Genomic DNA, 106,210 nt, shown 5'->3' with positions numbered 1-106,210 from the left:
GCCTTTTGGCTACCTACAGGCACTGCTGCTTGGGCTTGATCGCTTTGTCGAGTCACCAAAAGGCTGGTTGCTCCCATAGAGATTGCCAAGCCAATCATGGCGGCTTTTGTCCGCACCCGGCGGTTAACTTTTGGATTTATCACATTTAGCAGTTCTACCGGGGCATCATCGCTGCTGGGGTTATTGTTCAACACAGCTTTCACTCTCTTTTTCAATGCTCGTTTCAAAGACGACCTCCTAATGATCACTAGCGCTTAACTGACCTTGATTTTTCAGTTGGATACTAGTAAATGATTTAGATCACAACGAATGATAGATCAAGATCACATTCACCAGAGATGCTTACGCAAGATTAACCTGCTTCTCTGATTTAAACAAGTTCACACGTATTAGCAAAACTTAAATTTTGCTATGTTTACTTGTCCGAACCACTCCTCACACCACTTCCTCACACCACTTAGGACGTTTTACTTTTTACCATTGTCCGCCATTGTCTTGCGTCAATCGCGGGGACTGGACAAACTATTTGCCAAGCCCATAGTCGCTGCCGAGAATTAAATTGCTGCGACTTCTGGAAAAGTGATGCCCCCCACTGTAGATATCTTCAAGATATTTCTACCCAATCAGTCTTCTTAACACGAGACTTTACGTTGATTATTCCCTAAAAAACAACCGTATGATCTATTGGCTACTTTGAGGCTACTTTCTAAGGTTGATCGAACTAAAATGGCTCAAATGTTTAATGTGACTGATTTTAACTCTTTTTACCCCCAATTTAGGATGCTTCAGATTCATCAAAATCTATCATTCAAATTTGGCAATATCCCAAGTTTTATATACAAATTTCTTATAATAACCTTCCTATCCTTGTAAGTATCTTCCACTACAATTTCGGAAAAGAACCAATTTTAGGTATCTTGTTTTACATATTATTGCAGTAATCAAGAAAACTTTGACTGCCACAAATCGTTCGTCTAATGGATACCTAGAAATTTTATAAGTATGTTTACTTATAACAATGAAGGTAAAGACCTATTGTAAATAGCCTAGCTGACGACGGGTTTCAAATAAGCTAATTGCTACACTCACTGAAAGATTCAAGCTGCGAACCCCCGGTTGGCTCATGGGAATATACAGAGTAGCATCACAATCTGACAAAATTGCTGGTGGTAAGCCGGTAGTTTCACTACCAAACAGCAACCAATCATCTGGTTGAAACTGAAAACTGACGTAATTACAATTTCCACCGACACTAAAACCCAAGCATCTGCCTCCACGCTGCTGATGTAAGGTTTTAAAGGCTTCTAGCGATTCATGATAGTGCAGTTTGACGTAAGGCCAGTAATCCAATCCTGCTCTTTTGAGGTAGCGATCGCTAATTTCAAATCCCAAAGGCCCCACCAAATGCAACTCTGTACCCGTAGCAGCACAAGTACGGGCAATATTACCTGTATTAGGAGGAATTTGTGGGTTAATTAAAACTACCTGGGGCATTGACCGTATAATCTACGTATTGTATAAAAAAATTTCTTGTCAATGTTAAATCTACCAAAGGGTAGAGGCGATTCATAGGTTTTGTTAATAATAATCAAGCATCCTTCATCAATTAGATTTTTAAAACGAAGTCCAAACGCTCCCAGAGCAATGTCTAAGAGGATGTTTAGTTAAAATCAGTAAATAATTAAGTTTTGTGTTGAAAGAGAAAGGGCTTGTGTGCTTTAGGGCTAGTAGCGCAAGGCGGAAGTCAAAAGTCACGCATAATAGTATTCCGAGCTTCTTGCGCCATTTGAAATAGTATGTTTTTTCCGCGCCTGCTTTACTAGTAGTCTGTCAAGCTAGTGGTCTATCGTATTATTTCTGAGGGGTTCGTAGTAAGCCTTAAAAATCTAGGACTTTAGTCCTTACTACAAACTTTTTTACCCATCAAAATTAATGACATAAATTACTAGCCCCTGCCAAACACACTGCCAAGGGCACGCGCCATATTTTGCGGTTGCATTGCATCCATTGCGGCAGTGGGTTCGTAGCCGCAGTGAACCATGCAATCGGCACATTTGGGATTACCACTCTTCTGGCCGTATTGACTCCAGTCTGTTTGTGCGAGTAATTCCTTGAAGGTAGAGTAATAACCTTCGTTTAGCAGATAGCAAGGTTTTTGCCAGCCAAGAACGCTATAACTAGGGCTACCCCAAGGTGTGCATTCGTAGTCCTTTTCACCAGTGAGAAAATCTAAGAACAGTGGATTGTGATTGAAGTTCCAGTTTTTTTCACCAGCTTTGTAGGGAGCCAGAATTTGCCGGAAGAGGGTGCGTGTTTGTTCTCGGTGGAGAAAATGATCCTGATCTGGTGCCCACTCGTAACTGTAACCGGGAGAAATCATCATCCCGTCAGTATTTAGCGTTTCCAGAAAGTCGAAGAACTCTTGCATATCTTTGGGTTCAGTACCCTCAAAGATAGTAGTGTTAGTGGTGACACGAAAGCCTTTAGCTTTAGCGGCACGAATGGCTTTGACAGCAATATCAAAAACACCTTTGCGATCGACACACTGATCGTGCAACTCCCGCATCCCATCTAAATGGACACTAAAAGTCAGGTAAGGAGAAGGTTGAAACTTATCCAAGCTCTTTTCTAACAACAAGCCATTGGTACACAAGTAAATATATTTCTTGCGCTCAATTAATCCCTGAACAATCTCATCAATCTGAGGATGTAGAAGCGGTTCTCCCCCCGGAATTGAAACAACCGGTGCGCCACACTCTTCTACTGCGGCAAAGCACTGTTCTGGGGTAAGATTTTGCTTTAAAATTTCCTTTGGATGTTGGATTTTACCACAACCAGTACAGGCTAGATTACACCGAAAAAGAGGTTCCAACATCAATACTAAGGGGAAGCGTTTACGTCCTTTCAAACGCTGGGTAACAAGATACTTCCCAATATCCATAGCTTGTTGTAGATTAACTGCCATTCTATTACTCCTCTGTTGATGAAAACACCACGTTCTTAACCCCAAGATTTATCTGTGGGGTCTTTAATTTTGAAATTTGAATTTTGAATTTTGAATTTCCCAGAGAGGTTGACATACCCCTGAGCAATAAACCAATCCACAGCATCCTTGAGTGCCACCTTTAACGGAGATTGAGGTAGACCCAACTCTCGTACAGCTTTGGCGGCATCGTAATACATAGGTTGTTTCGCCATCCGAACGCCATCCAATGGTACTGAGGGCGATTTTCCCAAGGGTGCGAGGATGTTTTCATCAACCCAGGCAACACTAAGAGGGAGCCAAGCGGGAACTGTTCGTTGAGGTGCGCTTAGACCTGTGATATCGGCGAGTTGTTCGAGCAGTTCCTTGAGGCTGAGGTTTTGATTACCTAAGATATAGCGATCGCCTGATTTACCCCGTTGCAAAGCCAGTAAATGTCCCCATGCCACATCCCGCACGTCGATAAAATTCAAACCAGTATCTAAGTAAAAGGGCATTTGCCGTCTTAAAAACCGTAGGATTATATCACCTGTCGGGGTAGGTTTGATATCCAATGGGCCAATTGGGCTGCTGGGATTGACTATAACTACTTCCTGGCCTTTAGCAACGGCTTGCATGGCTTCTTGTTCAGCGAGAAACTTAGACTTTTTGTAGTCACTCACCAACTTTTCTAAGGGACTCTGATGTGTTTCATCGACGACTTGGCCAGATGAGCCTACCCCAATTGCCGCTACTGAACTAGTATAAACGGTGCGTTCAATGTCAGCTTTGCGGGCTGCTGCTAATACATTGCGCGTACCCAGGACATTGTTATGGTGAAGTGACTCCCGATCTGTTTGCCACAGGGAATAATGGGCTGCCACATGAAATAGATATTGACAACCTCTCATCTGTTGCCAGAGATTTGGATCGTTCAAATCGCCTTTGACAATTTCCACCTCTAAACCGCGTAGATTCTCCAAATTGCTGCTTGAGCGTACTAGGGCTTTGACATCATATCCCTGTTGCAGCAACAACCGTACTAAGTGGGCACCAATAAAGCCCGTACCCCCGGTGACAAAAACTTGCATCAACTTCTCTCCCTCGTCTGAAATCGGGGAAACCAATCATCCAAAATTGCGTAGACTACCGGCACAACTATCAAACTGAGGATAGTTGAAGTCACCAGTCCACCAGCGATCGCTACAGCCATTGGCGATCGCAATTCCGAACCAGCGCCAAAACCTAATGCGATCGGTAGCATCCCTAAAATAGTGGAGGCAGTGGTCATCATAATTGGTCTGAGGCGCACTAGTCCGGTGTTCAGGATTGCCTCGGTGCGGTCTAAGCCAGCGTTGCGTAACTGATTGATGTAATCTACCAGTAAAATGGCATTTTTATTTGCCAGCCCCAGCAAAAAGACGAAGCCGATCAGTGAGATCATGCCAAAGTCGCTTTTGGTGATTAGTAATGCCAACATTGCGCCCACTAGTGCTAAAGGCAAAGAGACACCGATCACCAGAGGGTCTACCCAGCTTTTGAACAGTAAAATTAGTACGATGACAATACAAAGAGCAGATAAAGCTAGAGTACTGCCAAAACTGCTAAAAACCTTACCTTGGCTAGCAGAGTCTCCACCTAAATTTAAAGAAACATTAGGGGGTAACACTGCCTTAGCTTCAGCTACCACTTTGTCAGTAGCATCACCCAAGGATAAATCCTTGCCAAGATTAGCACTCACATAAGCTACTCGTTGATTATTCAGACGCTCGATTTGAAAAACTGTACCCTGTGGATTCGTTTCACCTGTGACTGTGACATCAGCGAATCCCGGTAGTCTCTGAATTCTCTCTTTAATTGCTTTGACTGCTTTGCTTAAGGCTTGGAGATCGTTACCGCTTAAAGCTATCTGGAGGGGTTTTTGACCGCCAGAATCGACAAATTGAATATCTTCGACACTAGTAGTTACCCCAGAAATAGTAGGTAACGAGGAGCGGAATTGGTCTTGTAGTTCGGCAGTTGTGATTTTGCGGTCTTTTTTAAGCTTTACATAGAGTGTGCCTTTGTTCGGCTCACCCTCACGAGAACCAACAGTGGTAAATACCGTTTCAACTGCTGGTGATTTTCTTACAACCTCTTCTAGTTTCTTTGCAACCTCAAGAGAATCATTTAAAGGATTGGGAATGGGGATTGGGGATTGGGGATTGGGGTTTATCCCCTGCTCCCCTGCTTCTCTGCCCCCCTGCCCCTCTGCTCCACTAGGGATACTCGGCAAAGGAGCCGTATAAGCAATATTAAATTCGCCGCGATCGAGTTTAGGAATAAAGCCTTTGGGAATTAGTGGAATCAGTGCTATACCTGCGATGAAGCTAAGTACAGCTAACCCGATAACTATCTTGCGGTGATTCAAAGACCAACTCAGCAAGTTTCTGTAAAATTGGGTAAAGGCTACCCAGATTTTTGCTTCTCGACGCGGGGAGAGCGAGGATTTAGGTTTCAGCCAGTAGATAGCGAGAACTGGAGATAAAGTCCGAGCAACTAGCATAGAAGCGAGCATTGCAGCTGAAACAGTGATGCCGAAAGGCTTGAAGAACTGACCGATTACCCCACCCATTAAACCTATGGGTAGAAAAACTGCTACTGCTGTCAAAGTGGCTGCGGTGACTGTCAACCCAATCTCATTTGTAGCTAAAAGCGCTGCTTGACGAGGAGTTTCCCCATCTTCTACGTGTCGCATGATGTTTTCCACATCAACGATCGCATCATCAACAATACTACCAATCACCAAAGCTAAAGCCAGCAGGGTAATTGTTTCCAGGTTAAAGCCGAAAATCGCCATGACGATAAACGTCGCCAACAAAGAGGTAGGAATCGCCAAGGCAGAAATTAGGGTGGCTCGCCAATTCCATAGAAAAGGGAAAATTACCACTATTGACAACAAGACTGCTTCCATCAGCGCATCAATTGTTGACTGTGTGGCTCGACGAATATATTCTGCTTGAGTGGCAGCTAAAGTGAGTTTGACATCCTTCAGACTAGACCGTAGCCTTTGGACTTCTTTTTCAACTCGACTCACCACTTCCAAGGTGTTAGCGCTACCACGTTTGATTACCTGAAATGCGAGCGCATCTTGCCCGTTGAACCGGACTAATGTTGCCCCTGCTTGGGGGATAGCTGCACTCGCATTCAATGGATTTTGAGGAAGGGTTGCAGTAGCACCACCCAACAGTGAGACTTTTAGCACTCCTGGCAGTTTAGCGATCGCACTTACAATCTCGTCTTTCGCCAACTTTGTCAAATCTGTAAGATTCCGTGTGGGACTCTCAATGGCATAACTAATGGCGGCTGACTCATTTAAATTCAGGGGAATAATTTTAGAAGTCGCTCCTTGAGGTAGAGTCAACTGCTTGAGGGCAGTTTCAACTTTTTTGGTCGATGTTTCTAAATTCGTCCCAACGGCGAAAGAAAGGGCAACGGCTGTTTGACTAGGATAAGTGGATGAGCGAATATTCTCCAGTCCTTCTAGGGAGCGGAGGCGTTCTTCCAGGGGTTTAGTGAGCTTTGCCTCTGTATCCAGGGCAGTTGTCAGGGGGGCTGTAGCATTCACAACCACCACTGGAAATGTAATATCTGGAAACAAGGCATACTTGAGGGAACTGAAAGCCAGAACACCAGCTACTGTTACGGCAATCCAAAAACTCACTGTCAGCCACGAAAATTGAATCGCCAATTTAGAAATATTGAAGACTTCTCGTGCGGATTTGGAGTTATGAAGCTTTACCATCTTGGAAAATTATCGTGTGGGTGACACAATTATTTAGTCATGCTACAGCAATCACCTTCGGTTTGCGAGTTTTGGTTACTACTAAACAGCAATATTACTTATTGTCACTCAGATATGACCTAATCTTTAATACAAAAGGAAACTTCAAAGATGAAACTTGGTTCTGTTGAGCATAGGGCTAATGCCTAATTTTTTGCCCATTAACACAATTTTGGTACCTCAGGGAGCAGAATATAAAGCTGTCTGTCGCGGATTAAGCGGCGTTGCTGGTTCTATCCCAACGGTAGTAGCTATACCTGTTGGGATGAAGCCTTTACTTAAATACCTAGAACAAGGAAAATTTTTAGCACCAAAATCCAGAGTGCTGATTATGGGTATCTGTGGCAGCTTGAGCGATCGCTATACAGTTGGTGATATTGTCCTGTATGAAGATTGTGTTTATCAAGGGAAGCGGCTAGAGTGCGATCGCACTTTTACAGCACAATTACACTCAGCACTCAGTACAGACGTGATTAATCGCGTCTCTTCCCCCTCTCCACCAAATTTAGTCAAGTCACTGACAAGCGATCGCCTAATTTGGTCTGCTGTCGAAAAACGCCGTTTAGGTGAGATGGCTGCTGATGTTGTTGATATGGAAGGATTTACCGCCCTAGAGTTTTTCAATGCGGCTGGAGTTACAGTGGCAATGCTGCGAGTAGTCAGCGACGATTGTCAGCACGATATCCCCGATCTCACACCAGCAATTAACTCTGATGGCTCCCTAAATCCTTTGCCTTTAGCGATGGGAATGCTTCGACAACCCTTTGCTGCGACTCGACTGATTCGAGGTTCATTAACTGCATTAAAGGTGTTAAAGCAAGTTACAAATCGCCTCTTTTCTGGCAATAAACTGGAATAAGTATTAGGCGACTAGAAGCCGCTACTACACAAACTTTCGTCCACCTCCGTGGACTAATACAAAATCAAAGCTTTGCTAATCTGCGGAGGCGATTTTGTCTCGTGTAGTCAAGCTAGTACGACTTCTAGCCGTCAAGGCTACTACTTTTGGGAATGGAAGGGACAACCCCCTGCGGTTAATTTTTGAAGAAAGACATTATTATCAAAATAATGTTCCAAGGATTCAATCTTCAAATCATCACTCACGCGAGCAATACTAATTCCTCCGATTTCTATTATTTCTCCTGTGGGTACATAGTCTTTATAGTAACCATTAAATGTTCCCCAATGCCGCCACTTAAAAGTAACATTAGGTGACCCCGAAAGGACTTCTGTTAATTCCCAAAGGAAGCCATTAGGAAAAGCATTATGAAAAACCTAAAATGAAGACTCAAAGGTTTCTGTTGCAGAGCTATATTGCTCACTTTCACCCAGGAAGAGATTATAAGTACCTTCGAGTGCGACATCCTGAACAGCGTATTTTTGTCCTTCATTGGTACTCATCTTAAACTTATCAATATTTATAATTAACTCAATTAATACTGACAGTGTAATAATCAATACACTTTAGTTTTCATTATGAAATTAATTATGAAATAAGTTTTACAGAAACTTTATGGTTATAGATATTAAGTATAAAACTAAATTGGGAAGCATAATATGTAACCCTATCAGAGTTGAGTTCCACAAGAGCTGATTCCACTAACATTGCAAACTAAAAATACTTGCCAGAATAGCTCGGAACTAATTCGCTTTCCAATCAAACATTATTTATGAAACTCAATCACAATCTCTATCTCTACTCGTTCCTGGCTCATTTTGGATGGCTCAAAAAAAGTTACACCGCTAAAATTATGTTAGTGGCATTTTTGGGCACTCACGTACCACTTTTGACCTTACTATTGAGTTTCGTCATCTCAAACTCCTATTCTTTTGAGATGGCGGCGCGAGTTATGACTATTGCTCTGTTGGCGACGTTAGCGGGTACGGCCGCCACCCTCTATGCGCTAAACCATCTCCTCAAACCGGTCATTTTGACATCTGCTACATTGCAAAATTATTTGAATACCAAAACCCTACCTGAATTGCCCACAGAATTTGCTGATGAAGCGGGTACGTTGATGGCAGATACTTCACAAACGCTTCACAAATTAGATGAGTTAATTCACTACATCACTAATTATGATGACCTGACTGGATTGCCTAATCGTGATTTATTCTGCAATCGCCTCCGTGAAATTCTATCCAAACCTGAAAATAATCAGCGTCTTGTAGCTGTCTTTTTGCTAAGTATTGATGATTTCACTGGGATAAGTCATGGGTTGGAGCATGAGGCAATAAATTTGTTATTAAGAGCAGTTGCCCAGAGGTTATCAGCCTGTATGGCACAAACAGATTTTCTTGCCCATTTGAGCGGAGATGAATTTGCTTTTGTCCGAATGGAGATTCATTCTTTTGAAAGTGTGATTAAGCTATCTCAGGTACTGTTAAGTACCCTGAGCAAACCTTTTTCTGTTGGGGATAACTTGATTCATATCACCTCCAGCATTGGGATCACAATTAATGACCTAAATGATCGCAATAGCGTAGATCAACTTTTGCAACAGTCTCATATAGCGCTTTATCAAGCAAAGCAGCAAGGGCGTAACCAATACCAATTCTATTCACCGGAAATTAATGCTCAGTTGCAGGAACGACTGACATTAGAAAATGAATTACATGGAGCGCTTGAGCGCAACGAAATGCTGGTTTATTATCAACCTCTGATTGATTTACATAGCGGACAAATTACAGCTGTGGAAGCGTTGATTCGCTGGCAGCATCCTACTTTAGGTATGATTTCTCCAGCAAAGTTTATTCCGATTGCAGAAGCCAATGGTGCGATCGTACCAATTGGTGAATGGGTCTTACGAACTGCTTGCGCTCAAAATCGTGCTTGGCAGCTTGCTGGATTTACCCCAATTAGGATGTCTGTGAATCTGTCAGCTCGACAGTTTGAACAACCGTATCTGGTTGAGGTGATCAACCAAATTATTGAGGAGACTGAACTCCAAGCATCTGATCTCGAACTGGAAGTAACAGAAAGCTTCTTGATGGGTAACATTGAGCGATCGATTAAAACCTTAAAACAATTAGGAGAACTGGGTATATTGTTGGCTCTAGACGACTTCGGCACCGGTTATTCCTCCCTGAGCTACTTGAAGCGCTTTCCTGTGAATATACTGAAGATTGATCAGTCATTTGTGCACGATGTGATGTCCAATCCTGATAGCGCCGCCGTCACCAATGCTATAATTGCCCTCGCAAAGAGCCTCCGGTTGAGTATCACCGCAGAGGGTGTGGAAACCCAAGAACAGCTTGAATACCTGAAAATGCAAGGATGTGACGAAGGTCAAGGTTACTACTTCAGTCGTCCTGTTCCTGCTGATGTAATTGCCCCAATGTTGCAGAAAATTTCTCAGCAGGTGGAGACAATTGCAGCACAAGTGGATGCCTAAGCCAGAAAATACCCCCCTGATAGCGTTTCACTTGAATTTTGATAGTGTACTATCGGTGGGGTTCTGGATATATCTGGTTTGTCTTAAAGTATTTATTGGGCTATCTGAATGTTCGGAATTACGATGGCTCCTGGAATGAGTGGAGTCGCCAGCCTGATGTAGCGATCAAGAAGTAGTGAGAGTTACTTGGGAGTATACTTGCTTTTCTCAATACCTTCGCCAACAAAAGAGTATGAAGAACCAGGACGCTTTTAAGTTGTCGTTGTTGTCTTCCACAACGACAACTTAAAAACTCGAAGTTGCAGAATTTTCTCCAGCACAGTCTGTTTCTCTGCCATTTGATGAGTCACAGACAGCTTCCCCAAATTTATTGAGAAGTTACGGTTTTATACGTTGCCCCGTGAAAGTGAACGTCTGCTGTACCGGGGCATAATCTTTGAGAGGATTTACATTTAGATTAAACGACCTCAGTGTTGCTGTTGCTTGTACTATTCCATCTTTTGGAGCAAATGTTGCACGAACTATAACCACACCTTTACGGACGGACACCACTACCGCCATCAAGATTAAAATCTCTTAACCTTTCGTTACACTAAAGACATTGAGAAGGAAGAAAGCAAACTTCTCGCAGATGAAATCAAAGGTGAACGACATGAATGGCACAATTCGCGTTGGTAATCTCTTCGGAATTCCCTTCTATATCCATCCGTCATGGTTTTTAGTTCTAGGTTTAGTAACTTGGAGCTATAGCAGTGGACTGGGGGCACAATTTCCGCAATTGTCTGCGGGATTAGCTTTGCTACTGGGATTGATGAGTGCGCTGATGTTATTTGCCTCTGTCCTCGCCCATGAATTAGGCCACAGTTTTGTTGCAATTCGTCAGGGAATTGATGTCAAATCTATCACGCTGTTTATATTTGGCGGTTTAGCTAGCTTAGAAAAAGAATCGAAAACCCCAGGTGAAGCTTTTTGGGTAGCGATCGCAGGGCCAATAGTTAGTTTCCTACTGTGCGGTATCCTTACAATAATTGGTGTTACTACTACTGCATCAGGGCCGTTAGCTGCAATTCTTGGTGTTTTAGCTTCTGTTAACTTGGCATTAGCGCTGTTTAACCTGATTCCTGGCTTACCCTTAGATGGCGGGAATATACTCAAAGCCATTGTTTGGAAAATCACAGGCAATGCTTATAAAGGTGTGACCTTTGCTAGTCGAGTTGGGCAAATCTTTGGTTGGGTAGCAATTCTTTCAGGTGTACTTCCCCTAATATTATTTGGCAGTGCCGGTAACTTCTGGAATTTGTTAGTTGGCTTTTTCTTGTTGCAAAATGCTGGTAATTCGGCTCAATTTGCCAGAGTGCAAGAAAAACTCACAGGTTTGACTGCTGAAGATGCTGTAACTCATGATAGCCCGATTGTATCTGCTAATCTTACCCTGAGAGAGTTTGCCGATGAGCGAGTCATAAGTGGGCAAAACTGGCATCGGTTCTTAGTGACTGATGATGATGGACAATTAGTAGGTGCGATTGCAGTTGATAATTTACGAACCATCCCAACAGCACTGTGGTCAGAAACTCAAGTAAAAGAAGTCATGCGACCAATTACCGAATCTACCACAGTCCAATCGGATCAACCTCTGCTGGAAGTCATGCAGCTACTCGAACAACAAAAGCTATCTGTGCTTCCCGTAATTCGTAAGAATGGTGTCCTAGTTGGAATCTTAGAAAAAGCTGCTATTATCCAGCTACTTCAAAGTCGAACCCAACCTAACCCTGTATAATAATTACTAATTCGTAATTCGTAATTCGTAATTCGTAATTCGTAATTAAATAGGGCTTATGCAAAAGTACAGGCTGTAGGGGCAATTCATGAATTTACCCTACTGTAAATCAAGGTTTTCACTGCCTTTTTGCGTAAGTCCTATAATTATACGGACATGATATTAGATGGGGTTAAGAGCAACAGATAAATTCCAATCTCCTGCCTTTTTCACCATCTCTGCGGTAAGAACACGTCGCCAAGTTAATTCTTTTGTAGTCTCATCCCAATGCCAGCGTAATAAATTAGCGGGTTGACTCTTAACAATTCCTGCAAAACCAATCGCTTTTCTAGGTGCATTAGTAGCTAGTAAAATTGCACTTTCTACGTCACAAATTCCCCACTTCACTAAATTCTGCACTCCCACCAACAAAGGTAAAGTCGTCCCTGATAAAGTGCCATCTGGCAGTCGTGCAGTACCGTTTTTAACTTCAATTTGCCGAGTATCCCAAGGATATACGCCATTGGGTAGCCCCAAAGGTGAAAGGGCATCGCTGACGAGGAATAGCCCTTTTTCTTGATAGCTAGCGCGAAGTAAAATTTGCAGCATCGTAGGCGAAACGTGTTCACCATCAGCAATAAAACCACACATTACATCAGGATGGATAATTGCTGCCCCTAATAATCCTGGTTCGCGGTGATGTAATGCTGGCATCGCGTTGAAAGCATGAGTTACCATCGTTGCACCTTCCTCAAAGGCACGTTGCGCTTGGGCCTCTGTTGCTTGAGAATGTCCTAAACTGACAGTAATTCCTAGAGAACGCAAATATGGAATTACTTCACCAGTTAAATCTAACTCTGGCGCTAAGGTGATAACTTTCACAATATGAGCATAATTACCCAAAACCCGCTTTACCCGATCAATTGTTAAGGGTAACAAGTACTCTGGTGGGTGTGCGCCGCGCTTTTGGAAATTCAAAAATGGGCCTTCTAGATGTACTCCCAGAATCTTGGCACCAGCTTTTTGAGTGGGGATAACCTCAGCCATAATAGCAAGCGATCGCTGAATATTTTCGACTGAAGTTGTTACAAGTGTTGGTAAAAATCCATCTACCCCAACATCCCACAAAAATTGTGAGATCTTTTGGAGTATATGAGCATTTTCAGGCGTCAATTCGGGAAATGCCAAACCCAACGCACCGTTAATTTGCAAATCAACTCCGCCTAGAGAAATCCAGTCACCTGCTACATCTAGTAGGGATGTACATCTGTGCATCCCTACCGTACCCATTGGCAAGATTTCCTCAATTATGCCTTCTTGGTTAACCAAGAGCATCTGCAAATCTTTGTAACCAGGCACTCTAGCATTAATAATATCTACAGGATTTTGTGTTGCTTGGGTCATCACACTGACGAGAAGATAGCTAAATCTGATTTTAGATGCAACCAATATCAATAAATCAATTCAAACAACGCCAATAAATGAGATGATGATCGGCATTACCTAGCTTCCATAAGCTAGCTCAAATAATTTTGAATTTTGAATTTTGAATTTTGAATTATTATGACTCCCTTAGTTGGTATTATCATGGGCAGCGATTCCGATTTGCCCACTATGAAAGACGCGATCGCAGTTTGTGAAGAATTTGGTGTTGAAAGCGAAGTGGCGATCGTTTCTGCTCATCGTACCCCAGAACGCATGGTGCAATATGCTCAACTTGCACACCAACGCGGTATTAAGGTAATTATTGCTGGTGCCGGTGGTGCTGCCCATCTGCCGGGAATGGTAGCATCTTTAACTCCACTTCCTGTTATTGGTGTTCCTATACCCACTCGTAACTTACAAGGTGTGGATTCTTTGTATTCTATTTTACAAATGCCTGCGGGTATTCCTGTGGCAACAGTAGCGATCGGTAATGCCAAAAATGCCGGACTTCTAGCAGTACAAATCCTCGCAACTCATCAACCAGAATTGCTAAAAAGAGTGCAGCAATATCGCCAAACCCTATGTGAATCAGTAATTGCAAAGCAAACAAAACTAGAAGAATTAGGCTATGAGCAATATTTACAGCAAATGTTTTAAGATAATTCGTAAGTCGTAATTCACGCCATGTGCGACTTATTCTTAAAACCCCGCTTCCATTCCTCTTCCGGTTGGTGTTAGCCTGCCGTTAGGTAAGCAAAAGAAGCTTTAAGTATTTTATTTTACCAATGACAAATAACAAATGACTAACCAAACTATTCGTGTTGTTGCCCGTATTATTGCTTTGCCTAATAAAGTAGAAGAACTAAAAGCTGTACTGTTGGAACTTATTGAGCCAACCCGTCAGGAAGCAGGTGCGATAAAGTATGAACTTTTGCAAAACCAATACGACTCAACAGACTTTACTGTTGTAGAAGAGTGGACTTCTCATGAAGCCCTAAATGCTCATCTAGATTCGCCCCATTTCCAAGCGGGAGCAGCCAAACTAGAAGCTTTAGTGGCTGCTGCACCAGATATCCGCCAATACCATCTTTTGGCATAGTGTCATATTGCTCACTTGAAGCAGATTCTTTATTTTTAGGGATCATTTGGAATATCTCAGCTTTCAATTCTAAGATTGAAGCGATCGCTCCAGAATCAAGACAACATTCTGAAGTATCTTGATCCTGAGGCCTTAGTCAAAAATTGAGAGCGACAACATCCATGTGTCAATTGCTCGGAATGAATTGCAATGTTCCAACGGATATTTGCTTTTCTTTTGAAGGGTTTTCTGCACGAGGAGGAAAAACGGATGATCATCGCGATGGTTGGGGCATTGCTTTCTTTGAAGGAAAGGGATGTCGAATGTTTTTAGATGCCCAACCTTCTGTTGCTTCTCCTGTCGCAGAGTTTGTGCGGAGTTATCCCATCCACTCAACCCATGTCATAGCCCATATCCGCAAAGCTACTCAGGGTGAAGTTGCCTTACACAACTGCCATCCTTTCCGTAGAGAATTGTGGGGTCAGTATTGGGTGTTTGCCCACAATGGTAATTTGCCAAATTTTGACCCAGAAAATTTAGGCTTTTATCAAGCTGTAGGTGATACAGATAGTGAAAAAGCATTCTGTATGATGCTAGAAACATTGCGATCGCACTTTCCTCAGGGTAAGCCTGAGATAAAGGAACTGTACCCTGTGCTACAAAAAATTACGGCTGTAATTGCAAAACTGGGTATATTTAATTACTTATTATCAGATGGAGTCCACTTTTTTGCTTATTGTTCAACCAAACTCAGCTACATTGTTCGCCAAGCGCCCTTTGCAGCTGCCCATTTAATTGACCAAGACATGACCGTAGATTTCCGAGAGGTGACTACAGAACGCGATCGCGTCGCTGTCATTGCTACCACACCCCTGACTGACAACGAAGTTTGGACACAAATCCAACCGGGAGAATTACTTGTTTTTCAGGATGGACTACCTCTGAAATATGCACTCAGTTAAAAATTTGATCGTGTTGGCTAATTCAAAAATTAACCAGAAAATTTTCCCATTTAGATACTTTCTAGATGGGTTTTGTTTTTCGTACTTTTCATATTCATCTACCACAGTCGCTTGCCAATAATGATTTTCCTAACGCTTTTAGGCTCAATCATCGGCGCATTCCTTGTTTTAGCAAAAATTCGCTATTCCTTAGCAAGTGGCTTGATAAGTAAGTCGTAAGTCGGTGCGAATAAATAGAACTATGTTAAGTAATGTAAAAGTATTGTAATTGATTTTGTAGTAAGGACTTTAGTCATAAAAGAAGAATTGAAGTCTTTACTACAAACCTTTAATTATTTACGCTGTTTTACTTACATCAGGTAGCAAAGTGTGATGACAACTTGATACTTTAAAGTAAAAACATTTCTAATTCCTCACAGAACTGGTAGAATCACCATGTTCTTGATAAAGAATGTGAGGTTTGTTGGTGTTTGCAACTAGATACATATAATTATCCAGTATGATAAGCACTATATAACTGTATTCCCATCAATTATTTGTAGATTTAGCGGAGGAAATAGAATGAGTTTGTGGCAACGCCCACTGAAAAGGTTACAAGCGATCGCTGAACATAGAACGTATCGGTTCAGACTAAATTCGCTTAAAGGCTTTGTATCACTCTTTTTAGTAGGGACTGTTTTGAGTGTGGCCCTTGCTGCCTGCTCTGGTGGAACAGCAAGTAATCCTTCCTCTGAAACCCCTGCTGCCAGTCCTGTTGCTGCAACCAAGGATAATGTTGAACTAACTCTTGTGTCCTTTGCAGTTACTAAAGCGGCTCACGAAGCAATTATTCCTAAATTTGTCGAACAGTGGAAGAAAGATCATAACCAAACTGTCGTCTTCAAACAAAGCTATGGCGGATCTGGTTCCCAAACTCGTGCCGTTATCGATGGTTTGGAAGCAGATGTTGTTCACTTGGCACTAGCTGGAGACACCTCAAAGATTGAGAAGGCTGGATTAATTCAACCAGGATGGGAAAAAGAAGTTCCTAATAATGGTATTGTCTCCAAATCGGTGGCAGCATTAGTTACCCGTCCAGGAAATCCTAAAGGCATCAAGACTTGGCAAGATTTGTCTAAAGACGGTATCAAACTAATTACTGCTGATCCTAAAACATCAGGAGTTGCTCGCTGGAATTTCTTAGCTCTTTGGAATTCAGTGATTAAAACTGGTGGAGATGATGCGAAAGCGACTGAGTTTGTTAGCAAAGTCTACAAAAATGTGCCCTTGCTAACTAAGGATGCCCGTGAAGCTACTGATGCCTTTTTCAAGCAGGGTCAAGGTGATGCCCTGATTAACTATGAAAATGAAATTATCTTGGCAGAACAAAAGGGTGAAAAGTTGACTGCGATTATTCCTGATGTCAATATATCTATCGATAATCCCATCGCAGTAGTAGATAAAAATGTTGATAAGCACGGTACGCGTGAAGTTGCCGAAGGTTTTGTCAAATATCTATATACTCCAGAGGCTCAACAGGAGTTTGCAAGATTGGGATTCCGACCAGTGGATGATACTTTGACCTTAAGTAAAGAAGTTGCAGACAAATTTCCTAAGGTGAAAACTTTAGGTACAGTTGCAGACTTCGGCGGTTGGGATGGAATCAATAAGAAGTTCTTCGCAGATGGAGCTATTTTTGACCAAATTCAAGCCAAGAAAAAGTAATTAGTCATTAGTCAATCGTGGGTGGTGAGTAGAAAAAACTACCTAATCACTAACAAAAAACTTCGGTGTTGCTAAATCGAGTTATGAAGGTGGATGTAAAGACGTTGCAATGCAACGTCTCTACAAAGATTTTAAAATGACGCAAAATTATTTTTCATATCCCAATCAGCAACGCCAAAACTTCTTGTGAATTTTAGATTTTGAATTTTTGACTATGACAACTGTATCTCCGTCTCTGGAAGTTGAACGCAAAACACCGTTCTGGAAGAAATTGGGGCGGGTTCCCTGGACTTGGCGAATCACTATAGGATACCTGACAGTGATGTTGTTTATCCCCATAATTGCCATGTTCCTGAAAGCGAGTACGGAACCTCCAGCGAGATTTTGGGCGATCGCAACCAGTGATGTAGCATTAGCAACATACAACGTTACTTTTTTTACAGCAATCTTTGCTGCCCTGCTTAATGGCGTATTTGGTACTTTAATTGCCTGGGTTTTGGTTCGCTACGACTTTCCCTTCAAACGCTTGATTGACGCCACAGTGGATTTACCCTTTGCACTACCAACTTCGGTAGCAGGGTTAACACTGGCAACTGTTTATAGTGATAATGGTTGGATAGGTTCGCTACTAGCACCACTGGGAATTAAGGTATCTTTTACCCGCACGGGAGTTGCGGTGGCAATGATATTTATCTCACTACCTTTTATTGTGAGAACTGTGCAACCCGTGCTTCAGGAAATGGAACATGAAATTGAAGAAGCCTCTTGGTGTCTGGGTGCTTCTCAATGGCAAACATTTTGGAAAGTGATTTTGCCACCCTTATTTCCGACAATTTTAACTGGTGTTGCCTTGGGTTTCTCCCGTGCAGTTGGGGAATATGGTTCGACTGTGATTATCTCTTCCAATACGCCCTATCAAGATTTGATCGCACCTGTGTTGATTTTCCAACGCCTAGAGCAGTATGACTATTCTGGTGCAACAGTAATTGGCATAGTTTTACTATCAATTTCGTTGGTATTGCTATTGGCAATTAATTTCTTACAAGCATGGGCAAGGCGATATGACAGTAGATAAGCCAAGTTTTCACTCATCTGCATCTGATACACATACGGCCAAACCTCAAGAGCAGAAGAGTTGGGTACCAATAGTTTTAATTGGGATAGCGATCGCCTATTTAGCCTTAGTTCAATATATTCCGGCAATTAACGTTTTTGTCCAAGCTTTCAGCAAAGGAACTGGGCCGTTTTTATCCAACCTGACGCGGCCAGCTTTTCTCCATGCAGCTTGGCTAACGCTATTGCTGGCTGTGATTTCTCTACCTTTAAATACGGTATTTGGTTTATGTGCAGCTTGGGCGATCGCTCGTCATAAATTTCCCGGACGCGCCGTAGTTTTGAGCATTATTGACCTGCCCTTTTCCATCTCACCCGTAGTCGCAGGATTGATGATTGTGCTACTTTACGGACGTAATGGGTGGTTTGGCCCTTGGCTCCAGGCTCATGATATCAAAATAATCTTTGCCTTTCCAGGTATGGTGCTGGCTACAGCCTTCGTGAGTATGCCCTTTGTGGCGCGGGAAGTGATTCCTATTTTAGAGGAATTTGGTAAGGATCAAGAAGAAGCTGCTAGAACTCTAGGTGCAAAAGATTGGCAGATATTTTGGCGTGTCACTTTACCCAGTATCCGTTGGGGCTTACTCTACGGTTTAATTTTGACCAATGCCAGAGCAATGGGTGAATTCGGGGCGGTTTCGGTGGTATCTGGCAACATTGCTGACCAAACCCAGAGCTTACCACTATTTGTAGAAGACGCTTACAAACAATATGAAACCGAAGCTGCCTTCTCTGCGGCTGTACTGTTAGCGTTGCTAGCAGTAGTAACCTTAGTACTGAAAGAGATTTTAGAACGAAAAACCAGCATTAAAGATGTTGAATAGAAAAATCCAGAGATTATAGTTATCCTTTGAATAGGATACAAGCAAATCATGGGACATGGTACGATCTACTTAGTACCTATCAGGAAATTACCGTTAGGGTTAACAGTAGTTATGTACCAATCCCTATAAGGGATTGAAATAATTCAGATATGGCTACTGACAATACACTTACCAACAAACGGATTCGACTAAGAATTCCCAAAGACTATCACCAGGAACCTGTAATTTCTCGCCTGGTATCTGATTGTGGACTGACTGTGAATATCACCGCAGCGATTTTGGGAGCAAATGCTGTCGGTGATGGTTGGTTTGACCTTGAATTACAAGGAACAGATGCACAAATTCAGAGTGGGTTAACCTATCTCCACGACTTGGAATTGGAAGTCTGGGATGACACTAAAGCAACTGATTGGTAAGAGGTTGTTTTAAAAGTCTAATTTCTTACTTGCCTCGGCGATTGGAAATCGCCCGCCAGGTGCTTTAAGTCGCTTCAGTAGTTAAGATCAGGACTAAAGTTCTTACTAGCAACTTATTTATCTAGCAAAATTACCTTAATTTAAACTATGCTAATTCACTACCTCTATCTAAATAAAAGAATTATTGGATAGAGGTGATTGTGAATTTAGCTAAATTTATTACTAACGTTGATAATGACCGCGAATCCATACCCTGCGGTGATGTATCCTCTCCCAATGCCCAGGAATCCATCTTTGATGATGATGCCCACCAAGATTGATTACTAATGCTGACGCCTGTTTTGGCATAGCAGTAATGAACAGTGGTAAAGCAACTAATATACCTGCAAGCATCCGTTTCATAACTAGTTTTCCTTTGTTCAACTATCTGGGATTAAGTCAGTTAAATTCTTTGTGAGTTGATAATTCAGTAATTTAACTGATTTATAAATTTAGACTGCTGCTTTTTCCAAAAGGTTTAATTTAATTGATGTCAATTTTATGTAGTTGATATGTCAAATTTATGTACTACCGCTTTAACCTCAAGTTGCTCTACATAAAGTGAGGATAATTTACGTGAATTTACCCATTGTTTTTTTGCGATCTTTGTGGGATTCTCCTTTACATAACAATTAAATGCATTAAATCGATAGAGTTAGCGTAGTTAAATAAAAGCCAAAAAGATGAAAGTCTCTATAAGGCTGACATCCAACCAGGCAGGGCATCAGCAAGATTCTCTGTCGAAGCCAAAGATTGCTTAGGCACAGCTGAAGTGTGGGCTGCGCTTGCGCTCAGTGACCACCATAGGTATCGCTATTGGGAATTAATCTGATGTCTCAGAATAAATCTGTAGAACCCGCTTCAGTCCACAGTCGAATTCTCGTGCCTCAGAGGTATCACAGGCAACCTGTAATTTCCCGGCTGGTGTCTCGTTATGGTTTAACCGTCAATATCAAAGCTGCATCCTTGACATCAGACAATGACAGCGATGGCTGGTTTGACTTGGAACTTTCGGGAAATCCCCTAAAACTGACAAATAGCCTATCTTACTTGCAAGGATTGGGAGTGAATTTGGTGGAATTAGCGATCGCTACCCAAATTCAACCCAACCAACACTCTTTAACTTTCCCACATCCAGCTAGCATAAGTCCCAAAGACTCTGCATGGCTAAAAAATCAATGGCAAGAACAATTCCAGCAATGGATTTCTCTCGGTCAAACCAGTCGATTGCGCTTGCAAGTGTGCGTTTTAAAATCTTATTACGAAGAACCAGTGATTTCCGAGTTAGTTTCTCGTTATGGACTAACAGTCAATATCACTAGTGCTAGACTCCAACCCGATACCGAAGATGACGGCTGGTTTGATTTGGATTTGTGGGGGAGAACAAAGCAACTCTACTCTAGCCTGAGTTATTTAGAAAAACTGGGGCTACCAATTTGGCTGGATTTATCTAGCGTTTATAGCGATGTCTACGACGGGCTACGCCTACGCTAATTCACAAAATAGTCACTATCCAATGGCAGCATTAAATAACCGTCAAACCAATTCTCAAAGCAGATTATCACTGGTTTCTTCAGTTTCCACAAAAAGGCAAGTCACCCAGATTCGTCTGCGGATATATATTCCTAAATGCTATCTGCAAGCGCCTGTGATTTCGCAGTTAATTTCTACTTACGGATTGGTAGTTAATATTACCAAAGCCCTACTACAACCAAATACAGATCAAGAAGGATATTTTGACATTGAATTGCGGGGAACAGTGCCACAAATCTCTAACGGTCTGGCTTACCTAGAATCCCTGAATTTGAGAATTGTGGGTAAGCCGAATGCTGACGGCGATGGCTGGTTTTGCTGAAATAATCTAAATTTCGTAGTACCAAATTTCTTCTTCTCGCAGTACAATTCGATGCAAGGAAAGACGAGCAATCAGGCCCTCTTGCTCAAACTGCCCAAGAATACGAGTGATAGTCACACGAGTTGAACCAAGCATTTCCGCCAAGTCTTCGTGAGTTAGACGCATATCTATTAAACGTCCTTTTTCAACTTCCGAACCAAACTTTTTGGATAACCATGCCAACAGCTTGATCAGCATGGTTTCGACTTTTTTATGGCTACGAATAACCATTAATTCTTGAGCCTGGTGGATATGGGTAAGTAGAGTTTCTGTTAGTTGAGTCCATTCCTCTAAAGGTAAGACCGTCGCCTCTACTTTAGTTAGGCATTCCATTTGGTAAGGATCTAATTTTGACAAAGCTTTACCAACGACATCTCCAGGGCCCCACAATCCCAGAGCAACGGTTGTACCATCTTCCAGATAGGTAAAAGTCCTGATAAAACCCGTTTCAATCTTCCAAAGCCCGTTTTGATGCTCTGGTAGAAATGACCTACGGGCAAAAATTTCTTTAGTATTATTACTTGAGCTAGATAAGCTTGTGTACAAAGCTACCATACTATATAAGACTATTCTCCGATAAGTTAACCGTAGTATTATATTTATATCAGGTTCTAAGAGGCTATGAATATTTTAAAGAGGGGAGTGGGGAATGAGGGAGATGAGGGAGATGAGGGAGCAGGGGGAGCAGAGGAGAGTAATTAATAACTAATGCCCTATGCCCCATGCCCCATGCCCCATGCCCAAAATTAAATTCCCGCACCATCAAGAAAATCTTCAATTATCCCATCAGAATTATTGTTCTTAGGGTTGGCGGTTGGTTCGTCGTCAAGCTCAGTTGGGGACAAACTTGATTGTTGCAACTCCTCGAACTGTTTCTCTAGAGCCTTGACGCGTTCAAATAAAGCACGGATGACTTCAGCTTCTACGTCGCGCACTTTATCATGATCCAGAACATTAGTAGACGAGTTGTTCTGACGAGTCACGCGCCCTGGAATCCCCACTACAGTAGTGTTACTGGGGACATCTCGTAGCACCACAGAACCTGCTCCAATACGGACGCGATCGCCAATTTGAATATTTCCCAATACCTTTGCACCCGCTCCCACAACTACATGAGAACCTAAAGTTGGATGGCGTTTGCCGCTTTCTTTGCCAGTCCCGCCAAGGGTGACACCTTGATAAATCAAGGCATGATCGCCCACGATCGCAGTCTCGCCAATCACTACTCCCATCCCGTGGTCTATAAACACTCCCTGGCCAATTAATGCCCCAGGATGAATTTCAATTCCGGTTAAAAACCTACTAATATGGGAGATGAACCTTGGTATAAAGGGAATTCCAATTTTATACAGCCAGTGTGCTAATCGATGAAATACTAAAGCTTGGAGTCCAGGGTAACAGAACAATACTTCTAGCAAGTTACGGGCTGCTGGGTCACGCTCAAAAATGGTTCGCAAATCAGTTATTAGCATACTCTGTTAGGATTTTTGTTGGTGGGTGAGGCTCTGAAAACAGAAACTCAGGATAATTCCCACAAAAAGATCAGGTTATTTATGGGAATTTTGTAGGATAATAATCTACGGTAAGTCGATAGGATAGAGTGTTTTTGCGGGTAGTTAAGTGGGATGCTATCACATTCCACACTTTGAGAAAAATTAATTTCGCATAAACTGCGATAAGTCCCCCAATTCACCGTAGTATGTTGAGTACAGTCTTGAATAGCCAAAACTACGCTCTCTTGGATCTGTCTTCCAAAGTGGAATACGCACTGCTGGCACTCTTAGAACTGGCAAGCCACCACGGGAAAAAGCTTCCTCTAACCATGAGCGAGATCACTGCCAAGCAACCTATACCTGAACGCTATCTGGAACAAATTTTGACCAACCTCCGGCGTACTGGTGTGGTGCAGAGTCAACGCGGCTCTAAAGGAGGTTTCGTTTTAGCTCGTGAACCTTGGCAGATTACAATACTTGAAATTGTCACTTTGGTAGAAGGCGAGCGAAAAGAGAAAGATACCTCTGACTCTTTGACTCTGGAAAAGACTCTGGTTTATGAAGTTTGGGAGCAAGCTAACGCTGCCTCAATTGAAGTTTTGGGTCGTTATACACTCCAAGACTTGTGCCAGGAAAGGGAAACTCGCGCCCAGCAAAGTCCAATGTATTATATTTAGTCACCAAGGAGTACTGACATGCGGATAGCCAAAGATATCACAGAGTTAATCGGACGAACTCCTTTAGTTCAATTAAATAAGATTCCCCAAGGTTCAGGAGCGGTTGCTCGGATTGTGGTGAAGCTAGAAAGCATGAATCCAGCATCTTCTGTCAAAGACAGGATTGGTGCGAGTATGGTGGAAGCGGCAGAAGAAGCAGGCTTAATTCACCCTGGAAAAACCGTTTTAGTAGAGCCGACTTCTGGAAATACAGGAATTGCGCTGGCGATGGTAGCAGCCGCCAAGGGTTACCATCTCATTCTAACGATGCCTGACACAATGAGCCACGAAAGACGATTAATGCTCAAAGCTTATGGCGCTCAACTAGAGTTAACGCCAGGGGTAGAAGGGATGCGAGGAGCGATCGCTCATGCAGAAGAGATTGTAGCTAAAACGCCCAATGCTTATATGTTGCAGCAGTTCCGCAACCCCGCCAACCCAAAAGTTCACGCCGAAACCACGGCAGAAGAAATTTGGAATGATACCGATGGAGAGGTAGATATTCTCGTGGCGGGAGTGGGTACTGGTGGGACGATTACTGGAGTTGCAGAAGTTATTAAAAAACGGAAGCCGAGTTTTCAAGCGATCGCAGTTGAACCAAGCAACAGCCCAGTATTAGCAGGCGGTAAATCAGGGCCTCACAAAATTCAAGGTATTGGCGCGGGATTTGTCCCAGCAATTTACCGTGCAGAACTGGTGGATGAGGTGATTCAGGTAGCGGATGAGGAGGCGATCGCTTACAGCCGTCGTCTCGCAAAAGAAGAAGGATTGCTATCGGGGATTTCTACTGGTGCTGCGTTGTATGCTGCTATTCAAGTAGCACAACGGCCAGAAAATGCAGGTCGCCTAATCGTGATGATACAGCCCAGTTTCGGTGAACGCTATCTCAGTACTTCACTGTTTAAAGACCCAGAGGAGAATGAGTGGTTGAGCAAAGTTTAATTTTTAGATTTTAGGGACTTCTAAAAAATAAATTATCTAGTAGGGTGTGTTAAAGCGACAGCGTAACGCACCTATTCTCTATTAGGCAATGATTTTTTATGAAGCAAATAGGACTGCTATATGCATCGCTCCAGTCTAAATTGATGTTTTGTTAATCTGAAAATCGCTAGAATTCAAATATCGTGTCAATATTGACTCTAATTGAACTACTCGAATTGGTTTGATAAGATAGTCGTTAGCACCAGCTTGCAGAATAGAAAGCTTCTCTTCAGGAGGTTCGCTAAAGCCCATCATCACTACCTGCAAATCTGAGAAATAAGGCTCTTGTTTGAGAACATTTAGCAAATCCCAGCCACTAGCATCACTTATTAGCTGGACATCCAACAAAATTAAATTTGGCTGGAGGTTTCGCACTTGTTGTAAAAAGTTATTTACGCTGTCTATCCACTTAACTTGATAGCCAATTGTCTGGAGATAATCTTGCAATAATATGGCAGTATTTTCTTCTTCTTCCACAAGTAAAATGATTTGATTTGGGGGAGTTGGAGAGGATATTGCTGTTGTCTCTTGCTGTCCTTTATCTTGTTCTGTTTGCATCTCCACTGGATTTGGTAGAAATAGAGTGAACTGACTACCTTCTCCTAAAATCGATTTAACAGTCACATCTCCACCATGCAAACGCGCTAATTTGCGTGTTAAAGCTAAACCTAAGCCAGTGCCTTCATACTGTCGATTTAACCGACTATCAAGTTGTTTAAACGGTTCAAATAGAAATGGAAATTGATTTGAGTCTATACCAATTCCAGTATCTGAAACTGTAAAAGTTATTCCTTGCGGTACTTTTTTTACTACCAGCGATACCTGACCGGCTGGGGTAAATTTAATGGCATTGGTGAGCAGGTTGAGTAGCATTTGCTTAATGCGCCGCTCATCACCAATACAAATATCCTCTTCTACGTCAATTTTACAGGTGAGTTGTAATCCCTTTTCTGAGGCGCGATCGCGCACTGTCCACATAGCATAATTACATAAATCTGACACTGGCAAAGGTGAGAATAACAGTTCCTCTTTGTCTGCTTCTACCTTAGATAAATCAAGGATATCGTTAATCAGTGCCAGGAGATGTTCACCACTACTATATATACAACTTACATATTCGTTCTGCTTTTCATTGAGAGAGCCAACTATTTCTTGTTGTAACAACTGCGACAAACCCATAATTGCATTCAGAGGTGTCCGCAACTCATGACTCATGGTTGCTAAAAATTCACTTTTTGCCCGATTAGCAGCTTCTGCTGCTTCCTGAGAGGCATGAAGTTTCAATTCTGTTTCCTTACGTTCAGTAATGTCCTCAATCATCGCTAAAAAAAACTCAGGTTCACCATTGCTGGCTGGTATAACAGAAACACAGATATGAGTCCAAACTAAGCTACCATTTTGATGCAGGCAACGTCTCTTCATCTCAATCCGATGTTTTTCGACAAACTGTTCCTGATATTTGGAGGGTTGGAAACCTACTCTCGAAGTTCTCTTTAAGTCTGTGTGAATTCCTGACATCAGTTGTTTGTAAAGTTTTAAATCCCCCCTTTTCGTGCAAATGTAATCTGTAAAGCGCTTGCCGTATAGCTCTTCTCGGCTATATCCTAAAATCTCGCACAGTGCCAGATTCATATCGACTATCTGCGCTTTCATATTTATAAGTCCAATACCGATAGAAGAACGCTCAAAAATCGCCCGAAATTGCGCTTCACTCTGTCGCAATGCTTTTTGTGCGAAGTTTCGCTCTTTCGCTTCTATAGCCAGCGTCACGAAATCTGCAATGGAGCCAGCAAAAGTCTCTTCCTCTAAAGTCCATTTGCGACTTTCGCCTATGTGTTCATGACACACTACGCCTATCAAACGACCCTCTAACCAAATTGGTGCATTCAGCAGGGATGTAATGCCCCAAACTGAAAGATAGGACTCGGATAATTCTTGGGTTCTTGTATCGTTTATGGCATCATCTGCGGCAATGGTACGTTCTTTTTCTAAAGCTTGGAAATAAGCTGGATAATTTTTTTCTGAAAGCGAGTTACCAAAGCTATGCTGCTTGGTGTTTACATTATATAAATCAATGCATTCAATTTTTGAAAGTTCTTGATTGTATAACCATACACCAACCCGCTTTACTAAAAGCGTCCGAGCAGCAGCCTCTGTGATTTCTTTTAAGGCTGCATTGAGATCACCTTGCTGAAATGTCTTGCTTCTTGCCAGCTGCACCAGCGTCTGGCTTTGTTTTCGTCGATGATTTTCTTTGATTTGCAAAGCCTTTTGGGACTGATTGCGTTCTGTAATATCTCTAGCTGACACCACCTGCATTAGTTGACCTCAAGAAGAAACAATTTTGCCTTGCAGCTTTATGGAAAAAGTAGAAATGTCTGTGTATAACTACAACTACGTGTTCTGGTTTTTCATAACCGGAATATATATTTTTTTTAATTAAAATTTATGATTTTGGATAACAAGTTTTAAACTAAATTTTGCTCATTGCTTCTATTACTTCATGCCAGTAATTTTTGCTAGGGGATAATTAGCATTTCAAAGAATTTCATTATCAAGTAATTCTACTATAGAAATCGTATTTGATGTTTTAAATTGTCTACGTGGGCAAGGAGTGGGGAGTAGGGAGTAGGGAATAAGGAATTAGGCTTTTCGATCTGTACCGAGCTTTTTCATAAATCATTAGTTTTATATCAAGTAGTATAGTATTTTGAATTTGGGTTTAGGGACTGAGGGCTAAGAAAGACTCTAGGACTTACGCACTGTACAAATGAATCATCTTGTGTATTAACCTAAATAGATTGTTTCAGGCTTTTACAAAGCATCCTTTGTTAATTGCGATCGCAAAAAGATAATTGAAAAATCTAGCTAAAAGCCTTGAAAGGTCTATCTGTCATTTAGGCTTTTCTGTCAATGCGTAAGTCCTAGACTCTTCCGAATACCGAACACTGAGTTTAATTTATTGCTGAGTGTTGACTACCAAAACAAGCTTAATTCTCCTAGAGAAAGATGCCTAATGGCTCAAATTTTGCGAAAATTTAAGTAATAGCAGGTTTTGTGGAGGTGGAGCGAATGACGGATAGTAATGTGAAAATTGTTTCCCTGATTCCCGGTGGGACAGAGATATTAGCGACACTAGGCTTGGTTGATGCTATTGTGGGGCGATCGCACGAATGCGATTACCCTCCAGAAATCCTCAATCGCCCTATTTGTACCGAAGCACGCTTAAACTCCAATGCCTCTAGCAGCCAAATTCACGATCAAGTGAGCAATTTATTGCAATCTGCTCTTAGTATTTACCAAATCAAAACAGATGTTTTAGAGAAATTACAGCCTACCCACATTCTCACTCAAGACCAGTGTGATGTTTGTGCTGTCAGCTTACACGATGTTGAAAAGGCGGTTGCTACACTCATTGACAGTAAACCGCAGATTATTTCTTTACAACCCAATCTTCTCCAGGATATTTGGGCTGACATTGAGCGAGTTGGTAACACCTTTGGCGTAGACTCTGTAAAAGTCATAGAAAACTTAGAAGCTCGCGTCAAAATTTGTCAGCATAAAATCCAGGGACTTTCGTTAAATGAACAGCCTACTGTCGCCTGTATTGAGTGGACTGATCCTTTGATGGTAGCCGCCAATTGGATTCCTGAATTAGTTAACTTAGCAGGAGGACATTCTCTATTTTGCGCTACAGGTCAGCCTTCTTCTATCTTGCCGTGGGAAACACTATTAACAACCGATCCTGATGTAATTGTTTTTATGCCTTGTGGCTTTGATTTAAATCGCACTCGCCAAGAAGCCAATTTATTAACTCAACATTCAGACTGGGAAAAACTGCACGCTACCAAAGCTGGTAGGGTATATATTACTGATGGCAATTCTTACTTCAATCGTCCAGGGCCACGACTGGTAGATTCTCTAGAAATTTTGGCAGAAATCTTGCATCCAGAAATTTTTCAATACGGCTACAAAGGAACCGGTTGGGAAACTTTGTAAAGAAGAATTCAGAACTCAGGAGTCAGAATTGAGGATGAATTCGAGTCTGATGCTTACTGAGCTTCTCGTAGCCCTTGCTTTGCGAACGTCGAAGCAAGCTACGCGCAGCGTCTCGTAGAGAATTACTGGTTAAAACCTTGGCGGGTTCCAATCCTCCACAAAGAGTAATTCTGATTCCTGGATTCTAAATTCTGAATTCTTCTTTAAGGTGTTTGTTCAGAATCCGTCGATGGTTCATTGTTAAATAACAGCAGGCGTGCAGCAAGGATGGCAAATCCTACAGCAGCGATCGCTTTTAAAACGCGTGTAGGTAATAATTCTGCTACTGCACCTCCTGCTAATGCTCCCAACAGACTTGTCAACAGCAATGCGCCTGCTGCGCCAAAAAATACTGCACGCGGAGAATTACAACGGCCTGAAAGGGCGATCGCCGCTAGCTGACTTTTGTCACCCAATTCTGATAAAAAAACTGTAATAAAACTCAGTCCTAAAAGATGCCAATCCATATTATTAAGGGGGAGTGGGGAAGCAGGGGAAGAATGACAAATGACTAATGACTAGTAAATACATCCCAAAAGAGCATTAGGGAAATCACCAACAACATCACGCCTGCTGATTTTTCTACAGTTTTTGGGCTGAGTCGGGTGGCTATCCAACTACCTAAAAGCACACCTAATAAGCTGGTGGTTATCAGTGCAGCCGCAGATCCGATAAATACCACCCACGGCAAATGAGATTGTGCGCTCATTAATAGGGTGGATAGCTGAGTTTTATCTCCAATTTCTGCTAGAAAAATGGTTACAAAAGTCGTACCAAAAATTACTACTGCTGATTGCTGCTTCTGAGGACTATCGGCAACTACAGGCTCAACTGGTTGGGCGATCGCAGGAGTTAAGTTAAAATCATTGCTGTCTTTCAGTTCTAGCTCGATCTCAGTCTGAGATATGCCAGAAATGTCCAAAGGAGCAGAATCAAGTTTCACAGGCAATAGTTTTGTTGCGAGGTTCTTTTCATATTTCTATCATATTCTCAGATTGTTGTAATAAATTGCAATTCTAGATACTAAAACGAGCAGTAGGGAGTTCACAGCCCAACAGCTTGATTAAAGCGTAGTATTTCCAGACTGCGATCGCCATATACTCCCTCTATTTGTTGGTAACAGCAGTCAATAGCAAAATCGTTGACTTCTTCTGGTTCAACCCCATACATATCTTGAAACACTTCTGATTCCACACGGCAGAAGCGCGGACGATTCTGGTAGATGCGACATTCTCGCGTAGTATGGTCGAAGTTAACGCACCATCCCCCTTCGCCTACCATGCTTAGGTAGAGTTCTAGTTCTGGTGGTGAGAGATACTCATCCAAATCTGGACGCTCTGCTGGATCGAGATTGCAGCAGGCTCCACATTGTTTTACACATTGCCAAGTTGCCATTTTGAATTAGGGACTGGGGATTGAGGATTAGGTATTGGGGACTGGGGATTGAGAAAAATTTTCCCAATCCCTAGTCCCCCTATTTTACGTTTTTATATCTTTTCTTATAATTTTGTTAAGTAAATTAAATCTAACAGGCCATGGCCAGATATGATCGATTGCGGGTTTTGTAATTAAGTTATTGAATTTTTTAAGACAATTGGGAGGAGAAAAGGAAAAATGTTTGACGCTGTATCTGACTTGTTTAACGCTTTTACCAGTATCAATTGGGAAGTTATTTTCCAATTGCTGTCCGTGGCGCTAATTGTGATTGCTGGGCCAGTGGTAATCTTTTTGCTGGCATTTCGCAACGGCAACTTATAAGAGTTCTGAGTGCTGACTAAGGGGTTAACAGTTAAAAGTTAAGAATGAGAAGTTAATTAAGAATTCATAACTCATAACTTGTAACTCATAACTCAGCACTCAATACCGATAACGCCTGAAGGGCAGCTTGGATAATACTGTCATACTGTGGCTGAGAGATATCAACCTCTTTGGCATTTTGACGATTAGTGCCCAGTAAACCGATTATATGTCCTGGCTGCATGGCCAAGACTTTGCCTTCAGAGTTTTTAATTCTTAATTCTGCTTCAATACCGTTTTTATAGAAACCACAAGTATAGTGTCGTTGGTTGTATTCAAAAGTGGTGCTTGACAGGGTAGGTGGCGAAGCAAAAAATTTTTGAAGCTGAACTGGCAGTCTGACACCGATTAACTCTAGCTCGATGCTGGTGTTACCGTTAAAGTAATTTTCTCGTAGTTTGTAAGCGACATCCACTCGCGGTGGTAAGCGGAAATAGTCGCCCCAACGCCAAGCGATCGCTTTAATTTTATACTCCTGATTATCAATAGTTTGGGCAATTGTCAGCTTAATGTGACCCTTACCGACGATTTTTTGCTCAACCACTTGAACATTAGGTGTCCAGAAAACTGGATCGGGGTTGTCCATACCGCAGGGGTGCAGAGCATTAAGCTGTTGATAAAGCTGTTGATTGAGATGATTTAGGTTGACTTCAGCATCAATTTTGAGCAGAGGCTTGAGATGCTGGGGTTCAAGACACTGGTTAGCAAACTCAATCAAACGCGATCGCACCATCTGTAAATTCTCTGCTGGTAGAGAGAATCCCCCGGCTGCTTTGTGTCCGCCAAATTTTCCTAGTAAATCTTGACAATATTCCAAAGCTTCAAACACATGAAACTCTGGAATTGAGCGTGCTGAACCGCGTATATGTCCCTCATCCTCATAAGTCCCGATGAACACGGGAACGCCGTAGCGTTCTACTAAGCGGGAGGCGACAATCCCAATAACGCCATGATGCCAATTGGGTTGAACAACAATTAATACACGGTCTTTTTGTAGAGATGCAACAAATTCCGTCTCCACATAAGCGATCGCTTCTTGTTCAATTTGCTGACACATCTCCTGGCGAGAAGCGTTGATTTGTTCGCACTGCATTGCTCTTTCCAGCGCCACTCCCATATCATCTGTAGTCAGCAATTCAATCACAGTTTGGGGATTACCAATCCGACCAATAGCATTAATTCGTGGCCCCAAGCGAAAACCGATATCTTCAGGCTTCAGCGATTTTGGATTTTGAATTTTGGATTTTGGATTAGAAATTTTCTCCTCTGCTCCCCTGCTCCCCTGCTCCCCTGCTCCCCCTGCTCCCCCTGCTCCCCCTGCTCCCCCTGCTCCCTCATCTCCCCTCGCCTGTACGCCGCCTACCTGAATTAACGCCTGTACACCAGCTAAGTTGGATTTGGGTAAATGCTGTAAACCGCGTTTTACCCAACGGCGATTTACGCCAGTTAAGGGGGCTAAATCTGCGATCGTTCCCAGTGTAAATAGTGCTAGCATCGGCTGGATCAAGCCCTTAGTTTCCCCTAGCTGTTGTGCAAGAGACACTGCCAAAATATAGGCAACACCAACACCAGCAACACCCCGATAAGGTGAAGATTCTGCTATTAGTTTGGGGTTGAGGATAGCGTTAGCTGGGGGTAATTTTTGGGGGATATCGTGGTGATCGGTGATAATAACTGCAACACCAAGTTCTCTAGCTCTAGCAACTGGTTCAAACGCAGAGATGCCATTATCTACAGTGAGAATTAATCCCACACCTTCGCTGTGAAATTCTTCAACTATGCGTTTATTGATACCGTAACCTTCGTGCATCCGGCTGGGAATAGCATAATCTACTTGTGCGCCTAAAGTGCGGAGGCTACGCAAAAGTAGAGCAGTGCTGGTCATCCCATCAGCATCGTAATCACCACAAATAGCAATTTTTGTTTGAGAAGCGATCGCATTTTGCAATAACTCCAAACTAATCGCCAAATCTGGGAAATCTTCTAACGGCGAAGGCAAAACTAAAGACTCTGGATTTAAAAATGCTTGTACCTGTTCTGGTGTTTCCATACCCCGATTAATCAACAACTGGCTGACAATGGGTGAAATGTTTGTCAAAGCTGCCAGATTTTGGGCAAATTCTGGTTTTTGTGGATAAATTTGCCAGCGCTGATCGGGTAAGCGTCGGTGAGGTTTTGAGAGTTCAGATACAGGTCGTTCTAGCACAATACAAGTTAGGAGTTAGAAGAAGAGACGCGATTAATCGCGTCTGTTTTTAATTAAAAGTTGTTTCTTAACTCATAACTAATAACATTATTTGCTGTCTAAAACACGTTGATTCTACCATCATCCATAATATATAACGAGCGATCGCCAGGAGAGCGCAAAGTCGGACGGAGTTCCAGGCGCAATGTGCCAAAGTTAGGTTTGGAGACAATTGCTTGTAATGACAAACTCTTTTCGCTCCAAAATATCAGAGATGTATTTGGTTCTGTACCCTCTATTTGTTCTAGATTTAATTTCTGCCCTGGACTCAAGGATATTGCATCAGTCCCAGAGGGTTTTTGAATTTTGATTAAGTTAGGTGTACTATTTATAACTTCAACCCGGATGTGTTGCCCAGGTGTAAACTGAATTGGGTGCGACCCACACTTAGAGGCACAAGTTCGAGCTAAAGTATTACTGGGATTATTGATTGATGCTACTAGAATGGTAGCTGTAACTAAAGCCAAGGACAAAAGCTTAAACATAATACACAGTATAAGTACTAAACTGAAATATTACTTCAATTTCGGACTATTAAGCCTCAGCATATTTTCCAGAATTAAGCTAATGCAAAGCAACATCAGATCATCATTCTTCGATAAGCGATTTAATCGTGATTTAGCCAGTCGTCGAGTTGTTGTTGAGTCACTACTGGGTGCGATCGCTTCGCTATGCTAGTTGGACTGGTGTAAGCCATAATCAAGACAGAATTAGGAATCAGGAACACAGAAGTGAATCATGCACATCCTATCCCTTCATTATCCCGATGACTTACTTATTACCTCCGGTAAATCACCCCAAGCGTTAGAAGCAGAACTCACATTTTTGCTCGCAGTGAAACTATTTGAGCTACGCAGATTATCGCTTGGTAAAGCCGCCGCCTTTTGCAGCATGAACAAACCGCAGTTCATGTACGAACTAGGACGTTTGCAAATCCCTGTTATCAACTTAGATGATGACCAAATCGCCGACGAATTGCGCGATGATTAACTCTGTCATCGTTGCCGATAGCAGCCCCCTCATTTCCTTGGCAATTATCGCGCAACTGGAACTTTTACCCCAACTTTATCAGCGAATATTACTTCCCACAGCCGTATGGGATGAAGTAACAATCCAAGGTGTAGGTTTACCTGGCGCACAAGAGTCTGTAGTGCGATCGCTATTTTAGTGAGTCTGGTATCACAAAACAAAACCCTGTACAAAGTTTTACCTTATTGTACAAGGTTGTCTATTATCCTAAATACTTAGGACAAGCTCTTTAGCCGAAGCGTCCACTGATATAATCCTCAGCTTCTTTAGTTTGAGGAGAACTGAACATCTGGGCTGTAGGATTAAACTCAACTAATTTTCCGCGACGTTTACCATGCTCGTCAATTTCTGTATTGAAGAAAGCCGTAAAATCTGCGACTCTAGAAGCTTGCTGCATATTGTGAGTCACCATAATAATGGTGTATTGCTCCTTGAGTTCTAAGCAGAGTTCTTCTACTTGGCGGCTAGAAATTGGGTCGAGAGCAGAACATGGTTCATCCATTAATAATACATCTGGCTTCATGGCGATCGCACGCGCAATGCAAAGTCGTTGCTGTTGTCCGCCAGATAATGCAGTACCCTTCTCTTTAAGTTTGTCCTTTACTTCATCCCAGATAGCAGCGCGTCTGAGAGAATCTTCCACCAATTCATCGATGTTACCTTTATAACCGTTAGCACGCGGCCCAAAGGAAATATTTTCGTATATTGACTTGGGGAAAGGATTCGGTCTTTGAAAAACCATTCCGATTTGGCGGCGTAATTTTACAGAATTTATCTTAGGATCGTAAATATTGCGATCGCGGTAATTTAGTCTACCCTCAACTTTAGCTCCAGGGATTAAATCATTCATCCGATTGAAGCAACGCAGTAAGGTACTTTTACCACATCCTGAAGGCCCAATAAAAGCAATAATTTGTTTATCAGGAATCTTTATATAGACATCTAAAAGTGCCAGAAATCCTGCATAGAAGACTTTCACACCTTCAACATTGAAAACACTATTATCTTGGTCAATTGTGGCACTATCTGATTGACTTCTATTATTGCTGCTATAGGTCATTTGGTTAAACTCCTAATATCTGTGAATATATCCAATTAGATATTTAATTACCTAATTTATTGAGAAGCGTTGCCGAATATAAATTGCTACACCATTTAAAACTAAAATCAAGGTTAACAACGCAATAATTGTGGCTGCTGCTGCACTAGCAAAACCCGGTTCAGGACGAGTTATATAACTGTAAATCTGAATGGGTAATGCCATAAACCTCTGAAACAAACCAGGGTTAAAGGTGAGAAAACCCACAGCACCTACAACAATCAGAGAGGCTGCATCACCAATAGCGCGGGATACAGAGATAATCACCCCCGTCAAAATACCGGGAACAGCATAGGGTATGACATGACTGCTGATAGTTCGCCATTTTGTGACACCTAATCCGTAAGAAGCATTTCTCAACGAATCTGGGACAGCGCGAATTGCTTCTCTAGAAGTGACAATAATTACTGGTAAAGACAACAAAGATAAAGTCAATGCACCAGAAATCAAAGCGGGGCCAAACCCAAGCAAATAATTGAAAACCCCTAAACCCAGCAATCCATAGACAATAGAAGGTACACCAGCCAGATTGCTGATATTAATCTCAATAATTGCTGTCCACCAAGCTTTAGGTGCATACTCTTCTAGATATAAAGCTGCTCCGACACCAATAGGAACAGTGACGAAAATCACAACCAGCCCTAAAAGAATGCTGCTGATAATTGCAGGTCGGATACCACCTTGGTCAGGAAAACGAGAAGGAGTTTCCGTGAGAAAGCCGGGTGACAAAAATCTGCCTAATCCATCTTTAAAAATATCAAAAAGTAGCAACGCTAGGATAAATAAACCAATCAGCAATCCTAACAAAAAAAGTACTTCAAATACTTTCCCTAATGTCTCCCTATTTTGAACATTATCGGTAAATTCTGCCGCAGAATCTAGAGAATCATCTTGTTGATAACTTGTAGCCATATCTATTTTAGTCGTATTTTTCTTTAAAGCGATTAGCAATCCAGTAACTAACAATATTCAAAGCAAGGGTAAGTATAAATAGAACAGCGCCTACAGCATATAATGTCTTGAAATTGAGACTACCACGCGGACTATCTCCACCAGAAATTTGTGCCATGTAGGCTGTCATTGTTTCTACAGATTCTGCAAAGTTAATAGTTAGTCTTGGTTGCTGTCCGGCGGCGATGAGAACAGTCATTGTTTCACCCACAGCTCGAGAAATACCCAAAATAATCGAGGCTATGATTCCAGAAAGTGCGGCTGGTAGAACTACTTTAAAAATGGTTTCCAGTTTAGTGATACCTAAAGCATAAGATCCTTCTCGCAAAGAACGTGGAACTGCTCGGATGGCATCTAAGCTGATAGAACCAACAGTAGGAGTAATCATTACCCCCATCATTAACCCCGCACTCAAAGCGTTGAATATTTCCAGAGGGATAATATTTCGCAGCAATGGTGTTAGGAATAACAGGGCAAAGTAACCATATACTACTGTAGGTACTCCCGCCAAAAGTTCCACTGCCGGACGTAAAATAGCTGCTACTTTGGGTTGAGCATACTCACTTAAATAAATCGCAGAAGATAAACCTAAAGGAATCGCAACTGCCATTGCAATAGCTGTAGTCAAGAAAGTACCATTAATCAGGGGCCAAACACCAAAATGTTTATTGGCAAATAAAGGTGTCCATTTAGTATCAAGAAAGAATTGGGCAAAGGAAACTTCTTGGAAAAAACTGAATGTCTCCTGAAAAATAATTACGACAATACCAAAAGTAGTCAAAACCGAGACTAAAGCACAAGCAAATAAAATCACCGCAATAATCTTTTCGGAAATATCTTCCGATGCATTTTTCTCCAGTGATTCTCTAGATTGTAGATAAGGAGCGTCTTGAGAATTAGTATTCTGCATAAACAATTAACTTCTGACTAAAACTAAACTACAATACCTAAGACTTAAATTAAATAAAGTTTGTGATCGGTTCACCTGGTTTTGCTTTTTTAAACTTTGTCCCAGTTTCACCAGTCGCAAATTTTTGTTTGACTTTGACGTAAGCTTCATCAGGTAATGCTACATAACCAACACTATCTACCCACTTCCAAGAATTTTCTAGATAAAAATCTACAAATTCTTTTACTGCTGGTTTAGTATCTAAAGATTTTTTGCTGACATAGATGAAGAGAGGACGAGACAAAGGTGTATAGATATTTTTAATTACATTATCCACCGGAACTGGTTTTTCACACTTTCCTGTAAGGCTTTCTACAGCAACTAAATTCAGTTTGTCTTGATTTTGAATGTAGTAAGATATCCCTACATAACCCAAGGCTGATACATCACCTGATACTCCTTGGACGAGAAGGTTTTGATTCTGGGTAGCAGTGTAGTCTGTACGGCCATTCTTGGCTTTGCCAGTCACCGCTTGAGTCATATAATCGAATGTTCCCGTATCAGAAGATGGAGCATACAGCTTCAGCTTTTCGTTAGGAAACTTGGGATTAACTTGATTCCATGCCAATATTTTGCCGTCTGATTTGCCGCCCCAAATCTTACCCAATTCTTTAATAGTTAGACATTTGGCAAAGTTATTTTTACGGTTGGCAATCACGGCGATGCCATCTAAAGCTACAGGCAACTCGACAAATTCAATATTCTTACTTTTACATTTTTTGATTTCTTCATCTCTAATGGTGCGAGAAGCACCAGCTATATCAATATCGCCATTACAAAATTTACTGAAACCACCACCAGTGCCACTTGAGGCAACGCTTACTTTAGCTTCAGGTTTTACTTTACCGTATTCTTCTGCAACTGCTAAAGAAATGGGAAAACCTACAGCTGCACCATCAATACTCACCTGACTTTTCTTTTCTTCATTACTGCTACAAGCAGTGATACTGCTAGCAACAATCATTAACAACATCAGGAAAAAGCTATCCTTAAATCTGTTACGAAAGCTCATAAATTATCAATTTAAATAAAATGACTGTGAATTGCTTATGCTTGGCTATCTGTAAGTAGATAATGCTGCATAAAAAAATAGATATTATGCTTTATTTGCAGCTTGCACTTTGTCAAAAATTGCTCCATCTCTAAAAAACTTTTTCTGGATAATATCCCAGCCACCTAAATCTTGAGATGTGAATAAAGTTTTAATTGGCGGATGTTGTAATGCTACTTCTTGCGTAACGGTGGGGTTAACAGGACGATATTGTAATTTGGCAAATTCCCGTTGAGCTTCTGTTGAGTAAAGAAAATCAACAAAGGCTTGTGCAACTTCTCTTGTACCGTGCTTATCAACGTTTTTATCTACTATTGCTACAGGATTATCAATGGAAATATTAACTTGGGGTACAACATAAGGCAACTTAGCCCCATTCTTACCCGCCAAAATTACCTCATTTTCGTAGTTAATTAAAACATCTCCCTGACCTTTTTGGAAAAAGAACTCGCTTGCTTCACGGGCATCTTTTGTCAGAATAGGGGTGTTTTTATAAACTTTAGTGACATAATTTAATGCTGTGGCTTCGTCGCCTCCCGTTAGACTCACCGAACCCCAAAAAGCTAAGAATTCCCAAATAGCAATACCAGAAGTTTTTGGGTTAGCCGCAATCACTTTCACGCCATCTTTTGCCAAGTCTGCCCAAGTATTGATACCTTTTGGATTGCCTTCGCGAGTGACGATCGCAGCAACCGATCTACTAACAATACCACTTCTGGGAGCTTTGATTTCCCAACCTGATTTAATCAAACCCGCTTGCTGAATTTTGTTGACATCCAGGGGAAGTGCCAAATGTACTATGTCTGCTTCTTGCGAACCGGCAATGACAGCAGCCGCTTGAGCGCCAGAACCACCATAACTTTGCTCAAAGGTGACATTCTGGTTATGTTCTTGCTTCCACTTTTGGACAAATTTGGGGATTATCTGGTCATGAGCTGCTTTGGTGACAGAGAAAGAAATAAGTTTTAGCTTAACATCATTTTTGCTAGCTGAATTGCTTCCAGAGCAGGAGGCAACTGCTATACTCAAAAAAGCACCTATGAGAAACAGACTCACAAAGCTTTGCACAGTGTGTCTATTTAACCAACTCCTAATTGTGTGTTGATATGAGAGTTGTAGAGTCTGCAAAGCTTTCATAGCATAAGCCTGTATACCCTCACTTAGAAATTTACTTAATTGTGTTAGTTGTTGCAACTTGGTCATCAGAATACACCCCTAAATCTACGGTATTTCTAGATGCATACCGTAATTACGAAAATTATAGGATATATAGAATAATATTTATCATCTGGTTTGAATTATTTTTACTAAGTGAGGAGTTTCTCATCAAAGTAGTAAAAGTACGATCTATTAGGATGTAAGCTCTGCCTATCTCCAAAAAGCTGATTTATTTACAGCCTATATACGTTATTTCTGTATAAAATACTTACAACAATTTATTGCTAAGAATTCGGAAAAAAACAGAAAATTTTTTCCCTTTTGTCCCTAAAAGACCTCACCCTGGTTTCAATACGCTTGGGTTAAGGGCTACTTGTACAAAATCGTGGGTTTTGAGACGCGATAAATCGCCGTCTCTACAAGTGTTTTAATCTTATCTGAACTGTATTGACCCTGGTTTGACTGCGTAAAACTTGATTATCTGCTTTTCACGCCTCTACTGATCAGCGATCGCTTGTTTTTTATGCATTTTTTGTCTTTATTGTCAATGCGTAGGTTATAAAATCATCCTGCCACATATCCACCCCAGATTTTGAGTCTCATCGAAAAATGCAACGCATCAGGTTATCCCGTGAAGTGCGATCGCTTATAGTACTTACACCACATTCTACATAAGTACTACATGGAATTTGGGTATTTCAGGCATATTTAGCACGCGTTGTGATTACTTCAGTTGGTGGTTAGACAATTTTGAAAAATCGATATAATTCGTAAGACAGCTATAAGTATCTTCACTAGTTATTGCGTCGTTTACTCTACCTGTATTGCTACAACCAGCTTAGGATAGACTAAAAGCATTTTTTGCAAACAATGGTAGAAAAAATCACAGCAGTCTTTAATGGCAAAGTGTTCTATCCGGCTGAACCGATCGCACTGCCAATCAATACCCGTGTGCGAATCAGTATTGAAATTTTACCGCCAAGCGAACATGAAACAATCTCATTTCTGCTAACGGCGCGATCGCTTAATTTAGATGGGCCACCGGATTGGTGTACCAATATAGATAAATATTTATCCGGTAAGTAAACTTTCCATGCATTCTGAAGTCTTTCTTGATACATCATTTGCTATTGCCTTATCTGCACCGAGCGATCGCTTGCATGACCGAGCCTTACATCTGGCTAAAATGTTACAAGCAGCAGAAACTCGTTTGGTGACAACACAGGCGGTAATGTTAGAAATTGGCAATGCCTTATCCCAACAACCTTATCGTCAAGCGGCAATCATATTATTAAATTCTCTAGTAGCAGACTCCAAAGTAGAAATTGTTCCCCTTTCCCAAGAACTCTACGAACGTGCTTTTGAGCTATATCGAGAACAAACAGAGAAAGAATGGGGATTTGGGGATTGCGTATCTTTTATTGTCATGCAATATAGCGGAATCACTGAAGCCCTGACTGCTGATGAGCATTTTCAACAAGCAGGCTTTCGAGCATTACTGCGAGAAAATTTGCCTTAAAAGTTGGGAATTGGTATTGGTTATTCACAAATGACTAATGACAATTAAATATTTCGTTACAATCGGCATGTGCATTAGGCATTCAAGAGTTATCAGCCATGAAATTGATTTCCGATCCACCGATTCCTGTAAAAATTCAAAAGATGAAGGAACGGGTGCGGTGGATGCATCCAAGTTTTGTACAACGGGGAATCGATCAAACCAGCATAGTTATTGACGATCAGAGAGAAGATAGTCCAGAATTTTCCTTTATGGTTATCGGTGATTCTGGCACCCAATCGCATTATCGGCAACACCCCCAACGAAAAGTTGCTGAACTAATGCTTACTCACCGCGATGATTGCAGTTTTGTGTTGCACACAGGCGATGTAATTTATGTGGTAGGTTCCCAAGAGTATTATTCAACAAACTTTATTGAGCCTTACCGGGAATTCCTTGTAGGTGGCGAGAACCCGAAAGACATTCCTTATGATCGCATGGTGTTTAATCTGCCATTCTTGCCAGTACCAGGTAATCATGATTACTACGATGTGCCGTTGATGTACCGTTTATTTACTGGAACAACATCTTCATTACGTCGCCTGTTCCGCTACAAAGATATTGAGATTGGCTGGCATGGATCGTATCAAGGTAATGCTTATGCACGGGCATTTATGGACTATACAGGGGCGATGTCTTCCCCAGAGTTAGAACGTCATTTAGATCGACACTATACTGCTAAAACCGATACAGGGCGCTGTTTACGTTACGAACCTGGACAGTTTACCCGCTTACCCAATCGCTATTACACCTTTCGTTATGGCGGGATTGATTTTTTTGCACTGGATTCTAATACCTTTAATACACCATCACCCTTACCTGCAACTCAAGAGGGAGAAATTTATCGCCGGGAATTAGAAAAGCGTCGCCAGGAAATCGATCGAGAAGAATTGCAGATTTTGGGAATATGCGATCGTCTCAATCCGGATAAACCCACTGAAGCGGAACAACTTGATGATCTTAGTGCCAAATTAGACCAAATTAATGAAATCAAAATCGATATTGAGAAACAATTGGCATCTCATAAAATGCCTGCGATAGATTTTGAACAACTCGAATGGTTGCGTAGCAGACTCATCGAATCTTGGAACACCTCCGAAGTGCGCGGACGTGTAATCTTTTTCCACCATCCTCCCTATGTCACAGAAGCTACCAAGTGGAATCAGGCACAAACCTTGGCGGTTCGTCACCGTTTGCGCTGGGTGTTTGAACAAGTAGCAGAAACTCTTGGTACTCTAATTAAAGAACGTCCCATAGTCGATTTGATTTTAAACGGTCATGCTCACTGTTTAGAGCATCTTTGCACAACTGATACCGGATTTGCTGACTCTCACATTAACTGCATTATCTCTGGTGGTAGTGGTCATCGTCCCCGTTATCAACGGCAAGAGGGGACTGAATTGATGGAGACTTTTACGGAAATTGCAGGTAAACCTACTCGAAAAGTTGCCGATTCAACGCTTTTTGTGGGCCGTCATGATTACAATTTCCAGAACCGTCTGCCTTATTCATGTGTGCGGATTGATGTTCTGGATGGTAGCCCGCCCAAGTTTATCATCAGACCGTTGATTACTGAACGGTTTGAAGATGAGTGGTATAACCGCGAACTTGAACCATTTGTGATTTAAACAAAAAACCTCACCCTGGTTTTGCGTAGCAAAACCTGTCCCTCTCCTTAGTAAGGCTACGGTGTACGCACACTTTTCTTAGAGTGAAACTGTCACATTCACCCACATCCCGCCCTGAACTTTAGTTCAGGGCTGATAGCTCAAGTCCACTTGAGTGGACTTAATTAGTCATTGAGTCCACTTGAGTGAAATTGGGCTATGAGACTCGGAATTCATTCTGAGGCGGGATAGAAACGCAGTGTGAGATTTATTAATAAACGAGATTTATTCATAAAGATATGGCCGGGGCAAGGCTTGTGTATACACCCTAACCTTACTAAGCAGGGGGATATCCGCCAAGACAGGGTGAGGTTAAACTGAAATTATCAGTAATCATGCGATCGCGCTTTAATCACTTAAAAATCAAATCCAAACGTTGCTGCTTTGACGATAACTTTGCCACTCCGATCTAGCCTTGCACAATTATCTAAAGTTGTGGTTATTGCAAGCGTTTATATCTTAGTCTTGAATAGAGTTTTGATAATTTCAGATTATGGCAGGACATAGTAAATGGGCAAATATTAAGCGCCAAAAAGCGGTAGTAGATGCAAAAAGAGGAAAAACCTTTACTCAGTTATCGCGGGCGATTATAGTTGCGGCTAGAAGTGGCGTACCAGATCCGGCGCTGAATTTTCAACTTCGCACGGCAATTGATAAGGCAAAGGCAGCGAGTATCCCTAATGATAATATTGAACGAGCGATCGCTAAAGGTGCAGGCACTTCTGGCGGTGATAATGCTACCTTTGAAGCTATCCGCTACGAAGGTTACGGCCCCGGTGGTGTAGCAATTTTAATCGAAGCGCTCACAGATAATCGCAATCGTACTGCTGCTGACTTGCGTGTAGCCTTTAGTAAAAATGGTGGCAATCTTGGTGAAGTAGGTTGCGTTAGCTGGATGTTTGACCAAAAAGGCGTTTGTGTAGTGCAGGGTGTGGTTGATGAAGAACAGCTTTTAGAAGCATCTCTCGAAGGCGGTGCTGAGTCTTATGAGATGACTGAAGATGAGATGGCTGAGGTATTGACTGACATTGGCAATTTAGAAACCCTTAGCCAGACACTCAAAAATCAAGGCTTTAAGGTAACTGATGCCGAATTGCGCTGGATTCCTAGTAATAGTGTAGAAGTTACCGAGCCAGATCAGGCGCGATCGCTTTTCAAGTTAATTGATACTCTCGAAGGCTTGGATGATGTGCAAAATGTCACAGCTAACTTTGACGTAGCAGAAGAATTGATGGCTCAGAGCATTTCTTAATCAAAATTCACACAGCCATCATTGCCAAATTACACTTCATTAGACTTGTCCGAAATATTACATTGTAATTGGAAATGCTAGCAAGTATTCCGCCTAAGTCTTATATTTTGCGGATATAAAAATAGACATGAAAGATTCATATCAATTACAAACTTATGACATACGCCTATTGGATAGTTGGATTGTTGATTAACTGATAAGGATTTTCAAGTGAATAAGTTCGCTAAAGCTTTACTTTTGGCTCTAGTCTTTGCTGCACCTGTAACCATTTTTGCATCTCAAGCTCAAGCAGTTGTCCATACTGCTCGCGTAAAAGGTGCTAAAGTTCATCACCATAAGCATCATAGACATCATGCAAAAAACGTAGCTCCTAAAACTAAATAAATAGTTACTATTAGTTCTAAAAGTTTCTAGTAGCTTTGTAATAAAGTTTAGTGTTGGTTTCTCCGAAAGTATAATTGTATTATTTAACCCTGCTGAAATCCCTATCAATCAGCAGGGTTTTTTCATTAACTTGCTCATGAGGGCGCGATCGCGTCAAAATAAGAGTTAAGATGCTGTAACTTAACTTAACAATGACCATAACGCAGCTTGAGCAAATTTCCCCTCAACCTACACCACCAGACTTGCGGGGATATGAATATGATTTGGTAATTGTCGGTGGTGGGATTATTGGGTTAACTCTAGCCTCTGCTTTAAAAAATTCTGGCTTGAGTGTCTTGCTGATTGAAGCGAAAGTGGCATCAGCAGCCGTAGCTAAAGGGCAAGCTTATGCAGTTCATCAGCTTTCGTCGCTAATTTACCAAGGAATTGGAGTTTGGGACAAAATGTTGCCTCAAATAGCCAAATATTGCCGAGTTCGTCTTTCTGATGCCGATTATCCCAATGTGGTGGAATTTACCACAAATGATATAGATACAGCATTGGGTTATGTGGCGGAACACCAAGCGCTATTGCAGCCTTTGCAAGAGTTTGTCCAAGATTGTGCAAACGTGACTTATCTATGTCCGGCTGAAGTGGTAAATACGCAATACCAGAAAGATATAGTAGTGATAGATATTAAAGTTGCCGATCAGTCATACTCAGTTCGCAGCAAATTACTAATAGCAGCAGATGGGGCGCGATCGCCAATTCGTCAAGCTGCTGGTATCAAAACCTCTGGCTGGAAATATTGGCAGTCTTGCATCGTGGCATTTGTCAAACCAGAAAAACCGCACAATAACACCGCTTATGAAAGATTTTGGTCTAGTGGGCCCTTTGCAATTTTACCTTTAACGGGGAACCGTTGCCGCATTGTGTGGACAGCCCCCCACGAAGAAGCAAAAGCTTTATGTGCCTTAGATGATCAGCAATTTTTGGCAGAACTTACCCGTCGCTATGGCGATCAGATGGGAAAATTGGAATTACTAGGCGATCGCTTTGTATTCCAGGTACAACTCATGCAAAGCGATCGCTATGTTCTCCCCCGACTGGCATTAATTGGTGATGCGGCGCACAATTGCCATCCTGTGGGCGGACAAGGTTTAAATTTGGGAATTCGGGATGCAGCAGCTTTAGCGCAAGTAATCCAAACAGCGCACCAAGCGGGTAAAGATATTGGTGACATTCAAATTCTCAAAGGTTATGAACGCTGGCGCAAGCTGGAAAACCTGACGATTTTAGGTTTCACCGATTTGTTAGATCGGATGTTTTCTAATAACTTCTTACCTGTGGTATTGGTGCGTCGTCTGGGTTTATGGTTTTTGCAGCGAGTCCCTGTATTAAAAGTGTTTATGCTGAAGTTGATGATTGGCTTGAAGGGACGGACTCCAGAATTAGCAAAACGATAAGGCTTAAAGACTACACCACAGCAGCTTGAAAAATCTGGTTTGGGGTGAGATTCAATTCAGGAAAAGTTTGGGAAATAATGCGTTCCCCGGAGGGGTTGCCGCAGGCATCGCTATCTCGAAACTTACTTATTTGATATGCACCATTTCAACAATTTCTCCTTTATGTAGTTCGTAGCGGACTCGTCGATTTTCGGGTAGCCAATCAACAAATTCTTCAAAGGTTATTAGCTTGGGTATGGCTTGAGTCATGGATGGTAAAGAATTACTGATGATAGAAATATTATCTCTAATCTAGGGGACTGCGGACAGCTTTTCCACCACGGTTAAGCATCAGGGTATAAATCCGAAAGTGGCGAAACCACAACCCACGTTTTTCTGAATACCAGCTTGACAAACTGGTTGTTTTAATGGTTTTTGTAAACTACTTTTATGACTGCTTTTTGTTCCAACTTTAAGGGAAAAGGGCATTCTATGTAAAGATAAGCAACGTTGATATCAAGCAGCGATTAAACAGATGATTCAACAAAAATCCCCTATATTCCCTCATGGGCTAAGGCAAATAGGAGGCACCGTTGTTTTAGCGATCGCCTATTATGGAATGGCTGAAATTTCACGCCACCTTGCATCCACACCCCAAAATGTGACTCCAGTTTGGCCCCCAGATGGAATTGCTGTTGGGGCTGTTCTGTTGTTTGGTAACTGGATCGGGTACGGTGTTTTTCTGGGTTCATTTCTTGCCAACTTCTGGGCGTTTCGAGATCCAACAAGTTTCTTATCCCTGGTTATTTCAACGCTGCCAATTCTCTTAATTGCGATCGGAACAACCCTGGGGACTCTGTTGGGTGCCTTCCTGCTGCGGAAAACTACCAACCTTCGCTATCCCTTAGAACGTGTCACCGATGTGTTCAAATTTTTGATCTTAACCGGCATGGTGGGGCCGATCATCAATGCAACTGTTGGAGTGGCTTGCTTGGCGTTAAGTGGTAAAGTTCCCTGGACAGTGTATGGGACAGTCTGGTTAACCTGGTGGATTTCTAATGTTTCGGGAATTTTTATCGTCAGCCCGATTCTGCTTAGTTGGGGGCAATTCATTCAAAAAAACCGACATCCAATCTGGCAATGGTTATCCCTCAGTTCAACATCAGAGGATTCTGAAAATCTCCCTCATCTTCGACACTCAAGAGTAAACTCACACCCTTTAAAATTCTGGTTAATCGTAGAGTCAGTTATCCTGATGGGATTGGTCATTCTCATCAGTAAAGTTGCTTTTGGTGAAGGATATCACCTGGAGTATATGTTGATTCCGATGTTGATCTGGTCTGCCTTTCGCCTGGGTCAACCGGGTGCAACGCTGTTAACTTTTATTGTAGCTGCGATCGCAGTGATCGCAACCGTCAATGGCAGAGGTGGTTTTGTGACTGCGGATCTCAACCAATCTTTGATGCAACTGCAATCGTTTATTGGCGTGATTACACTCACTATTCTTGTGCTAACAGCAACGATCGCAGAACGAACACAAGCAGAAACCAAGCTGCGTCTAGCTTTTGCCGAATTAGCCAGAACCAATGAAACTCTAGAAGTTCGAGTTCAGCAGAGAACTGAAGAATTGAATCAAAAGAATACGACTCTTCAGCAAACCCTACAAACATTGAAACGGACTCAATTGCAGATGCTTCACAGTGAAAAAATGTCTGCATTGGGACAGATGGTGGCAGGGGTTGCCCATGAAATCAATAACCCGGTTAGTTTCATTAATGGCAACTTGACTTATCTTTCTGAATATTTCCAAAGCTTGTTGAGAGCATTGCAAATTTACCAACAGCAATATCCAAATCCACCTCAAGCCCTGCACGCAGAGTTGGATAAACTTGAACTGGACTTTTTACGGGAAGATATGACCAAGATTCTTCAGTCCATGCAAATTGGTACCGAGCGCATCTCTACTATTGTGTTATCGCTGCGGAACTTCTCGCGCTTGAATGAAACAGGATTAAAAGCAGTAGACATTCATCAAGGGATTGATAGTACCTTGGTGATTTTGCAAAATCGATTGCAAGCGACAGCCGACCGCCCACAGATCCAAGTTATTAAAGAGTATGGTCAGTTACCACTGATTGAATGTGATGCTGGCTCCCTTAATCAAGTGTTTATGAATCTTTTGAGCAATGCTATTGATGCATTAGAAGAATCTAATCAGGGGCGTTCGTTCCAAGACATTTCAGCCAACCCCAATACCATCTGGATTCAGACTCGTCAAATCGATACAAACCAAGTGATGATTATGATTTCTGACAATGGAACGGGCATTTCAAAAGAGATTCGCTCTAAACTATTTGATCCTTTCTTCACTACCAAGCCCGTTGGCAAAGGCACTGGTTTGGGTTTGTTTATGAGCTATCAAATTGTGACCCAGAAGCATGGCGGTAATCTTTCGTGTAACTCCACACTGGGAAAAGGCACAAAGTTTGTGATTGAGATTCCTCTAAAAGCTAAGAGGATTGCTTGAGTAAGAACAATTTAGAGAATTTCGGCAATACCTACGGTGGTCACTGACCTGGCCGTTGGCGCAGCCTCTCGTAGAGAAGTGCTGGCTACGCTTACGCATTTGCTATATCGGCGATCGCTTCACTCCGATGTGGTAAGCAAATGACCACCGCTTTTAAAAATAGATATACCCAAGATAGATGTAATAATATTTAATATGTGCTGTTTACTCATTACTACCAACCGTAGGATTGAAAATTAGTATTTTTCTACATAAAATTAAAAATCTAAAATTAAAAATTGGTAACACTGATGGTTAAGAGTGTTAAAGTTTCAAGAAATTCATCGGAACTTTTCAGCGGGTATTCATGCTGAAGAAACTACAGAAAAAGCAAATTTCGATAATAGCGGGTGCGGCACTGTTTGCCTTTTTAGCTGGGGCAATGGTATCAGCACCTCAGATTGGCAAGTCTCTGGGGCAATGGCTCAAACTGAGTCAGAATAAAGCAGAGCAAACATCAGAAGGTAGCATTGCTCAATCAACCGTCTTTCCACTGGTATCACAATCTCTACCAGAACGGGCGGCAAAACTAGCAGAGATTGCCGGACAGTCGCGATCGCCAGACCGAAATCGCGCTCGTTATCTTTTGGCGAGTGATTACATTGAAAGAACCCAAGCGAAAAAAGCCCTGGTTTTACTAGACGGGCTAGATAGAGACTATCCTATTCTCGCGCCATATATTCTGCTGAAACAGGCGCAGGCACAGGCTATTCTGGGCGAGGACGGCAAAGCCTCGGATCTCAGACAAAATGTGCTGAAACTGTATCCCAAAGAAGCGGCCACAGTCAAAGCACTATATCTGATTGCCCAACCGAAGCAACAGGAAATAGCGATCGCTCAATTTCCTTCCAACCCTCTGACTTGGGAAATTATTCGTAAACGTTTGCAAGCAAATCCCAATCAGCCACAATTACAATTGATTTTGGCTAAATATGCTTATGACCAACCTGGCATAGTGGGTGTTTTGGATCAGTTAGTAAAACAGCCTACCCTCAAACCCGAAGACTGGGAACTCATTGGTACAAGCTATTGGGAAAATAGTCAATTTCTCAAAGCCGCAAATGCTTATGTCAATGCACCGAAAACATCGCGTAACCTCTACCGTACCGCACGGGGGTTACAGGTAGGGGGCAAAGATAAAGAAAAAGCGATCGCTACCTATAAACAACTAGTACAGCAATTTCCCAATAGCGAAGAAGCTGGAACTGCACTACTACGATTAGCAGAAACCGCAAAAACACCTAAAGACGGCTTACCTTATCTTGAGCAGGTAATTAGTAAATTTCCCAAACAAGCTAGTACTGCACTGGTACAAAAAGCCAAAACTCTCCAAGCCCTCAATAATCAAAAGTCAGCTAGCCAGGCGTGGCAATTACTCATAGCCAAATACGGCAATTCTGACGAAGCGGCAGAGTATCGTTGGAAAATCGCCCAAGGTAAAGCCAACGCTAAAGATTACGTCGGTGCTTGGCAATGGGCAGAACCAATTGTCAACAACAACCCCAACAGTATTTTGGCTCCAAGAGCAGGCTTTTGGGTAGGGAAATGGGCAGCTTCACTAGGCAAACAGCAGGAATCTCAAACTGCTTATAAGTATGTGATTAGCCAGTTTCCATACTCATACTATGCATGGAGAGCCGCAACGATGCTGGGGCTGAATGTTGGCAACTTTGATAACGTGCGCGTCATGAACCCAGAAGTAATAACACCCCAGCATCCAGTACCGCCTGCTGGTTCTGAGACTTTCAAAGAATTGTATCTGCTGGGTCAAGACCGCGATGCCTGGTTACAATGGCAGACAGAATTTCAGAATAAACTTCAGCCAACTGTAGCAGAGCAATTTACTGAAGGGTTGATCCGACTGGCAAAGGGAGATAATCTCATCGGAATTGATAAAATTTCTAAATTGGAAGACCGGGAAATACCAGCAGAAGTTACTCAATATCAGGCTCTGAGTAAACAAATCACCTACTGGCAAGCGCGTTATCCATTTCCCTATCTGCGGGAAATTGAAAAGTGGTCTATTGAGCGTAAACTTAATCCTCTGCTAGTAACTGCTCTGATGCGTCAAGAATCACGCTTTGAGCCAAAAATCAAATCCGTCGCTGATGCTACTGGCTTAATGCAGGTACTGCCGAGTACAGCTAAATGGATCGCTCCACAAATTAAGGTGGATATCAAAACCATAAACCTAGAAAATCCCAACGATAACATCATGCTGGGTACATGGTATTTGGGTCATACCCACGATCAATATAATAATAACTCACTGTTAGCGATCGCCAGTTACAATGCTGGCCCCGGTAATGTCTCGAAATGGCTGCAAACTCAAACTACACAAGATCCAGATGAGTTTGTTGAACAAATTCCCTTTGATGAAACCAAAAATTATGTGCGGCAAGTATTTGGCAACTATTGGAATTATTTAAGACTTTACAACCCAGAAATTTCTGGAGTCGTAGCAAAGTACTCGACTACACACCCAAAATTGCCGACGCAGTGATTTTGCCCAATGAGATGATCGAGTTGGATACGTGAATTTGATTACTCTCTCCCTGACTAAAAACTCCATCCCGCAAGTGGCGTGGAGTTTTTTATCTGTACTTAGGGAACTCCAAAAAATAAATTATCCTAATCTCTGGACTCAACACGACTGTTCCTCCCCCTGCTCCCTGCTCCCTGCTCCCTGCTCCGTGCCCTAAATGCGATAGGATATTTTTTTAGTTGGAAGTCCCTTAGCTACCTGTATCATTACCATTGATCATTGATGTGAACTGCGACTCGACCGCATTAACATAACCTTGATCGTTCAAAACTTGTGTTGGTAACTTGTTAGCCTTGATAGCAGCCTGAACCACATCTTTCGCTGTCAGCTTTCCTATTTGAAATTCATATATCAAAGTACCTGCACTGGGAATACCCTGCTCTTTGAAAGCACCTTGATAAGCTAGAAAGGCAATATTGAAAGGTTGAAGATAGCTGGTATTGAGCGAATTTCTGTTAATTTGTCCGATACTGTTGCTGTTATTAACTGTTTGAGCATCAACAATTGCAGGTACAAAAGCAATACAAGCAACAATAAGTGCAGAATTTATCAAATTGATAATTTTCATCAATTTCTCCTCAATTAAGCTAGGTTTATTAGTTTTACCTAGTAACAAAATCCTATTTTTTAGCAATTTTAGGCTCTTGATATTAAGTCACTATCTTCTAAATTATTTTTTAATCAAAATTACTCAAACCCATCATTTGATATGCAATAAAAGCAGTATCAAAGGATTGCAGATAATTTATCTTCTTGGAATAGCTAGATAAAATGTCAGAGTTGGCAGATGTGTTCATTGATGCACCACTTTCTTTATTTTTAACTGTATGAAGGCTAGTGATTTTAGGCATAAAATTAATCCTTTTATACATATTTTTACTTTCAGCTATAAACTGAAATTCAAATTTTTTGCTAATTAATTTTCCATACCAATATGCTAGGAAATCTTCATGAATGAAGCAAATACTTTTAATTTTTAATTTGATAAACAAAAGTGATGCCAATTAATACTGGCATTGCAAAATAATCTATAAAGCTTACTGACCATTTGCTTGAAGCTCGGATGACTGGTAAGCTAATGAGCATTTAAGTTGCATAACACCAGGGCTGAAGCCCTTACTACAAGCGAATCAGTCTGGAAAAATGAATGACGATTAGCTTATCAGTTAGCCGTTAAGGAAGATAAAATAAGCTGATCGTGTCAAAATGTTAAGTGTATAGTTTATTTGCAAATTCACTTATGCCAAAAGCAATTTGGAATGGCGCAGTTTTAGCCGAGAGCGATAATACCGTAGTTGTGGAAAACAACCATTATTTCCCTGCTGACACCATTAACAAGGAGTATTTCACAGACAGTAATACCCACACTACTTGTCCTTGGAAAGGTGTCGCTAGCTACTACAGTATTGAAATTGATGGGCAAATCAATAAAGATGCTGCTTGGTATTATCCCAGCGCCAAGGAGAAAGCTAAGAATATTGAGGGTTATGTAGCATTTTGGAAAGGTGTAAAAGTTGAGGCTTAATACAGGTTCCTGAAAGGATTTTAGTTTCAGGGACATTGTATTATGTCTGACTAATTGCCCATAAAATACAAAGCCCGCGCAGACATAAGCCTGAGCGGGCTTTGTATTTAAACTGTTTGCGGATTTATTTTAATATGTAATTATGTCTTTGCCTTGTGAAATGCTGCTTGCTTTCTCTTCACCAGCCAAGCCAGACTACCAGCAAGTATACTACCAGCGATCGCACTTGGTTCGGGTACTGGTTTGGATATAATAAAACCATTAGGGGCTGAGATAGTTATGTTACCTCCTAGTCTTGAATTATTGCTATCATCAGCGATCGCACTTGGTTTGCGTACTGGTTTCAATATAACAAGGTCAGGGGTTATAAGAGTTATGTTACCTCCTCTTCCTGAATGATTGCTACCAGAAGCGATCGCACTTGGTTCGGGTATTGGTTTCGATATAAAAGCACCGGGGTTCAATATAAGAGTAGTGGCTGTAATAGTTATTTCGCCTCCTGCTCCTGAATGATTGCTACCAGCAGCGATCGCGCTTGGTTCGGGTACTCTTGTCGGTAAAACATCACTTGTAATAGTTATATCACTAGCTGTAACTATTAGATTGCCTGCTGCTCCTGAATTATTGCTACCACCGTTAATATCCAGCGTACCAGTAGAGATATTTACAGGGCTGCTGTTGATGGTGTAATTGGGAGTCCCGATGTTACTATCGCCTTCAATACTCACTTGACTAGCATTAATCTCAGTACGATTGCTGCTAACTAGTTGACTATGATCGGTGAGCGTCACATCATTACCATTAATCTCAATATTGTTGCTGCTGATAGTGCTATTGATAAGTCTTAAGTTACTATCTATCTTAAAATTGTCGCCGCTAACAGTACTATTGATAAAGGCTAGGTTACTAGAATTGTAAGCATTGAAATTACCAGCGATCGCTAGCCCAGAAAATTTAACATCGGCGGCGTTAATGTCAAACACGGAGAAGTAATTATTGCTACTGATGGTAAGTAAGTTAGCACCTGGGCCATTAATAGTGAGGTTTTTTGCGATCGTAAGTGGCCCACTTGTTAGGCTAATTGTACTGGGATGACTTTCCAGTAAGAAATTTACTACGTCATTGTTATTTGCAATGTTGATGGTGTCTCGCAACGAGCCAACGCCACTGTCATTGAGATTGTTAACTACAAAGGTAGCAGCTTGTGCTGATTCCACTTGCATTGTTACCCAGTCTAGAGCAACGGCTGTGAAAATAGCTTGAGCGACAGCCTTTTTTATATTGTTTTTTGTCACCTAAAACTCCTCGTATTAATTTTCAAAAAATAAAAAAGTTAATTGTATAATTACATAGATATATCATAATGTTTAAATTTAATTTGCAAAGCGGGTTTTGATAACTCAGAAATTCAAAATCTAATTGAATAATTTTCAGAAGCCTGTGAAATCTTACCTTTATTGCTATAAATGGTTCAATATGCGGCAAAATTGCGCGTAGGCGTAGCCCATCGTAAAAATCGTTACCTGCTATTGTTTTAGAGCAAAATACATAAATCTATAAATTGACGATTTTACATTTAATGAAGCATGGCGATCGCACTTTTTTGGGCTTTATGCATGAGTAGTAATGAATATATCAGGATTTTAAAAGTATCTTTTCATCAATTACTCTCGCAACAATGCCCGAAAACCAGCTTGCACAAAATGCAAATCAGCAGTTACCGCATCAGTCAAACTTTTTTCCCACATCACTGTAAAAGAAATGCAGTCAGTCAAACCCCAAGTTTTATCAGGACGTTCGTTATAAAGTTGTAACGCACGGGCAAGCAATGATGTATCTACCGTTACTACCTGTAAATTTGCTGTCTTATAACACTGCTGGATAAATTGCACCGTACCTGGACGATTGACAGCACCTAAAGCATTACCAACCTCTACCAATATTGCTTCTGTAACCCAAACAGATGTTGCTGCTCGTACTCTTGGCAGAAATGCTTTAGCTTGAGGATGGTACTGGTCACGTTTATTCAACAAAGCCTGGATAAATACCGTATCCAAAAATAAGCGCTCATCACTCATGGATTGTCTGGAGTTGCCTTCTTCGGTGTACCATACAAATAATGATCGTGTTCGCTAGACCAATCCTCTGGTGCGTCAATAGTTCCCGCCATCGCTTCCAGGACATCCCAAGCATCCCCGGATGATAATGTTTCTTTCAACTCTTGAATTGTAATTACATAACGCGTGTTAGGTGCTAAATCTAAAGGGACATCTGGGCGCAAAACACCCCCGTCAAATACAACTGTTACTCTCTTGTTCATAAAAAACCTCTGAAACTTGTGCAGCAGTTGTGTGAGCCAATCTAAAGTACCCGAAGCTGACTGATCGCGCTTCCACAATCATGATAATATAGTGCCAAAAATTGGCAGAAGCAAAATTGCGCGTAGGCGTAGCCTATCGTAGAAATCGTTATTTGCGATCGTTTTAGAGGATGCTTTTAGGCTGTGGTAACGATAGCATAAGCATTTGCCACAAATAGATAAGCGTTCTTAACGAAACAACTTAATTGATAAGTTTTATTTAAGCGTTGTTAATGATCGTATAAGCGTTCTGAACGAAACAAGTTGTGTTCTTAACGAACGGACAAGCGTTCTGAACAAAACAAGTTGTGTTCTTAACGATCGCATAAGTTTTCGTTACCAACGGATAAGCATTCGTAACGAAACAATTTGTGTTGGTAACGAACGGACAAGCTGTGGTAGAGACAATAACTTTATTCATAAAGAAAGCTTCTGTGTTGGTAACGAATGGACAAGCTGTAGTTCCCACGGAAACTTTTTTTGTAACGTTACTGCAAAATTGCTCAAATTCTTGTAAAGAGGATTTTCGCCAAACTTCGCATCGGTGGCAAAGATGAAGCTCTAGTCATTTCTGTAGTCTCTGCTTTTCATTATGCCAACCTCAATCCATCATTAATGTCAAAATCATCACGTAAGCACCCCAAATCTTTATTTAACATGAGTTCGACGGAACTAAAAAACGGCACAAGGCAGTGCAGGCAAATCTTTTGGGTAAAATGTCAATCGAGGGTATCTAGCAAGCTTTTTGTCTTTTTTTAACCGTCGAATTCATGTTCAATTAGACGCGCCCTTTTCTGCTACAGTACAAATTATTTCCTCCAGCGTTTGCAATAACTCTTGCTCGTTATAAGGTTTAGAAAAGTAAGCCCTAGCACCCAATTGCATAGCTAATTGCCGATGTTTATTACTACTACGAGAAGTCAGCATTGCAACTGGAATATTTTTTGTATCAACATTTGAATTTATTTTACCTAAAAAGCCATAGCCATCAAGGCGAGGCATTTCAATATCACAAATAACCGCCTCTACTTTCAATCCACTATGAAGTTTTTCTAAGGCATCTTGACCGTCTTTAGCTTGCTCTACTTGATACCCTCCTTTTTCAAGAGTCAGTGCTAAAAAGCGGCGAACATTAATTGAGTCATCTACAATCAAAACTGTACCTTTCTGCTTAATAGAGGCTGCTGATACTTTGTTTTCATCAAATATTAAAAATGGTGTCTTTAACCTTGCTGATGGTAATTGAGTACCTTTGGGAGTCTGCCGATTTGTAGCAATCCAATACAGCAACTCATTGACATTAACTAGTGGCACTACTCGACCATCACCAAGAATTGTGCAGTTGCTAAAGCCTTCAGGTAAAGGTATATTTCCCTCCACTTGGCGAATAGCAACTTCTTGTTCACCCCAGCAACGGTCTATTTGGATTGCTACCGGCTGATTATTACCTTTGACTACTAAGACGCTGTTAGCATTAATTGCTGCCGGAGTTTCTAACTCTGAGCGATCGTAGCGCAGGCAATTAAACTCTAAATAACGAGTCAAGCGAATTAGTGGCAACATGTTTCCTTGCCAATTTAGGACTTCGCTACCTGCCATTTGAAAAACTCGCTCGTCTTGGAGTAAGGATATTTCTGAAATGACATCTGTGGGAAATGCCAATAGCATTTTGTTGATTTCTACCAGCAGAACTCGCGCCACGGAAAGGGTAAATGGTAGTGATAAGGTGAAGGTAGTACCAACTCCTGGTTCCGTATCAACTTTCACATCTCCTCGAATCAGTTTGAGGTTGTTACGAACTACATCCATACCGACACCGCGACCGGATAATGCTGTAACTTGCTCGGAGGTGGTAAAACCTGGTTCAAAAATTAGTGATAACAGTTCTTCATCACTAGCATTAGCGAGTAAAGAAGCATCCAATCCCATAGCTAGAGCGCGGGTGCGAATTTTCTCCAAAGAAATGCCCCAACCATCATCACGGATAGTAATCAGGGTACGATTGCTGCGGTGACTAGCTGTAATTTCAATCAATCCTTGTTCTGGTTTACCCAAAAGGCGGCGGGTGCTAGAGTCTTCGATACCATGATCGAAAGCGTTTCTTAAAAGATGCATTAAAGGTTCGTTTAATGCTTCTAAAATGCTGCGTTCAATTAAAGTGTTGCCACCTTCAATTTTTAACTGGACATTTTTCCCATATTCTACATTTAAATCGCGCAAGGCTCTAGGAAAACGTTCAATCAAATCAGACAGAGGCCGCATTCGGATGTGATTTAGCTTTGTTTGTAACTGTTTGGATGTTTTATTTATTTTCCGAGCAATTTGGTCTGTATCATCTACACTGAGTTGAACGTCAGTTGTTACTTCTTGTACCTGAACAATGATTTCCATAACTTCCTGCGATCGCAGGTTTAAATCGTTATAGCAATCCATTTCTAAAGTATCAAATTCTCTCTCTATATCTTGTGCTTGTTGGCTATCTTCAACTTGCACCTGCACCCCAGCTTGAGTGGAAATTTTGTCATAAGCAATACGTAATTCCTGGTTTTCGCGGTCGAGAACTTGGACTCGCTGGTTTAAGTTCCGAACGAGTTTGCGTAATCTTTCTAGTTGCGAGTTTAACCCATTTCGCTGAACAATCAGTTCGCCAAATAAATCATTAATTTGCTCTAGTTGTTTACTGGGAACTCGGACGCTATTTTCATGAGTTTCCCGCTCTTTAACAACGCCATTTGGCTCTGCCTTTCCTTCGCCATATCTGGCATCTGGAGGATTATTTTCTTTAGAAAATATTGTGTTATGCTCTGTAACATTGACAGCATTAGCATCATCGGCAAATTCTACATCTAAAAATGTAAAACTAGCAGCAATTGCTTCATGATTAGTCCAATTTTCTTTAATGTTTTCTGGTTGCCAAACAGATGTTGACACTACTTCTGTGTCTGTGGCAATATGTGGTTTTACTTCTGCTGGTAATAGTGGCTGAGATGGCGTATAACTACTATTGAAGTCAAGTTCTGTAGGTAAGTTATCTAATTGATTTGTCAGCACCAAAGCTTGCGATCGGCGCCATGCTTGCAATGCTAACCGGGCAATTTCGGGAATGCCCGAATTACTAACAGTTTCCAATTGCTGAGTTACTGACTCACAAAGCTTGGTAAAAGCTGCCAACTGGAGCATTTCACCTAAACCACCTAATTCAGCAGCCATGATCACAACTTCTTCATGCAATCCGGGCTGTTCGCTATCTGCCAATATAGACTCTAGGCGTTGCAAACACTCTTCTACTTCTGTGCCAAATAGCAAGGGGATAACGTCTTGGCCATCTTCTGGGGATAGCATGGTTGAGGCATCTTCAGGGGTGGGGTCACCCAAGCGATCGTGCAACTCGTCAAAAATTGGATAACAAAAGGTTGCTAACCACTGATCTTCCACAACATTTCCTTCTGCAAGCAATTCTACAATCTGACGCAGCCAGTCAACTCCAGATAGCAATAAACTTTGCAACTGAGTATCAATTTCGAGAGAATTTTTTTTAGTTTTTAAAACTTTAAAGGAATCTTCCAGACGATGCGCTAAATCACTTAGCGATTTAAATCCCATCATCCCCGCGCCACCTTTGATAGAATGAGCAGCCCGGAGTGCAGCATTGATTTTATCCAAATCGATGCGGTTACTGGTATCGATTTCTAGTAATACCCCTTCTAAGGTATTTAAGTAATCAATTGCTTCTTCCAGAAACTGCATCTGGATTTCTAGTTCTTTGTCTTGTAACATAGTTTTTGTCCTTAGTCATTGGCCATTGGTCATTAGTCATTAATCATTGGTCATTAGTCATTAGTCATTGATAAAAGGACAAAAGACAAATGACAACCGACAAATAACAAAAGTCATTCGTCATTGATCACTAGCAAATAGCAAAGGACAAATGACAAATGACAAATGACAAACTTAACTAACTTTGAAAGCCTCGACAGTCTCTTGTAACTGATGGGAAATCTCTACAGTTTGTTGCAGAGATTCGGAAACTTGGCGCGAAGAATCGCTGGTGCGTTGTGATACAGCAGCGATATCTTTCATCAATTGGCTAACACTTTGTGATGTTTCAACCTGAGATGCAGTTGCAGTAGAAATCGACTGCACTAAAGAGTCAATTTCACGCGATACATCCAAAATTTCACTCAGACTTTGTTTAGCTTCCTCCACAATTCGAGTTCCTTCTACAACTTGGGTAGTGCCTATTTCCATCGCCTGTACCACTTCACTGGTTTCTCGTTGAATGTTTTCAACAATTTGTTCAATTTCTTGGGTTGCTGCGGCACTCCTAACTGCTAGTTCGCCAACTTCTTCAGCCACTACGGCAAAACCTTGACCTTCTTCACCCGCGCGCGCTGCTTCAATACCGGCGTTAATGGCAAGTAAGTTAGTTTGAATAGCGATTTGGTTAATCAACGAAACCACGCGAGAAATTTGTTGCGAAGATTCTCCCAAACGTTTCACTTTCTTAGCTGTTTCACCCACCGTTTTCCGCAAAGACAGGATGTTTTGTACTGTTAAATCCATCGCGTGTCCACTCTTAGTAGCGGTGTGAGCCGCATGATTGGCAACGAAAGCAGCTTTTTCGGCACTTTCGGCTACACCTTTCATAGATAGGGTCATTTGGTCAACAGCATTGAGGGTACGGTTGATTTCAGCCGCTTGGGTGAGTGCTTCCTCTGCTAAATGCCGGATAGCTCCTTCGTTAGAGCCAATGGCAGTATTAACGTGGGTGGCAGCTTCTTGAACTTGGGTAACAATATCTCGGAGGCTTTCGACAATGGAGTTGAAAAAGTCGGCAACAGTGCCTATTTCTCCAGCCGTTACGTCTGCGCGTACTGTCAAATCGCCTCTGGCTGCACCTTCTACCTCATTGAGTAGTTGTAAAAGTTGCTGTTGCAGTGTTTCTTGTTGATGCAGTTCGTCGCCAGAACCGATTACTGTAACATTACTAGATTGTATCTCTTCTAATAACTTGGCTTGTTCTAAGGCATAGCCGATTTGAGTTGCTATCTGTTGAAACAAGTCAATTTCCGGCTGTTGCCAAACACGAGGAGTTTCGCACTGATGAGCAATTAATAAGGATAAAAGCTGTCCTTCGGCAAGAATTGGTACGATCAAATTACCTTTGACAGCAAATTTTTCCAAAAGTTGGACGTAACCGACGGCATTTTTCAAGCTTTGGTCTTGATGAATGTTTGCAATTGCTTGCACCTGTCCGTACTGATCGGTTTCTAGATAACGTTGCCGAAAATAAGGATCGTCAATTTTCACTCCGAGCATTTTTGGCCAATTATCAGTTACCGATTCAGCAACGATAACGCCATTCCCAGTATTTTGATTTAAACTATAAATGATTACCCGGTCTGTTTTTAGCGATCGCTGAACTTCTTTTACTGCTGCTTGATAAATATCTTCAGTTTTGAGAATTTTCCGAATTCGCAGGGTAATATCTGTTAGTAGTTTTGCCCCTTCAACGTCTAGTTCTTGTTCTTTAACTAAGACCTGCAATTGTTCGGCCATCTGGTTGATATTTGCACTCAATACCCCTAATTCGTCTTCTCTTTCGATTTCCAGACGGGTATTAAATTTACCTTGACCAAGCTTTGCTAATGCCGCAGTCGCATTTAAAATTGGCTGTGTAGTAAGTTTAGCTAACCGAGATGCGATCGCAGCTACAATCAATGCTGTAACTGCTGTGCCAATGGTTATAATCCACAACAATTGTCTTTGCGGCTCAAATACAATTGCTGTGTCTGTAGATAAAAGTACTTGCCAGTTTAAATCTGGTAAACCATCTAACTTAGTGGCTGGTATGTAGCTGACTAGTTCTTCTTTTTTGCCAGTTTTGGGAACTTCTATAAAACTATCTACCTTATTGGCTGCTACCAGTTTAGGTAAATTAGAATACTCTGCCTTTGCCTGTTTGCCTAATAATTCCTTTTGTGGACTCAAGAAAACTGTTCCCGAAGCATCGAGCAAATGGTATTGTTGTCCATTGGCTACGTAGTTTTTGATGACTTCTTCTAAAGATTTTACGGGCATCCGCGCTCTTACTACACCAATGGTTTGGCCTGTCCTTATCTCTTTCACAGGTGCAGCTATATAAATACTCACCACTCCAGTATTTTTTGCTGCTTCAGGTTTACTGATAATAGGAGTATCTTTTTGTAAAGCCTCTTGAAAGTAGGTACGGTCTTTTTGGTTGTCTAGGGGTTCGCCTGTGGATTGGACAATCAACTTACCTTGGCGATTAAAAACAGCAACGCTGTCATAAGCTTTGTAGGCTTTGATAACTCCATCTAAGATTGCTTGTTTATCTTGAGTGGTGATGCTTACACTAGCCTGGGGACTTGTCAAAAAAAGTAAACTTGATATTACCTGAATATCACCGTACCGTCCCGACATGAAACGGTTAACTTTATCACTTAAGCCAATAGCTTCAGCTTGTTGAGACTGGGTAATTTGCTTAGTAATTGATTTGTTGGCAAAGCTAAAAGCGATCGCACCGATGCCCAATACTGGTATTGTACCGATTGCGATCGCTAAAATAGTCGCTTTCTTAGCCAATCCGAATTTTGTAAAAGAGGCAATAGCCTGATTTAGTAAAGAATTATTAGCCGTTTCACTAGTAGCCTTAGCTGGTAGCTTTATGGCACTACCATTTATTTTTTGGGATGAAATCAGTGATGCTCGATTTTGAGCGCTACTACCTTGATTCGTATTGGTTTTATTAAACATAAAAGTAATTCTCCTAACTATGTGAATAAGAACACTAAAAATCCTTTTTAGTAATACACTCTAATCACTGCGGAGAATAGTAGATTGCACAATTGCCTGAGCATCTAATACCAGTAATATTTCTTCTTGTTGCACAATGCACCCACATAAATAAGGAACTAAACTGGATGCCACTTGTCCAATAGGAGAATGAATATCATCAGGGATGAACTTAGTCGTACCTTTTATTTCTTGCACCACTAAACCTAATACTAATGATTCCACTTGGATAACAATAGCACTGTATTGTCGCAGGCGATAATCTAGGGATTCTAAATTAAGCATTCTTGGCAAATCAACAACCCAAATTATCCGACTCCGCCAATTCATTAATCCTAATATACAGGTGGGCATATTAGGCATTGAGGTTACAGATTCAATCGGTACAATAATAGCTTCTTGCGTATGTTTCATTGATAAAACAGCAGTAGTCTGTTGATTTAGCTGAAACTTCAGATAAGCATCTGCTAAATTATTTTGGGTTTCTTTTGAAGGAAGTGTAATGTTTATACTAGTCATTGATTCAAATTACCACTGATTTAATAGTACGTAGCAGAAGTTCGCGGGTGTAAGGTTTAGTTATGTAAGCATCTGCACCCTGTCTCATTGCCCATAAACGGTCAATTTCTTGATTTTTGGAACTACAAATTACAATTGGCACTTTGGCAGTAATCGGATTTCTTCTGAGATAACGACACAATTCAAATCCGCTCATTTCTGGCATTACTACATCAGTAACAATCGCATCTGGTTTTTCTAACACAGCTTTTTCTAAACCTTCTTTTGCACCACTTGCTTTAATTACGGTGTAACCACTTTCTTTCAGATAATGGCTCATTAATTCTAATTCGCTGGGAGAATCTTCTACAATCAGAATTGTGCCAAGTAAAGTCAGACTCACTATTAAATCTCCTAAAAAATAAATTAAATATATTAGCATTTATTATTAGAATTCAGGAGTCAGAATGGGCTAAACGCTCCGCGAACCGCTATATTTGCTGGTATAGAAATTACTGCTCGTATAAATTGAGAGGTAAGCCCATATATTTCTGATTTAGGAAAGTTAGCAGTAAATGGGTACACTAATAAAATAAATTGATGTACTTTCTGGCAAACTATCAAATCTTGAAATCTCTTCGCTGGCTGTCTCATTTCTTCTAACTCCTGACTTCTGAATTCTGAATTCTGACTCCTAAATTAACCAAGATGTTTAAAAACCATTTTTAGCAATTCTGATTGTGTAAAAGGCTTAGTCAAATATCCTGATGATCTAACTAATTTCGCCTTTGCCCTGTCGATAAATCCTGTTCTACCAGTCACCATAATAATAGGCGTATGTTTAAAAGCTGAATGTTTACGTAATAATGAACATAGTTCGTAGCCATCTAAACTTGGCATCTCAACATCTAGCAATATCAGGTCGGGTTTACTCCGAAGAATTTGCATTAAAGCCTTCACAGGATCGTTGATCATCACAACTGTAAATGTGTTTTCATCCAAAAAGTGTTTAATGGAATTCAAAACTGTTTGGCTGTCGTCAATGCAGGCAATTGTATATAGTTTTTTACCAGTAGGTAGCTGAGTATTTTTATTATTTTCAGCAATATCAAAATTGATTGGTATCGGTAACTTTTGCCCAATTTTTATTTTCAGTTGTGCCTGAACTTGAGACGGTTGTATTTTAGACAAAACTTGGGAACCCCCACCAGCCGGAATAGATGACTGGATATTTTGCCGATTTCGTAATTGCTTTTGACAATGTTCAACAAGTAACCGCAAATCCAGGCGACAGAACTTTGGTAATTCATCCAAAGAGCTTTCTGGGCTGAATTCATAGCTACCTTCTTTTAAACATAGAAATGATTCCAGTACTTCCTTTGCTAATTCGTCTATCAGGCTCGCTGCTTGTACAGAGGTGATATAGTCCTGATTTACTAACCAACAAATAGCTTGGTAATCTGCATTTGGTATTGATTGATGTTCATTCTTTGTCTCAAACATCAGCCGCATCTGCACACGAGCGGCGCTGTTAAGAGCAGGAATTTGCTGGCTCAAGCGCCGCAAGTGACTGTCAAGCCGCTCAAACAGTTTATCTGAATAGGAGGCATAAGTAAGTTTACCGTCCTCTAGATAAATTGACCAAGAAACTATTCCAGTAAATATATTTAAGCACCCTGTAGCACGCCGACTGGTTAATTGTGCCAACAGAGATAGCGGATGTAGTTTCTGGAACAACCTGTAGCTACCTATAGGAGTTGTGCTCATTTTGCTTTTACTTCAGCTAAATTCGATACGTGTAAGCTAAATTCGTACAGAGTTATTCCACAATTTAAATCAAGTAAAAAGCATCAAAATTTTGTATTTTCAAGTACATTAGCTTATCTCTAGATTTTGTGGTGAAACTCAACGAAAACAGCGTTATTTTCAAATAATCAAATCTCAGTAAAATCGTAAATTATTATTAATTTACTTTCTGTTACTGAGATTTACAGACTTTTTGGGCAATAAGACATAAAAATGTCAAGACTAGATGAAGCCACTTTCCATTGAGTAACCCCAATCTGACCACAGGAATAATACTGATTTTGTCGATAGTGATATATTTGAACTTCTGTATTTACACTGAAGTTCTATTTAGTCTTGATTAGGTAAGCAGTATATGAAGCTACTTTGCGTCGAGTAACTTCAACTTGACCACAGTAATAATACTGGTTTATTGATAATAATAAATTGATCTTTTAATATTCACACTTACAAACGTAGATACAACAGAATACAAAACTTATCTTTTGTAGCGACAGCTTAACGCACCGCAAGCACTCGAAATGGTGCGTTAGGGACGTAACGTACTCTACTGGCGTGTCAACAATTGCAAAAATAATTGTAGGTTGGGTTGAGGAACGAAACCCAACACTCCGATCAATGTTGGGTTTCGCGTTGCTCAACCCAACCTACATCTACATCTAACGCACTATTTTAAGCTTTCCACGTCACTACCTACGAAAACAGTAGGTTATTAAATCCACGTTTTTTATATTTATTTGAACAGAAATCTGGAATGACAAGCTTTTTAAGGGCAGGATTTCTGATGTGTAAATCCTATTTAGGCAATATTTAAAGAGGCTGGTAATTACCCCTGAAGTTTTAACTCAAGTTTAAGTACCAGCCTACATAAGGCAATTCAATTTATTAATAGTGCGGATGAAAGGACTTGAACCTTCACTCCTTTCGGAACTAGAACCTAAATCTAGCGCGTCTGCCAATTCCGCCACATCCGCATCAGTTTACTATCATACCATAAGAAATTATTTTTGGGAATAGGGAGTAGGGAAAGCAGGGGTAGATAAAGAACTATTTATTGCTAGGGGCAAGGGGGAGAATAAAATAATTACCTCTTTCCCCTCTGCTCCCTGCTCCCTGCCCCTCTGCCTCTTCTCCTTCTCCATGCTCAATTACATAACCGCAACACGAGGCAGACGATGCTTAAACCCACAAAGAATTTCCCAAGAAATAGTGTTTAGTTGTTCTGCCCAATCGTCTGCTGAAATTTTTTCTTTTCCCTGTTTCCCTAGCAAAGTGACTACTTCCCCTTCTTGGATATTGGGTATAGCACTCACATCTAGCATCAACTGATCCATTGTAATTGCCCCGATTTGCAAAACTCGCTGACCGCGAATTAACACCTGCATTTTGTTGGAAAGATTACGAGGCACACCGTCAGCATAGCCAATTCCGACGACGGCGAGGCAAAGTTCACGCGGGGCAATAAATTTATGCCCGTAACTAACAGCTGTTCCTGCGGCAATTGTTTTAACTTGGGTGACTCTTGCCTTAAGTTGCAAAACCGGCTTGAGATCGATCGCATTTTGTAAATGGGTTGCTGGGTAGAGTCCGTAAACGGCTAAACCTACTCGCACAATGTCGTAGTGCAGTGCTGTATCTGTCAGTGCAGCCGCAGAGTTTGCCAAATGCAAGCAGGGTGGCTCAATTCCCATTGCTCTGATTTGAGCGATCGCTTCCTCAAATCGTCTATGCTGTTCTTCCATTGCCGTAGTATCAGGATCATCTGCTGTTGCCAAATGAGAATAAATACTGGCAATAGATAGATGTGGTAAGCGCTGCACTAATTGCACAAATTCACCAGCTTGCTGCCAATTAGTTCCTAACCTAGACATTCCCGTATCTAATTTGATGTGTACGGGCACTGGAGAACCATGATTCATGGATTCTAGAGTGTCGGAAAATACTAAAGCTTGTTTAGGGCTACAGAGTGTGGGCTGAAGTTTCCAATGTGCGATCGCATGAATCTGCTCTGGTGTATGAGTTGCCCCTAAAATCAAAATGGGCGCTTCAATCCCCCCTTCTCGCAATTGAATTGCTTCTGGAACTGTAGCGACTCCCAGCCAACTAGCTCCCGATTCGATTACAGTTTGGGCGACTGTTACCGCTCCATGTCCATAAGCATCAGCTTTTACTACTGCCATTAACTCAGTACGCGGTGATAAAAACTGTACCAATTGGTTTACATTGTACGACAACGCCTTTAAGTCAATTTCTATCCAGGCTCGTTGCGAAAACCACTCATAGGTGTCGCACTGCTGATTAGGAACTACACCAGAGATTTGTTTGCGACTTAACATTTGTACTGACTCCTATCCCACCACGGCTAAACTTCAAAATTATCTATACACGCTTACTAAAGCAAGATCAGATTAAATAGGAAGTGTAACCTTCATATTGGAATTGATACAAGATGTTGCGGTAGTAAAGTAAAAATTAAGAATTATCAGTGGCGAGCAAAGCCAGAGATGCTCCTCACTTCTCAACTTCTAACTCATAACCATAACTTAATTGCCGAATTATCCCGAAAGTATAATTTATTCTCATCTCCCTAGTAGGATGTATTTGTGTTAACATTTATGTAAAGCTAATACCCTGAGCGCAGATAAATGGGGAAGGTTTTAGTCTTAAACGCCTCTTACGAACCTCTCAATATAACGAGTTGGCGTCGTGCTGTGGTTCTTTTAATTAAGGGCAAAGCAGAACGCGTGGAACACAATGGGAAATTCCTATACTCGGATTTTCCATTGCCGACCGTGATTAGGTTGCGTCATTACGTGCGTGTTCCTTATAAAGAAATTCCTCTGACTCGCCGAAATATATTGCACCGTGACGGTCATGCGTGTCAATACTGTGGTTATACAGGGGATGAGTTGACCCTAGACCATGTAATACCGCGATCGCGCGGCGGGGGCGATAGCTGGGAGAACATTGTGACTGCTTGTGTGCGTTGCAATGTCAAGAAAGGCAGTCGAACTCCCAATGAAGCTCACATGCCTTTACGTCATCCTCCTCGCCAACCTTATAGCAGCCTCTATTTCGAGGTCAGCAAACATCTTAAGAGTGGACTGCATACAGAGTGGCAAAAGTATGTTATAGGTCTTTGAGCAAAAAAGTAGAGGAGCAAAGGAGAAAGAAAAAATATCGCCGTTGCTTTAGTTATCAATTGTTGAAAAATTGGTGGCTATATTAATTGCAACGAAAGCGATTGCGTCTTCAAACAGGAGGCGCAATGCCTCAACGCTCAAGCCTCTAGATTTATGTATGGGGCTTGCTCCCTAGGTTATGTCTTCTTGCACTAGTACAGGTTGGCGGAAATAAACGTACTATTTCATTACAGCCAGAAAGCCCAAAATTATAGTTTTTTGACGTTTTGACTTTTAACTTCCGCCTTGCGGTACTAGACTTCGCTCTAAATTATCTGAATTTTCAAAGGGGATAAAAAACACGCATTGTTCAATAAAAATAATTGTTAATTGCTCAATACTCACAAGAATGAGAGTATTGAGCATAGGACTATTTAAAATATCAAGGAGTAGACCTAAAGTTTAAGATAGAAATTATACCCTAAGTCAGATTAAAATCCCACTCATTAAATTTAGAAAGACAAAAAAAGCTCCTCAAACAGATTTATGCTGTCACATAAAGCCCTATATACTAAACTTTTTTGTTTCCAGCACCTATAGGTCTAAGGTGGAATTTACTTCATTATTGGCCATTGTTGAGCGCTGCTGTGACTGACAAAAATATACTCAGATGTATAGTGCAATGTTCTGAGATTTTTGCGAAGATCAAAATAATGTGGCTGAATTCAGTGAATTGCTGATTGTAGTATTTCTGAATTAAAGGAGCCTCACACTTTAAAAAAGTTCCCTATGTACTTGAATTCTCCCGTTACTCAGTTTGAGAGTTTGTCATCGACCACAGAGCCAAACCCAGAGGAACCTGAAATAGAGAAAACGCCAGTGGAAGTTTCATTTAAAACTCCGTCATTACCGCCATCGGTAGGCGATGGAGCTATATATCTTAATAACCGTGGTAATTCCCTGGCACAACAAAAGTCAGAAGAACTGCAAAGAACCCTTCTGGCACACCGACACGATCGCCAGCTCATAATTCTGCAAGATTTTCCCGATCCTGATGCCCTTTCCTGTGCCTGGGCTTATCAGTTAATTGCCCAGCAATATGATATTAAATGTGAAATCATTTATGCTGGTGCATTAAGTCATCAAGAAAATATTGCCTTGGTAAGGTTGACTAATTTACCTATCCAACGCTGGACACCGCAAACCTTGAAAACCAAGGATTTGTCATGTTATCAAGGTTTTGTATTAATTGATAACCAGGGAACCACTTCACAGCTACTGTCAGCAATGCAGCAAGCTAGAATTCCCCTAGTAGTCCTCATCGACCATCACAGTATCCAAGGCGATCTGCAATCAGAGTTTGAGGATATCCGTCCTTATGTCAGAGCGACGGCAACAATTTTTACCCAATACCTGCAAACGGGATTATTGGCATTAGATAGCAGCATAAATCAACACGTCAAATGCGCTACTGCCTTAATGCACGGTTTGCGATCGGATACAAATCGGCTGATGCAAGCGCAAGAAGAAGACTTTATGGCAGCTGCGTATTTAAGCCGATTTTATGACGCTCAACTGCTAAACGCCATTTTACAGGCGAATCGTTCCAAGCGGGTAATGGATGTGATCGAGCGATCGCTAAAAAATCGCATCGTCCAAAATAACTTTTCCATCGCTGGTGTTGGTTACCTACGCTACGAAGACCGTGACGCCATCCCCCAAGCGGCTGATTTTCTCGTCACCGAAGAAAACGTTCACACCGCCGTAGTTTACGGCATTGTTCACGATGAAGACGAAGAACTAGAAATAGTCATTGGCTCCCTGAGAACTAGCAAACTCACCCTTGATCCTGATGAATTCATCAAAGAAGCCTTTGGACAAGATAGTGCAGGGCGCTTTTTCGGCGGTGGAAGGACAAGCGCAGGCGGCTTTGAAATTCCAATGGGCTTTTTGTCTGGCAGCAACGAAAATTCCGCCTATGCGAAAATGAAATGGGAAGTATTCGACAATCAGATTAAGCAAAAACTGCTGAGATTAGTTAATCCCAGAGACAACCCGATTCAGTCGGAGTAGAGGGAACTCAAGGAGACGCTGAGAACTCCTGACTAATGCAGCAGTCAAAGTGTTTGTTCAGATAGCATCCCTTCCCGATTTTTGATAAAAGTCGGGAATTTGGATTTTATGACGAATGCTGAACTAAATCAAAGTTAACTTGCGCCTACCTATTTATTTGTGAAGAAGGAGCGCCATGAAGTCTATAAAATTCCAAATCTTACAAACTCTGTATGAGCAAGATTTTTATGCTTGGGTAGAGCAGACAGCAGAGCTTTTGCAATCGCATCAGTGGGACACCCTAGATTTAGAACATTTAGTTGAGGAAGTGGTGGACTTGGGTAAAAGCCAACAACGGGCATTGCAAAGTGCGTTGCGGTTGGTGTTGTCGCATTTGTTGAAGTGGAAGTATCAACCAGAACGTCGTAGTCACAGTTGGCAAGTCACCATTACCCGTGAGCGATTGAATTTGGATGAATTGCTGCAAGAAAGTCCTAGCTTGCGGCGTTTTTTAAATGATGCCGAGTGGATTAATACTACTTATCAAAGAGCGCGGCGAGAGGCAATGGTGGAAACAAGTTTATCAGAAGATAACTTTGCGATCGCTTGTCCCTTTGCTGTCGATGAGATTTTAGACTTAGACTTTTATCCTAACGCCGACAAATAACCATGTAGAATTTTTGTATAAGTATAGATATATCCAATATGTTCAGGAGTCAGTTGTGAAAACTGCTGTAAGTTTGTTAACTAATTATCAAAATATGCACTTGGAATGCGAATAATACCTTTTGAATTTCTCATTCCCAGACGACCTGTTTCGTTACAGACAAAGAAAAGAGAAAATCTTCAGGCATGGAAGAATTTTGTGCGCGTTGAAGCCCAAAAGGTTTGGAAAGATAACAGTCCCATTAAAGACGGCGATCTACAACTGACGCTAGTTTATCTTTGTGATGAGTTTCCGGCTGACATCGATAATATTATCAAACCAATTCAGGATGCACTTGTAGACTTAGTTTTTGAAGATGATAGTTTAGTATCAGATGTAGATAGTCATCGTCGGTTTATGTCTGATCCGATTGATATTATAAGTCTACCTTCCTTATTACAGCGTGCTGTCATCACAGGTAAAGAGTGTGTTTATGTAAAAGTGAGTGAATCTCAACCATTGGAAAAATACTTATGATTAACAATACTAAAAATTTACATGATGAAAAGATAAAATCTCTGGCAGATAAGTACGAAAGTCAAGGATTTCGTGTTTTACTTAAACCCAAAGCAGATGAATTACCATTCTATTTGGGTAACTACCAGCCAGAGATGATTGCTATTAAAGACGGCTCAGGTTTGGTAATTGAAGTAAAAAACAGCCTCAACCGTCTGTCGGTTGATCGTTTACAAGCTTTAGCAGAAGAAGTGAGTAAACATCAAGACTGGCGTTTTTTATTGGTCACGCTTGAAGACATAGAAGCTAAGTCATTACCTGGAACATCCGAACAACTTCCTTCATGGCAAGAGCTAACTGATCGTTTTTTCCAAGCGCATAGGCTTATTGAGAATGATGAAATTGAGCCTGCTTTTCTTTTTCTCTGGAGTATTTTTGAGGGGATTTTAAGAAAGCGAGCAATCGATGTGTTAATTCCTATTGAACGTTTCCCATTTATAGGATTACTAAAGCATCTGTACTCTTTAGGAGAGTTATCAATTTCTCAATTTGACCTTGCTCAAGCTTGTTTTGAAGTTCGTAATCGTCTTGCTCACGGATACATTGAAAAGCTAAATCCGCAAGTTTTGCATGATTTTGATAAGTTGGTTCGTGAATTGCTAAGGGAATGGATAAATGAAAGTGGGATAACCGAAAAATTAGCCGTGCTGAAGAAAAGATTGGCAAAATATGATCAAATTTTTAATGAGATATTTGCTTTAGAGGCAAAAGATTATCAAACTTTTAATGAGATCGTTGCTTCAGAATTAGTGAACATTGACACAGAAAAAAAGGAGGAAATACTCTTAAATATTAAAAGGTCTTTCCAAGAAAAAGGTTTAGAAAAATATTTTAATGATCTACAACATTTAACTGATGAGTCTTATGACTCTTCTATAACTGTTGAATCAAATAACCAGCAGTTAAATAAAAACCAAGTAGTTTTACTCGATAAAGCACAAATAGCACTTGATGCTTTACAAACTAAAGAGCAAGAAACAATTATTAATGCTATTAATTGTTTGGAAAATTTTCCTGATTGTTCAGTACTTCAAATTGCTAATTTGAGTTCAATTCCAAATTATTTCATTGCACGACAAGGGAAATATAGAATTATTTTTAAATTTAAACCTGAAGAAGTAACTATTGTTGATATAGTTAATTCCGACCGTATTAATATATTATATGGCTCATTAAAAGAGGCTAAAACATGAAAGGTCTAGATTCTTTTACTCTAGACCTTAAAGAGTGTCTATGTGAGCTTGAGGAATTTGAAAACTTGCTTAAGAATAATACGGAATTAAAAGAGAATAAGGATATACTTCCATTCTTTAAACAGAGGCTACATTTATCAGCATTTATTGGAATGTACGTTCCTCAGATTATTAGGTTCAACCAAATTAAACATGAATTCACCTTTTATGGTGATTTTCGTGCTGATTTAGTTGTTGGTGATTCTATAAATAACACATATTGTTTTATTGAATTTGAAGATGCTACTGAAGACAGTATATTTGTAGATAAGGGAAGAAGTACATTAGACTGGTCGCCCAGATTTGAACATGGATTCAGCCAAATAATTGATTGGTTTTGGAAAATTGATGATTTTAAGAATACTTCTTTAGCTCGTTCTATTTTTGGAAGTGAAAATATAGAATTTTACGGCATTCTTGTTATAGGCAGAGATGCTTTCATATCTCCTATTGATAAAGCTAGATTAAAATGGCGTTTAAATAAAGTTTTAGTAGACTCACGCAAAGTAATTTGCATAACATTTGATCAGTTAGCTCGAGATATTAGAGATAGACTTTCCCTGTATCCACTGATTTATGAAACGGAATCACAGTCCGAACAAGTTATTTCAACAGATGAAAGCGATCGCTCATCCTCCTAGCTTTATTTAGCTGAAGTGTAAACCAACACCAATCTCTAAGGTTTAAACCTGTTGCCATAACCGTAACACGTTAGAACACCTAACGCCGCGTTGCACCGGACAGATGGCAGAGCAACGAATACGTAATAATGATTAAGATTAGGATAGGTTAATTGACAGCAGACGTAAATCCTAACTAAGCACGGGCTACGCCCCGCTATAGTAACAGAACTCAAAGTATGGAACTATATTTAATTCGTCATGGCATCGCCGAAGACAAGGGATTAGACATCAAGGATGAGGAGCGCAGCCTTACCAAAGAAGGACGGCAAAAAACTGAGAAAGTTGCCCAGAAACTTGTTAAATTGGGATTAAGCTTTGATTTGATTCTTACCAGCCCCTTAGTGCGGGCCCGCCAAACGGCTGATATTCTTATAGCAGAAAAACTAAGCTCCAAATTAGAGCAATCTAGCCACCTCGCACCCGATGGTCAAATTTCTAGTTGGCTAAAAGACTGGTTAGAGCCAAGAAATTATTCCCAAAATACCCAACTGGCGCTGGTTGGACACGAGCCTGATTTGACCAATTGGGCAGAAATTCTCCTATGGGGGGAAGTCAAAGGAAGCTTAGTCTTGAAAAAAGCAGGTATGATTGGGATAAAACTACCAGAAACAGGTTCTCCTCTGGGTCGGAGTCAGATGTTTTGGTTGACACCACCCAAGTACCTGCTATAACAGTTTTTCAACATTTCCAATTGTTGTTAGAAGGGCTACTGTTATGGCGATAATAATTTCTGGTAAGTTAGCTTGATCAGATATTTCACAAAGCGAATGGTGGTGCCATGATGGTGTGCGAATACAAGCCTGGTTTAGAAGGCATTCCCGCCGCCCAATCAAGTATCAGCTATGTTGATGGGCAAAAGGGAATACTAGAATATCGTGGCATCCGGATTGAAGAACTAGCAGAAAAAAGTACATTCATAGAAACTGCTTATCTCTTAATCTGGGGCGAACTGCCAAGCAAGGAAGAATTGAAAGCATTTGAGCATGAAGTTCGTTACCACCGGCGGATAAAATACCGCATTCGGGACATGATGAAATGCTTTCCAGAAAGCGGTCACCCAATGGATGCGCTGCAAGCCTCTGCTGCTGCTTTAGGCTTGTTTTATTCGCTCCGGGATTTACATAATCCTGCCTACATTCGGGATTCAGTGGTGCGCCTGATAGCTACCATTCCCACGATGGTAGCTGCTTTCCAACTGATGCGAAAAGGCAATGACCCGATACGTCCCCGTGATGACTTAGACTACTCCGCCAACTTTCTATACATGCTCGATGAGAAAGAACCCGATCCTCTGATGGCGCGAGTTTTTGATATCTGCTTGATACTTCAGGTCGAGCATACAATGAATGCTTCTACTTTCAGTGCTAGGGTGACAGCTTCCACCTTGACTGATCCTTACGCTGTGGTTGCTAGTGCTGTGGGAACTTTGGGAGGGCCCCTGCATGGTGGAGCCAATGAAGAAGTAATTCAGATGTTGGAAAAAATTGGCTCAGTGGAAAATGTCCGTCCCTATATAGACCATTGTCTGGAAACTAAATCTAAGATTATGGGCTTTGGACATCGTGTGTATAAAGTGAAAGACCCAAGAGCCATAATTTTACAGGGACTAGCAGAGCAGCTGTTTGAAAAGTTTGGGCATGACAAGTTCTATGACATTGCCCTAGAAATGGAACGCGTGGTAGAGGAAAAACTCGGTAGCAAAGGGATTTATCCCAATATTGACTTTTACTCCGGTTTGGTGTATAGGAAAATGGGAATTCCTACAGACTTGTTTACGCCAATATTTGCGATCGCTCGCGTTGCCGGTTGGTTAGCCCACTGGAAAGAACAACTAGCAGAAAACCGGATTTTCCGTCCTACCCAGGTTTACAACGGTCGGCACGAAGTTACTTATACCCCCATTGACCAACGGTAAATGGGCAGGGGGCAGGGGGAAAACTCTTCTCCCTTATCTTCCCCTGCTTGCTCATCTCCCTCATCTCCCGCATCTCCTCAATAGCAATCTCAATGCCAACCATAAGTAGAAGTTCTCATCTCGCTTCAGAGGGCTAAAACCATCCAACGATATACTAGGCATGGGCATTAGCAACAAATCTTCAATCAAGCGTCATCTGGGCAAAAATTAAAAATGCGTGAATTTACAGGTATTAATTCAACTAATAGTTGTAATTCACTATGACTCGATGTCTTAAAGAGTGGAAACATGAACTCAGGAATTGACCTCCAAGGAACTTTTATTCAATCCCTCCGGGATTTAGGTTTACCAGCAGGAACAGCCAAAGCGATTTGGATGCCACTGCCAATGATACTGATGCTGATTGGGGCAACAGTGGGGGTATTAGTTGCTACTTGGCTAGAACGAAAAATTTCCGCCGCCGCACAGCAGCGAATTGGGCCAGAATATCAGGGGCCTTTTGGGTTGCTGGTACCTGTAGCGGATGGTTTGAAGTTGGTATTTAAAGAAGATATAGTACCAGCCAAATCTGACCCCTGGCTGTTTACCCTTGGGCCAATTATTGTTGTAATTCCAGTGTTTCTGTCATTCCTGATCGTCCCCTTTGGGCAGAACATCGTAATTAGCAATGTGGGCATGGGCGTATTCTTGTGGATTGCTTTGTCAAGCATTCAACCCATTGGTTTGTTAATGGCTGGCTACGCATCTAATAATAAATACTCTCTCTTAGGGGGGTTGCGGGCAGCAGCGCAATCTATTAGTTATGAAATTCCTTTGTCGCTGGCGGTGTTAGCGATCGCTATGATGTCTAACAGCCTCGACACTGTTGATATTGTCAATCAACAGTCTGGCTACGGTATTCTGGGCTGGAATATTTGGCGACAACCAATCGGTTTCTTGATCTTTTGGATAGCCGCCTTAGCTGAATGCGAACGATTACCCTTTGACTTACCTGAAGCGGAAGAAGAAATCGTCGCAGGCTATCAGACTGAATACTCAGGTATGAAATTCGGTCTTTTCTACCTGGGTTCTTACGTTAACTTGATTCTTTCTTCCTTACTAGTAGCAATTCTTTACCTGGGTGGTTGGGACTTTCCCATTCCCCTCAACCTCATCGCTGGTTGGCTGGGAGTCAGTGAACTAAACCCCGTGTTCCAGATAGTAACTGCTGCTTTGGGGATTACGATGACCGTGTTCAAAGCCTATTTACTAGTGTTTGTCGCCATCCTGTTGCGCTGGACAGTGCCACGGGTAAGGATTGACCAACTGTTAGATTTAGGATGGAAGTTTTTGTTGCCAGTTGGCTTGGTTAATCTCCTATTAACCGCCGCCCTGAAACTAGCCTTTCCCTTCGCCTTCGGTGGTTAGTCATTAGTCATTAGTCATTAGTACAAATGACTAATGACCAAGGACAAAGGACAAAGGAAAAATAACGCTGATAGCTTAAAAGGAGAGATTGATACACAATGCTAAAGTTCCTGAAACAAGTTGGTGATTACGCCAAAGAAACAGTACAAGCTGCGCGTTACATTGGTCAGGGGCTTTCTGTCACCTTCGATCACATGCGGCGGCGTCCGATTACCGTACAGTACCCTTACGAGAAACTGATTCCTGGCGAACGGTTTCGCGGTAGAATTCACTTTGAATTTGATAAGTGCATTGCCTGCGAAGTCTGTGTTCGCGTTTGTCCAATTAACCTGCCTGTAGTAGATTGGGAATTCGATAAAGCCAGCAAAAAGAAAAAACTCAACCACTACAGCATTGACTTTGGAGTTTGTATCTTTTGCGGTAATTGTGTGGAATTTTGCCCGACTAACTGTCTATCTATGACAGAAGAGTATGAGCTTGCCACTTACGATCGCCATGAATTGAACTATGACAACGTAGCACTAGGTCGTCTGCCCTACAAGGTAACAGATGATCCAATGGTTACACCACTGCGTGAACTAGTTTACCTACCCAAGGGCGTCCTCGAACCACATGGACTGCCCGCAGATGCACCGCGTCCTGGTGCGCGTCCAGAAGACCTCGTAGAACAAACAGAAAAATAAATGTCATTTGTCCATTGTTATTTGACCAATGACCAATGACCAATGACCATCCAAATTTGTGATTTGTGATTTTGGATTGAAACAAAAATCTAAAATCTAAAATCCAAAATCCAAAATTGATTGACTAAGGACAAAAAACAGTGAATCTAGCGGAAGGAGTACAGTTTGTATCGCTTGGCATACTAGGCGTGATGATGATTGGGGCGGCCATAGGTGTGGTGCTGTTCTCCAACATCGTCTATTCTGCCTTTTTGCTGGGGGGTGTGTTCATCAGCATAGCGGGAATCTACCTGTTGCTAAATGCTGATTTTGTTGCAGCTGCACAAATACTGATTTACGTTGGGGCGGTTAACGTGTTGATTTTGTTTGCCATTATGTTGGTGAACAAGCGGGAGGATTTTGTAGCATTTCCCAACTCTTGGGTGCGAAAAGTACTAACAGGTCTAGTCAGTGTGGGATTGTTCGGTCTTTTAAGTACGATGGTGCTGGCTACTCCTTGGGCTTACTCAGCTGCTCCTGTGGCGGGTGGCGAAAGTTCTATAGTTTTAATTGGAGAACATTTCTTCACTGACTTTTTACTGCCTTTTGAACTAGCTTCCATTTTGCTGCTGATAGCAATGGTAGGAGCAATTATTTTGGCACGTCGCGAGTATTTGCCAGACCTGTTGACACCATCCAAACTGGGGCAAACTGTTTTGACTTTGCAAGAACGCCCCAGAGAACTAGTATCAACAACCAGCGAAACAAAAGAGTAATATTTACGACCTGAGTCGTAGATAAATAGCCAGATTTTTCAGGAGGGATATTCAGATTCATGCAACTCCAGTACTTTCTATTACTAGCAGCAGCTTTATTCTGTATCGGCATCTACGGTTTAATTACCAGCCGCAACGCTGTGCGGGTGCTGATGTCAATTGAGTTACTGCTCAACGCTGTTAATCTGAATTTAATGGCATTTTCCAACTTCCTCGACTCAACATTAATTAAGGGTCAGGTTTTCACAGTATTTGTGATTACCGTGGCCGCAGCCGAGGCGGCGGTGGGTTTAGCGATCGTGCTTGCCATTTATCGCAACCGCGATACCGTCGATATGGAGCAGTTTAATCTCCTGAAGTGGTAATTGTGCGTGCAACTCAAGCAGGTAATCATTGCTTATAAAGCGCGGGATGCCCGGAGTAAACAATGGGCAGAAATCTGTGCTAAACAACTAGAAAGCCGCGAGTGCCAGGTGTTGATGGGGCCTAGCGGGCCGAAAGACAACCCCTATCCTGTCTTTTTGGCTTCGGCGGCTCAACCAATCGATCTCGCCTTGGTACTCGGTGGCGATGGTACTGTTTTAACTGGTGCCAGACATTTAGCCCCGGCGGGCATCCCGATTCTGGGAGTGAATGTGGGAGGTCATCTGGGGTTTTTAACTGAGTCGGTGGAAGAGTTTCAGGATACTGAGAAAGTTTGGGATCGCCTGTTTGAGGATCGCTATGCTATCCAACGACGGATGATGTTACAAGCTGCTGTGTATGAGGGTCACGGGTCTAATTTAGAACCAGTTAGTGAGCATTATCTGGCTCTGAATGAGTTTTGTGTTAAACCCGCCTCCGCAGATCGGATGATTACTTCAATTCTGGAAATGGAAATTGACGGTGAGGTAGTCGATCAGTATGTCGGGGACGGGTTGATTATTTCCACCCCCACAGGTTCTACAGGTTACACTGTTTCTGCTAATGGGCCAATTATGCATGATGGTATGGAGGCGATTACCATCACTCCCATTTGTGCAATGAGCCTTTCTAGTCGTCCCCTCGTTTTACCTCCTGGTTCTGTGGTGAGTATTTGGCCTTTGGGGGATTACGATTTGAGTACCAAGCTGTGGACAGATGGAGTTTTGGGGACTTCAATTTGGCCAGGACACCGCGTTGATGTGCGGATGGCAGATTGTCGGGCTAAATTTATTATTTTGCGCGAGAACAATTCCTACTATCAAACCCTGCGGGAGAAGTTACTTTGGGCTGGTACAAGGGTTCACTACAGCAATAATCACCGTAATTAATTAAGTATTTTAGAGTGCATTTACCGGAGCGATCGCAACCAGAATTATCCAAGCCCCTGGATTTATCCGGGGGCTTTTGCCTTGATTTTGACTTATGCTTACTGTTTCACTTTAATTTAACGTGAGTTCAATAAATTACTGAACCGGATTGATTTATAGCCTATATCAAAAGAAAATTTTGTATCTTATTGCCAGATTTTTTAGGAATTAATCTCCATAATAAAAGCACTCTACCCCTAATTCAAGAGAGTAAAAAAGCTCTCTAGAGGTTCTTTTATCAAAAACCGTCTCAATCAGACTTCGACACATTAATGCATAATGTGAGCTATTTGTATATAGCCTAAATCCTAGTAAAATATTTTCGCAAATCTAAGTAGGAAGATAGATGGAAGTTTCTGGACGCAACATCAATTACCCACTGAATCCTCCTCTCACTCTTGAAGATTTTCCCGTCCTTCAAACTGAAAAATATACCCTACGGCTAGCGTCAACTGAAGAAGAATTAGAATCAATTTTTCGGTTACGCTTTGAAGTTTTTAATCTTGAACTAGGCTTGGGATATTCTGCTTCTAACTTTACCCAGATGGATATAGATAAGTTTGATACGGTTTGCCATCATTTAATCATGATCTCCAAACAAACGGGTAAAACCATTGGAACTTATCGGATGCAAACCTATGCAATGGCTTCTCAAAAATTAGGCTTTGATGCTGCCGATATATTTAATCTTAATGCAATTCCCAATTCTGTGCTTCAGGCATCAGTTGAAGTTGGACGTGCATGTATAGCTAAAGAATACCGCAATATTCAGGCACTTTTACTACTCTGGGAAGGATTGGCAAATTATCTCATCTGGAGTAGAAATCAATATTTCTTTGGTTGTGCATCATTACTAACACAATGCCCTTCAGAAGCTACTTGCACTTATGACTATTTTCAGCAAAATGGCTTGATGCATCCAAGTATTTTGGTTTCTCCAAATTCACAATTTTGTCTAAAACTACCTCATAAATGTCCAGATTCTTTCAATGTTGAAATACCTAAAATTTTGCAAGCCTACTTAAATATTGGAGCTAAAATATGCAGTATCCCAGCTATTGATCGGCAGTTTAAGACTATTGATTTTTTAACTATATCTAATGTTGCAGAGTTTGCCAGATGGCGTTATCCAAATCCTTTCAAAAAACCCTTACCACTGAGGGTTTGTCACGATTAATGTCACTGCTGCCGTGTTATCCAACGGACGTGAGAAAAAATATCCATCTGTGCGATTTTTGCCTCCGATAGCTTAAAAGCAAGGTTTATCTTCTTGCCAAGGGAGTATTATCAATCTGCTGATACAGCTACTTTAAAGTGCTACCTCATATTCTGATCAGTTAATAATACCAACTGGCATAGGCATCGCCCCTTCTACATACTGTCCTAGATTGGAGGCAAGGAACAACAATCCTTCGTTCAACCTTAAGCAATGCCCTTTTGACAACGTAGGAGAATTGAGAACTATAACCTGCAAAGCGATCGCTCAATGCACGTAGGTGTGGAGTTGGGTTACCACAGATGCGACTACACTTAGCGTATTTTACACTTCATTGACATCTCGGTTTTAAAACTAAGTCCAGTTTTGCGAGATTTGATACAACCTTGTCCAATTCTTTTCGTAATTAATAAAGAAGAGGTGTTGATTGCCAATGTTCCCAATCAAATAAAAGTACGGTTGGCGATGTTTAACAAATAGGCTTTGCTTGAAATCTTGGCAATGTCTAGGACGGAGGTAGCTGCGACACCTTATCTAGTACGCTTAATTAGATGATTTGAGAAAACTTTTTAGGAAACCCACTTATGCACCATCTCAAAGTTGCTCCGAGTTGGTTGCGATTTTTAATTATTTTCTTATTGACGATGGGTATATTGTTTCGCTATTTTAACCTTGATAGCAAAATTTACTCGTATGATGAAACTTATACTTCATTGCGGATTTCTGGTTACAGAACAACTGAAGTAAAACAACAAATTTTTAATAATCGTGTCATTACTAGAGAAAGCTTTGCCCAGTTTCAAGGTGCAAATCAACAAAAAAGCTTAAATGACACAATCATGAATTTGGCAAAAGAAGATCCTTACCATCCACCGCTTTATTACATAATAGCCAGATTGTGGATGAAGCTATTTGGTAATTCGGTGATGGCGATTAGAAGTTTATCTGCCTGCATCAGTTTGCTGGTTTTTCCTTGTGTTTATTGGCTATGCCGAGAATTATTTAATGTGCCATTATCGGTTCCTGGTGTAGCGATCGCACTCATAGCAATTTCTCCAATTCAACTAGTTTATGCCCAAGAAGCACAAGAATATATTCTCTGGTTAGTCACTATATTACTATCTAGTGCGTCTCTGTTACGAGCAATACGGCTAGAATCACAAGATAAAGATGAGCCATTAAAAGAACAAAAACGGCCAGATTTATTCGCTATTTGGAGCATTTATGCAGTAACTTTAGCTATCAGCCTTTATACATGTCTTTGGAGTGCATTTGTAGCACTTGCTCATGGAATTTATGTAATGATCGCTGCCAAATTTAAGTTGACTGAAACTGTTAGAACTTATCTATTAGTATCTCTGGTAGGTTTTTTAGCTTTTATGCCTTGGATAACAATTGTGATGGGTGACTTTTTTCAGTTTTTGATTTCAGCAGATAAAACTAAAAATCAGGCATTTACGATGCCTATATTTAAATTTTTGTTGATGCAGTTAAGCCGGATTTTTTTTGATATAGACCTTAGGCAAGATAATCCTTTTAACTCTTTAATTACAACAATATTTTTAATTATAGTAGGATATTCAATTTGTTTTCTTTGTCTAACGACTAACTATAAAGTCTGGTTTTTTCTGATCGCATTGATTGTAGTGCCAGCACTACCTTTAATACTATCAAGTTCTGGTGGCATACAATTATCTACCGAACCATATTTCATGCCATCTTATTTAGGAATCCAAGTAACTGTTGCTTATCTACTAGCTACGCAAATATATAATGAAAGCGTGTCACGCCGGAGCATTTGGCAGATAATTATAGCATTGGTGATTATTTGTGGACTGATTTCTTCTAAGGTGAGTTCCCAGGCAGAAACTTGGTGGAATAAGGGTATAAGTTATAGCAATCCAGAAGTTGCCCAAATCATCAATCAGACGAGTAGTCCACTTTTGGTTAGTGATGCTTTGGGCAATAATTATGGGAATGTTTTTTCTCTAAGCTATCTTTTGGAACTAAAAGTGCGGTTTTTGTTGGTAAACAACCAACAAATCCCTAAAATACCTGATGGGTTTGCTGATGTATTTTTACTCAATCCTTCAGATAGTTGGCGCGAAACAATAGAAAAAAATTATAACTTAAAGACAGATATTGTTTATAGCGATCAATATTATTCGGTCTGGAAATTGGCTAAATCTCCTAAATTGCGCCGACGTAATATCCCACCTAAGAATAAGTTATCTGCCAGTTAATAGCGTGGGAAGCTACACATTAGATGCTTCACGCAGATGTGCAGATAAAAAGTATAAAATTATGACTTGGGGTGAAAGTGGATAAACCTCATACAGTTATTGATGGGGTATAAGCCAGAGGAAAACGAAATAGTTACAGTACAGAAGGTTTCAAATTAAACAATAATCTTTCTTCTTAACATTGCTTTACATATATGGTATTTTCTCCGCCCACTTACTTAGTCGGAGGTAGATAACTGAGGGTGGATTTTTCTTTATTCAATTACAAATATTCACACAAAAATTTTTACGTAATTTTACTGTTGCTGTTCATATTTTAAATTAATTAAAAGTAAGTATTACTAAAAAAATATTTATATTTTTAGAAGGCAATCAGTGGTTAATCAGCATAAATATCGCTTATCTCAGCAGTGAACAAGTTTAATCTTGTGGATTAATTTTGAATTTTGAATTATTATCCCCCATGTCCACCAACCCTTATGCCTTGCTAGAACAATCCTTAGCAACAATTCATCGGGCAGACTAATATCGTTCACTACAAACAATTGCTCATGGAATTTTTAAATAGTCTTTTCTCTACTAACAACTTTATTCCCCACGGACATTGCTACCTCTGGAAACCAGGATTGGTATGGTTACATCTGCTTTCAGATGTGTTGACTGGACTTGCTTATTATTCAATTCCACTCATGTTGGTTTATTTTGTCCGCAAACGGAAAGATATGCCTTTTGGCTGGATATTCCTGATGTTTGGCACATTCATCGTTGCTTGCGGCACAACCCATTTTGTAGATGTGTGGACGCTTTGGTATCCTGTTTATTGGCTGTCAGGATTACTCAAGGCTATCACTGCTTTTATCTCTATAGTGACGGCTATACAACTTGTGCCATTAATACCCCAGGTATTAGCTTTACCCAGTCCTGCCCAACTAGAAGCGGCAAACTGCCAACTAGAAGCGGCAAACTACCAACTAGCAAAGGACATTACCGAACGCAAACGCACGGAAGCTCTGCTACGTGAAAGTGAAGAACGTTTCCAGTTATTCATGAATTACAGCCCGACACCTGCCTGGATTACTGATACTCAGGGAATGTTTGTCTACGTAAGTGAAGCATACCTGCGGATGTTTCAATTACCTACACGAGAACCGATTGGCAAAACTGTATTTGACATTTATGCGCCGCAATTTGCCCAGCAATCTCTAGAAAACATTCAAAGAGTTGCTGAAACTAATCAAGTTCTAGAAGCAGTTGAATCTGCACCATGTGTTGACGGTACAATTCGAGATGTTTTGGTTTTTAAATTTCCGATTTCTAGTCAACTTCAAGGCTGTTTAGTAGGAGGAATTGCCATTGATATTACTGAGCGCCAACAAGCAATGCAAAAGCAATTGCAACGCATAATGTTGCTCGAAGAAATCACTCAGGAAATCCGTCAAAGCCTCGACACCAAAAAAATCTTTGCCACGGCTGCTATTCAAATTGGAAAAGCATTTAAAGTAGATCGCTGTCTAATCCACTCTTATGTGAGCGACCCCATACCACAAATCCCCATAGTAGCAGAGTACGTTGTTCCCAGTTGCAATTCGATGCTGGAATTGGAGATTCCGATGGTTGGCAATCCTTTTGCTGAAAAAATCATATTACAGGATGAAGCGATCGCTTCTCCAAATGTCTACCTTGATGCTTTACTCCAAGCCACTGAAGCAATCTCGCGGCAGATTGACCTCAAGTCCCAGCTAGTAATCCGCACCTCCTATCAAGGAAAACCCAATGGAATCATTGGAATACACCAGTGCAGCCATTTTCGCGAGTGGACTCCAGAAGAAATTGAGTTATTGTCAGCAGTTGCAGCGCAACTGGGTATTGCCGTAGCACACGCAGACTTGCTAGAGCAAGAAAGTCAACGACTCGAAGAACTCACTTGGAACAACTGGGCCCTGAAACAGGCAAAACGTGAAGCAGAAGCTGCAAATCGTGCTAAAAGTGAGTTTTTGGCGATGATGAGCCACGAAATTCGTACTCCCATGAATGCCGTTATCGGCATGACTGGACTGCTACTAGATATGGAACTCACGCCTCAACAACACAACTTTTTGGAAATTATCCGCAGTAGCAGTGATGCCTTGCTGACTATCATCAATGATATTTTAGACTTCTCCAAAATTGAGTCCGGTAAATTAGATTTAGAAGAACACCCTTTCAATCTGCGTCATTGCATAGAAGAAGCTCTCGACCTCCTTGCTGCTCAAGCCGGAGCCAAAAACTTAGATTTAGCCTACCTAATTGACCCCCAAACCCCAAGCACAATTGTGGGAGATGTGACACGAGTCCAACAAATTTTAGTGAATTTAATTGGAAATGCAGTTAAATTCACCAAGGTTGGGGAAGTTGTAATTTCTGTGATGGTGAAACAAGAAATTAGTCCTGACTACTACGAAATTGAATTTGCCATCAAGGATACAGGCATTGGTATTCCTGAAGAACGACTGGAGCGGCTATTTAAGCCTTTTAGCCAGGTTGATGCATCTATGAATCGCCAATATGGCGGTACTGGATTGGGTTTAGTCATCAGCAAACGCTTATCTGAAATGATGGGTGGCACCATCTGGGTTGAGAGTTTTATAGGAGTTGGCTCTACATTTTATTTCACCCTTGTGGCTGAGTCGGCTTCTAGTTCAGAAACCCTTGACCTTGAGGTTGTTCAAACAAATTTAACCGGAAAACGCCTGCTAGTGGTCGATGACAATGCTACTAATCGACAATTTATCAGCCTCCAAACCTCAAATTGGGGCATGATTGTTCACTCTGCTGAGTCCGGTTTGCAAGCTTTGGAATTGATAAATTCAGGAGAGGAATTTGATATTGCCGTTTTAGATATGCAGATGCCAAATATGGACGGTTTAATTCTGGCAAGAACTATTCACTCCTTGCCCAACTGTCAAGAACTGCCCTTGGTTATGCTCAGAAATGTTGAAAAATCAACAAACAAAGAACTGGAAGAAAAATCAGATTTTGCTGCTACTCTTAATAAACCAATTAAGCGATCGCATCTTTACAATGTTTTCATCCAAATCTTATACGGCCAAGGAATTTCTCTACTACCTACACAATCACTTCCATTAATATTTGATTCAAAGTTCAGCCAACAACTGCCATTACGCATTCTCTTGGTGGAAGATATTTCTTTAAACCAAAAGGTAGCTCTCCAAATCTTAGAACGGCTGGGCTATCGCGCCGATGTTGCTAGTAATGGACTAGAGGCACTGTCAGCTTTGCGCCAGCAATCCTATGATTTAGTTTTCATGGATGTGCAAATGCCAGAAATGGATGGACTGGAAGCAACTCGTCACATCTGTCAGGAATGGCCGCATTCCACCCGACCTTGGATTATTGCCATGACCGCCCACGCCATGCAAGGCGATAAAGAAGAGTGCCTCAATGCTGGAATGAATGACTACATTAGCAAACCTATCCGAGTCGAGGCTCTCATTCAAGCTTTCAACAACTATAGAATTTTACAGCCATTGGATCCACAAGTGATGGCTGTTGTCGATAAAAACGAGGAAATTTCTCAACCAAAAATCAATTCAGATGTAATTCTAGCACCAGCGATCGACAGCGAAATATTTCAAGCTTTAATAGAGATAACAGGCGATGATGCTGTTGAGATTTTAGCAGAGTTCATAGATGGTTATTTAGAAGATGCGCCCCAAAGGCTGCTAGCAATTGGTAATGCAATTGCCAGAAGAGATGCTCCTGCACTACGAAGTGCTGCTCATGCTTTGAGGTCGTTGAGTGTGACTGTTGGTGCTATGCCTCTGGCTCAACTGTGCGAAGAACTAGAAACAATGGCTCGTGCTGATAATACAGTCAGTGCTTCTACTCTGGTTTTACAAGTTGAAACCGAGTATCAACGAGTAGAAGCTACTTTGCAATTGCAACATCCTAAAAATAAAAATGATTAATACCGACTTTGAGAACAACTCACCTGCAATTCTGGTTGTGGATGATGAAAGAGTTTTGCGACTGGTGCTGCGTCGAGCTATGGAAAAGGAAGGATATCGCGTTACCGAAGCCTCCAATGGACGAGATTGTTTAGATATTTGTCAACAGCAGCAACCAGATATAGTTTTACTAGATGCGATGATGCCAGACTTGGATGGCTTTAGTTGTTGTACTCAAATGCAAAAGCTTCTAGGTGATAATTGTCCCCCGATTTTAATGATTACTGTTCTCGACGACCAAGAGTCTGTTGACCGAGCTTTTGAAGCAGGCGCAACAGACTACATCACAAAACCAATCGATTGGAAGATACTAACTCAACGAGTCAATCGCTTACTGACATCTCGACAAGCAATAGAAGAACTTCAACAAAAAATCCAACGAGAATGCCACTTGACAGTACAGATGGAAGCAGCAACTAGAGGGTTGCAACGCCTTGCTACTGTAGATATTTTAACTAAAATTGCCAACCGTTCCTACTTTGATGAATACCTACAACGCGAATGGAACCGATTGCAAAAATATGAATTATCTCTATCTTTAATTTTGTGTAACATTTCTGTTTTTAACAGCGATATCCAAGATGAATACTTACGGCAAATTGCTGACACTATAGGCAAGTGCAAAAGGCGGGGAGCGGATTTGATAGCCCGCTACGCTAGTGAAGAGTTCGCCATGATTTTGCCAAATACTCAAGGCGAAGCAGCTTTTGATGTAGCAGAGGCGATTTTGTCTGCGGCCAAAGCTCTTGTCACTGTTGATGCTACTTATAATAGTGACGAATTCACTCTTAGCTTAGGGTTAACAAGTATTATTCCCAATCCAGAATCATCCACAGAGCAGTTAATTCAAACAGCAGAAAAAGCTCTCGAACAAGCGAAACTAGAAGGGGGCAATCGCATTTACCAAATATAGGACTAATTTTTGAAATATACGTTGTTGGTAAACAACCAAAAAATTTCCCAAATTCCTGATAGGTTTGCTGATGTTTTTTTATTCAATCCTTTAGATACTTGGCACGAAACAGCTGCAAATTATACAGCCATGATTCCGATCGCCTCTAGTCTGTTGTGGTTAGAGTTTGAAAACACGCCCTAGATCGAGCGATCGCAATTACTAAAAAACCCATGCCAAAATCCTGTGGTGCGACTAAAAACCACTACAGGAAAAATTAAAATAATCGAAGAATAAAAAAAACTTGTCAGATTTACAAATTGGTTGTTTGTTTATGCAATATTATCTACAAGCCGATCGCGAATTGTTTTAAGTTGATCTTGAGTCTTTATTGGCTCTCGCGGTGCTGGTAATTCGGTATTAGGCCAGCTAGGTAAATCATTGCAAGGGCATAACAACGCTGGCATTCCGACGTTTCGCGCGGCTACTGGCATACTGCAACGGCTGCAAGGTAGCATTTCCCAAGCTGGTGTCAACAGTTCAGCAATGGTTTCGTGTGTACCTTCTAGGTAACAATCACCCGATTCCGGTGAGAGAATTTTTTGCCAGCACTCTTCAAATTCTTCACTATAGCGATCGCCATTTAGCACCGATAGCGGAGCGATAGCGAGTCCGCGTTCGCGCAGCGTCTCGTAGAGAGCGTCTTGGGGCAAAAAGCTTGCCTTACCGTTGCTCGTAATCACTTTCTTACCCAACTGAAACCAGTAGGCAAGGTATCCTCTAACTTCTTGTTTGGTTGCCATATTACAATTTTAGATTTTAGATTTTAGATTTTGGATTAATTTGAATCAATAGTTAAGAATCTTGACTTCTGACTTCTCCTTCTCCTCTATTTGGCAATGGGTAACCAAGCCTGCTCAGATTGAGAACATGGCCACCTGTAACTAAATAAACAGTATTGCTAAGTACACCTAGCTGGCGCACTAAAGAACCCAGGCGATCGCGGAACGTCCTTCCAAGGGGATAAGCTGGTATCACACCCCAACCTACCTCTTCTGCTACAAACAGCATATCAGCAGCAACCAGATCCACTGTCTCTAACAACTCTGCAACGATGTTTTCCCAGCTAGATTCGTCCTCTTCTAAAAGATTAGCAACCCAAGTTCCTAAAGAATCAACTAAAACACAGGTATAAGGTTTGGCATCGGCAAGGGTAGCAGACAGTTCCACAGGTACAGATAAAGTTAGCCAGTCTTGGGGACGACGTTGTTGATGTTCTAAAATGCGTTGATGCCATTCTTCGTCATCTGGGTTATCGGTGGCTGTTGCTACGTAAACAACAGCTTTTCCTGACTGCATAGCCAGAGTTTCCGCCCATTCACTTTTACCAGATCGTGCTGGCCCTGTTACTAAAATGATTTTACCCAAAGTTCTTTCCTAAGTATTTTAACAATATGCCTAATGTTGCAATTTCTTACCGCAGTTTTTTACTTCATCGGCAAAATTTTTAGTTTCAAATAACTTTTAAGAGATAAAATTAGCACCAGCATCATTGATGTCACAACTGGCAAAAGCCGAAAATCCCAACAACCCCATTTTTAATTATCCAACACCATCGGGGACAGCAAACCTTAGGATGTCTTTATGAACGCAGGCTTAAAACGCATAGAAGCAACTCTACATGATTTAGGTAATCGCGGCACTGCCTCTGCCGCCGAAACTGGTGATTCGACGACAAAACGGCCTTTCTCCTTTAGAATCAGTATCAGAGCCAACGAACCCACAGAAAGTACACAAACTCCATCCTCTCAGGAAGAACAAACAGTTGAGGCTGAGAGAGATTATCCTGCTGAACAAGATTTCTTTCCTCACCATGAGTCTGTGCAGACCTTTCAAGCACAAGAGGATGGTAGCAAAACACCCAGCCTACCCAAGTTGAAAACTCCGAGCTTTAGTAGCCATCGCCACGGAGCGAATCCAGGATTGGCGATGAATTTATTGCAAGAAATTCAGGAAACTGTCGCCGGGTGGCAAATAGAACTACAAAATATTTTGAAGCAAATTCAGGATATTTACTTAGAAGGACCAATTGTCAATGGCTGGTTAGAATCCAATCCTAAGGAACCAGAAGCAGGAGGAACTGCAACACTGCGCCATGCAGAAGTTGATCGCCTGATGAACTACGTAGAAGAAATTTGCGCTACTGGTGGGAAAGTATCTTATCAATCATCTATTACTGGCTACCGCCTCTGTGGTATAGACGATACTGGTAAAGTCTGGTCGCGCCCATGTCCAGCAGATCAGATTCCCAATGTTAGCATGGCGATCGCGCGTTACCAAAAGTTACGTCAACTGTTAGGACGCAAGCAATCTTTGGAAACCCGCCTGAGTCAACTGGCCCAAACACTTGTAGTTTTACACGGTCATATTCAACAAACGTAAAATTTTAAAGATTATTTCCGAAGAAACTCGGTTGGTGGGTCGGTAATTTTTAGTTTAGATTAACTCTCAGCAGGTGTGCCTTGGATTTAAGATTTTTATCTAAAATCCCAAATCTCAAATCCAAAATAAAAACTATGCCAGACACCCAAATCTCTGCCATTATCTGTACCCACAATCGAGATACCTATTTAGGGCCTGCAATTGATAGTCTTTTAGCGCAGGATTTTGCTGCTGACTTTGAAATTGTAGTAGTTGATAATGGATCTAGCGATCGCACTCGTGAGGTTGTAGAACAAAGGGCCCACAATCCGCGCCTGAAGTATGTATTTGAACCTACCATTGGTTTATCTGTCGCCCGCAACACGGGTGCAAAAGTAGCTAGTGGTGATATTCTTGCTTATCTCGATGACGATGCCGTTGCTAGCAAGGGCTGGCTACAAGTTTTATATTTTGCCTATTACAATAATTCTAAACTAGCGATCGCAGGTGGCAAAGTCACTCTTATCTGGCCTCCAGGAATTCAACAACCACGGTGGCTATCTCCAGGATTAGCGGCAAATCTGGGTGCATACGATTTGGGTGACAGTATCATCTATATTGAGCAACCTGGCTCAACACCCAGAGGCTTAAATTACTCCATCCGCCGCAGTTTCCTAGAAGAAATTGGCGGTTTTGATCCCCATCTCGGTCGAGTGGGAAAAAATTTATTATCAAATGAAGAACTGCAAATGACCGAATTTGCCCTACAGCGTAATTGGCAAGTCGCTTATCTTCCCGAAGCGCTGGTTGCTCACAATGTTGCTCCAGAACGCCTCCAACGCTCCTGGTTTTTAAACCGGGGCTGGTGGCAGGGTATCAGTGAATGCTATCGAGAACAACTCGTTGGTAAAGCTGGAATTGCTCAATTACAGCGAGGTAGCGAACGGTTTGTGCGCGGCTTGTATAAGGCATTGCAATATTTTTCTGATCCAGCAGAACGGTTTGACAAACTTGTATATGCTTACGGTCAGATTGGTTACTTAAATGCTGCTATTCAAGGTCTTTTATCCAGATCAAATAAGAAATAACAAAGAATTCAGACTTCAGAATGCTTTTCTCTTAAGAATACAATCCGCAATCATAATCAAGTCCACTCTAACTCCTAACTCCTGTACAGACGCCATTAATCGTGTCTCTACTTCTAACTCCTAACTCATAAATATATGTCATCTAAAATACTAGTTTCTGTATTAATTCCGGCAAAAAACGAACAAGCAAACTTGCCTGCTTGCCTTGCTAGCCTCAGCAGAGCAGATGAGATATTTGTAGTAGATTCTCAAAGTACTGATAACAGCATTGAAATTGCTAACAGTCACGGTGTAAATGTCGTACAATTCAACTTCAATGGACGCTGGCCCAAAAAGAAAAATTGGTCTTTAGACAATCTACCTTTTCGTAACGAATGGGTGCTAATTGTAGATTGCGATGAGCGCATTACCCCCGAACTTTGGGAAGAAATTGAGCAAGCAATTCAAAACAAGGAATATACAGGTTATTATCTCAACCGCCGCGTATTTTTCTTAGGAAAATGGATTCGTTATGGCGGTAAATATCCTGATTGGAATCTACGTTTATTTCAACATAAAAAAGGTCGTTACGAAAACCTACATACAGAAGATATTCCCAATACTGGTGATAACGAAGTTCACGAACATGTGATTTTGCAGGGCAAAGTTGGGTATCTCAAAAATGATATGCTTCACGAGGACTTCCGCGACCTGTATCACTGGTTAGAACGACATAACCGCTATTCTAACTGGGAAGCAAGCGTTTATCTTAATATTCTCACAGGTAAAGATGATAGCGGCACTATTGACGCAAATCTATTTGGTGATGCAGTGCAACGCAAGCGCTTTTTGAAAAAAGTCTGGGTACACCTGCCATTTAAACCCATTTTACGATTTATTTTATTTTATATTATTCAACGCGGTTTTTTGGATGGCAAAGCCGGATATATCTATGCACGCTTACTGAGTCAATATGAATATCAAATTGGCGTCAAACTCTACGAATTACGCAACTGTGGTGGTCACTTAAATACTGCAACTACCTCCAAAGAAGGAGCAGGTGAGCAAGGGAGCAGGGGAGCAGAGGGAGAGCTATTGACCATTGACTCCTAACTGCTAACTTGTAATTCCTAACTCATAATTCCTGACTCCTAACTAAATGAGTAATGACCAACCTTTCGTAGATTTACGCAAATATGACCAATCCTGGTTTGATCGGGGGCGTCCAGGTTGGTATATTTTATTATGGTGGCTTGTGCAAGCGATCGCCTTTCCCCTGACTCCTCAACCGTTAAATATTCTGCGTTGTGCTTTGCTAAGACTATTTGGCGCTTGTATCGGTAAAGGCGTATTAATTCGACCCACCGCCCGCTTCACCTACCCTTGGAAAGTTACCATTGGCAACCACAGTTGGATTGGAGATAACGTAGTTTTATATAGCCTCGATCAGATCCGCATCGGTGAACACTGCGTAATTTCGCAAAAAAGTTACCTCTGTACTGGTAGTCATGATATCCAAGACCCTGCCTTTGGATTGAAAACAGCGAGTATCACCATTGAGAATGGTGCATGGGTAGCAGCAGATTGTTTCATTGGGCCGGGAGTGCAAATCGGCGCTAATACTGTGATTGGCGCTCGTAGTAGTGTTTTTACTAATATGCCTGCTGGGCAGGTTTGTTGGGGAAGCCCCTGTTGTTCCAAGACACTTCGCATAAAACTTGATCCCCCCACAACCCCATGATTTGATGGTTAAAGAAGGCAGAAGGTTCGCCTCAGTTGGGGATTCAGACCCCTCCTGAATAGGAGCCACCAAATTAAAAATGGTAATATGTTTTTACGGCTGCTCTAATCCTTGCTATTGATGAACAAACTATTGGATGAAACGCTGTCAATCAAAATTGCTGAAAGTATAAACAGCAGAGCTAGCACTCCGTTTGATAATGCTTATAAAGCAGCATTATCCACTGAGGGAGCAAGATATATTCAGGGATTTTTAGCTTTTGCGGGGAAACCATACAGACCGATTGAACACGGTTGGATTGAGATAGGCGACGCTTCCGATGTCCGTATTGTCGATCCTACATTACCCCACCTAAACAAAAATCCTCAAGAACTTTGGTATTTTGCAGCACAAAGGCTGACCGTTAAAAAACTGAAAGCCATCATTGAAGAATCCAAAGAAGATTATCCAGAAGATGATCCATTGCCAATCTATGGCGATCCACCTTATGAATATTACGGTGATGTCATGTTAGGTGGTCAAGAGTACTTGGCAGCATATCAAGCCGCAGAGGCTAAATGCCGAGAAATCAGCGAACTCAACCCTGAGACTAACTAAGAAGAGTGTATTAATTAAATAATTCGTAATTACGAATTATTTAATATGATTTACCATCACTGCCAAAGTATTCCCTATAGCTGCAAATTTTGTCTCCACGCACATCAAAAGAAACTGCTACCCGATTTTTGTAAGGCTGTCCGAACAAAAGCCCCTCATCTCGAAACTCAAAGACAGCTGTTGTTTCATTGCTCGTAACACAGTCTAGACTAGTCAGGTTCAAACCAGGACTGAATGATTCAGAAACGTACTGGAAAAATTCTCTAGCTCGCTCTTTTCCCACATTCAAACCGTGGAACTTTGCCATTGGAAACCAAAGGGTAAAATCTTCTGTAAGCATATCTAACAACGGTTCCCAGTTTCCTGTTGCCATACCATGCGTCAGATTCTCAAATGCCTGTTGAGCAACTTTTAAAGTATTTTCTGAATCTTGCGTCATTTTCACCCCCGACTGGATATAAACTAATACCGTGTTACTTAAAACCTCACCACTACTTTGCCACAATTCTGGCCACTGAGAAGATATTCTACAGCTTCGGGTATTGATTCTATGCCTTGAAACTGTGTTGGGTCAACGGCAACTTTAAGTTTATCTGTGTAGAACAGGTTTAAAAGGCGATCGCGTACCTCTGCCATATATTCTTTATAATGAGGCATAAGAAAGGCTCTCACAGAAGCAGCTTTCCAAAATAGCTGGTGATAAATACGTGGTTGTGTAATTTGTTCTATATTATTTGCGTATTCGGAGATAAAACCAACCACTACTAAACGTCCTCGCACTGCCAAGTTTTCAACGCAAGTATCAAATATTGCTTTACCTACACACTCAAAAATTAGATTAATGCCATTAGGGTATTCTTGCTTGAGGACTTGATTGAGGTTTTCTGTGCGATAGTTGATAATGCGATCGCACCCTAATTCCCTTAATAAATCTGCCTTAGCTTCAGAACTACAAGTACCAATGACATGATTCCCGGCTAATTTTGCCAATTGCACCGCAATATGACCGGTTCCTCCTGCTGCTGCTGTCACTAGAACCACTTCATTACTTTTCATTTCTCCCACTTGTTCCAATGCAACCAAAGCTGATACACCTGTAGGTATTAGCGTTAGCACCTCTGGCGTTGCTTCCCGCACCTTTACTGCTAAGTTTGCATCGACAAGCTGATATTCTCGATAACCGCCACCACGCGCCGTAGTTATCACAGCATCATCTATTTGAAAATCTTTAACATTTTCACCTACAGCAACAACTTTTCCCACTGCTTCCACACCCAAATCAAAGGGAGGAATCAAGTTAACATAAGGAACATCACCACGACAAACTAAGGTGTCAAAGCCACCGTTAACGCCAGCAAATTTGTTTTGAATTAAAAGTTCATTATACGCAGGTTTAGAAATAGGAACTTCGACAATTTCAATGGCAGATTTAAAATCGTGATTAAGTTGCTTTGCTATTAACTTTTTGTAAGTTTTTGCGTTCATTTACCTATATTAATTTAAAAAATATCAATGTAGGGTGCATTATGTTTTCAGCTAACGCACCATCAACCATCTATACATTCTAAGCTTATAAAGCTTTATCCCACTCTAATTGATGAGCTAAACCATACTTGATAAAATCCTCTTCTTTAGCTTTATCGCTTTTACCAAAAACACCTAAGCTGTAAGGATTATCTTGCATCCGTTGTGTAACTTGCTCTTTTTCAAATCGGATAACTTCATCTCTAGGTTTATCCGGTTTAAAAAAGTCTACAACCAAGACAGTTCTATCATAATTAGTGTAATTATGTGGACAATGTGGATAACTATGATCTAAAACTAGGAATTTTCCTTCATGCCAATAAAGTTGCTCATGGCATATTTTCATAGCCACATCTCCCTCTGGTACGATTAATCCAAGATAGCCACGATTCATGTGAGGATTATAGTTTACATGTAGCTTGATATCCAAGCCGGGATGGAATGTTCCAAAATACACATTTCTGATGATTCCATCATCGTTAAAGTTGACTTTTTCTATTACTTTAGCCAAATTTGGTAAATATTTCTCTCTTAATATAAGTGCTTTTTGCGATGCATCATCTGGGCCATAATCAGGATATTGTATTTGATGCGCCTGAATATATTTTTCAATAAACATACCTTGAAATAAAATCCCAAAAGCACTGTATTTTGCATCACCCTTGGTTTTAATCGTTTGACTTTTAGGCCCCAAAATATCATAAGTTAACTTTAAGTCGTCATCAGATGCATTCTTGATAAAATGTGTAAACTCATCTCTAATCACTTGCCAGTTATCTTCAAAACTTTTGAGAAAAATAAATTCTTTTGGGTCTATATGATACTCATTAAAACTTTCCATTGTCTTTGCTCCTGAAGATGATTTCATAAAAAACCGTTATATAATAATGAGATTTGGTCTTCGTCCCGATTCGATGTTGGAATTCCTGACTAAACTCATTTTAGTGTGAGGTCTACTGTGTCTGAAACTCCCGTATTAGATAAAATTATCAAAAATGTGCGGGTAGTTCGTCCCCATCAGGATGCAATCGAACTACTTGATTTAGGCATTAAGGATGGAAAATTTGCTCAGATTGCCCCTAATATTAGCCCAGACACAGCTAAAGAGGTATTTGATGGCAAAAACTTACTAGGCTTTCCTGGGGTCGTGGATGCCCACATGCACATCGGTATCTATCAACCTCTAGACAAAGATGCTGTAACTGAAACCAAAGCAGCCGCAATGGGAGGCGTAACTACCAGCCTAAATTACATCCGTACAGGGCAGTATTATCTCAACAAAGGCGGCTCTTACCGCGATTTTTTTCCAGAGGTATTGGCGTTATCCGCAGGTAATTTTTTTGTAGATTACAGCTATCACATCGCACCTATAGCTAGCCAGCATATCGACGAAATACCTTTATTGTTTGAAGAATACGGTGTTTCTTCGTTTAAAATCTTCATGTTTTATGGCGGTTATGGGTTGCATGGTTTGTCAGACCAGCAAAACCTCTTTTTGATGATTAATAAAGAGGAACGCTACGATTTCGCCCATTTTGAATTTATTATGCGTGGTCTAACTCGCTTGATGGAAAAGCATCCAGAAGCGCGAGATAGTATTAGCTTGAGTTTGCATTGCGAAGTTGCAGAAATTCTCAACGCCTACACTAAAATAGTTGAAAACGATTCTAGTCTTAGTGGATTACACGCTTACAGTGCAGCACGTCCACCTCATTCCGAAGGTTTAGCAATTTGCATTGCTTCTTATTTGGCGCATGAGACTAACTGTGCAAATATCAATTTGTTGCACCTGAGTTCGCGTAAGGCAATGGAAGCAGCTTTGACTATGCAAACTGCTTTTCCTCATATCAATTTTCGGCGAGAAGTTACCATCGGACATTTGTTATTAGATGTCGATACTCCCAATACAATTTGGGCAAAAGTCAACCCTCCTATTCGTCCCCGTGCCGATGTGGAATACTTATGGCAAGCAGTACTCAACAATCAAGTAGATTGGATAGTTAGCGACCACGCTTGCTGTTCTGCTGAACAAAAAAGAAGTGCTAAAGACTCGAATAATATTTGGTTAGCAAAGTCTGGTTTTGGTGGTACAGAATATTTACTTTCTGGTGTATTTAGTGAAGGGAGTAAGCGGGGGATGTCTTACAATCACATGGCTAAGTTGTTGTGTTGGAACCCATCCCGGCGTTTTGGTTTGTTAGAAAAAGGCAATATTGTTATTGGCTATGATGCTGACTTGGTTTTAATAGACCCCAATCAAACCTTTGTGGTTAGTGCTGCTGAGTCGGAGTCACAACAAGGTTATACACCTTTTGAAGGAGTAGAGTTAACTGGAAAGGTAAAAAGTACTTTTTTGCGTGGAAATTTGATTTACAACAATGGAGAGGTTATAGGTTCACCTATTGGGCGCTATTTAAAAAGGCATTCTAGAGTGTCCACATAGAAACCTTGCTGGTTACAAACTATGTGTTAATTAGTGTGGATATGACAGGACTGTTCCAACTTGTGATAAATCCCTATCAACTCTGACAAAGAACAAACCGCCATCATCTGTTCTATGCCAAGGAGAGGTGATAAAACTAGGGCCATAAGCAAAATAATCTTTTACAAATCGGTGGTCTCCAATATCACAGTATCCAGCTAGGCAATACCCTTCCTCGTTATAACATTGAATCATTGGGGACTTGCCATCATAATGTGGCAAGATAGCAAGCAGCCAGACTCCACCCCCGTTACTATCCTTCCTTAGCCACTTTTTATTTGCTTGCACAAACTGAACTGTATCTGCTTTGCCCCAAGGTAACAACTTACTGTCCAATGCTGGGATGAAGTCACGCACTCTAGCATCTGGATGATCGTTTAGTGCATATTTATACTTGAGAGAGCCGTTTTCCATCCAGAGGATTTCAGCTTCCTCATCACCTAGCACTTTCCAAGGGCCTACTCTCACTCCTGCGGGGATAAAAGAGTAGCCATGCTTGCCTAACTGCCACTCTCCCAGTTGGATTGCACCTCTAAGCACGAAAATCTCCAAATCAGAAGTAAAGAAGCCAGACGGTGCTTCAAACTGCCGTGGTATTACAACTCTTGAGGTTGATGCACCACTGTCATGCCAAGTAAGTAATCGACGGCTTCCAATTACTACATTCTCTGGCAGTCCACTAACTCGCCACCCTTGTTTTTCTAGTACAGTATTAGTATCAAAGAATTGGTACTGGCGAGGTACATACTCTTTCGATATTGCTGTGCGCCTTCCTGATAAATTCATGCGCCCTCTGCCATCTCCACCCCAATCCTCTTTTACAGATGCTACATGCAAAAAGTCATCAGTTTGGTTTTCTTCTGCGGAATTAAAATTTATATTTTCTTCGCCCACGACTTCGCATTCTCCTAGTTATATGCTTCTCTTTAGGTATTCAATTTTATATTGCGTTGACTGGATTTTCCTTCAAAAATTAAATTGTTAATTTAGCAAATTACCTTTTTTGTGCTATGTTTTGTAGCCATTCAATTAGGGGTCTTAAGGTTCCTGGCAATGCTGCTTCACTGACAGTCACTGCATGCTGCTTGCCGTTATCTTCTACTGTTAATTTATATTGAAAGCGATCGCTCTCTTGATTTGGCGAAGTAATGTGTTCCGGTAGCCTAAATAAATCAGCAACTTCCACTAGTCGCACAAGTGTGCTGGCTTCATTTGCCGCGAGAGTGTCCGTATCAACGGTTGTTTTCTTGGTAATCCCAGCAAAGCCGCCTGTGCGTTCAAATGATACTCGCATTTTTGGCTCTCCGTTGTGTTATTTAGTTGGGATAAATACAAAGAGTGGGAGATGATATTTATCACATCCCAGTTTAACTCCTAACGCCTGTACAAACGCGATTAATCGCGTTTCTACTTCTAACTCCCAACTCTAAATAACTCCTACCTTTTGCCAACCATTCTGCACAGCTTTTTGCTCATCACTGTCATTACCGTAGACTTCGCCTGCAACTTGAATGGTGACGTTGGCAGCTTTTTTAAAATCTGCTTTGGCATCCAAGCGATCGCGTAAAGCAATATACCAGATTTTGCCAACTGTTTCCCAAGCATAACCACCAATCTCAACAGCCGCTAGATAAAAGGCATAGTTAGGAATTCCTGAATTAATATGCACCCCGCCGTTATCATCAGTACCAGTATATTTATCTTTTATATGGGCTGGTTGCGGATCTTTACCTAATAGTGGGTCATTGTATGCTGTTCCTGGTGCTTTTAGCGATCGCAGGGCAACACCTTTAACAGTGGGTATCAAAAGACCTTCGCCAATGAGCCAATCTGCCTCTTGTGCAGTCTGATTTTTGCTCTTTTGTTTCACTAAAGAACCGAAGACATCAGAAAATGATTCATTCAGTGCCCCAGGTTCGCCATAATACTGTAAACCCGCTTCATGCTGGGTTATACCATGAACTAGTTCATGCCCAATAACATCTATTGACTTGGTGAAGCATTGAAACATTTCTCCGTCGCCATCACCATAAACCATTTGGTCGCCGTTCCAAAAGGCGTTGTCATATTTTTCCCCATAATGCACGGTGGAGTCTAAGCGTAGTCCTTTGTCGTCGATGGAATTGCGATCAAATATCTCATAAAACAATTCATAAGTAGCACCAGCAGCATCGTAGGCTTCATTAACTGCTTCATCACTGCTGGGAGGATCTCCCTCACCACGCACTAGTGTACCAGGAAGTTGCTGTCCATATTTTGCATCGTAGATAGTGCGCCGCTTTTCACCCGGAGAAGGTGCAAATGAGACATTACCTATAACATCTCTCCGTCCACGAAGCTGTGCCGAAATATTTAATGTATGAAAAGCCCAACTACGCTGCTGGGGGTTGCCATTTACAACGACATTTTCCAGGATATGGGGTGGGACAATACAACAAATAGGGCATCTAGAGTTAAGTGAATGCTCAGACTTGAACCCGGCTGATTTCTTTTTATTTCGAGCCATCCAAGATAGTCTCCTTTTAAAATTAAATATTGACAAACAAAGGAGCAGAAAAACGAATCCAAATCGTGTGTCCTTGGTTTGTTTTGTGAAAAATTTTCTACTCTGTATTTTTGGATAGGTCTGTGGAGGATGGATAGTACCTTCACGGGTACTTCTGATGTGGAAATATTGCATCAAAACACAAGACAAGCTTAATTAGCGCAATTTTCAGCCAAAATCCTTGCGTGAGTTAGCAAAACCTCCTTTACAGACCTAATGCGTTTATATATTAATTCTGATCAAAGGAAATAATGTTATTTATTACTGTTTTGTTACTATCAAGCTGTTAATGCTATAAATATCGATTAGAGATAGGCAAATCCTTAATCTAAGCATCCAAAATCTAAAATTTTTACAGCCAGCCACCAAACACCGCTAGACATAATTTTTAGCGCCACCATATTTTATGTTTTTTAGCAAGTCATCTATTACTTCTAGGCTGAAATCCCATGATTTGGAACGAAAAAGTCAACTTAACTCTTTTTTAAGATTTGTAAATATATAATTGTCAATAAGTTATACGGTAAGTAAATCAAATCATATTTTAGACACTATGACATTGATTTAACTGTAGTTCCCATTGTGATTACCGAGCCTACTAAAACCCTTGCAACCTTTGAAAAAATTGTTGACGCTTTTTCTGACTTTGGCTTAATCGGCAAAGAACCGATGTTAGTAGTGGGTGGTGGTTTAATTAGTGATGTAGCTGGGTTTGCGTGTGCTTCTTACCTCTATCTTGTCTCAGGTGCAAACTTGACATTAAACGTAGTAATCTACTTATATTGGAACAGCCTTCGCTGTGTTTGGTTGGGCAAAAAATGGATTTTAGTCAGACTCTAATTGCAAAAAGTGATGCCATTCTCGATCAATGGGTAGAAGCGGTTTACCAAGATGAACAAATTGAAGCTACTAATGAACTTACTTTCAAAGCTGTACGGGATAGCTTACCCCGCGTTTTGAAAGCATTAGCAACAGTACTTTCTGAATCTGAAACGAGCGATTTGCAAACAGTAGTAGATGCAAGTTTAGAACACGGTACACTCCGCGCCCAACAGGGATTTGAACCAGAGGAAATTGCGCGAGAATATCGTTTACTCCGGTTTGTGATTTTTTCCTTTTTAGAAGAAGATTTATTACAGGGATCTGCACAAGAGGTGCTAAGGGCTGTTCGCTTGATTGATACAGTAATTGATGAAGCGATCGCGCGTTGCTTTAACAGTTATACTCAAGGACGATTACAAGAGCTTAAACAACTCCAAAGTCAATTGCGGTTGACTAACCAAGAACTAACTCGTTTGGTTCGCGCAAATAAAGATAGTCTTTCGCATTTGGCTCATGAACTGAAAACGCCTCTCACTTCAATCATCGGTTACGCAGACTTATTTCTGCGCCAGCAGCGTCAACAATCAGAACTCAAAGATACTTATGCAAATCTTGAAAGTATTGAGCGAGTTCTTAAGAGTGGTAGAATTCTTGTGCGGTTAATTAACGATACTCTGGAAATTTCGCGCTATGATGCCGGACAGATGAAATTGCAGCCTACTTTAACCGATGTGCGTAGTTTAATCAACTTTATTTTAGAGATGATTGAGCCATTAGCGCGTGCTAAAGAATTATCTTTAGTTGTTGAATGCGATCGCGCCCCAAGTCAAGTTATCACAGATCCGCTTCGGCTTCAGCAAATTCTGACAAATCTGCTGAGTAACGCAATTCGCTACACGGAATCTGGTTCAATTCATTTGGAGTGCTGGACGGTATCTCAACAGCAGTGGGCTATCTCTGTTACTGATAGTGGTATTGGTATTTCTTTAGATGCTCAAGCACAAATCTTCAATCCTTATTTTCGGGAAGTAACTGCTCCCCAAGTGCAAAGTACTGATGGCACAGGATTAGGTTTAGCAATAGTCTCTCGATTGGTTCAGTTAATGGATGGTGAAATTAAAGTAGATTCACAGCTAGAAAAAGGATCTACATTTACAGTAATTTTGCCATTAGAAACCATCGCCTACGATCGGGGCTGATTATTTCAAGGAAATTTTAAAATGAAATCCCAACTTAAAACTGGTGCGTTAACGCAGTGTAACGCACCCTACCAATCACCTACTCGTCAATTTGACCAACGCGGCGGATATTCAAAATGTCGCTCATTTTCTTAATTTGGACAAACACTTGCTCTAATTGTGAGCGATCGCGTATATCTATTCCTAAGTCCATCAATGCAGGTTGACCAGCACAGGTTTTAACCTGAGCATGGCGGACATTAATTCCTTGGTCACTCAACCGTGACAAAATATCCTTTAGCACCCCTACGCGGTCAAGGGCTTCAATTTGAACATCTACAGGATACGTGTGCGGACGACCACTATTTTCGGCGGCTGGGTTCCATCTAACTGGTACTAAGCGCTCATACTCCACAGTTTCCAGATTATTGCAGCCTTGGCGATGAATCGAAATCCCCCTACCTCGCGTCACCACACCAATAATTGGTTCGCCAGGAATCGGGGTACAACACCCAGCTAAATAATACACCAACCCCTCTACCCCAATAATTGGCGAATCACTGGCACGGGAAATAGGTACAGGTGCATCCCGCAAAGCTTTTGATGTCGTTGGTTCTTTGGGGATAAATGGCGACACGGTGGAAATTGGTTGTTGTGCCTTCGCCACTTCTCGCCAACGATTTAGCACCAAATTCAATGTCACTTCTCCATAACCCAAACCAGCGAGTAAATCTTCCACACTGTGGTAGTTACACTTTTGGGCGACAGTCTCCATTGCATCCGACTTCAGCAAGCTATCAAAACCAGTTTTACCGAGTTCCTTTTCTAACAATTCGCGTCCACGGGCAACATTTTCTTCCCGGCGCGATCGCTTGTACCATTGTTTTATCCGATATTTCGCCGCCGAACTTCTGACAAAGTTCAACCAATCTAAACTCGGATGGCAGTTCTTTTGGGTGAGAACTTCTACAATATCGCCATTATGTAGCCGCGTTGACAGAGATACCATTCGCCCATTCACCCGCGCCCCTGAACAATGGTTTCCTACTTCCGTATGAATCCGATAAGCAAAATCTACAGTAGTAGAACCGGGGCTTAAAGGAACAACATCTCCCTTAGGGGTGAAGACATAGACATCATCTTCAAATAGATTATCTTTGATGCTATCAAGATATTCTTGTGCATCCTTGAGATCAGTTTGCCATTCGAGCAGTTGGCGCAGCCAAGTAAACTTGTCATCCGTCCCTGTCAAATGGCTAATACTAGAACCTCCAGTTTCTTTGTACTTCCAATGGGCGGCAATCCCATACTCGGCGATATGATGCATTTCGACTGTCCGAATTTGCACCTCTAAAGGACGGCCAGTTAGTCCAATCACCCCAGTATGCAACGACTGGTAACGGTTAGGCTTTGGCAATCCAATGTAGTCCTTAAATCTCCCAGGAATTGGGCGAAAAGCATCATGAACCACCGCCAACGCCCGATAGCATTCCTCATTGCTTTCAACAATAATCCGCAGCGCTGCCAAATCATAAATTTCATGAAATTCTTTTTGCTGGCGGTGCATTTTTTGGTAAATGCTATAAAGGTGCTTGGGACGACCGCTAATATCCTGAAAGCGGATTCCGGCTTGCTGCAAACGTTCTTGCAACATTTTCGTAGCTTTAGCCAATTTCTCTTCTCGCGCCGTCCGTTTTTCAGAAACATGCTCTTGCATTTGGCGAAAAGCTTCCGGTTCCAAATACTTAAAAGCCAAATCTTCCAATTCCCATTTAATTCGCCAAATCCCCAAACGATTGGCTAAAGGTGCGAAAATATCTCGCGTTTCCTGGGCACTGCGGCGGCGGCTGGCCTCTGACATGTATTGTAAGGTTCGCATATTATGCAAACGATCTGCCAATTTCACCACAATTACCCGAATATCTTGGGCCATTGCCAAAAACATTCGCCGGAAATTTTCGGCTTGACTTTCGGTTTTGCTGGTGAAATTGATTTTAGAAAGCTTGGTGACACCTTCAACCAATTGCCGCACTTCTGCGCCAAAGCGTTCTTCTATTTCTTGACTTGTTACTTCTGTATCTTCAACGACATCATGAAGAAATCCAGCTGCTATCATAGCAGCACTGCCTCCCAAATCATGCAGCAAGTCGGCTACAGCGATGGGATGAGCGATGTATGGTTCTCCCGATTTGCGCTGTTGACCTTGATGCAGTTGGAAAGCAAATTCAAATGCGCGACCAATTAAGACTGCATCACTATGCCTTCGGTCATCTTCGGGTGTGCCGATACTTGTGGATGGCTCCTTCAAACATTTTTTTAACCATTCTGGAATAGCAAGATCAACTGATGAATTTATAGCTAGGCTGCTCATACAATTGGGTTTGGATAGGATCGGTAGATTAAGTGAATGATAAATAAAACTGGCAGCATCAACCTAAGAAGATGCTGTCGCCCAGAGACGGGTAAAAAACCAGTGTAAGGATGATTTTCCAATTGCCGAGAGTAGTCATCCAATTTGAGTTTCAAGGATCATAAAGAAAATCCATTGATGGCAAACAAAGCCCCAAATCCTGATTTGAGGCTTTTAGTGCTGATAAGTGTTTAAGAAAGTTTATTGTAGAAGAAAAATTACTTGACATTAATACTATCTTAACTAGCACCGGATGTCTTTAAACCGTGAGAAATATTTGGCACTCGTAACCTTGCTAGAGCAATTAGGTTCCGATGCCGCAACTACCCAAATTGTTGTACCAGAACTGCGGCAGCGTGTAGCCTCGTTGCAGCAATTCTTTGGAGAGCAGATTGTACCTTTGGCTGATGAAAACTGGCGAGTGCAATCTTATCAAACCGAAATGAGCAAGCAACTGCGCTTGTTGGCAATAGATGTGATGTTTTTGCAAGGAGCGCGGCAAGCATCTACTGCACAAACGAGACTTCAAACGATTAGCGATCGCTTGACAACCCTCATTCAATACTGTAATGCCATCCTGCAACCAGAAGCGGAAGGAGAAAAATAACAATTGTTTACCTTTTTCTCTAATTTCTCCATCATCTCATTTATGACCTATGATGGAAAGTTATTTTAGCAACAAGTTGGGAGTGGGGAGTGGAGAATGGGGAATGGGGAATGGGAAGTTAAGAGTTAGGAATAATAATTTTCCCCCACTCCCTACTCCCTACTCCCCATTCCCTTCATAAGAAGATTCATCGTGCGGCGCATATACGCTTCTACTGGCTCGGTTGTGGGCTTGAGTATCAGTGCATAATATAGTGACCCGCTCACAAGGTCAATAATTAAGTCTACGTCTGCATCCTTGTGAATTTCGCCTCTAGACTTGGCACGCTCAAGTACTTTAGAAAAGGCTTCACGTCGGAGTTTAGTATATTTTGTCCAGTAAACCTCTGCAAACTGAGGATTGCTAGACGCTGTACTAATTATCAAAGCGAGTGTCTGACGACCAAGGGGACTATCTATTTTTTTAGCAGCATTATTTATCAAAATATCCATGTCTCCCCAAAACTTGCCAGTATCGGGGATCGCTAAATCATCTCTCAAACTTTCTATTGCGTCTGCAACTAGTTCTTCTTTGGAAGTGTAACGCCGATAGATAGTCGTTTTACCAACTCCAGCACGAGAAGCGATCGCTTCTATACTCATGCTTTCATATCCTACCTCTGCAAGTACATCCAAAGTCGCTTGCACAATAGCCTGATCAGCGTGGATGCTGCGTGGTCGTCCAGAGGGGCTGTTAATTTGCTTACTCATAAAATATCATCCCCTAGCAATATCTTCTTGGCCATTTGCTTCTAGCTTTGGGCATAGAACATAGCCTATAGGAAACAAATAAGCCCTATAGCTCAATTCTCATGCATGAAAACAGCAGCAGTGACCATCCATCCTTAGCATAAATATTTCTGCCACTTTTCATTGAATTCTCCCTTGACCGTTTTAATATGATACGCTACCGTAGCGTATGTATACAAAATTTAATTTTAGCTTTAGCGTCAGTGTTGCAACCAAGGCATTGCTTGACATTTTCCAAATCTTATTTATGTAATAATGGCTACCAATATTAAAAGTTCTAGTTTTGACGAATTTGGTTATGTCCACGGGCCATTGAAGTGGGCGATCGCTTTCACGGCTTCCCTTGGTGCGATCTTAGAAGTAATTGATACTAGTATTGTTAACGTAGCTCTCACCGATATCCAAGCGACTTTGGGTGCAACTGTCAGTGAAGTGGGTTGGGTAGTTAGCGGATATGGGATCGCTAACGTCGTCTTAATTCCCTTATCGGCATGGTTGGGAGATTATTTTGGACGTAAAACCTACTTTATCTTCTCACTGATTGGTTTTACGATTTCCTCCGTTTTATGTGGGCTGTCCTTCAATCTACCGATGTTGATTGTTGCCCGAATTCTCCAAGGTTTATGCGGTGGCGGGTTGCTAGCGAAAGCCCAAGCGATTTTATTCGAGACTTTTCCCCCAGCTGAACAAGGTTTGGCCCAAGCAGTTTTTGGTGTAGGTGTAATTGCTGGCCCGGCAATTGGCCCAACCTTGGGAGGATTCTTAGTAGATGGTTTAGGCTGGCGCTGGATTTTCTTTGTTAACATTCCCTTTGGGATCATCGCAGTAGCGATGTCTTTAGCCTTTTTGCCAAAGAATAAAGACAGGAAGGACACCCAAAATCAAGCTGTTGATTGGTGGGGAATTGGATTTTTAATCGTGGCTGTGGGTAGCTTACAAACTGTTTTAGAACAAGGGGAGCAAGATGACTGGTTTTCCTCTAGTTTTATTGTTACTCTGGCGATCGCCGGTATTATCGGCTTGGGGTTATTTATTTGGCGAGAACTGAAAACAGATCACCCGGCTGTGGATTTGAGAGTTTTGCGTCACCGTTCTTTAGCTGCGGGAAGCGTTCTTTCAGCAGTGGTGGGTATGGGACTTTATGGCGCACTTTTTGCTGTGCCAATATTTGCTCAGAGTGTGCTGCAATTTACGGCAACACAAACAGGATTATTATTAGCACCTGGGGCTTTAGCCTCTGCGATCGTCATGGTTTTATTAGGCAAACTGTCTAGTATAATTGATGCTCGATTTTTAATTGCAGTGGGCGCTGTCGGATCATCTGGAGTCATGTTTCAATTGGCGACAATTACCCCACAAACAGGTACAGACGATCTATTTTGGCCATTGGTATGGCGTGGGGCTTTTACTGTGTTGATGTTTCTGCCTTTGAGTTTGGCAGTTTTAGGGCCGCTACCCAAACAAGATGTTTCTGCCGGTTCTGGTTTCTACAACCTGACTCGACAACTAGGTGGCAGTATTGGCATTGCCTTACTTACTACGCTGCTTGACCGAAGAGAGACTTTTCATCGAGCAATCCTGTTAGGAAAACTTAGCCCTTATGACCCAGAAACCAATCAGCGTCTCGACTTGCTCAATGGGGCACTCCAAAGCCAAGGCATGGATGCGGCAACAGCCCAACAACAAGCACTAGCCTTATTAAGTCAAACAGTAGATATTCAAGCTGCTGTTTTATCTTACGCAGATTGCTTTCGAGCCGTAGGGATAGGGTTCCTTTGCTCATTACCTCTGTTATTATTCCTGGGCAAAGGCGGTGCAGGAGCGAAAGCCCCAATGGGTCACTAGTAGACATCTCCAGAAATTAAATATGCGTTATCTAGCAGGTTGTCGGAGAACTGGCAGAAGCATTTCCTAGCAAAACCTGCAAACGTCTTAAATTGAATGCTAAACATACCAAGCACCATTCTCCA

95 protein-coding genes, 1 tRNA gene and 6 pseudogenes are annotated in these 106,210 nt (G+C 41.4%); 57 read left to right on the top strand and 45 right to left on the bottom strand.

Going from position 1 to position 106,210, the window contains the following annotated elements:
- The 5 genes and pseudogenes from V7K25_RS04735 to V7K25_RS04715 all read right to left on the bottom strand — a co-directional run.
- Positions 1–227: pseudogene (locus V7K25_RS04735) on the bottom strand (peptigoglycan-binding protein LysM); the annotation flags it as partial.
- An 805-nt stretch (positions 228–1,032) separates the two neighbouring features.
- Positions 1,033–1,494, bottom strand: a complete 462-nt coding sequence (locus V7K25_RS04730) for a tRNA (cytidine(34)-2'-O)-methyltransferase (protein WP_335155530.1) — start codon at positions 1,492–1,494, stop codon at positions 1,033–1,035.
- A gap of 451 nt (positions 1,495–1,945) precedes the next feature.
- Positions 1,946–2,965, bottom strand: a complete 1,020-nt coding sequence (hpnH, locus tag V7K25_RS04725; RefSeq protein ID WP_196523838.1) for an adenosyl-hopene transferase HpnH — start codon at positions 2,963–2,965, stop codon at positions 1,946–1,948.
- A gap of 35 nt (positions 2,966–3,000) precedes the next feature.
- Entirely contained in the window at positions 3,001–4,053 is a 1,053-nt protein-coding gene (hpnA, locus tag V7K25_RS04720; RefSeq protein WP_335155528.1) for a hopanoid-associated sugar epimerase, read from the bottom strand.
- On the bottom strand, positions 4,053–6,746 hold the full coding sequence (locus V7K25_RS04715; protein WP_335155526.1) for an efflux RND transporter permease subunit: 2,694 nt from the start codon (positions 6,744–6,746) through the stop codon (positions 4,053–4,055). The genes hpnA and V7K25_RS04715 overlap by 1 nt, the downstream gene beginning before the upstream one ends.
- Here V7K25_RS04715 and V7K25_RS04710 point away from each other — a divergent pair.
- Positions 6,716–6,916 (top strand): hypothetical protein, encoded by a 201-nt coding sequence (locus V7K25_RS04710; RefSeq protein ID WP_335155535.1) that lies wholly within the window; start codon positions 6,716–6,718, stop codon positions 6,914–6,916. The two genes, V7K25_RS04715 and V7K25_RS04710, sit on opposite strands and share 31 nt — an antisense overlap.
- 11 nt (positions 6,917–6,927) lie before the next feature.
- Entirely contained in the window at positions 6,928–7,644 is a 717-nt protein-coding gene (locus V7K25_RS04705; protein ID WP_335155524.1) for a 5'-methylthioadenosine/S-adenosylhomocysteine nucleosidase family protein, read from the top strand.
- A gap of 140 nt (positions 7,645–7,784) precedes the next feature.
- Here the strand turns inward: V7K25_RS04705 and V7K25_RS04700 are convergent.
- A pseudogene (locus V7K25_RS04700) lies at positions 7,785–8,210 on the bottom strand (SnoaL-like polyketide cyclase); the annotation flags it as partial.
- Positions 8,211–8,455: 245 nt separating this feature from the next.
- Between V7K25_RS04700 and V7K25_RS04695 the strand changes: the two are divergent.
- The 3 genes and pseudogenes from V7K25_RS04695 (at position 8,456) to V7K25_RS04685 (ending at position 11,957) form a co-directional block, all read left to right on the top strand.
- Positions 8,456–10,180: a putative bifunctional diguanylate cyclase/phosphodiesterase gene (locus V7K25_RS04695; protein WP_335155522.1), complete on the top strand. Its 1,725-nt coding sequence runs from the start codon at positions 8,456–8,458 to the stop codon at positions 10,178–10,180.
- Positions 10,181–10,225: 45 nt separating this feature from the next.
- Positions 10,226–10,356: pseudogene (locus V7K25_RS04690) on the top strand (sulfurtransferase); the annotation flags it as partial.
- Between the two features lie 476 nt (positions 10,357–10,832).
- Positions 10,833–11,957 carry a site-2 protease family protein gene (locus V7K25_RS04685; RefSeq protein WP_335155533.1) on the top strand — a complete coding sequence of 375 codons (1,125 nt, stop codon included), beginning with the start codon at positions 10,833–10,835 and terminating at the stop codon, positions 11,955–11,957.
- Positions 11,958–12,119: 162 nt separating this feature from the next.
- Here V7K25_RS04685 and nagA read toward each other — a convergent pair whose 3' ends face one another.
- The gene (gene nagA, locus V7K25_RS04680; protein ID WP_335155520.1) at positions 12,120–13,340 is read right to left on the bottom strand and encodes an N-acetylglucosamine-6-phosphate deacetylase; all 1,221 of its coding nucleotides are present in this window, start codon (positions 13,338–13,340) and stop codon (positions 12,120–12,122) included.
- A gap of 159 nt (positions 13,341–13,499) precedes the next feature.
- Here nagA and purE point away from each other — a divergent pair, with 159 nt between their 5' ends.
- The 7 genes from purE (at position 13,500) to V7K25_RS04645 (ending at position 19,458) form a co-directional block, all read left to right on the top strand.
- Positions 13,500–14,018, top strand: a complete 519-nt coding sequence (purE, locus tag V7K25_RS04675) for a 5-(carboxyamino)imidazole ribonucleotide mutase (protein WP_335155518.1) — start codon at positions 13,500–13,502, stop codon at positions 14,016–14,018.
- Positions 14,019–14,160: 142 nt separating this feature from the next.
- A complete protein-coding gene (locus V7K25_RS04670) occupies positions 14,161–14,460 on the top strand; it encodes a putative quinol monooxygenase (protein WP_335155516.1) in 300 nt (99 codons plus the stop codon).
- 161 nt (positions 14,461–14,621) lie between these two features.
- Positions 14,622–15,401, top strand: a complete 780-nt coding sequence (locus V7K25_RS04665) for a class II glutamine amidotransferase (RefSeq protein WP_335155514.1) — start codon at positions 14,622–14,624, stop codon at positions 15,399–15,401.
- A 561-nt stretch (positions 15,402–15,962) separates the two neighbouring features.
- The gene (locus V7K25_RS04660) at positions 15,963–17,105 is read left to right on the top strand and encodes a sulfate ABC transporter substrate-binding protein (RefSeq protein ID WP_335155512.1); all 1,143 of its coding nucleotides are present in this window, start codon (positions 15,963–15,965) and stop codon (positions 17,103–17,105) included.
- Between the two features lie 214 nt (positions 17,106–17,319).
- Entirely contained in the window at positions 17,320–18,180 is an 861-nt protein-coding gene (cysT, locus tag V7K25_RS04655; RefSeq protein WP_335155510.1) for a sulfate ABC transporter permease subunit CysT, read from the top strand.
- Positions 18,167–19,042 (top strand): sulfate ABC transporter permease subunit CysW, encoded by an 876-nt coding sequence (gene cysW / locus V7K25_RS04650; RefSeq protein ID WP_335155508.1) that lies wholly within the window; start codon positions 18,167–18,169, stop codon positions 19,040–19,042. The genes cysT and cysW overlap by 14 nt, the downstream gene beginning before the upstream one ends.
- A 149-nt stretch (positions 19,043–19,191) precedes the next feature.
- Positions 19,192–19,458, top strand: a complete 267-nt coding sequence (locus tag V7K25_RS04645) for an NIL domain-containing protein (RefSeq protein WP_229461634.1) — start codon at positions 19,192–19,194, stop codon at positions 19,456–19,458.
- A 222-nt stretch (positions 19,459–19,680) separates the two neighbouring features.
- Here V7K25_RS04645 and V7K25_RS04640 read toward each other — a convergent pair whose 3' ends face one another.
- Positions 19,681–19,860 carry a hypothetical protein gene (locus tag V7K25_RS04640; protein ID WP_335155506.1) on the bottom strand — a complete coding sequence of 60 codons (180 nt, stop codon included), beginning with the start codon at positions 19,858–19,860 and terminating at the stop codon, positions 19,681–19,683.
- A 468-nt stretch (positions 19,861–20,328) separates the two neighbouring features.
- Here V7K25_RS04640 and V7K25_RS04635 point away from each other — a divergent pair, with 468 nt between their 5' ends.
- Together V7K25_RS04635 and V7K25_RS04630 are read left to right on the top strand one after the other, a co-directional pair.
- Positions 20,329–20,991 carry an NIL domain-containing protein gene (locus V7K25_RS04635; protein WP_335155504.1) on the top strand — a complete coding sequence of 221 codons (663 nt, stop codon included), beginning with the start codon at positions 20,329–20,331 and terminating at the stop codon, positions 20,989–20,991.
- Complete coding sequence (locus V7K25_RS04630) at positions 20,963–21,352, top strand: NIL domain-containing protein (protein ID WP_335155502.1); 390 nt, start codon at positions 20,963–20,965, stop codon at positions 21,350–21,352. Before V7K25_RS04635 ends, V7K25_RS04630 begins: the two co-directional genes overlap by 29 nt.
- 6 nt (positions 21,353–21,358) lie before the next feature.
- Here V7K25_RS04630 and V7K25_RS04625 read toward each other — a convergent pair whose 3' ends face one another.
- On the bottom strand, positions 21,359–21,946 hold the full coding sequence (locus V7K25_RS04625) for a Crp/Fnr family transcriptional regulator (protein WP_335155500.1): 588 nt from the start codon (positions 21,944–21,946) through the stop codon (positions 21,359–21,361).
- A gap of 191 nt (positions 21,947–22,137) precedes the next feature.
- Positions 22,138–22,863, bottom strand: coding sequence for a serine O-acetyltransferase (gene cysE, locus V7K25_RS04620; protein ID WP_335155498.1), 726 nt, complete (start codon positions 22,861–22,863; stop codon positions 22,138–22,140).
- Positions 22,864–23,090: 227 nt separating this feature from the next.
- Here cysE and V7K25_RS04615 point away from each other — a divergent pair, with 227 nt between their 5' ends.
- Complete coding sequence (locus V7K25_RS04615) at positions 23,091–23,561, top strand: RrF2 family transcriptional regulator (protein ID WP_335155496.1); 471 nt, start codon at positions 23,091–23,093, stop codon at positions 23,559–23,561.
- An 18-nt stretch (positions 23,562–23,579) separates the two neighbouring features.
- Positions 23,580–24,542: a cysteine synthase A gene (gene cysK / locus V7K25_RS04610; RefSeq protein WP_335155494.1), complete on the top strand. Its 963-nt coding sequence runs from the start codon at positions 23,580–23,582 to the stop codon at positions 24,540–24,542.
- Positions 24,543–24,677: 135 nt separating this feature from the next.
- On the opposite strand, the gene V7K25_RS04605 is transcribed toward cysK, so the two are convergent.
- A complete protein-coding gene (locus V7K25_RS04605) occupies positions 24,678–26,900 on the bottom strand; it encodes a hybrid sensor histidine kinase/response regulator (RefSeq protein ID WP_335155492.1) in 2,223 nt (740 codons plus the stop codon).
- A 753-nt stretch (positions 26,901–27,653) separates the two neighbouring features.
- Between V7K25_RS04605 and V7K25_RS04600 the strand changes: the two genes are divergently transcribed.
- Positions 27,654–28,580, top strand: a complete 927-nt coding sequence (locus tag V7K25_RS04600; RefSeq protein WP_335155490.1) for a cobalamin-binding protein — start codon at positions 27,654–27,656, stop codon at positions 28,578–28,580.
- Between the two features lie 203 nt (positions 28,581–28,783).
- On the opposite strand, the gene V7K25_RS04595 is transcribed toward V7K25_RS04600, so the two are convergent.
- The 3 genes from V7K25_RS04595 to V7K25_RS04585 all read right to left on the bottom strand — a co-directional run bounded on the left by V7K25_RS04595 (position 28,784) and on the right by V7K25_RS04585 (position 30,014).
- On the bottom strand, positions 28,784–29,086 hold the full coding sequence (locus V7K25_RS04595; RefSeq protein WP_335155489.1) for a TMEM165/GDT1 family protein: 303 nt from the start codon (positions 29,084–29,086) through the stop codon (positions 28,784–28,786).
- Positions 29,087–29,130: 44 nt separating this feature from the next.
- A complete protein-coding gene (locus V7K25_RS04590; RefSeq protein WP_335155487.1) occupies positions 29,131–29,562 on the bottom strand; it encodes a TMEM165/GDT1 family protein in 432 nt (143 codons plus the stop codon).
- Between the two features lie 101 nt (positions 29,563–29,663).
- Positions 29,664–30,014, bottom strand: a complete 351-nt coding sequence (locus V7K25_RS04585; protein WP_335155485.1) for a YkgJ family cysteine cluster protein — start codon at positions 30,012–30,014, stop codon at positions 29,664–29,666.
- 219 nt (positions 30,015–30,233) lie between these two features.
- Here V7K25_RS04585 and psb30 point away from each other — a divergent pair, with 219 nt between their 5' ends.
- Positions 30,234–30,377, top strand: coding sequence for a photosystem II reaction center protein Ycf12/Psb30 (gene psb30, locus V7K25_RS04580; protein ID WP_114086065.1), 144 nt, complete (start codon positions 30,234–30,236; stop codon positions 30,375–30,377).
- Positions 30,378–30,462: 85 nt separating this feature from the next.
- Here the strand turns inward: psb30 and V7K25_RS04575 are convergent, their stop codons facing one another.
- Together V7K25_RS04575 and V7K25_RS04570 are read right to left on the bottom strand one after the other, a co-directional pair.
- Positions 30,463–32,622 carry a single-stranded-DNA-specific exonuclease RecJ gene (locus tag V7K25_RS04575; RefSeq protein ID WP_335155483.1) on the bottom strand — a complete coding sequence of 720 codons (2,160 nt, stop codon included), beginning with the start codon at positions 32,620–32,622 and terminating at the stop codon, positions 30,463–30,465.
- 98 nt (positions 32,623–32,720) lie between these two features.
- Positions 32,721–33,146, bottom strand: a complete 426-nt coding sequence (locus V7K25_RS04570; protein ID WP_335155481.1) for a hypothetical protein — start codon at positions 33,144–33,146, stop codon at positions 32,721–32,723.
- A 253-nt stretch (positions 33,147–33,399) separates the two neighbouring features.
- On the opposite strand from V7K25_RS04570, the gene V7K25_RS04565 reads away from it, so the two are divergent.
- Together V7K25_RS04565 and V7K25_RS04560 are read left to right on the top strand one after the other, a co-directional pair.
- A complete protein-coding gene (locus V7K25_RS04565; RefSeq protein WP_073645131.1) occupies positions 33,400–33,651 on the top strand; it encodes a UPF0175 family protein in 252 nt (83 codons plus the stop codon).
- Positions 33,644–33,829 carry a hypothetical protein gene (locus tag V7K25_RS04560; RefSeq protein WP_335155479.1) on the top strand — a complete coding sequence of 62 codons (186 nt, stop codon included), beginning with the start codon at positions 33,644–33,646 and terminating at the stop codon, positions 33,827–33,829. Before V7K25_RS04565 ends, V7K25_RS04560 begins: the two co-directional genes overlap by 8 nt.
- 90 nt (positions 33,830–33,919) lie before the next feature.
- Here the strand turns inward: V7K25_RS04560 and pstB are convergent, their stop codons facing one another.
- From pstB to V7K25_RS04535, 5 genes are all read right to left on the bottom strand, one after another.
- Positions 33,920–34,750 (bottom strand): phosphate ABC transporter ATP-binding protein PstB, encoded by an 831-nt coding sequence (gene pstB / locus V7K25_RS04555; RefSeq protein WP_335155477.1) that lies wholly within the window; start codon positions 34,748–34,750, stop codon positions 33,920–33,922.
- Between the two features lie 51 nt (positions 34,751–34,801).
- Positions 34,802–35,701: a phosphate ABC transporter permease PstA gene (gene pstA / locus V7K25_RS04550; protein ID WP_335155475.1), complete on the bottom strand. Its 900-nt coding sequence runs from the start codon at positions 35,699–35,701 to the stop codon at positions 34,802–34,804.
- A 7-nt stretch (positions 35,702–35,708) separates the two neighbouring features.
- Positions 35,709–36,650 (bottom strand): phosphate ABC transporter permease subunit PstC, encoded by a 942-nt coding sequence (pstC, locus tag V7K25_RS04545; protein ID WP_335155473.1) that lies wholly within the window; start codon positions 36,648–36,650, stop codon positions 35,709–35,711.
- Positions 36,651–36,699: 49 nt separating this feature from the next.
- Positions 36,700–37,701: a PstS family phosphate ABC transporter substrate-binding protein gene (locus V7K25_RS04540; protein WP_335155471.1), complete on the bottom strand. Its 1,002-nt coding sequence runs from the start codon at positions 37,699–37,701 to the stop codon at positions 36,700–36,702.
- Between the two features lie 84 nt (positions 37,702–37,785).
- Positions 37,786–38,943 carry a sulfate ABC transporter substrate-binding protein gene (locus V7K25_RS04535; protein WP_335155469.1) on the bottom strand — a complete coding sequence of 386 codons (1,158 nt, stop codon included), beginning with the start codon at positions 38,941–38,943 and terminating at the stop codon, positions 37,786–37,788.
- Positions 38,944–39,768: 825 nt separating this feature from the next.
- On the opposite strand from V7K25_RS04535, the gene V7K25_RS04530 reads away from it, so the two are divergent.
- The 6 genes from V7K25_RS04530 to V7K25_RS04505 all read left to right on the top strand — a co-directional run bounded on the left by V7K25_RS04530 (position 39,769) and on the right by V7K25_RS04505 (position 45,204).
- Entirely contained in the window at positions 39,769–39,984 is a 216-nt protein-coding gene (locus tag V7K25_RS04530) for a hypothetical protein (protein ID WP_335155467.1), read from the top strand.
- A gap of 7 nt (positions 39,985–39,991) precedes the next feature.
- On the top strand, positions 39,992–40,417 hold the full coding sequence (locus V7K25_RS04525; protein ID WP_334745538.1) for a type II toxin-antitoxin system VapC family toxin: 426 nt from the start codon (positions 39,992–39,994) through the stop codon (positions 40,415–40,417).
- Between the two features lie 98 nt (positions 40,418–40,515).
- Entirely contained in the window at positions 40,516–42,084 is a 1,569-nt protein-coding gene (locus tag V7K25_RS04520; RefSeq protein ID WP_335155465.1) for a metallophosphoesterase family protein, read from the top strand.
- A gap of 532 nt (positions 42,085–42,616) precedes the next feature.
- A complete protein-coding gene (locus V7K25_RS04515) occupies positions 42,617–43,375 on the top strand; it encodes a YebC/PmpR family DNA-binding transcriptional regulator (RefSeq protein WP_335155463.1) in 759 nt (252 codons plus the stop codon).
- Positions 43,376–43,585: 210 nt separating this feature from the next.
- Positions 43,586–43,759 (top strand): hypothetical protein, encoded by a 174-nt coding sequence (locus tag V7K25_RS04510; RefSeq protein WP_335155461.1) that lies wholly within the window; start codon positions 43,586–43,588, stop codon positions 43,757–43,759.
- 191 nt (positions 43,760–43,950) lie between these two features.
- Positions 43,951–45,204, top strand: coding sequence for an FAD-dependent hydroxylase (locus V7K25_RS04505; RefSeq protein WP_335155459.1), 1,254 nt, complete (start codon positions 43,951–43,953; stop codon positions 45,202–45,204).
- Positions 45,205–45,345: 141 nt separating this feature from the next.
- Here V7K25_RS04505 and V7K25_RS04500 read toward each other — a convergent pair.
- Positions 45,346–45,453: pseudogene (locus V7K25_RS04500) on the bottom strand (Uma2 family endonuclease); the annotation flags it as partial.
- Between the two features lie 265 nt (positions 45,454–45,718).
- Between V7K25_RS04500 and V7K25_RS04495 the strand changes: the two are divergent.
- Both V7K25_RS04495 and V7K25_RS04490 read left to right on the top strand, forming a co-directional pair.
- Complete coding sequence (locus tag V7K25_RS04495; protein ID WP_335155457.1) at positions 45,719–47,710, top strand: MASE1 domain-containing protein; 1,992 nt, start codon at positions 45,719–45,721, stop codon at positions 47,708–47,710.
- Positions 47,711–48,056: 346 nt separating this feature from the next.
- Entirely contained in the window at positions 48,057–50,252 is a 2,196-nt protein-coding gene (locus V7K25_RS04490; RefSeq protein WP_335155455.1) for a lytic transglycosylase domain-containing protein, read from the top strand.
- Positions 50,253–50,484: 232 nt separating this feature from the next.
- On the opposite strand, the gene V7K25_RS04485 is transcribed toward V7K25_RS04490, so the two are convergent.
- Both V7K25_RS04485 and V7K25_RS04480 read right to left on the bottom strand, forming a co-directional pair.
- Positions 50,485–50,862, bottom strand: coding sequence for a hypothetical protein (locus V7K25_RS04485; protein WP_335155453.1), 378 nt, complete (start codon positions 50,860–50,862; stop codon positions 50,485–50,487).
- Positions 50,863–50,971: 109 nt separating this feature from the next.
- Positions 50,972–51,286 (bottom strand): hypothetical protein, encoded by a 315-nt coding sequence (locus V7K25_RS04480; RefSeq protein ID WP_335155451.1) that lies wholly within the window; start codon positions 51,284–51,286, stop codon positions 50,972–50,974.
- A gap of 248 nt (positions 51,287–51,534) precedes the next feature.
- On the opposite strand from V7K25_RS04480, the gene V7K25_RS04475 reads away from it, so the two are divergent.
- Complete coding sequence (locus V7K25_RS04475; protein WP_335155449.1) at positions 51,535–51,819, top strand: DUF427 domain-containing protein; 285 nt, start codon at positions 51,535–51,537, stop codon at positions 51,817–51,819.
- A 140-nt stretch (positions 51,820–51,959) separates the two neighbouring features.
- Here V7K25_RS04475 and V7K25_RS04470 read toward each other — a convergent pair whose 3' ends face one another.
- From V7K25_RS04470 to alr, 11 genes and pseudogenes are all read right to left on the bottom strand, one after another.
- Entirely contained in the window at positions 51,960–53,114 is a 1,155-nt protein-coding gene (locus V7K25_RS04470; RefSeq protein ID WP_335155447.1) for a PEP-CTERM sorting domain-containing protein, read from the bottom strand.
- A gap of 369 nt (positions 53,115–53,483) precedes the next feature.
- The gene (locus tag V7K25_RS04465; protein ID WP_335155445.1) at positions 53,484–53,897 is read right to left on the bottom strand and encodes a type II toxin-antitoxin system VapC family toxin; all 414 of its coding nucleotides are present in this window, start codon (positions 53,895–53,897) and stop codon (positions 53,484–53,486) included.
- On the bottom strand, positions 53,894–54,139 hold the full coding sequence (locus V7K25_RS04460) for an antitoxin family protein (protein WP_335155443.1): 246 nt from the start codon (positions 54,137–54,139) through the stop codon (positions 53,894–53,896). The genes V7K25_RS04465 and V7K25_RS04460 overlap by 4 nt, the downstream gene beginning before the upstream one ends.
- Positions 54,140–54,952: 813 nt before the next feature.
- A complete protein-coding gene (locus V7K25_RS04455; protein WP_335155441.1) occupies positions 54,953–57,955 on the bottom strand; it encodes a hybrid sensor histidine kinase/response regulator in 3,003 nt (1,000 codons plus the stop codon).
- A 174-nt stretch (positions 57,956–58,129) separates the two neighbouring features.
- Entirely contained in the window at positions 58,130–60,955 is a 2,826-nt protein-coding gene (locus tag V7K25_RS04450) for a methyl-accepting chemotaxis protein (protein WP_335155439.1), read from the bottom strand.
- Between the two features lie 60 nt (positions 60,956–61,015).
- Entirely contained in the window at positions 61,016–61,513 is a 498-nt protein-coding gene (locus V7K25_RS04445; RefSeq protein WP_335155437.1) for a chemotaxis protein CheW, read from the bottom strand.
- A 4-nt stretch (positions 61,514–61,517) separates the two neighbouring features.
- The gene (locus tag V7K25_RS04440) at positions 61,518–61,895 is read right to left on the bottom strand and encodes a response regulator transcription factor (RefSeq protein WP_335155435.1); all 378 of its coding nucleotides are present in this window, start codon (positions 61,893–61,895) and stop codon (positions 61,518–61,520) included.
- A gap of 86 nt (positions 61,896–61,981) precedes the next feature.
- Positions 61,982–62,146 (bottom strand): annotated as a pseudogene (locus V7K25_RS04435) (four helix bundle protein); the annotation flags it as partial.
- Between the two features lie 45 nt (positions 62,147–62,191).
- Positions 62,192–63,259 (bottom strand): response regulator, encoded by a 1,068-nt coding sequence (locus V7K25_RS04430; protein ID WP_335155433.1) that lies wholly within the window; start codon positions 63,257–63,259, stop codon positions 62,192–62,194.
- 931 nt (positions 63,260–64,190) lie between these two features.
- Positions 64,191–64,272: transfer RNA gene (locus V7K25_RS04425), tRNA-Leu, on the bottom strand.
- 174 nt (positions 64,273–64,446) lie between these two features.
- On the bottom strand, positions 64,447–65,634 hold the full coding sequence (alr, locus tag V7K25_RS04420) for an alanine racemase (RefSeq protein WP_335155431.1): 1,188 nt from the start codon (positions 65,632–65,634) through the stop codon (positions 64,447–64,449).
- A 309-nt stretch (positions 65,635–65,943) separates the two neighbouring features.
- Here alr and V7K25_RS04415 point away from each other — a divergent pair, with 309 nt between their 5' ends.
- From V7K25_RS04415 to V7K25_RS04330, 18 genes are all read left to right on the top strand, one after another.
- A complete protein-coding gene (locus V7K25_RS04415) occupies positions 65,944–66,441 on the top strand; it encodes an HNH endonuclease (protein WP_100898801.1) in 498 nt (165 codons plus the stop codon).
- 768 nt (positions 66,442–67,209) lie between these two features.
- Entirely contained in the window at positions 67,210–68,493 is a 1,284-nt protein-coding gene (locus V7K25_RS04410; RefSeq protein ID WP_335155429.1) for a DHH family phosphoesterase, read from the top strand.
- Between the two features lie 175 nt (positions 68,494–68,668).
- Positions 68,669–69,139 carry a DUF29 domain-containing protein gene (locus tag V7K25_RS04405; RefSeq protein WP_335155427.1) on the top strand — a complete coding sequence of 157 codons (471 nt, stop codon included), beginning with the start codon at positions 68,669–68,671 and terminating at the stop codon, positions 69,137–69,139.
- Positions 69,140–69,244: 105 nt separating this feature from the next.
- Complete coding sequence (locus V7K25_RS04400) at positions 69,245–69,655, top strand: RusA family crossover junction endodeoxyribonuclease (protein ID WP_335155425.1); 411 nt, start codon at positions 69,245–69,247, stop codon at positions 69,653–69,655.
- The gene (locus tag V7K25_RS04395) at positions 69,652–70,887 is read left to right on the top strand and encodes a hypothetical protein (RefSeq protein WP_335155423.1); all 1,236 of its coding nucleotides are present in this window, start codon (positions 69,652–69,654) and stop codon (positions 70,885–70,887) included. The genes V7K25_RS04400 and V7K25_RS04395 overlap by 4 nt, the downstream gene beginning before the upstream one ends.
- Entirely contained in the window at positions 70,884–71,567 is a 684-nt protein-coding gene (locus V7K25_RS04390) for a Shedu immune nuclease family protein (RefSeq protein ID WP_335155421.1), read from the top strand. Before V7K25_RS04395 ends, V7K25_RS04390 begins: the two co-directional genes overlap by 4 nt.
- A gap of 218 nt (positions 71,568–71,785) precedes the next feature.
- Positions 71,786–72,280, top strand: coding sequence for a phosphohistidine phosphatase SixA (gene sixA / locus V7K25_RS04385; protein WP_335155419.1), 495 nt, complete (start codon positions 71,786–71,788; stop codon positions 72,278–72,280).
- Between the two features lie 107 nt (positions 72,281–72,387).
- Positions 72,388–73,524, top strand: coding sequence for a citrate synthase (locus V7K25_RS04380; protein WP_335155417.1), 1,137 nt, complete (start codon positions 72,388–72,390; stop codon positions 73,522–73,524).
- A gap of 288 nt (positions 73,525–73,812) precedes the next feature.
- Positions 73,813–74,931 carry an NADH-quinone oxidoreductase subunit NuoH gene (gene nuoH / locus V7K25_RS04375; protein WP_335155415.1) on the top strand — a complete coding sequence of 373 codons (1,119 nt, stop codon included), beginning with the start codon at positions 73,813–73,815 and terminating at the stop codon, positions 74,929–74,931.
- A 98-nt stretch (positions 74,932–75,029) separates the two neighbouring features.
- Complete coding sequence (gene ndhI, locus V7K25_RS04370) at positions 75,030–75,614, top strand: NAD(P)H-quinone oxidoreductase subunit I (protein ID WP_335155413.1); 585 nt, start codon at positions 75,030–75,032, stop codon at positions 75,612–75,614.
- Between the two features lie 140 nt (positions 75,615–75,754).
- Complete coding sequence (locus tag V7K25_RS04365; RefSeq protein WP_100898809.1) at positions 75,755–76,369, top strand: NADH-quinone oxidoreductase subunit J; 615 nt, start codon at positions 75,755–75,757, stop codon at positions 76,367–76,369.
- 59 nt (positions 76,370–76,428) lie between these two features.
- Positions 76,429–76,734 carry an NADH-quinone oxidoreductase subunit NuoK gene (gene nuoK, locus V7K25_RS04360; RefSeq protein WP_006199065.1) on the top strand — a complete coding sequence of 102 codons (306 nt, stop codon included), beginning with the start codon at positions 76,429–76,431 and terminating at the stop codon, positions 76,732–76,734.
- Positions 76,735–76,740: 6 nt separating this feature from the next.
- The gene (locus V7K25_RS04355) at positions 76,741–77,661 is read left to right on the top strand and encodes an NAD(+) kinase (protein ID WP_100898810.1); all 921 of its coding nucleotides are present in this window, start codon (positions 76,741–76,743) and stop codon (positions 77,659–77,661) included.
- 385 nt (positions 77,662–78,046) lie between these two features.
- A complete protein-coding gene (locus V7K25_RS04350; protein ID WP_335155410.1) occupies positions 78,047–78,877 on the top strand; it encodes a GNAT family N-acetyltransferase in 831 nt (276 codons plus the stop codon).
- Between the two features lie 623 nt (positions 78,878–79,500).
- Positions 79,501–81,159 (top strand): glycosyltransferase family 39 protein, encoded by a 1,659-nt coding sequence (locus tag V7K25_RS04345; RefSeq protein WP_335155408.1) that lies wholly within the window; start codon positions 79,501–79,503, stop codon positions 81,157–81,159.
- A gap of 551 nt (positions 81,160–81,710) precedes the next feature.
- Complete coding sequence (locus tag V7K25_RS04340) at positions 81,711–85,127, top strand: response regulator (RefSeq protein ID WP_335155406.1); 3,417 nt, start codon at positions 81,711–81,713, stop codon at positions 85,125–85,127.
- Positions 85,120–86,079 (top strand): GGDEF domain-containing response regulator, encoded by a 960-nt coding sequence (locus V7K25_RS04335; RefSeq protein ID WP_335155404.1) that lies wholly within the window; start codon positions 85,120–85,122, stop codon positions 86,077–86,079. The genes V7K25_RS04340 and V7K25_RS04335 overlap by 8 nt, the downstream gene beginning before the upstream one ends.
- Positions 86,080–86,088: 9 nt before the next feature.
- The gene (locus tag V7K25_RS04330; RefSeq protein ID WP_335155402.1) at positions 86,089–86,262 is read left to right on the top strand and encodes a hypothetical protein; all 174 of its coding nucleotides are present in this window, start codon (positions 86,089–86,091) and stop codon (positions 86,260–86,262) included.
- Between the two features lie 128 nt (positions 86,263–86,390).
- On the opposite strand, the gene V7K25_RS04325 is transcribed toward V7K25_RS04330, so the two are convergent.
- Positions 86,391–86,861 (bottom strand): hypothetical protein, encoded by a 471-nt coding sequence (locus tag V7K25_RS04325; RefSeq protein WP_335155400.1) that lies wholly within the window; start codon positions 86,859–86,861, stop codon positions 86,391–86,393.
- Positions 86,862–86,913: 52 nt separating this feature from the next.
- Positions 86,914–87,486, bottom strand: a complete 573-nt coding sequence (gene cobU / locus V7K25_RS04320) for a bifunctional adenosylcobinamide kinase/adenosylcobinamide-phosphate guanylyltransferase (protein WP_335155399.1) — start codon at positions 87,484–87,486, stop codon at positions 86,914–86,916.
- 216 nt (positions 87,487–87,702) lie between these two features.
- Between cobU and V7K25_RS04315 the strand changes: the two genes are divergently transcribed.
- The 5 genes from V7K25_RS04315 (at position 87,703) to V7K25_RS04295 (ending at position 91,884) form a co-directional block, all read left to right on the top strand.
- Positions 87,703–88,500 carry a hypothetical protein gene (locus V7K25_RS04315; RefSeq protein ID WP_335155397.1) on the top strand — a complete coding sequence of 266 codons (798 nt, stop codon included), beginning with the start codon at positions 87,703–87,705 and terminating at the stop codon, positions 88,498–88,500.
- Positions 88,501–88,634: 134 nt separating this feature from the next.
- Complete coding sequence (locus V7K25_RS04310; protein ID WP_335155395.1) at positions 88,635–89,567, top strand: glycosyltransferase; 933 nt, start codon at positions 88,635–88,637, stop codon at positions 89,565–89,567.
- Positions 89,568–89,702: 135 nt separating this feature from the next.
- Complete coding sequence (locus tag V7K25_RS04305) at positions 89,703–90,659, top strand: glycosyltransferase family 2 protein (RefSeq protein ID WP_335155393.1); 957 nt, start codon at positions 89,703–89,705, stop codon at positions 90,657–90,659.
- Positions 90,660–90,705: 46 nt separating this feature from the next.
- On the top strand, positions 90,706–91,287 hold the full coding sequence (hpsU, locus tag V7K25_RS04300; protein WP_335155391.1) for a hormogonium polysaccharide biosynthesis acetyltransferase HpsU: 582 nt from the start codon (positions 90,706–90,708) through the stop codon (positions 91,285–91,287).
- Between the two features lie 120 nt (positions 91,288–91,407).
- Positions 91,408–91,884, top strand: a complete 477-nt coding sequence (locus tag V7K25_RS04295; RefSeq protein ID WP_335155389.1) for a hypothetical protein — start codon at positions 91,408–91,410, stop codon at positions 91,882–91,884.
- 40 nt (positions 91,885–91,924) lie between these two features.
- Here V7K25_RS04295 and V7K25_RS04290 read toward each other — a convergent pair whose 3' ends face one another.
- From V7K25_RS04290 to V7K25_RS04280, 3 genes are all read right to left on the bottom strand, one after another.
- On the bottom strand, positions 91,925–92,323 hold the full coding sequence (locus tag V7K25_RS04290) for a nuclear transport factor 2 family protein (protein ID WP_335155387.1): 399 nt from the start codon (positions 92,321–92,323) through the stop codon (positions 91,925–91,927).
- A 38-nt stretch (positions 92,324–92,361) separates the two neighbouring features.
- Positions 92,362–93,369 (bottom strand): zinc-binding dehydrogenase, encoded by a 1,008-nt coding sequence (locus tag V7K25_RS04285; protein ID WP_335155385.1) that lies wholly within the window; start codon positions 93,367–93,369, stop codon positions 92,362–92,364.
- A gap of 85 nt (positions 93,370–93,454) precedes the next feature.
- Positions 93,455–94,249, bottom strand: a complete 795-nt coding sequence (locus V7K25_RS04280) for an aspartyl/asparaginyl beta-hydroxylase domain-containing protein (protein WP_335155531.1) — start codon at positions 94,247–94,249, stop codon at positions 93,455–93,457.
- A 117-nt stretch (positions 94,250–94,366) separates the two neighbouring features.
- Here V7K25_RS04280 and V7K25_RS04275 point away from each other — a divergent pair, with 117 nt between their 5' ends.
- Entirely contained in the window at positions 94,367–95,851 is a 1,485-nt protein-coding gene (locus tag V7K25_RS04275; RefSeq protein WP_335155383.1) for an amidohydrolase family protein, read from the top strand.
- 30 nt (positions 95,852–95,881) lie between these two features.
- Here V7K25_RS04275 and V7K25_RS04270 read toward each other — a convergent pair whose 3' ends face one another.
- The 3 genes from V7K25_RS04270 to V7K25_RS04260 form a co-directional block, all read right to left on the bottom strand.
- On the bottom strand, positions 95,882–96,784 hold the full coding sequence (locus V7K25_RS04270) for a DUF4437 domain-containing protein (RefSeq protein WP_335155381.1): 903 nt from the start codon (positions 96,782–96,784) through the stop codon (positions 95,882–95,884).
- Between the two features lie 100 nt (positions 96,785–96,884).
- Positions 96,885–97,184 (bottom strand): protealysin inhibitor emfourin, encoded by a 300-nt coding sequence (locus V7K25_RS04265; RefSeq protein WP_335155379.1) that lies wholly within the window; start codon positions 97,182–97,184, stop codon positions 96,885–96,887.
- Positions 97,185–97,316: 132 nt separating this feature from the next.
- Positions 97,317–98,396 (bottom strand): M4 family metallopeptidase, encoded by a 1,080-nt coding sequence (locus V7K25_RS04260; protein WP_335155377.1) that lies wholly within the window; start codon positions 98,394–98,396, stop codon positions 97,317–97,319.
- Positions 98,397–98,966: 570 nt separating this feature from the next.
- Here V7K25_RS04260 and V7K25_RS04255 point away from each other — a divergent pair.
- Positions 98,967–99,164 (top strand): annotated as a pseudogene (locus V7K25_RS04255) (3-dehydroquinate synthase); the annotation flags it as partial.
- A gap of 89 nt (positions 99,165–99,253) precedes the next feature.
- On the top strand, positions 99,254–100,456 hold the full coding sequence (locus V7K25_RS04250) for a HAMP domain-containing sensor histidine kinase (protein WP_335155375.1): 1,203 nt from the start codon (positions 99,254–99,256) through the stop codon (positions 100,454–100,456).
- Between the two features lie 79 nt (positions 100,457–100,535).
- Here V7K25_RS04250 and V7K25_RS04245 read toward each other — a convergent pair whose 3' ends face one another.
- Entirely contained in the window at positions 100,536–102,806 is a 2,271-nt protein-coding gene (locus tag V7K25_RS04245) for a RelA/SpoT family protein (RefSeq protein WP_335155374.1), read from the bottom strand.
- Between the two features lie 292 nt (positions 102,807–103,098).
- On the opposite strand from V7K25_RS04245, the gene patD reads away from it, so the two are divergent.
- Positions 103,099–103,452 carry a heterocyst frequency control protein PatD gene (patD, locus tag V7K25_RS04240; protein WP_335155372.1) on the top strand — a complete coding sequence of 118 codons (354 nt, stop codon included), beginning with the start codon at positions 103,099–103,101 and terminating at the stop codon, positions 103,450–103,452.
- Positions 103,453–103,604: 152 nt separating this feature from the next.
- Here patD and V7K25_RS04235 read toward each other — a convergent pair whose 3' ends face one another.
- The gene (locus V7K25_RS04235; protein ID WP_335155369.1) at positions 103,605–104,201 is read right to left on the bottom strand and encodes a TetR/AcrR family transcriptional regulator; all 597 of its coding nucleotides are present in this window, start codon (positions 104,199–104,201) and stop codon (positions 103,605–103,607) included.
- Positions 104,202–104,495: 294 nt separating this feature from the next.
- Here V7K25_RS04235 and V7K25_RS04230 point away from each other — a divergent pair, with 294 nt between their 5' ends.
- Positions 104,496–106,085 carry a DHA2 family efflux MFS transporter permease subunit gene (locus V7K25_RS04230; protein WP_335155367.1) on the top strand — a complete coding sequence of 530 codons (1,590 nt, stop codon included), beginning with the start codon at positions 104,496–104,498 and terminating at the stop codon, positions 106,083–106,085.
- Positions 106,086–106,210 lie beyond the last annotated feature (125 nt).

It is taken from the genome of Nostoc sp., assembly GCF_036919495.1.
In the GTDB taxonomy this organism is placed as follows: domain Bacteria; phylum Cyanobacteriota; class Cyanobacteriia; order Cyanobacteriales; family Nostocaceae; genus Nostoc.
This window is presented reverse-complemented; position numbering and strand designations above follow the sequence as displayed.

Excerpts from the sequence above, each read along its gene's own strand:
- V7K25_RS04730 (WP_335155530.1), bottom strand. The coding sequence starts at position 1,494 with ATGCCCCAGGTAGTTTTAATTAACCCACAAATTCCTCCTAATACAGGT.
- hpnH (WP_196523838.1), bottom strand. The coding sequence starts at position 2,965 with ATGGCAGTTAATCTACAACAAGCTATGGATATTGGGAAGTATCTTGTT.
- hpnA (WP_335155528.1), bottom strand. The coding sequence starts at position 4,053 with ATGCAAGTTTTTGTCACCGGGGGTACGGGCTTTATTGGTGCCCACTTA.
- V7K25_RS04715 (WP_335155526.1), bottom strand. The coding sequence starts at position 6,746 with ATGGTAAAGCTTCATAACTCCAAATCCGCACGAGAAGTCTTCAATATT.
- V7K25_RS04705 (WP_335155524.1), top strand. The coding sequence starts at position 6,928 with ATGCCTAATTTTTTGCCCATTAACACAATTTTGGTACCTCAGGGAGCA.
- V7K25_RS04695 (WP_335155522.1), top strand. The coding sequence starts at position 8,456 with ATGAAACTCAATCACAATCTCTATCTCTACTCGTTCCTGGCTCATTTT.
- V7K25_RS04685 (WP_335155533.1), top strand. The coding sequence starts at position 10,833 with ATGAATGGCACAATTCGCGTTGGTAATCTCTTCGGAATTCCCTTCTAT.
- nagA (WP_335155520.1), bottom strand. The coding sequence starts at position 13,340 with ATGACCCAAGCAACACAAAATCCTGTAGATATTATTAATGCTAGAGTG.
- purE (WP_335155518.1), top strand. The coding sequence starts at position 13,500 with ATGACTCCCTTAGTTGGTATTATCATGGGCAGCGATTCCGATTTGCCC.
- V7K25_RS04670 (WP_335155516.1), top strand. The coding sequence starts at position 14,161 with ATGACTAACCAAACTATTCGTGTTGTTGCCCGTATTATTGCTTTGCCT.
- V7K25_RS04665 (WP_335155514.1), top strand. The coding sequence starts at position 14,622 with ATGTGTCAATTGCTCGGAATGAATTGCAATGTTCCAACGGATATTTGC.
- V7K25_RS04660 (WP_335155512.1), top strand. The coding sequence starts at position 15,963 with ATGAGTTTGTGGCAACGCCCACTGAAAAGGTTACAAGCGATCGCTGAA.
- cysT (WP_335155510.1), top strand. The coding sequence starts at position 17,320 with ATGACAACTGTATCTCCGTCTCTGGAAGTTGAACGCAAAACACCGTTC.
- cysW (WP_335155508.1), top strand. The coding sequence starts at position 18,167 with ATGACAGTAGATAAGCCAAGTTTTCACTCATCTGCATCTGATACACAT.
- V7K25_RS04645 (WP_229461634.1), top strand. The coding sequence starts at position 19,192 with ATGGCTACTGACAATACACTTACCAACAAACGGATTCGACTAAGAATT.
- V7K25_RS04640 (WP_335155506.1), bottom strand. The coding sequence starts at position 19,860 with ATGAAACGGATGCTTGCAGGTATATTAGTTGCTTTACCACTGTTCATT.
- V7K25_RS04635 (WP_335155504.1), top strand. The coding sequence starts at position 20,329 with ATGTCTCAGAATAAATCTGTAGAACCCGCTTCAGTCCACAGTCGAATT.
- V7K25_RS04630 (WP_335155502.1), top strand. The coding sequence starts at position 20,963 with ATGTCTACGACGGGCTACGCCTACGCTAATTCACAAAATAGTCACTAT.
- V7K25_RS04625 (WP_335155500.1), bottom strand. The coding sequence starts at position 21,946 with ATGGTAGCTTTGTACACAAGCTTATCTAGCTCAAGTAATAATACTAAA.
- cysE (WP_335155498.1), bottom strand. The coding sequence starts at position 22,863 with ATGCTAATAACTGATTTGCGAACCATTTTTGAGCGTGACCCAGCAGCC.
- V7K25_RS04615 (WP_335155496.1), top strand. The coding sequence starts at position 23,091 with ATGTTGAGTACAGTCTTGAATAGCCAAAACTACGCTCTCTTGGATCTG.
- cysK (WP_335155494.1), top strand. The coding sequence starts at position 23,580 with ATGCGGATAGCCAAAGATATCACAGAGTTAATCGGACGAACTCCTTTA.
- V7K25_RS04605 (WP_335155492.1), bottom strand. The coding sequence starts at position 26,900 with ATGCAGGTGGTGTCAGCTAGAGATATTACAGAACGCAATCAGTCCCAA.
- V7K25_RS04600 (WP_335155490.1), top strand. The coding sequence starts at position 27,654 with ATGACGGATAGTAATGTGAAAATTGTTTCCCTGATTCCCGGTGGGACA.
- V7K25_RS04595 (WP_335155489.1), bottom strand. The coding sequence starts at position 29,086 with ATGGATTGGCATCTTTTAGGACTGAGTTTTATTACAGTTTTTTTATCA.
- V7K25_RS04585 (WP_335155485.1), bottom strand. The coding sequence starts at position 30,014 with ATGGCAACTTGGCAATGTGTAAAACAATGTGGAGCCTGCTGCAATCTC.
- psb30 (WP_114086065.1), top strand. The coding sequence starts at position 30,234 with ATGTTTGACGCTGTATCTGACTTGTTTAACGCTTTTACCAGTATCAAT.
- V7K25_RS04570 (WP_335155481.1), bottom strand. The coding sequence starts at position 33,146 with ATGTTTAAGCTTTTGTCCTTGGCTTTAGTTACAGCTACCATTCTAGTA.
- V7K25_RS04565 (WP_073645131.1), top strand. The coding sequence starts at position 33,400 with ATGCACATCCTATCCCTTCATTATCCCGATGACTTACTTATTACCTCC.
- V7K25_RS04560 (WP_335155479.1), top strand. The coding sequence starts at position 33,644 with ATGATTAACTCTGTCATCGTTGCCGATAGCAGCCCCCTCATTTCCTTG.
- pstB (WP_335155477.1), bottom strand. The coding sequence starts at position 34,750 with ATGACCTATAGCAGCAATAATAGAAGTCAATCAGATAGTGCCACAATT.
- pstA (WP_335155475.1), bottom strand. The coding sequence starts at position 35,701 with ATGGCTACAAGTTATCAACAAGATGATTCTCTAGATTCTGCGGCAGAA.
- pstC (WP_335155473.1), bottom strand. The coding sequence starts at position 36,650 with ATGCAGAATACTAATTCTCAAGACGCTCCTTATCTACAATCTAGAGAA.
- V7K25_RS04540 (WP_335155471.1), bottom strand. The coding sequence starts at position 37,701 with ATGAGCTTTCGTAACAGATTTAAGGATAGCTTTTTCCTGATGTTGTTA.
- V7K25_RS04535 (WP_335155469.1), bottom strand. The coding sequence starts at position 38,943 with ATGACCAAGTTGCAACAACTAACACAATTAAGTAAATTTCTAAGTGAG.
- V7K25_RS04530 (WP_335155467.1), top strand. The coding sequence starts at position 39,769 with ATGGTAGAAAAAATCACAGCAGTCTTTAATGGCAAAGTGTTCTATCCG.
- V7K25_RS04525 (WP_334745538.1), top strand. The coding sequence starts at position 39,992 with ATGCATTCTGAAGTCTTTCTTGATACATCATTTGCTATTGCCTTATCT.
- V7K25_RS04520 (WP_335155465.1), top strand. The coding sequence starts at position 40,516 with ATGAAATTGATTTCCGATCCACCGATTCCTGTAAAAATTCAAAAGATG.
- V7K25_RS04515 (WP_335155463.1), top strand. The coding sequence starts at position 42,617 with ATGGCAGGACATAGTAAATGGGCAAATATTAAGCGCCAAAAAGCGGTA.
- V7K25_RS04505 (WP_335155459.1), top strand. The coding sequence starts at position 43,951 with ATGACCATAACGCAGCTTGAGCAAATTTCCCCTCAACCTACACCACCA.
- V7K25_RS04495 (WP_335155457.1), top strand. The coding sequence starts at position 45,719 with ATGATTCAACAAAAATCCCCTATATTCCCTCATGGGCTAAGGCAAATA.
- V7K25_RS04490 (WP_335155455.1), top strand. The coding sequence starts at position 48,057 with ATGCTGAAGAAACTACAGAAAAAGCAAATTTCGATAATAGCGGGTGCG.
- V7K25_RS04485 (WP_335155453.1), bottom strand. The coding sequence starts at position 50,862 with ATGAAAATTATCAATTTGATAAATTCTGCACTTATTGTTGCTTGTATT.
- V7K25_RS04475 (WP_335155449.1), top strand. The coding sequence starts at position 51,535 with ATGCCAAAAGCAATTTGGAATGGCGCAGTTTTAGCCGAGAGCGATAAT.
- V7K25_RS04465 (WP_335155445.1), bottom strand. The coding sequence starts at position 53,897 with ATGAGTGATGAGCGCTTATTTTTGGATACGGTATTTATCCAGGCTTTG.
- V7K25_RS04460 (WP_335155443.1), bottom strand. The coding sequence starts at position 54,139 with ATGAACAAGAGAGTAACAGTTGTATTTGACGGGGGTGTTTTGCGCCCA.
- V7K25_RS04455 (WP_335155441.1), bottom strand. The coding sequence starts at position 57,955 with ATGTTACAAGACAAAGAACTAGAAATCCAGATGCAGTTTCTGGAAGAA.
- V7K25_RS04450 (WP_335155439.1), bottom strand. The coding sequence starts at position 60,955 with ATGTTTAATAAAACCAATACGAATCAAGGTAGTAGCGCTCAAAATCGA.
- V7K25_RS04445 (WP_335155437.1), bottom strand. The coding sequence starts at position 61,513 with ATGACTAGTATAAACATTACACTTCCTTCAAAAGAAACCCAAAATAAT.
- V7K25_RS04430 (WP_335155433.1), bottom strand. The coding sequence starts at position 63,259 with ATGAGCACAACTCCTATAGGTAGCTACAGGTTGTTCCAGAAACTACAT.
- alr (WP_335155431.1), bottom strand. The coding sequence starts at position 65,634 with ATGTTAAGTCGCAAACAAATCTCTGGTGTAGTTCCTAATCAGCAGTGC.
- V7K25_RS04415 (WP_100898801.1), top strand. The coding sequence starts at position 65,944 with ATGGGGAAGGTTTTAGTCTTAAACGCCTCTTACGAACCTCTCAATATA.
- V7K25_RS04410 (WP_335155429.1), top strand. The coding sequence starts at position 67,210 with ATGTACTTGAATTCTCCCGTTACTCAGTTTGAGAGTTTGTCATCGACC.
- V7K25_RS04405 (WP_335155427.1), top strand. The coding sequence starts at position 68,669 with ATGAAGTCTATAAAATTCCAAATCTTACAAACTCTGTATGAGCAAGAT.
- V7K25_RS04400 (WP_335155425.1), top strand. The coding sequence starts at position 69,245 with ATGCGAATAATACCTTTTGAATTTCTCATTCCCAGACGACCTGTTTCG.
- V7K25_RS04395 (WP_335155423.1), top strand. The coding sequence starts at position 69,652 with ATGATTAACAATACTAAAAATTTACATGATGAAAAGATAAAATCTCTG.
- V7K25_RS04390 (WP_335155421.1), top strand. The coding sequence starts at position 70,884 with ATGAAAGGTCTAGATTCTTTTACTCTAGACCTTAAAGAGTGTCTATGT.
- sixA (WP_335155419.1), top strand. The coding sequence starts at position 71,786 with ATGGAACTATATTTAATTCGTCATGGCATCGCCGAAGACAAGGGATTA.
- V7K25_RS04380 (WP_335155417.1), top strand. The coding sequence starts at position 72,388 with ATGATGGTGTGCGAATACAAGCCTGGTTTAGAAGGCATTCCCGCCGCC.
- nuoH (WP_335155415.1), top strand. The coding sequence starts at position 73,813 with ATGAACTCAGGAATTGACCTCCAAGGAACTTTTATTCAATCCCTCCGG.
- ndhI (WP_335155413.1), top strand. The coding sequence starts at position 75,030 with ATGCTAAAGTTCCTGAAACAAGTTGGTGATTACGCCAAAGAAACAGTA.
- nuoK (WP_006199065.1), top strand. The coding sequence starts at position 76,429 with ATGCAACTCCAGTACTTTCTATTACTAGCAGCAGCTTTATTCTGTATC.
- V7K25_RS04350 (WP_335155410.1), top strand. The coding sequence starts at position 78,047 with ATGGAAGTTTCTGGACGCAACATCAATTACCCACTGAATCCTCCTCTC.
- V7K25_RS04345 (WP_335155408.1), top strand. The coding sequence starts at position 79,501 with ATGCACCATCTCAAAGTTGCTCCGAGTTGGTTGCGATTTTTAATTATT.
- V7K25_RS04340 (WP_335155406.1), top strand. The coding sequence starts at position 81,711 with ATGGAATTTTTAAATAGTCTTTTCTCTACTAACAACTTTATTCCCCAC.
- V7K25_RS04335 (WP_335155404.1), top strand. The coding sequence starts at position 85,120 with ATGATTAATACCGACTTTGAGAACAACTCACCTGCAATTCTGGTTGTG.
- V7K25_RS04325 (WP_335155400.1), bottom strand. The coding sequence starts at position 86,861 with ATGGCAACCAAACAAGAAGTTAGAGGATACCTTGCCTACTGGTTTCAG.
- V7K25_RS04315 (WP_335155397.1), top strand. The coding sequence starts at position 87,703 with ATGAACGCAGGCTTAAAACGCATAGAAGCAACTCTACATGATTTAGGT.
- V7K25_RS04310 (WP_335155395.1), top strand. The coding sequence starts at position 88,635 with ATGCCAGACACCCAAATCTCTGCCATTATCTGTACCCACAATCGAGAT.
- V7K25_RS04305 (WP_335155393.1), top strand. The coding sequence starts at position 89,703 with ATGTCATCTAAAATACTAGTTTCTGTATTAATTCCGGCAAAAAACGAA.
- hpsU (WP_335155391.1), top strand. The coding sequence starts at position 90,706 with ATGAGTAATGACCAACCTTTCGTAGATTTACGCAAATATGACCAATCC.
- V7K25_RS04295 (WP_335155389.1), top strand. The coding sequence starts at position 91,408 with ATGAACAAACTATTGGATGAAACGCTGTCAATCAAAATTGCTGAAAGT.
- V7K25_RS04290 (WP_335155387.1), bottom strand. The coding sequence starts at position 92,323 with ATGACGCAAGATTCAGAAAATACTTTAAAAGTTGCTCAACAGGCATTT.
- V7K25_RS04285 (WP_335155385.1), bottom strand. The coding sequence starts at position 93,369 with ATGAACGCAAAAACTTACAAAAAGTTAATAGCAAAGCAACTTAATCAC.
- V7K25_RS04280 (WP_335155531.1), bottom strand. The coding sequence starts at position 94,249 with ATGGAAAGTTTTAATGAGTATCATATAGACCCAAAAGAATTTATTTTT.
- V7K25_RS04265 (WP_335155379.1), bottom strand. The coding sequence starts at position 97,184 with ATGCGAGTATCATTTGAACGCACAGGCGGCTTTGCTGGGATTACCAAG.
- V7K25_RS04260 (WP_335155377.1), bottom strand. The coding sequence starts at position 98,396 with ATGGCTCGAAATAAAAAGAAATCAGCCGGGTTCAAGTCTGAGCATTCA.
- V7K25_RS04250 (WP_335155375.1), top strand. The coding sequence starts at position 99,254 with ATGGATTTTAGTCAGACTCTAATTGCAAAAAGTGATGCCATTCTCGAT.
- V7K25_RS04245 (WP_335155374.1), bottom strand. The coding sequence starts at position 102,806 with ATGAGCAGCCTAGCTATAAATTCATCAGTTGATCTTGCTATTCCAGAA.
- patD (WP_335155372.1), top strand. The coding sequence starts at position 103,099 with ATGTCTTTAAACCGTGAGAAATATTTGGCACTCGTAACCTTGCTAGAG.
- V7K25_RS04235 (WP_335155369.1), bottom strand. The coding sequence starts at position 104,201 with ATGAGTAAGCAAATTAACAGCCCCTCTGGACGACCACGCAGCATCCAC.
- V7K25_RS04230 (WP_335155367.1), top strand. The coding sequence starts at position 104,496 with ATGGCTACCAATATTAAAAGTTCTAGTTTTGACGAATTTGGTTATGTC.